Annotated in this window: 107 protein-coding genes and 3 tRNA genes (1 of these 110 only partly in view); 20 read left to right on the top strand and 90 right to left on the bottom strand. The window is 68.1% G+C overall.

The features are described from left to right. The 3 genes from AB2385_RS02425 to AB2385_RS02415 form a co-directional block, all read right to left on the bottom strand. Window positions 1–342 carry the 5' portion of a UvrB/UvrC motif-containing protein gene (locus AB2385_RS02425; RefSeq protein WP_367653325.1) on the bottom strand. It extends 201 nt beyond the left edge of the window, so the window shows 342 of its 543 coding nt (coding positions 1–342); its start codon is at window positions 340–342; its stop codon lies off the left edge, out of view. A gap of 14 nt (window positions 343–356) precedes the next feature. Beyond that, complete coding sequence (locus tag AB2385_RS02420; RefSeq protein WP_367653324.1) at window positions 357–812, bottom strand: CtsR family transcriptional regulator; 456 nt, start codon at window positions 810–812, stop codon at window positions 357–359. A 196-nt stretch (window positions 813–1,008) separates the two neighbouring features. Beyond that, complete coding sequence (locus tag AB2385_RS02415) at window positions 1,009–2,181, bottom strand: class I SAM-dependent rRNA methyltransferase (RefSeq protein ID WP_367653323.1); 1,173 nt, start codon at window positions 2,179–2,181, stop codon at window positions 1,009–1,011. Between the two features lie 188 nt (window positions 2,182–2,369). Between AB2385_RS02415 and AB2385_RS02410 the strand changes: the two genes are divergently transcribed. Continuing rightward, window positions 2,370–2,624, top strand: coding sequence for a hypothetical protein (locus AB2385_RS02410; RefSeq protein WP_367653322.1), 255 nt, complete (start codon window positions 2,370–2,372; stop codon window positions 2,622–2,624). A gap of 71 nt (window positions 2,625–2,695) precedes the next feature. Here the strand turns inward: AB2385_RS02410 and fusA are convergent, their stop codons facing one another. From fusA to AB2385_RS02340, 14 genes are all read right to left on the bottom strand, one after another. Beyond that, window positions 2,696–4,777 (bottom strand): elongation factor G, encoded by a 2,082-nt coding sequence (fusA, locus tag AB2385_RS02405; RefSeq protein WP_367653321.1) that lies wholly within the window; start codon window positions 4,775–4,777, stop codon window positions 2,696–2,698. Window positions 4,778–5,207: 430 nt separating this feature from the next. Next, window positions 5,208–5,657, bottom strand: a complete 450-nt coding sequence (locus tag AB2385_RS02400; protein ID WP_367653320.1) for a 4Fe-4S binding protein — start codon at window positions 5,655–5,657, stop codon at window positions 5,208–5,210. 25 nt (window positions 5,658–5,682) lie between these two features. After that, window positions 5,683–6,303 carry a hypothetical protein gene (locus AB2385_RS02395; RefSeq protein ID WP_367653319.1) on the bottom strand — a complete coding sequence of 207 codons (621 nt, stop codon included), beginning with the start codon at window positions 6,301–6,303 and terminating at the stop codon, window positions 5,683–5,685. Window positions 6,304–6,326: 23 nt separating this feature from the next. Continuing rightward, the gene (locus AB2385_RS02390; RefSeq protein WP_367653318.1) at window positions 6,327–7,265 is read right to left on the bottom strand and encodes a c-type cytochrome; all 939 of its coding nucleotides are present in this window, start codon (window positions 7,263–7,265) and stop codon (window positions 6,327–6,329) included. Window positions 7,266–7,294: 29 nt separating this feature from the next. Continuing rightward, window positions 7,295–7,459 carry a hypothetical protein gene (locus AB2385_RS02385; protein WP_367653317.1) on the bottom strand — a complete coding sequence of 55 codons (165 nt, stop codon included), beginning with the start codon at window positions 7,457–7,459 and terminating at the stop codon, window positions 7,295–7,297. 24 nt (window positions 7,460–7,483) lie between these two features. Next, on the bottom strand, window positions 7,484–8,017 hold the full coding sequence (locus AB2385_RS02380) for a ubiquinol-cytochrome c reductase iron-sulfur subunit (protein WP_367653316.1): 534 nt from the start codon (window positions 8,015–8,017) through the stop codon (window positions 7,484–7,486). 48 nt (window positions 8,018–8,065) lie between these two features. Next, complete coding sequence (locus AB2385_RS02375; protein ID WP_367653315.1) at window positions 8,066–8,830, bottom strand: menaquinol-cytochrome C reductase; 765 nt, start codon at window positions 8,828–8,830, stop codon at window positions 8,066–8,068. 12 nt (window positions 8,831–8,842) lie between these two features. Next, window positions 8,843–9,616 carry a selenite/tellurite reduction operon b-type cytochrome ExtP gene (gene extP / locus AB2385_RS02370; protein ID WP_367653314.1) on the bottom strand — a complete coding sequence of 258 codons (774 nt, stop codon included), beginning with the start codon at window positions 9,614–9,616 and terminating at the stop codon, window positions 8,843–8,845. 263 nt (window positions 9,617–9,879) lie between these two features. Continuing rightward, window positions 9,880–11,106 carry a 4Fe-4S binding protein gene (locus AB2385_RS02365; protein ID WP_367653313.1) on the bottom strand — a complete coding sequence of 409 codons (1,227 nt, stop codon included), beginning with the start codon at window positions 11,104–11,106 and terminating at the stop codon, window positions 9,880–9,882. Between the two features lie 61 nt (window positions 11,107–11,167). Then, complete coding sequence (locus AB2385_RS02360) at window positions 11,168–11,326, bottom strand: hypothetical protein (protein WP_367653312.1); 159 nt, start codon at window positions 11,324–11,326, stop codon at window positions 11,168–11,170. A gap of 13 nt (window positions 11,327–11,339) precedes the next feature. Next, on the bottom strand, window positions 11,340–11,525 hold the full coding sequence (locus AB2385_RS02355; RefSeq protein ID WP_367653311.1) for a hypothetical protein: 186 nt from the start codon (window positions 11,523–11,525) through the stop codon (window positions 11,340–11,342). 21 nt (window positions 11,526–11,546) lie between these two features. Beyond that, window positions 11,547–12,509: a cbb3-type cytochrome c oxidase subunit II gene (locus AB2385_RS02350; protein ID WP_367653310.1), complete on the bottom strand. Its 963-nt coding sequence runs from the start codon at window positions 12,507–12,509 to the stop codon at window positions 11,547–11,549. An 18-nt stretch (window positions 12,510–12,527) separates the two neighbouring features. After that, window positions 12,528–13,934: a cbb3-type cytochrome c oxidase subunit I gene (locus tag AB2385_RS02345; RefSeq protein ID WP_367653309.1), complete on the bottom strand. Its 1,407-nt coding sequence runs from the start codon at window positions 13,932–13,934 to the stop codon at window positions 12,528–12,530. 36 nt (window positions 13,935–13,970) lie between these two features. Then, entirely contained in the window at window positions 13,971–14,579 is a 609-nt protein-coding gene (locus AB2385_RS02340; protein WP_367653308.1) for a hypothetical protein, read from the bottom strand. 343 nt (window positions 14,580–14,922) lie between these two features. On the opposite strand from AB2385_RS02340, the gene AB2385_RS02335 reads away from it, so the two are divergent. Further along, on the top strand, window positions 14,923–15,291 hold the full coding sequence (locus AB2385_RS02335; protein ID WP_367653307.1) for a cupredoxin domain-containing protein: 369 nt from the start codon (window positions 14,923–14,925) through the stop codon (window positions 15,289–15,291). Between the two features lie 155 nt (window positions 15,292–15,446). Here the strand turns inward: AB2385_RS02335 and AB2385_RS02330 are convergent. Further along, window positions 15,447–15,522 (bottom strand) — tRNA-Ala (locus AB2385_RS02330). Window positions 15,523–15,652: 130 nt separating this feature from the next. Between AB2385_RS02330 and AB2385_RS02325 the strand changes: the two genes are divergently transcribed. Further along, a complete protein-coding gene (locus tag AB2385_RS02325) occupies window positions 15,653–15,883 on the top strand; it encodes a hypothetical protein (RefSeq protein WP_367653306.1) in 231 nt (76 codons plus the stop codon). A gap of 28 nt (window positions 15,884–15,911) precedes the next feature. On the opposite strand, the gene greA is transcribed toward AB2385_RS02325, so the two are convergent. The 3 genes from greA to AB2385_RS02310 all read right to left on the bottom strand — a co-directional run bounded on the left by greA (window position 15,912) and on the right by AB2385_RS02310 (window position 19,209). Beyond that, a complete protein-coding gene (greA, locus tag AB2385_RS02320) occupies window positions 15,912–16,385 on the bottom strand; it encodes a transcription elongation factor GreA (protein WP_367653305.1) in 474 nt (157 codons plus the stop codon). A 261-nt stretch (window positions 16,386–16,646) separates the two neighbouring features. Beyond that, window positions 16,647–17,720, bottom strand: coding sequence for a tRNA dihydrouridine synthase DusB (gene dusB, locus AB2385_RS02315; protein WP_367653304.1), 1,074 nt, complete (start codon window positions 17,718–17,720; stop codon window positions 16,647–16,649). A gap of 100 nt (window positions 17,721–17,820) precedes the next feature. Next, on the bottom strand, window positions 17,821–19,209 hold the full coding sequence (locus AB2385_RS02310) for an alpha/beta fold hydrolase (RefSeq protein WP_367653303.1): 1,389 nt from the start codon (window positions 19,207–19,209) through the stop codon (window positions 17,821–17,823). Window positions 19,210–19,368: 159 nt separating this feature from the next. Between AB2385_RS02310 and AB2385_RS02305 the strand changes: the two genes are divergently transcribed. Continuing rightward, window positions 19,369–20,043 carry a metal-dependent hydrolase gene (locus AB2385_RS02305; protein WP_367653302.1) on the top strand — a complete coding sequence of 225 codons (675 nt, stop codon included), beginning with the start codon at window positions 19,369–19,371 and terminating at the stop codon, window positions 20,041–20,043. Window positions 20,044–20,114: 71 nt separating this feature from the next. On the opposite strand, the gene AB2385_RS02300 is transcribed toward AB2385_RS02305, so the two are convergent. From AB2385_RS02300 to AB2385_RS02290, 3 genes are all read right to left on the bottom strand, one after another. Beyond that, entirely contained in the window at window positions 20,115–21,014 is a 900-nt protein-coding gene (locus tag AB2385_RS02300; protein WP_367653301.1) for a DegV family protein, read from the bottom strand. Window positions 21,015–21,195: 181 nt separating this feature from the next. Continuing rightward, the gene (locus tag AB2385_RS02295) at window positions 21,196–21,861 is read right to left on the bottom strand and encodes a response regulator (protein ID WP_367653300.1); all 666 of its coding nucleotides are present in this window, start codon (window positions 21,859–21,861) and stop codon (window positions 21,196–21,198) included. Between the two features lie 15 nt (window positions 21,862–21,876). Further along, window positions 21,877–23,877: a histidine kinase gene (locus AB2385_RS02290; RefSeq protein WP_367653299.1), complete on the bottom strand. Its 2,001-nt coding sequence runs from the start codon at window positions 23,875–23,877 to the stop codon at window positions 21,877–21,879. A gap of 342 nt (window positions 23,878–24,219) precedes the next feature. On the opposite strand from AB2385_RS02290, the gene acnA reads away from it, so the two are divergent. Beyond that, window positions 24,220–26,892: an aconitate hydratase AcnA gene (acnA, locus tag AB2385_RS02285; RefSeq protein ID WP_367653298.1), complete on the top strand. Its 2,673-nt coding sequence runs from the start codon at window positions 24,220–24,222 to the stop codon at window positions 26,890–26,892. A gap of 173 nt (window positions 26,893–27,065) precedes the next feature. Here the strand turns inward: acnA and AB2385_RS02280 are convergent, their stop codons facing one another. Next, window positions 27,066–27,401 carry a hypothetical protein gene (locus AB2385_RS02280; protein ID WP_367653297.1) on the bottom strand — a complete coding sequence of 112 codons (336 nt, stop codon included), beginning with the start codon at window positions 27,399–27,401 and terminating at the stop codon, window positions 27,066–27,068. 187 nt (window positions 27,402–27,588) lie between these two features. Between AB2385_RS02280 and AB2385_RS02275 the strand changes: the two genes are divergently transcribed. The 3 genes from AB2385_RS02275 to nifJ all read left to right on the top strand — a co-directional run bounded on the left by AB2385_RS02275 (window position 27,589) and on the right by nifJ (window position 33,870). Beyond that, a complete protein-coding gene (locus AB2385_RS02275) occupies window positions 27,589–28,329 on the top strand; it encodes a DUF2161 domain-containing phosphodiesterase (protein WP_367653296.1) in 741 nt (246 codons plus the stop codon). A gap of 93 nt (window positions 28,330–28,422) precedes the next feature. Further along, a complete protein-coding gene (locus AB2385_RS02270) occupies window positions 28,423–30,030 on the top strand; it encodes a gamma-glutamyltransferase family protein (RefSeq protein ID WP_367653295.1) in 1,608 nt (535 codons plus the stop codon). Between the two features lie 288 nt (window positions 30,031–30,318). Further along, window positions 30,319–33,870 (top strand): pyruvate:ferredoxin (flavodoxin) oxidoreductase, encoded by a 3,552-nt coding sequence (gene nifJ, locus AB2385_RS02265; protein WP_367653294.1) that lies wholly within the window; start codon window positions 30,319–30,321, stop codon window positions 33,868–33,870. Window positions 33,871–33,940: 70 nt separating this feature from the next. Here the strand turns inward: nifJ and AB2385_RS02260 are convergent, their stop codons facing one another. Next, entirely contained in the window at window positions 33,941–36,985 is a 3,045-nt protein-coding gene (locus AB2385_RS02260) for an S-layer homology domain-containing protein (RefSeq protein WP_367653293.1), read from the bottom strand. Window positions 36,986–37,198: 213 nt separating this feature from the next. On the opposite strand from AB2385_RS02260, the gene AB2385_RS02255 reads away from it, so the two are divergent. Further along, complete coding sequence (locus AB2385_RS02255) at window positions 37,199–38,029, top strand: SDR family oxidoreductase (protein ID WP_367653292.1); 831 nt, start codon at window positions 37,199–37,201, stop codon at window positions 38,027–38,029. A gap of 4 nt (window positions 38,030–38,033) precedes the next feature. Here AB2385_RS02255 and hemG read toward each other — a convergent pair whose 3' ends face one another. The 5 genes from hemG to AB2385_RS02230 form a co-directional block, all read right to left on the bottom strand. Beyond that, complete coding sequence (hemG, locus tag AB2385_RS02250) at window positions 38,034–39,440, bottom strand: protoporphyrinogen oxidase (RefSeq protein ID WP_367653291.1); 1,407 nt, start codon at window positions 39,438–39,440, stop codon at window positions 38,034–38,036. Window positions 39,441–39,443: 3 nt separating this feature from the next. Next, complete coding sequence (hemH, locus tag AB2385_RS02245; protein ID WP_367653290.1) at window positions 39,444–40,373, bottom strand: ferrochelatase; 930 nt, start codon at window positions 40,371–40,373, stop codon at window positions 39,444–39,446. Between the two features lie 6 nt (window positions 40,374–40,379). Continuing rightward, window positions 40,380–41,414 carry a uroporphyrinogen decarboxylase gene (gene hemE, locus AB2385_RS02240; RefSeq protein ID WP_367653289.1) on the bottom strand — a complete coding sequence of 345 codons (1,035 nt, stop codon included), beginning with the start codon at window positions 41,412–41,414 and terminating at the stop codon, window positions 40,380–40,382. Between the two features lie 85 nt (window positions 41,415–41,499). Further along, window positions 41,500–41,931, bottom strand: coding sequence for an EVE domain-containing protein (locus tag AB2385_RS02235; protein ID WP_367653288.1), 432 nt, complete (start codon window positions 41,929–41,931; stop codon window positions 41,500–41,502). A 13-nt stretch (window positions 41,932–41,944) separates the two neighbouring features. Beyond that, window positions 41,945–43,294: an amidohydrolase family protein gene (locus tag AB2385_RS02230; protein ID WP_367653287.1), complete on the bottom strand. Its 1,350-nt coding sequence runs from the start codon at window positions 43,292–43,294 to the stop codon at window positions 41,945–41,947. A 364-nt stretch (window positions 43,295–43,658) separates the two neighbouring features. Between AB2385_RS02230 and AB2385_RS02225 the strand changes: the two genes are divergently transcribed. The 3 genes from AB2385_RS02225 (at window position 43,659) to AB2385_RS02215 (ending at window position 45,768) form a co-directional block, all read left to right on the top strand. After that, the gene (locus tag AB2385_RS02225; protein ID WP_367653286.1) at window positions 43,659–43,946 is read left to right on the top strand and encodes an RNA recognition motif domain-containing protein; all 288 of its coding nucleotides are present in this window, start codon (window positions 43,659–43,661) and stop codon (window positions 43,944–43,946) included. A gap of 153 nt (window positions 43,947–44,099) precedes the next feature. Next, window positions 44,100–45,203, top strand: coding sequence for a rod shape-determining protein RodA (gene rodA / locus AB2385_RS02220; protein WP_367653285.1), 1,104 nt, complete (start codon window positions 44,100–44,102; stop codon window positions 45,201–45,203). Window positions 45,204–45,219: 16 nt separating this feature from the next. Beyond that, entirely contained in the window at window positions 45,220–45,768 is a 549-nt protein-coding gene (locus AB2385_RS02215; RefSeq protein WP_367653284.1) for a hypothetical protein, read from the top strand. Window positions 45,769–45,813: 45 nt separating this feature from the next. Here AB2385_RS02215 and sdhB read toward each other — a convergent pair whose 3' ends face one another. The 3 genes from sdhB to AB2385_RS02200 are packed head-to-tail and all read right to left on the bottom strand — an operon-like array spanning window position 45,814 to window position 49,023. After that, a complete protein-coding gene (gene sdhB, locus AB2385_RS02210; RefSeq protein ID WP_367653283.1) occupies window positions 45,814–46,566 on the bottom strand; it encodes a succinate dehydrogenase iron-sulfur subunit in 753 nt (250 codons plus the stop codon). A gap of 15 nt (window positions 46,567–46,581) precedes the next feature. After that, window positions 46,582–48,363, bottom strand: a complete 1,782-nt coding sequence (sdhA, locus tag AB2385_RS02205; RefSeq protein WP_367653282.1) for a succinate dehydrogenase flavoprotein subunit — start codon at window positions 48,361–48,363, stop codon at window positions 46,582–46,584. A 12-nt stretch (window positions 48,364–48,375) separates the two neighbouring features. Further along, the gene (locus tag AB2385_RS02200; protein ID WP_367653281.1) at window positions 48,376–49,023 is read right to left on the bottom strand and encodes a succinate dehydrogenase cytochrome b558 subunit; all 648 of its coding nucleotides are present in this window, start codon (window positions 49,021–49,023) and stop codon (window positions 48,376–48,378) included. A 271-nt stretch (window positions 49,024–49,294) separates the two neighbouring features. Between AB2385_RS02200 and AB2385_RS02195 the strand changes: the two genes are divergently transcribed. Continuing rightward, the gene (locus tag AB2385_RS02195) at window positions 49,295–49,996 is read left to right on the top strand and encodes a hypothetical protein (protein ID WP_367653280.1); all 702 of its coding nucleotides are present in this window, start codon (window positions 49,295–49,297) and stop codon (window positions 49,994–49,996) included. Window positions 49,997–50,446: 450 nt separating this feature from the next. On the opposite strand, the gene AB2385_RS02190 is transcribed toward AB2385_RS02195, so the two are convergent. Then, window positions 50,447–51,622 carry an alanine--glyoxylate aminotransferase family protein gene (locus tag AB2385_RS02190; protein WP_367653331.1) on the bottom strand — a complete coding sequence of 392 codons (1,176 nt, stop codon included), beginning with the start codon at window positions 51,620–51,622 and terminating at the stop codon, window positions 50,447–50,449. 57 nt (window positions 51,623–51,679) lie between these two features. After that, complete coding sequence (locus tag AB2385_RS02185; protein WP_367653279.1) at window positions 51,680–52,159, bottom strand: bifunctional nuclease family protein; 480 nt, start codon at window positions 52,157–52,159, stop codon at window positions 51,680–51,682. Between the two features lie 150 nt (window positions 52,160–52,309). Here AB2385_RS02185 and AB2385_RS02180 point away from each other — a divergent pair, with 150 nt between their 5' ends. Beyond that, window positions 52,310–53,014 (top strand): molybdenum cofactor biosynthesis protein MoaE, encoded by a 705-nt coding sequence (locus AB2385_RS02180; protein ID WP_367653278.1) that lies wholly within the window; start codon window positions 52,310–52,312, stop codon window positions 53,012–53,014. 43 nt (window positions 53,015–53,057) lie between these two features. On the opposite strand, the gene AB2385_RS02175 is transcribed toward AB2385_RS02180, so the two are convergent. The 23 genes from AB2385_RS02175 to mobB all read right to left on the bottom strand — a co-directional run bounded on the left by AB2385_RS02175 (window position 53,058) and on the right by mobB (window position 80,002). Further along, window positions 53,058–55,163 carry a hypothetical protein gene (locus AB2385_RS02175; RefSeq protein ID WP_367653277.1) on the bottom strand — a complete coding sequence of 702 codons (2,106 nt, stop codon included), beginning with the start codon at window positions 55,161–55,163 and terminating at the stop codon, window positions 53,058–53,060. 87 nt (window positions 55,164–55,250) lie between these two features. Beyond that, window positions 55,251–56,057, bottom strand: a complete 807-nt coding sequence (locus tag AB2385_RS02170; RefSeq protein ID WP_367653276.1) for a type III pantothenate kinase — start codon at window positions 56,055–56,057, stop codon at window positions 55,251–55,253. Between the two features lie 4 nt (window positions 56,058–56,061). Next, window positions 56,062–56,856, bottom strand: a complete 795-nt coding sequence (locus tag AB2385_RS02165; RefSeq protein WP_367653275.1) for a type III pantothenate kinase — start codon at window positions 56,854–56,856, stop codon at window positions 56,062–56,064. A 397-nt stretch (window positions 56,857–57,253) separates the two neighbouring features. Further along, window positions 57,254–58,093: a carboxylating nicotinate-nucleotide diphosphorylase gene (gene nadC / locus AB2385_RS02160; protein WP_367653274.1), complete on the bottom strand. Its 840-nt coding sequence runs from the start codon at window positions 58,091–58,093 to the stop codon at window positions 57,254–57,256. Window positions 58,094–58,149: 56 nt separating this feature from the next. Next, window positions 58,150–58,677, bottom strand: coding sequence for a 2-amino-4-hydroxy-6-hydroxymethyldihydropteridine diphosphokinase (gene folK / locus AB2385_RS02155; protein ID WP_367653273.1), 528 nt, complete (start codon window positions 58,675–58,677; stop codon window positions 58,150–58,152). After that, window positions 58,674–59,039 (bottom strand): dihydroneopterin aldolase, encoded by a 366-nt coding sequence (gene folB, locus AB2385_RS02150; protein WP_367653272.1) that lies wholly within the window; start codon window positions 59,037–59,039, stop codon window positions 58,674–58,676. The genes folK and folB overlap by 4 nt, the downstream gene beginning before the upstream one ends. A gap of 16 nt (window positions 59,040–59,055) precedes the next feature. After that, entirely contained in the window at window positions 59,056–59,889 is an 834-nt protein-coding gene (gene folP / locus AB2385_RS02145) for a dihydropteroate synthase (protein WP_367653271.1), read from the bottom strand. A 79-nt stretch (window positions 59,890–59,968) separates the two neighbouring features. Further along, window positions 59,969–61,639, bottom strand: a complete 1,671-nt coding sequence (locus AB2385_RS02140) for a formate--tetrahydrofolate ligase (protein ID WP_367653270.1) — start codon at window positions 61,637–61,639, stop codon at window positions 59,969–59,971. 177 nt (window positions 61,640–61,816) lie between these two features. Then, window positions 61,817–62,464 (bottom strand): cyclodeaminase/cyclohydrolase family protein, encoded by a 648-nt coding sequence (locus AB2385_RS02135; protein ID WP_367653269.1) that lies wholly within the window; start codon window positions 62,462–62,464, stop codon window positions 61,817–61,819. Between the two features lie 4 nt (window positions 62,465–62,468). Beyond that, entirely contained in the window at window positions 62,469–63,752 is a 1,284-nt protein-coding gene (hutI, locus tag AB2385_RS02130; protein ID WP_367653268.1) for an imidazolonepropionase, read from the bottom strand. After that, window positions 63,752–64,660 carry a glutamate formimidoyltransferase gene (gene ftcD, locus AB2385_RS02125; protein WP_367653267.1) on the bottom strand — a complete coding sequence of 303 codons (909 nt, stop codon included), beginning with the start codon at window positions 64,658–64,660 and terminating at the stop codon, window positions 63,752–63,754. The genes hutI and ftcD overlap by 1 nt, the downstream gene beginning before the upstream one ends. Before the next feature lie 47 nt (window positions 64,661–64,707). Beyond that, a complete protein-coding gene (gene hutU / locus AB2385_RS02120; protein WP_367653266.1) occupies window positions 64,708–66,357 on the bottom strand; it encodes a urocanate hydratase in 1,650 nt (549 codons plus the stop codon). Between the two features lie 46 nt (window positions 66,358–66,403). Continuing rightward, window positions 66,404–67,927, bottom strand: a complete 1,524-nt coding sequence (hutH, locus tag AB2385_RS02115) for a histidine ammonia-lyase (RefSeq protein WP_367653265.1) — start codon at window positions 67,925–67,927, stop codon at window positions 66,404–66,406. A 741-nt stretch (window positions 67,928–68,668) separates the two neighbouring features. Further along, on the bottom strand, window positions 68,669–69,955 hold the full coding sequence (locus AB2385_RS02110; RefSeq protein WP_367653264.1) for a M16 family metallopeptidase: 1,287 nt from the start codon (window positions 69,953–69,955) through the stop codon (window positions 68,669–68,671). A gap of 3 nt (window positions 69,956–69,958) precedes the next feature. Beyond that, a complete protein-coding gene (locus AB2385_RS02105; RefSeq protein ID WP_367653263.1) occupies window positions 69,959–71,242 on the bottom strand; it encodes a M16 family metallopeptidase in 1,284 nt (427 codons plus the stop codon). Window positions 71,243–71,280: 38 nt separating this feature from the next. Next, on the bottom strand, window positions 71,281–71,712 hold the full coding sequence (locus AB2385_RS02100) for an NUDIX hydrolase (protein ID WP_367653262.1): 432 nt from the start codon (window positions 71,710–71,712) through the stop codon (window positions 71,281–71,283). A 60-nt stretch (window positions 71,713–71,772) separates the two neighbouring features. After that, on the bottom strand, window positions 71,773–73,653 hold the full coding sequence (ftsH, locus tag AB2385_RS02095; RefSeq protein ID WP_367653261.1) for an ATP-dependent zinc metalloprotease FtsH: 1,881 nt from the start codon (window positions 73,651–73,653) through the stop codon (window positions 71,773–71,775). Between the two features lie 148 nt (window positions 73,654–73,801). Continuing rightward, on the bottom strand, window positions 73,802–75,250 hold the full coding sequence (gene tilS, locus AB2385_RS02090; RefSeq protein WP_367653260.1) for a tRNA lysidine(34) synthetase TilS: 1,449 nt from the start codon (window positions 75,248–75,250) through the stop codon (window positions 73,802–73,804). A gap of 117 nt (window positions 75,251–75,367) precedes the next feature. Beyond that, complete coding sequence (locus tag AB2385_RS02085) at window positions 75,368–77,668, bottom strand: SpoIIE family protein phosphatase (RefSeq protein WP_367653259.1); 2,301 nt, start codon at window positions 77,666–77,668, stop codon at window positions 75,368–75,370. Window positions 77,669–77,819: 151 nt separating this feature from the next. Continuing rightward, window positions 77,820–77,895: transfer RNA gene (locus AB2385_RS02080), tRNA-Glu, on the bottom strand. A 139-nt stretch (window positions 77,896–78,034) separates the two neighbouring features. Next, entirely contained in the window at window positions 78,035–79,291 is a 1,257-nt protein-coding gene (gene glp / locus AB2385_RS02075) for a gephyrin-like molybdotransferase Glp (protein WP_367653258.1), read from the bottom strand. A gap of 6 nt (window positions 79,292–79,297) precedes the next feature. Further along, entirely contained in the window at window positions 79,298–79,486 is a 189-nt protein-coding gene (tatA, locus tag AB2385_RS02070; protein WP_367653257.1) for a twin-arginine translocase TatA/TatE family subunit, read from the bottom strand. A gap of 3 nt (window positions 79,487–79,489) precedes the next feature. Next, entirely contained in the window at window positions 79,490–80,002 is a 513-nt protein-coding gene (gene mobB, locus AB2385_RS02065; protein ID WP_367653256.1) for a molybdopterin-guanine dinucleotide biosynthesis protein B, read from the bottom strand. 156 nt (window positions 80,003–80,158) lie between these two features. Here mobB and AB2385_RS02060 point away from each other — a divergent pair, with 156 nt between their 5' ends. The 5 genes from AB2385_RS02060 (at window position 80,159) to AB2385_RS02040 (ending at window position 85,536) form a co-directional block, all read left to right on the top strand. Then, window positions 80,159–80,623 carry a chemotaxis protein CheX gene (locus tag AB2385_RS02060; protein ID WP_367653255.1) on the top strand — a complete coding sequence of 155 codons (465 nt, stop codon included), beginning with the start codon at window positions 80,159–80,161 and terminating at the stop codon, window positions 80,621–80,623. Window positions 80,624–80,652: 29 nt separating this feature from the next. Next, window positions 80,653–81,075: an HPP family protein gene (locus tag AB2385_RS02055; RefSeq protein ID WP_367653254.1), complete on the top strand. Its 423-nt coding sequence runs from the start codon at window positions 80,653–80,655 to the stop codon at window positions 81,073–81,075. A gap of 228 nt (window positions 81,076–81,303) precedes the next feature. Beyond that, the gene (locus AB2385_RS02050; RefSeq protein ID WP_367653253.1) at window positions 81,304–81,861 is read left to right on the top strand and encodes an NAD(P)H-dependent oxidoreductase subunit E; all 558 of its coding nucleotides are present in this window, start codon (window positions 81,304–81,306) and stop codon (window positions 81,859–81,861) included. Then, window positions 81,858–83,768 (top strand): NADH-ubiquinone oxidoreductase-F iron-sulfur binding region domain-containing protein, encoded by a 1,911-nt coding sequence (locus AB2385_RS02045; RefSeq protein WP_367653252.1) that lies wholly within the window; start codon window positions 81,858–81,860, stop codon window positions 83,766–83,768. The genes AB2385_RS02050 and AB2385_RS02045 overlap by 4 nt, the downstream gene beginning before the upstream one ends. 7 nt (window positions 83,769–83,775) lie before the next feature. Next, a complete protein-coding gene (locus AB2385_RS02040; RefSeq protein ID WP_367653330.1) occupies window positions 83,776–85,536 on the top strand; it encodes an NADH-dependent [FeFe] hydrogenase, group A6 in 1,761 nt (586 codons plus the stop codon). A 97-nt stretch (window positions 85,537–85,633) separates the two neighbouring features. Here AB2385_RS02040 and AB2385_RS02035 read toward each other — a convergent pair whose 3' ends face one another. From AB2385_RS02035 to AB2385_RS02010, 6 genes are all read right to left on the bottom strand, one after another. Next, window positions 85,634–86,434 (bottom strand): CPBP family intramembrane glutamic endopeptidase, encoded by an 801-nt coding sequence (locus AB2385_RS02035; RefSeq protein WP_367653251.1) that lies wholly within the window; start codon window positions 86,432–86,434, stop codon window positions 85,634–85,636. A 15-nt stretch (window positions 86,435–86,449) separates the two neighbouring features. Further along, entirely contained in the window at window positions 86,450–88,378 is a 1,929-nt protein-coding gene (locus AB2385_RS02030) for an FtsX-like permease family protein (protein ID WP_367653250.1), read from the bottom strand. Next, the gene (locus AB2385_RS02025) at window positions 88,353–89,129 is read right to left on the bottom strand and encodes an ABC transporter ATP-binding protein (RefSeq protein ID WP_367653249.1); all 777 of its coding nucleotides are present in this window, start codon (window positions 89,127–89,129) and stop codon (window positions 88,353–88,355) included. The genes AB2385_RS02030 and AB2385_RS02025 overlap by 26 nt, the downstream gene beginning before the upstream one ends. A 249-nt stretch (window positions 89,130–89,378) precedes the next feature. Beyond that, the gene (locus tag AB2385_RS02020) at window positions 89,379–90,488 is read right to left on the bottom strand and encodes a sensor histidine kinase (protein WP_367653329.1); all 1,110 of its coding nucleotides are present in this window, start codon (window positions 90,486–90,488) and stop codon (window positions 89,379–89,381) included. A gap of 11 nt (window positions 90,489–90,499) precedes the next feature. Beyond that, window positions 90,500–91,210 carry a response regulator transcription factor gene (locus AB2385_RS02015; RefSeq protein ID WP_367653248.1) on the bottom strand — a complete coding sequence of 237 codons (711 nt, stop codon included), beginning with the start codon at window positions 91,208–91,210 and terminating at the stop codon, window positions 90,500–90,502. Between the two features lie 18 nt (window positions 91,211–91,228). Further along, window positions 91,229–92,212, bottom strand: coding sequence for a 2-hydroxyacid dehydrogenase (locus AB2385_RS02010; protein ID WP_367653247.1), 984 nt, complete (start codon window positions 92,210–92,212; stop codon window positions 91,229–91,231). A 182-nt stretch (window positions 92,213–92,394) separates the two neighbouring features. Between AB2385_RS02010 and AB2385_RS02005 the strand changes: the two genes are divergently transcribed. Further along, a complete protein-coding gene (locus tag AB2385_RS02005; RefSeq protein ID WP_367653246.1) occupies window positions 92,395–92,919 on the top strand; it encodes a histidine phosphatase family protein in 525 nt (174 codons plus the stop codon). A gap of 62 nt (window positions 92,920–92,981) precedes the next feature. On the opposite strand, the gene AB2385_RS02000 is transcribed toward AB2385_RS02005, so the two are convergent. The 25 genes from AB2385_RS02000 to yabP all read right to left on the bottom strand — a co-directional run bounded on the left by AB2385_RS02000 (window position 92,982) and on the right by yabP (window position 114,408). After that, window positions 92,982–93,584 (bottom strand): restriction endonuclease, encoded by a 603-nt coding sequence (locus AB2385_RS02000; protein WP_367653245.1) that lies wholly within the window; start codon window positions 93,582–93,584, stop codon window positions 92,982–92,984. Between the two features lie 119 nt (window positions 93,585–93,703). Beyond that, on the bottom strand, window positions 93,704–94,711 hold the full coding sequence (gene hypE, locus AB2385_RS01995) for a hydrogenase expression/formation protein HypE (RefSeq protein WP_367653244.1): 1,008 nt from the start codon (window positions 94,709–94,711) through the stop codon (window positions 93,704–93,706). Beyond that, the gene (gene hypD, locus AB2385_RS01990) at window positions 94,708–95,835 is read right to left on the bottom strand and encodes a hydrogenase formation protein HypD (RefSeq protein WP_367653243.1); all 1,128 of its coding nucleotides are present in this window, start codon (window positions 95,833–95,835) and stop codon (window positions 94,708–94,710) included. The genes hypE and hypD overlap by 4 nt, the downstream gene beginning before the upstream one ends. Continuing rightward, window positions 95,835–96,107 (bottom strand): HypC/HybG/HupF family hydrogenase formation chaperone, encoded by a 273-nt coding sequence (locus tag AB2385_RS01985; protein WP_367653242.1) that lies wholly within the window; start codon window positions 96,105–96,107, stop codon window positions 95,835–95,837. Before AB2385_RS01985 ends, hypD begins: the two co-directional genes overlap by 1 nt. Further along, window positions 96,098–98,419: a carbamoyltransferase HypF gene (gene hypF / locus AB2385_RS01980; protein WP_367653241.1), complete on the bottom strand. Its 2,322-nt coding sequence runs from the start codon at window positions 98,417–98,419 to the stop codon at window positions 96,098–96,100. Before hypF ends, AB2385_RS01985 begins: the two co-directional genes overlap by 10 nt. Then, on the bottom strand, window positions 98,377–99,030 hold the full coding sequence (gene hypB, locus AB2385_RS01975) for a hydrogenase nickel incorporation protein HypB (protein WP_367653240.1): 654 nt from the start codon (window positions 99,028–99,030) through the stop codon (window positions 98,377–98,379). Before hypB ends, hypF begins: the two co-directional genes overlap by 43 nt. Before the next feature lie 3 nt (window positions 99,031–99,033). Further along, complete coding sequence (locus AB2385_RS01970) at window positions 99,034–99,378, bottom strand: hydrogenase maturation nickel metallochaperone HypA (RefSeq protein ID WP_367653239.1); 345 nt, start codon at window positions 99,376–99,378, stop codon at window positions 99,034–99,036. After that, a complete protein-coding gene (locus tag AB2385_RS01965) occupies window positions 99,371–99,910 on the bottom strand; it encodes a hydrogenase maturation protease (protein WP_367653238.1) in 540 nt (179 codons plus the stop codon). Before AB2385_RS01965 ends, AB2385_RS01970 begins: the two co-directional genes overlap by 8 nt. Continuing rightward, the gene (locus AB2385_RS01960; RefSeq protein ID WP_367653237.1) at window positions 99,897–100,430 is read right to left on the bottom strand and encodes an NADH-quinone oxidoreductase subunit B family protein; all 534 of its coding nucleotides are present in this window, start codon (window positions 100,428–100,430) and stop codon (window positions 99,897–99,899) included. Before AB2385_RS01960 ends, AB2385_RS01965 begins: the two co-directional genes overlap by 14 nt. 3 nt (window positions 100,431–100,433) lie before the next feature. Further along, window positions 100,434–101,897 carry a complex I subunit 5 family protein gene (locus AB2385_RS01955; protein ID WP_367653236.1) on the bottom strand — a complete coding sequence of 488 codons (1,464 nt, stop codon included), beginning with the start codon at window positions 101,895–101,897 and terminating at the stop codon, window positions 100,434–100,436. Window positions 101,898–101,909: 12 nt separating this feature from the next. Next, window positions 101,910–102,563, bottom strand: a complete 654-nt coding sequence (locus tag AB2385_RS01950) for a hypothetical protein (RefSeq protein ID WP_367653235.1) — start codon at window positions 102,561–102,563, stop codon at window positions 101,910–101,912. Further along, complete coding sequence (locus AB2385_RS01945; RefSeq protein WP_367653234.1) at window positions 102,556–103,071, bottom strand: 4Fe-4S dicluster domain-containing protein; 516 nt, start codon at window positions 103,069–103,071, stop codon at window positions 102,556–102,558. The genes AB2385_RS01950 and AB2385_RS01945 overlap by 8 nt, the downstream gene beginning before the upstream one ends. A gap of 13 nt (window positions 103,072–103,084) precedes the next feature. Further along, window positions 103,085–103,990 carry a respiratory chain complex I subunit 1 family protein gene (locus AB2385_RS01940; protein WP_367653233.1) on the bottom strand — a complete coding sequence of 302 codons (906 nt, stop codon included), beginning with the start codon at window positions 103,988–103,990 and terminating at the stop codon, window positions 103,085–103,087. Then, window positions 103,987–105,537, bottom strand: coding sequence for an NADH-quinone oxidoreductase subunit C (locus tag AB2385_RS01935; RefSeq protein WP_367653232.1), 1,551 nt, complete (start codon window positions 105,535–105,537; stop codon window positions 103,987–103,989). Before AB2385_RS01935 ends, AB2385_RS01940 begins: the two co-directional genes overlap by 4 nt. 2 nt (window positions 105,538–105,539) lie before the next feature. Then, on the bottom strand, window positions 105,540–107,555 hold the full coding sequence (locus AB2385_RS01930) for a proton-conducting transporter membrane subunit (protein WP_367653231.1): 2,016 nt from the start codon (window positions 107,553–107,555) through the stop codon (window positions 105,540–105,542). Then, window positions 107,556–108,995: a hydrogenase 4 subunit D gene (locus AB2385_RS01925; RefSeq protein WP_367653230.1), complete on the bottom strand. Its 1,440-nt coding sequence runs from the start codon at window positions 108,993–108,995 to the stop codon at window positions 107,556–107,558. It abuts the gene before it with no gap. A 76-nt stretch (window positions 108,996–109,071) separates the two neighbouring features. Further along, window positions 109,072–110,886 carry an aldehyde ferredoxin oxidoreductase family protein gene (locus AB2385_RS01920; protein ID WP_367653229.1) on the bottom strand — a complete coding sequence of 605 codons (1,815 nt, stop codon included), beginning with the start codon at window positions 110,884–110,886 and terminating at the stop codon, window positions 109,072–109,074. A gap of 3 nt (window positions 110,887–110,889) precedes the next feature. Continuing rightward, window positions 110,890–111,366, bottom strand: coding sequence for a 4Fe-4S dicluster domain-containing protein (locus AB2385_RS01915; protein WP_367653228.1), 477 nt, complete (start codon window positions 111,364–111,366; stop codon window positions 110,890–110,892). A 108-nt stretch (window positions 111,367–111,474) separates the two neighbouring features. Continuing rightward, window positions 111,475–111,753: a ubiquitin-like small modifier protein 1 gene (locus AB2385_RS01910; protein ID WP_367653227.1), complete on the bottom strand. Its 279-nt coding sequence runs from the start codon at window positions 111,751–111,753 to the stop codon at window positions 111,475–111,477. 289 nt (window positions 111,754–112,042) lie between these two features. Then, the gene (locus AB2385_RS01905; protein ID WP_367653226.1) at window positions 112,043–112,351 is read right to left on the bottom strand and encodes a hypothetical protein; all 309 of its coding nucleotides are present in this window, start codon (window positions 112,349–112,351) and stop codon (window positions 112,043–112,045) included. Between the two features lie 184 nt (window positions 112,352–112,535). Next, a tRNA-Leu gene (locus tag AB2385_RS01900) sits at window positions 112,536–112,621 on the bottom strand. A 100-nt stretch (window positions 112,622–112,721) separates the two neighbouring features. Continuing rightward, window positions 112,722–113,084: a septum formation initiator family protein gene (locus AB2385_RS01895; protein WP_367653225.1), complete on the bottom strand. Its 363-nt coding sequence runs from the start codon at window positions 113,082–113,084 to the stop codon at window positions 112,722–112,724. Beyond that, window positions 113,081–113,314, bottom strand: coding sequence for a sigma factor-like helix-turn-helix DNA-binding protein (locus AB2385_RS01890; RefSeq protein ID WP_367653224.1), 234 nt, complete (start codon window positions 113,312–113,314; stop codon window positions 113,081–113,083). The genes AB2385_RS01895 and AB2385_RS01890 overlap by 4 nt, the downstream gene beginning before the upstream one ends. 152 nt (window positions 113,315–113,466) lie before the next feature. Beyond that, window positions 113,467–114,006 (bottom strand): spore cortex biosynthesis protein YabQ, encoded by a 540-nt coding sequence (gene yabQ / locus AB2385_RS01885; protein WP_367653223.1) that lies wholly within the window; start codon window positions 114,004–114,006, stop codon window positions 113,467–113,469. A 36-nt stretch (window positions 114,007–114,042) separates the two neighbouring features. After that, the gene (yabP, locus tag AB2385_RS01880; protein WP_367653222.1) at window positions 114,043–114,408 is read right to left on the bottom strand and encodes a sporulation protein YabP; all 366 of its coding nucleotides are present in this window, start codon (window positions 114,406–114,408) and stop codon (window positions 114,043–114,045) included. Window positions 114,409–114,573: the final 165 nt, after the last annotated feature.

Here is a 114,573-nt window from a genome sequence, read left to right as displayed (position 1 = left end):
CTGGATCCGCTTGATCAGCGGCAGGAGCTGCTGCTCCATCTCCTGGTAGCACCGGGCGCAGCCCAGCACACCGGCCTGGGCAAACTGGCTGTACGTCATGCCGCAGTACCGGCAGGTCGGCTCAGCCTTCAGCTGCGCTTTCGGGGCCCCCGGCCCCTGCAGCGCCTGCCCGAGGAAGGAGCTCAGCAGGTGCTGGATGGACAGGTTCGGGAAGGAGAAATCGGCGATGGCGCCGACCTCCCGGGCACACTCCACGCACAGATGGGACTCCTGCTTCACGCCATTGGTCACCACGGTCTGATGCACCGTCGCCTCGCGCTGGCCACACCGTTGGCACAGCATGACCACCCACCTCCTTAGAAGCGCAGGATCGCCATGAGCATGGCGCGCAGAAGGTCGGCGCGCACCATGTCACGGGCGGGCAGGTCAAGACGCAGCGCCTCCCGCCTGAGGGCTGCCTGCATGATCGCCGCCTCCCGCTCGTTGATGATCCCCTGCTCGAACAGGCGGGCGACGATGTCGAGGGCCTCGTCTTGCGTGATGGCGTCGCCGATCTGCCGCTGGATCAGTTCCTGCAAGTCCTCGACGCGCTCGATTTTGAGTCGGATGATGCGGATGTAGCCGCCGCCACCCCGGCGGCTCTCCACAATATAACCTCGCTCCGGGGTAAACCGGGTCGACAGCACGTAGTTAATCTGCGACGGTGCGCAGGCAAATCGGGCGGCCAGCATGGCCCGCTGGACCTCCAGGGTCTCAGACCTGCGGAGGAGATCTTTGAGGTACCGTTCGATCTCGTCTGCCAGATTGGCCACGGCCGCTCTCCCTCCTTGACTTTATTTGACCTTTCTGCCTACCACTTTAGCCGCTTACCGGAGAACGCGCAAGCACCATCTGACACGGCATTCGTCCGACAAGCCTCAGTTTTCCCCGCCGCACTCCCGCGGAGACCTGATTTGATGTTATTTGACGTTTATGCGCCTGATCCGGCGGAGGTTTGCGCCGCGGCCGTCAGACCACCTCGTAAATGTGGCACTTGAGGTAGTGGCTCTCGTCGTATCCCACCAGAATGGGATGGTCCGGAGCCTGCGCCCGCTCCTCCACCAGGCGCAGCCGGCGGCGGGCGTCCAGGGCGGCATCGGCCACCACCGCCTTGAAGAGGTCGGGGGTCATGTGGTACGAGCACGAGCAGGTGACGAGGAACCCGCCCTCCGAGAGCATCCGCAGGGCCCGCAGGTTGATCTCCTTGTAACCGCGCACCGCCCCCTCGAGGGCCGCCCGGTTCTTGGCGAAGGCTGGCGGATCGAGGATGATCAGGTCGAATCGCTCCCGGTTCGCTTCCATCTGGCGCAAGATGTCGAACGCGTTGCCCGCCACAAAGCGGATTCTGTCGCTCAGGCCGTTGCGAACCGCGTTCTCCTGCGCAGCGGCCAGGGCCTGCTCCGAGACATCGACAGCGACGACCTCCCGCGCACCGCCCGCGGCGGCGTTCAGGGCGAACCCGCCCACGTTGCAGAAGCAGTCCAGCACGCGCCCGCCGGCCGCGTAGGGGCGGACCGCCCGGCGGTTCTCCCGCTGGTCGAGGAAGTAGCCGGTCTTCTGCCCCTCGGCCACGTCCACCGCGATCTCGAGCCCGTTCTCCACGATGGTAAGGCGCGGATCGAACTCGCCCCGCAGGTAGCCCTTGCGCTCCTCCAGGCCCTCCAGGTGCCGCACCGGTACGTCGTTGCGCTCGTAGATGCCCCGGGGGTGCAGCAGATCGTCGAGGATGTCCACGATGTCCGGCAGCCAGCGGTCGATGCCCAGCGCAAGGGTCTGCACCACCAGTACGGACCCGAACTTGTCCACGATGAGTCCTGGCAGGAAGTCGGCCTCGCCGAAGACCACACGGCAGGCGCCCGTGTCCGACAGGACCCGCTGGCGGTACGCCCAGGCCCGCTCCAGCCTGCGCCGGAAGAAGTCCCGGTCGATGGGCTCGTCCCGGTTCGTCAGCATGCGCACGATAATCTGGGAGCGCGGGTTGATGTACCCCTTGCCGAGGAAGCGCCCGCGGAAATCGACGACGGACACTACGTCCCCCGGCGTCACCTCGCCCCGCACTTCCTCCACGTCGTCCCGAAACACCCAGGGGTGCCCTTCCTGAATGCGCCGGTGGCGCCCCCGAGCCAGCTGAACAACCGCCATTCCCAAACTCCTCTCTGGGGCCCGTTCAACCCTATCTTACTGTTCTCCCCCGGGAAGGCAAAGTACACTCTGGCCTTCGCGGCGACCGTCCCCGCCCCCGCACCGGGTCGCGGCGCGCACGGCCCTTCCGGTGCAGGACATGGAACGCCCGGTCGGCGGGCAGGCTATGCACCGAGGGGGAGATGGCGATGCCCGAGCGTAAGAACCGCCACGAAAGCGTCCGGACCACGGTCACCGGAACCCACGCGTCAGGCCAGCACCTCACCGACAGGGCGGTGCGGGGCGAGGTCGACCCTGAGGTGCCCACCGAGGGGCTGGTCTGGATCGAGCGGGAGGATCTGCGTAAGCAGCGGATGGCCCGCAAGGGCGACATGCGGAATGCGCAGGCGGCACCGAACCACCCGCACCTCGCCGGGGAGCCGGAGACCGGCGGCCGCCAGTGAGAAGGAAAAGCTCGCCTGCCCGTGCGGCTGGCGAGCTTCGTTGATCTCCTTCGGTGGAAGGATCGGGAGGCCTACTCCGCCTCCTCCTTGCGGTTGGCCGCGGACGCCTCGATAACGGCCTTGGCGACCTGGGCCGGGACCTCCTCGTAGTGGTCGAACTCCATCGTGAACTGGCCGCGCCCCTGGGTCATCGAGCGCAGGTCGATGGCGTACCGGTGCAGTTCGGCCAGCGGCACCATGGCCCGGATGACCTGCTTGCCGCCGCCGATGGGCTCCATGCCGGCGATGCGGCCGCGCTTCTTGTTCAGGTCGCCCATGATGTCGCCCATGTACGCCTCGGGCACCACGACTTCCAGCTTCATGATCGGCTCCAGGAGGACCGGCTTGGCGTTCATGAAGGCCTGCTTGAACGCGTTGCGGGCGGCGATCTTGAAGGCCATTTCCGAGGAGTCGACCTCGTGGTAGGAGCCGTCAAGCAGCGTGCAGCGCACGCCGGTCACGGGGTAGCCGGCCAGCACGCCATCGGCCATGGTCTCCTGCACGCCCTTGTCCACGGCCGGGCGGAAGTTGAGCGGAATGGCGCCCGCGAAGATCTTGTCGACGAACTCGTACTCCCCGTCGTACAGCGGCTCGATCTCGATCTTGCAGTGACCGTACTGGCCGCGGCCGCCGGTCTGCTTCTTGTGCTTGTACTCGCCCTGGGCCTTGCCCTTGATGGTCTCCTTGTAGGCGACCTTCGGCTCGGTGAGCACGGCCTCGACGCCGAACTTGCGCTTCAGCCGCTCGATCATCACGTCGACGTGGGTCTCGCCCAGGCCGGAGATAATGGTCTCGGAGGTCACCGGGTCGCGCCGGACGGTGAAGGTGGCATCCTCCTCGGCCAGGCGCTGCAGGCCCGAGCCGATCTTCTCCTCATCGCCCTTGGTCTTCGGGTGGACCGCGACCGAGTAGACCGGCGTCGGGAAGTCCACGGGATCGAGCAGCAGCGGGTTGGCCTCCTCACCCAGGGTGTCGTTGGTCTGGGTGACGGCCAGCTTGGCGACGGCGATGATGTCGCCCGGGCCTGCCTCGGTTACCGGCTCCTGGCCCTTGCCCTTGGGGATGAAGATGTTGCCGATGCGCTCGGTGCGGCCGCGCGTCAGGTTGTACACCGTCTGATCGCTGGTGATCTTGCCGTTGAAGACCCGCATGACCGTCATGCGGCCGACGAACGGGTCTGCCGTCGTCTTGAACACCAGGGCGCTGACAGGCTGGTCCTCACCGATCGGCCGGCTCACCGGCTCGCCGTCCGGGGTCTTGCCCACCAGATCGCCGCGGTCCGCCGGCGACGGCGCATACGTGGCGATGGCGTCCATCAGCGTGCTGATGCCGATGTTCTTGGAGGCCGCAGCCACGAGGACCGGCACGATGTCGCCCTTGTGCACGCCCAGGCGGAGCCCCCGCTCCATCTCCTCCTGCGAGAGCTCGCCCTCTTCGAGGAACTTCATCGTCAGCTCGTCATCGGCCTCGGCCGCCAGCTCCATCAGCTTGTCGCGGATTTCGCCGATCTGACCCTCGAGTTCGGCGGGGACGGCCTCCTCCTTCACGGTCTTGCCGGAGAACACGTAAGCCTTCCGGGCGACGACGTCCACGACGCCCTTGAAGCTGGCCTCGGACCCGATCGGCAGCTGGAACGGGACCACGGGCCGCCCGAAGGCGCCCTCCAGCGCCTCCAGGGTCTTCTGGAAGTTGGCGTTCTCCCGGTCCATCTTGTTGATGACGATCAGGCGGGAGACGCCGGCCTTCACCGCGTGTTCATACGTGAGTTCCGCGCCCACCTCGACGCCGGCCACGGCGTCGACCAGCAGGATGGCGGTCTCGACCACCCGCAGGGCGGCCTTGACCTCGCCGACAAAATCAAAATACCCCGGAGTATCCAGCACATTGAACTTCAGGCCCTTCCACTCCAGCGGCGCGATGCCCATGGAAATGGAGACCTTCCGCCGGATCTCCTCGGGGTCATAGTCCATAACCGTATTGCCCTCGTCAACGCGCCCAAGCCGGTCCGTAACGCCGGCGTTGTAGAGCATGGCCTCGGCGAGCGATGTCTTCCCCGCGCCGCTGTGGGCGATGAGGGCCAGGTTCCGCACCTTGTCGACAGCAAATCTTCTCAAACTCCATCTCCTCCTCAACGGTTGATGGAACTGCGCTCAGCCGGGGGCCCCAGGCAATACGATTCGGACTTGCGTGTCGGCTACAAGGGGCTCGGCGCACCGCAAAGGTGCGCTTCCCAAAGGCTGGGCGCCGGACAACCCGCTGCGATTCAGGCAACCCACGTCATCGGAGTCGAGCCAGAGCGAGGCCCTCCCACGTCTGAAAACTCATCCCCGATGCAGTTGCAATTTCGACCCGCCCGCAGGTCTCTCCTTCTGCTGCCTGCAATCTTGTCCGAAAGCGCTACCGCTCACCTTAGATACTTTGCCACCATCCCTTCTCCGCTACACGTGCCTTCCCGGCCCTCCCGGGGGGAGGCCCAGCCCCCTCAGCCCGGGGACGAGAAGAGGGAGCCCGGAACGAAGGGCTCCCTCACCTGTAGCGCCCGCCTCACGCGCGGCCCTCGGCGGCGGCGATGGGGTGCACCTCGCCGGGCGTCATGACGATGATCGCACCCTTGGCGCAGACCTCCTCGCACTCCCGGCAGCCGACGCAGGCCTGGGGCCGCACCAGCACCGCCGTGCCGAAGAACGGGCCCTCGCCCGCCAACTCGAGGCAGTTAAACGGGCAGATCTCCACGCAGAAGTCGCACCCCGAGCACGAGACGGGGTCGATGACCGGCTTCGGCCAGTCGGCCCGCTTGGCGATGCGGGGCTTGTAGACGCCGAACTCGTCCGCGATCGCCATCACCGGGCAGCTGCGCACGCAGGCGTCGCAGTCAATGCAAAGCTTCGGGTCGATATAGTGTATCTGCTTCCGCTCCCCGCTGATGGCCTCGGTGGGGCAGACGGCCACGCAGGCGGTGCAGCCGATGCACTTCTCGTTGATGAAGTGGGGCACGCTTTTCCCTCCTTTGGGGGTACGGCTAGCCGGTCTCGGGCAGGGCTTCTTCCCGCAGGCGGCGCGTAAGCCGGTAACGCAACGGGCGGCTCACGGTGGGCGCCGGTGCGAGGGCGCCCACGAACGCCGCGAGTCCCTCCGGGTTGAGGACCGGCACGCCCTCCTGGCTGTATTCGGGGAGCGCCCGCAGTCGGGAAAGCAGCAGTACGGGCCGCACGGGCAGGTGGCCTGCGTCCAGTTCGGCGAGCCTCCTGCACACCCAGTCCGCCGCCCGGAGGGTCCGGACAGCAGCGGCCGCCACCTGCCTCCGCGTGCGGGCAGCCGACAGCGCCCGGGGCGAGTCCTCCACACACACCGCCAGGATGCCGCCCGGCCCCACCAGCAGGTAGTCAGGGCGCTCGGCGGCCGCGTGTGACCAGTCGGTGATGACCCACTCGGGCTCCAGGGCCTTCAGGGCCTCCTGCACACTTCGGATGCCCGACCGCTGCTGGAGACGGGTGAGGGCCAGTGAGCCGACCACGCCGAACAGGAAGATGCCAAACGTGGCGAACATGTTCCAGATGCGCATGCCCGTGAGCTCCGATGCCCGGAACAGGCTCCCCACCAGGAAGGCGATGACCAGCAGCGCTGTCAGGTATGGCCGCACCTGCTCACCCCCGTCTTCAGGCCTTACTTCAGCCCCAGCAGGTACTCCGCGATGATGGCGATCTCCTCGTCGGTCAGCCGGCCCTCGAAGGCGGGCATGTAGTACGGCCCCTCGGAGACCGTCTTCTTGCTCAGGTCGATCTCGGTGGTGGTGATGGCGCGGTTCTCACGCCAGTAGATGGGCATCCGCTCGTCGTGGGGCATCGCGTTGGTCCCGCTGGCCCGCTTGATCCATTCCTCCAGAAACTCCTGGTCGATGCCCCAGGAGCCCAGGCGGGTCAGGTCGGGGCCGGCCTTGCCGCCCTTGACGCCGATGGTGTGGCAGGTAAGGCACTGAGTCTTGGTGTAGTCCCGGAGCAGCGCCTTGGCCGTGGCGTTCACCTCGGGAGAGACGTCGGCGTCGGGCAGCGGGATCTCGCCGGAATCGTCAGGCTGCAGGTCAGGCGAAGGAATCGGCGCCTTCGTCGAGTCGCCCACCATGTACCACTGCGCCCCGTTGGACTTGTCGTACATGATGAACAGGGTCAGGGCCTTCACGGCCTCCTCGTCCAGGAGACCGCCGTACTCCTTCAGCCAGGCGGGCATCTCGGTGTACGACATCCAGGCGTCCTTGCCCTCGGGCGTCTTCACCCTGACCCACTGGTAGTGGTCGGCGTTGCCTTCACGGCCCATGGCGATGGTCTCATACAGCATGCGGTAGACGTCGCGGCCCGCGGGCGAGTCGGGATCCAACCGGTAGTCAGCCCGGTTGAGCGGCATGCCCACCACGCCCTCGCCGTAAGGGCCGTGGCACTGCGCGCAGTTCGCGGCGTAGAGCTGGGCGCCCTTCAGCACGTACTCCTCGTGCTGCCGCCGCTCCGCATTCGCCATGCGGAACGGCTCCCGAATGCCAGTGCCCAGCAGCAGGAGGGCCAACGCCAGCGAGAGCAGCGTGATGACCTTGTACTTTCTCTCGTTACGCACAACCGTCGAGCTCCTTTCCGGGCACCGGACTAGTAGTCACCGATCCAGCGCTGGATGAAGTACACGCTTACAAGTACGCCGAGGAACAGGGCCACGACGATCAGGAGCTCGGTCGCCTCTGAAACTCGCACCCCGTGGTACCAGGGGCTGGAAACGGACGAGGCCTGGCCCAGCAGACTGGTGAGGTCGAACATCCTTGCTACCGCCCCTCCCTCGGCTCAGATTTTGACGGCGTGGCTGGGGTCGTGGTGCCTGCGCTCGGTGATCTTGCCGGTATCCACCAGAACCGTGCCGTCGGGCTGGATGGTGATCGCCATCATGTCCAGCGGACGCGGCGCCGGGCCGGCGATGTTCTGACCGTTGATGTCGTACACAGAGGCGTGGCACGGGCACATGAACTTGCCCTCGGCGGCGTTCCAGGGAACCGTGCAGCCCAGGTGCACGCAGCGCCAGTAGAGGGCCATCAGCCCGTCCTCGCTGCGGGTGAGGTAGTACTTGCCCTCCCGCACGGCGACCACGTCGCCCACCTTCATCTCATGGGCCTTGACGGGGGCGGGAACGATGCCGCCGAAGCCCGAGAGCTTGATCGGCCAGAACATGCCCGCCCCGCCCGCTCCGGCGAGGCCGAACATGGCGCCGATGGAGGCAAACATGGAACTGCGCAGGAACTGCCGGCGGCTCATGCCTGCGCCGGTGGCAGCAGGGGCCGGAGGCGCCGCCGCGGAGCCGCGCACCTTGTTCTCAGCGGCCATGGAGTTTCACCCTTTCCCAGCGGTTTGTCACGTCGGGGCGAGACAGGTCTAGTGCGGAGCGTGCAGCTCCCACGGCCAGACCAGCCGCATGGACTCGCCCCGGAAGAAGGTGCCGATCCCGGAGAGCACGAGGAAGGAAGTGAAGAAGAAAGTGTAGAGGGCGATCATGATCTCGCGGGTGTTGGCCTGGTAGCGCCGCCTGACGATGGCGGCCAGCACCCAGGGGATGCCGATCATCAGGCAGAGCGGGATGAAGATCGAGCCGATCCACGAGACCGCCTCGGTCGCGAAGCCGGCCTTCTCGGTCAGGAGCCACGTGACGGTGGCGGAGACGCCGTGGGAACCTTCCTCCATGCCGCTCACCCGGAGCACCTCGTCCACGAGCACCAGGGCGATCTCGATCACCGCCGTGTAGACCGCAGAGAAGACGGTGATGGGCACGCCCTTCTTCGTGGAGAACCAGATGCCGGTCCCCCGCCGGTCCCGGTCAATGTAGGGGATCGTGGCCAGCAGGACCAGGCAGGCCCCGGGTACGATCACGCCGGCCAGGGCCGGGTCCATGTGGAGCAGGAGCTCCTGCAGTCCCAGGAAGTACCACGGCGCCTTCGCCGGGTTAGGCGTCTCATCGGGGTTGGCCATGTCGAGGAGCGGTGCGTCCACGAAGGTGGCCATGAGGGCCAGGGCGAGGATCATGGTGACGGCCATGATCGCCTCGATGGAGACCAGAAACGGCCACGTGTAAACCAGCTCTTCCTTCTGGCCGGGACTCACCTTCGGTCCCGTCTGCTGATACTTCTCGGTCTGCTCAGCCATGCGACTTCCCCCCTAGTCGGCGACCTCGGCGTCGCTCGCCGGCAGGCTCTCGTCCTCTTCCTCTTCGTACGGGATGGGCGTCGAGATGCCGCCGTCCTTGCGGATGCGCCAGAAGTGAACGGCCATCAGTGCGATGCAGGCGAGCGGCAGCAGGATGACGTGGAGCGTGTACCAGCGCACCAGCGTGGACGGGCCGATCTCATAGCCGTCCAGCAGCGCCCGCTGGACGTAGCTGCCGACGACCGGCGTCACCCGGGCCATGTTGGAGCCCACCTGGATCGCCCAGTAAGCCAGCTGGTCCCAGGGCAGGAGATAACCAGTGAATGAGAGCAGCACGGTGATGGTGAACAGGACGACGCCGATGACCCAGTTAAACTCCCGGGGCGGCTTGTAAGAACCGGTGTAGAAGACCCGCGTCATGTGCAGCCACACCGCGAGGACCATGCCGTGGGCGGCCCAGCGGTGGAGGTTGCGGGCGAACGGGCCGAAGATGACGTCGGTCTCCAGCGCCTTCATCGATTCGTATGCGCCGGGCACGGAGGGCACGTAGTAGAACATCAGCCACACGCCCGTCACGGTGAGGATCAGGAACATGAGCAGCGACAGGCCGCCGAGCCCCCACGTATAGCTCATCCGCACGGCGCGCCGCGGCACCTTCACCGGGTGCAGATGCAGCACCACGCTGTTGAGGATCACCAGCACCTGGTTGCGCGGAGTATCGGGGTATTCGTTCCGGTAGATCGACTTGTACAACGTCGTGTTCTTGAACCTGGACCAAAGACCCACCGAATCAGCACCTCCCCTGTATCGGCAAGCAGACGCCAGACGTCCGATCAGTCGCACTGTTTCCAACAAACGTCATTATAACGGAATATGGTTATCATTATCAATACAAAAATATGGCAACATCCGTGCAAGGGGGTGGCCGGTGGGGCACCGGCCACCTCACCTGACCCGATCGGCGCCGACGGTCTGGAAAATGTATGGTTCTTTGCGCTTTCTCGTATTCCTCTTTTTTAGCGAACTTTAGGCCCAAGCGCGAACCGGCCTCAGTACACCACGTGCACGGTCTCGAAGCTCGCCTCCGCACCGCTCTGCTCCGCCACCACGCGCACCGTGAAGCGGTGCGAGCCGACCTTCCGTTCGGTGGGATGCACTCGCAGCCGCACCAGGGCACGTTCCCCGGGACCCAGCTCTACGGTGGACTGCTCGAGGGTGGCCCAGTACTCCGGCAGCCCCTCCACCTCCAGGTGGAAGCGGTCCGGCTGCTCCGACAGGTTGATGACGGAGACGGCCATCACGGCGCCGCTGCTCACCGGACTGCCCGCAGCCAGCGCCAGCCGGTGGTCCTTGGCCACCACCAGGTCAACCAGCGGCCGGTGGACCAGGAAGTAGGCCGAAAGCCCGCCCAGCGCCACGGTGAGCGTAAGCGGCAGGAGGAGCCGGGGCGCCAGGCGGCGCACGTTCTGCCACAGCTGCCCCCGCTCCCGCAGGGCCACCGCCCGCTCGCCCGAGCCGATGGTGAAGTTGAGTACCCGCGGCACCTTCCGGGCCCCCGAAACCAGCGCACAGGCGTCCAGGCAGTCGCCGCAGACAACGCAGTGCTTCTGCTCCGTCGTACGCGGGTCCACGCCCATGTGGCAGATTTCGGCGCAGAGCCCGCAGGTGGCGCAAATGTCGCGGTTGCCGGGGAGGTTGAACACCTGCAGGTGCATCGTGTCAGGGTTGGAGATGATGGACTGCAGGTGCCCGTACGGGCAGACCACGCGGCAGACGGAGGTCCGCCACCACGCCATGGCCCCCGTGAAGAACAGTCCGAAGAAGGCGATGAAGGCCGTGGGGACCAGGGGCACCTGACCACTCCGGTACTCCCGCAGAAGGGCGACGCCGTCATGGAAGTAGCTCCACACCACGAACCCGCCGAAGAGGCTGATGGCCACCGAGAGCAGGATGCTGCCGGCCCGGCCCAGGCGCCGGTCCCAGGTGCGGGTCAGCTCGTTGAACAGGTTCTGCGGGCAGACCCAGCCGCAGAAGACCCGCCCGAACAGCAGGCTGGCGGCGATGATGGCGTAGATCACCGTCACCAGGAGCAGCAGGAAGACGAAGACGTGCTTCACCCAGAGGCGCGTGCCGAAGAGGTACAGCGACATGCTGGGCAGGTCAAACCGGAAGAGGTGCACGAACGGTGCGAGAATCAGCAGGGCCAGAACGGTCAGTTGTACGGCCCGCCGCCGGCGGCGGATGACAGTCTTGACCTTGCCAAGGCGGTCTCTCATCTGCATCTCCTCCGCTGGTGCGAGACCCCCCTCGCCCCGGGCGAGGGGGGTCAGCACGGCCCTAGAAGCCAGTGGGGCTGTTCGGCCCAAACCGCAGGTTGCCAGCGATGTAGTACACAAAGAAGATGGCGATCACGGCGTAGACCAGGAGCAGGAACTTGGGAACCGGAGGCGACTGGTGGTGTGCTTCCTCGCTCTGCGGCCGGTTCTCCTCAGACATGGTTCCACCTCCGTCAGTGCGAAACTGGTTCGTCATCCTTGACGTACTTCCACTTCACGTCTTCACCCATGCTCGCACTGCCCGACCTGAAGGCCCAGAACATCCCCCCGATGATCAGGGCCCAGATGAGCAGCACGACCAGGAGCAGGAGGACGTTCGAGGGCGCCAGGTCAGCAAAGCGCGTCCACTCGATATCCACCGGGAGGTCCCCCCTTCGTCGCTACTGCTTGCCGGCGAGCGACTTGATGTAGGTGGTCAGGGCCCAGCGGTCCTCCTCCGACAGGCCGTTCAGACGCCAGGCCGGCATGCCGGAGCCGGAGCCGTCCTCCCGAAGAGTGCCTTCCGAGATCACCCAGAAGATGAACTGCTCGGAGTGGGTCTCGGCAGCCTTGTACCAGTCGGTCGGGTACGGCGGGTTAGGCCAGTCGTCCCCGGGCCCCCTGCCCCTCATGTCCTGACCGTGGCACTGCAGGCAGCCGTTGGCCTCGATGAGCGCCTCGGCCCGGGCCAGGACAGAAGCATCATCGACGCTGTAGGGGTTGGTGAGGCCGCGGTACTCGTCGGGCAGGATGTCGTCGGTCGCCTGCAGGATGTCAGGCCCGGGATACTTGGCCAGGGTCTCGACGGGAACCGCCCAGTCGCGCAGCGTGAGCAGGTACTCGGCCAGGGCGTCCAGCTCGTCGGCCGGCAGGTGGGCGTACGATGGCATGATCGAGTTGGGCTCGGTGGACCGCGGGTCGATCAGGTGGGCGATGTGCCATTCCTTGGATGGCAGGCGGTGACCCACGTACTTGAGGTCGGGTCCGGTGCGCTGGGAGCCCAGCAAGACCGGGTTGTCGTTGCTGTAGTCCTCTGGGCGGGTTGCCCGGCCGCCGACCACGGTGCCGTCGCTGAGGGTGACGGCAGGAGCCTGGAAGGCAGCGTCGTTGGGCAGCGTGCGAACCTGCTGGGTGTGGCAGTAGAAGCAGCCCTCGCGGATGTAGATCTCGCGGCCGCGAGCCACCTGGGGGCTGATCGGCTTGCCGTCGTTGTACATCCCCTTGTAGCGCGGCGACGAGGGCGAGGCTGCGTAAAGCTCCTCCTGCATCAGCGGCAACGCCACGGTGAGGATCACGGCGAAGGTGAGGAGCAGGAAGGCGCCCAGACCAACCAGCGCAGCGCTCTTCTCGAACTTGTTGCCCATGCGCACACCGCCTCCTCGCTATACGCCGGCCACGGCGGAGCCGGTCTCGGCCTGCCCGGCGCCGAGCCTGCTGCCGGCCGTCGCAGTCTTGAAGATGTTGTAGATGAACACCAGCTGGGCACCCAGGATCATCGCGCCGCCGACCGCCCGGGCGATGTTGAAGGGCCGCTGGTTGATGACGGAGGCGATGAAGTTGGCGGACTGGTTGGCCGCCCAGTCGGAACCCTGGACGAGGCCACCGATGGTGAGCGAGACGAAGAAGAGGGTGAAGCCGATCAGCGAAAGCCAGAAATGCCAGTCCATCAGCTTCGCCGACCAGATTTCACGGTTAATCAGGCGGGGCAGGGCGTAGTAGATGGTGGCGAACATGATGAACGAGAAGGTGCCGACCAGCGCGAGGTGTGCGTGGCCCACGACCCAGTTGGTGAAGTGGACGATCGAGCTCACCGAACGCAGGGACTGCATCGGACCCTGGAAACAGGTGATGAAGTAGAACACCATGGCGGAGACCAGGAACTTCAGCGGCACCGATTCCTTCAGCGCGCCCCAGCGGCCGTTCATCGTGCCGTAGAAGTTGGTGAGCACCGTCCACACCGGGACGATCAGACAGACCGAGAAGGCGATGGAGATGGTCTGCAGCCAGTACGGGACCGGACCGTTGACCAGGTGGTGGGCTCCCGTGGGACCGTAGACGAACATGAGCATCCAGAAGCCGATCATGGAGAGCCTGTGGCTCCAGATGGGGTTGCCGGTCAGCTTCGGCAGGAGGTAGTAGATGGCGCCGACGCCGATGGTGGTGAACCAGTAGCCGAGGATGTTGTGGCCGTAGAACCAGTTGATCACCGCGTCGTTCACGCCGGTCACGGGGTTGGTCGGCATCAGGAACTGGTTGCCCACGACGTAGATCACGGGCGCAGTCGCCACCGCGCCGAGCATGTACCAGGCGGTGACGTACAGCTCCTTCTCCTTGCGGTTGGCGAAGGTCATGATCACGTTGAAGAAGACCAGAGCGAACAGCACGACCGTCAGGACTTTCAGCACCCAGGTGGACTCGGCGTACTCACGGCCCGCGTTCATGCCCATGAGAAGGGTCACGGCGTACGCGGTCATCAGCAGGTTGTAGAACAGCACGGCGAAGTTGCCCAGCCGTTCGCTCCAGAGCGGGGTGCCGGAGAGGCGAGGAACCATGTAAAAGAGCGTTGCGAAGTAGGCCCCGCTGAGCCAGCCAAACATCACCAGGTTGGTGTGCACCGGACGGACACGGCCAAAGGTGAAGTACTCGAGCACCGGGATGCCCTTCACGAGGTCAGGGAAGATCAGAAGCACCGCCGCAAAGAGACCGAAACTCATCCCGATGGCCATCCACAAGACCGCGGTGTAGAAGAAGTTCCGACTTGCGGATCCTTCTACAGCACTGAACATCATCTCTCTCCTCCCTTTTGCAGACTGCGCGGTCGCGTGCTAGGGCCTTGCGCCAGAGGGCAGACGGAGTAAGGTGATCAGGACTCCTGCGCTGAAGAAGAAGGCCAGAAGGCCCATCGCCGCGACGGGAATCCACATGAGCCGCTGCTCCCCCGGCCGCCCGACCCGGGCCGCCGTCGGTTCGGGCGGGTCGCCGTTCCGCAGGATGGCGTACTTGACGGACTCGCCCATGTTCAGCACCCCGGAGCGTCTGGCGGCGTAGTAGACCAGCCCCCAGAACGAGGCGAAGACCGTGAGGGTGCCGAGGAGCTGCTGGGTGGCCAGACGCCCCAGGGCCACGTCGCCGGTTTCCCGCTCCGCCGTGCCGACGACGCTGGCGTGGAACCCCCCGCCCAGCAGCACCAGGAGCCCCAGACCCAGCAGCCACCGGCCGTAGCGGTAGCCGTACCAGCGCCAGCGGCGGGGCGCCAGGCCCAGCACGCCGAGGAGACCGGTGAAGCCGAGCAGCAGTGCGCTGCCGCCGTACAGGCCCATCAGGTCGCTTGCGCCCCCACTCAGGTGCTCAGCCGCGGCCTTCGCGGGGAGCAGGAGCTGCAAGGCCAGCGCCACGGCCAGGCCTGCCCATGACGAGCGTGCCAAACGTGCCAAATAACCGCCCCCAGGAAGCTTTGCGCTCGGTTTGGTTAAACTATATCGATAAGTTCAACCTCAAAGTAGTGAATGTGAGCACGAATACACCTTGCTGCGGGTCAGGACACCGTGGTATCATCAAGGCTATAGTTATCACACTTCTAAGAAAAGAGGGTAACGACAGGGTTTTCAGCCGCTATTGTAGCATGGTCGGGGCGAAAGTTGCATGCATGGCAGTACTTAGGGCGGGGACCCTACTCGGTCTATGATCCGAGAGACCGACTACGTTACGCGTCCTATTGGACTAATCGCATCTGTCTGGCATGATGCTATTGAACGGAAGGGGAGTGAAACCGGAACTATGAAGAAACTTACCACGATTCTTCTGGTCGGTCTGCTGTCTCTGGTTCTGCTCACCGCCTGTGGCGGCAAGAGCGGCGAGGTCAAGGAGCTCACGGTCGAGATGGGGCCGAACGGTGAGATGGTGTTCGTCCCGGACGTCCTGGAGGCGAACGAGGGCGACACCCTGAAGATCACCCTGGTGAACAAGGATCCCGCCGTGGCCCACAACTTCCTCATCCCGGCCCTGGGCGTGAACTCCGGCCAGGTTCCGGCCGGGCAGTCGAGCGTGATCGAGGTGAGGGCCTCGCAGAAGGGCGAGCACGAGATCATCTGCGACGTGCCCGGTCACCTCGAGTCCGGCATGAAGGGCAAGCTGATTGTCAAGTAACGCACAACCCGAGAGGGACGGGAACGGTCTCCCCCGTCCTCGTCAGGCCCCGGCGCCGCCCACCGGCGGTGCCCGGGGCGCTTTTTCTCGCCGCCGGAGGAGCGCGAAAAAGCGGACCGGGCTTCGCCCGATCCGCAGTGCAACGGTATTCGTCATGGTGGAGCTGAAGGGATTCGAACCCTCGACCTTCGCCTTGCAAAGGCGCTGCTCTCCCAGCTGAGCTACAGCCCCGTCAGCCGCTTAGCTATTGTACCCGCCCGCCTCGCCGCTTGTCAACGCCGATCCTTCTGCCAGCCGCCCTGATCTTACCAAGCCGTGCCCGGGCGCAATCGGGGCAGACTATGCGCGGGAGGCGATCGCCATGCCAAGGCCGCTCCACGACCTGAAGCAGCCACAGCTGGGTCCCACGGCGGGCGACCTGGGCCAGTCGGCCTACGAGGCGAATCTCAGGGACTCGCCCGGGCCGGACGAAAGCCCCCGATACGAGGCCACCGTGCGTCCGTGGGAGGCGCCGGAACCCCGGAACCCGCCGCCGGGCCAGAAGCGGAAGGACGGCCCCGAGCTCAGGCTGGGTCAGGAGGTGCGCGACTGAAGCGGGGGGGCATTCGCCCCCCGCCCTGCTATTTGATCGCCACGATCTCGTACTTGATCACCCCGTCGGGCGCTTCCACAGCCACGACGGTGCCCACCTTCTGGCCCATGATCGCCCGCCCGACCGGCGACTCGTTGGAGATGCGGTGCTGGGAGGGGTCCGCTTCCGTGGTGCCTACGATGGTGTACGTACACTCCTCACCGTACTCCAGGTCGCGCAGGACCACGGTGCTGCCCACCACCACCACGTCGTGGTTGCCGACGGGCTCGTCGATCACCCGGGCGTTCCGGAGCATCTTCTCGAGCTCCAGGATGCGGCCCTCGATGAAGGCCTGCTCGTTCTTGGCGTCCTCGTACTCGGAGTTCTCCGCGATGTCGCCGTACTCCCGGGCCTGCTTGATCCGCTCCGCCACTTCCAGACGCTTCACCGTGCGGAGGTAGAGTAGCTCCTGCTCCAGCTGCTTCAACCCTTCCAGCGATAGCAGTACCTCTTTCTCGGGCATTCGGCTCTCCCCTTTACACCAGACGACTGCACCCAGCGGTGGTCAGGGATGTATACGAGCCGGGCCGGGCGCCGTATACCCCGGGAACCTGTCCCCAAGCTGCGACGAAGCACTACGAGCCCGTTCGCCGCAAGCCGGGCGTCGGCCGGCCGGGCCCCGGTTTCTCGCAGTGCTTACTTTCGGTAGCACGATTATTATACGTATGACGGTGCAGCAGTGTCAACTTAACTGTCTGACGCTTCCGGCGCCGCCTGGCTGCCCTCATGCCCCGCACGACGTGGGCGATTCCTCGTCGACCGCCGCCACGGCCTCCGGGTCGACCTCCGTGCGGCCTGACCTCTCCAGCCGCTCCAGGAAGCCGAGCAGCAGCGAGCGCATCTCCTCGGCACGCTCCGCCCGGTTGATGTTGGCCCGGGCCTCCGCCGCGCCGTAGAGACCTTTCAGGTACCAGGCCGCATGCTTCCGCATCTCCCGTACCGCCAGAAACTCTCCCTTGTAGGCGATCATCAGGTCGAGGTGGCGCAGCGCCATCTCCACGCGCTGCCGGGCGTTGGCTTCCGGCAACAGCTCCCCCGTCTCCAGGTAGTGAAGCGTCCGACTGAAGATCCAGGGGTTTCCCAAAGCCCCCCGGCCGATGGCCAGCCCCGCCACAAAGGCGGTGCGCAGCCGCTCTGCGGCGATCCGGGGGTCGGTGATATCGCCGTTGCCCAGCACGGGAATCGAAACGGCGCGGGCCACCGCGGCGATCACGTCCCAGTCCGCCCGGCCGGAGTAGTGCTGCTGCCGGGTGCGGCCGTGCACCGTGATCATCTGGGCCCCGGCCTCCTCCACCCGCCGGGCCACCTCCACGGCGTTGATCGATGCCGCGTCCCAGCCGATGCGCATCTTCACCGTCACCGGCACCGGCGCCACGGCCCGCACGACCTGGCGTACGATTTCCTGAGCCAGTTCCGGCTCTTTCAGGAGCGAAGAGCCGCCGCGGCCCCGCGTGACCTTCGGCGCCGGGCAGCCCATGTTGATGTCGATCAGGTCCGGCCGGACCAGTTCCACCACCCGCACGGCAGCCCGGGCCATCGTCTCCGGCTCGGCGCCGAAGAGCTGCACCCCTGCCGGGCGCTCGTCGTCCAGCAGGAGGATCATCTCCCTGGTGCGCGGGCTGTCGTAGAGGAGCGCCTTGTCGCTCACGAACTCCGTGACCACCAGCCCGCAACCCTGCTCCTTGCACAGGCGGCGGAAGGGCCAGTTGGTCACGCCGGCCATGGGTGCCAGCGCCAGCGGGCGCTCGATCGTCACGCCGCCGCCGAGGCGGATCGGCTTCAGCAGAACCTCAGGCAACCCTCTCACCCCCGGAAAGGAGATCAGTGGCGGGGTTATTATAACCCCGCCACGCGCACAGGTCCATGCCAGGTTCTGTACCCCCCCGGGCACTTCCGGGTCACACCAGCGGCAGGACCACCGCTGCGGACCAGCCCAGAATGAAGGCCTCGGTCAGTGCGATGCTCACGGGCGAGAAACGCATCGCGGCAAGCCCCCAGTCGACAAGTTCCAGCAGGACCAGTGCCCCGAACAGCCGGGGGGCGACTGCGGCCAGGAGGGCCGGCGGACGGGGCAGAACGCCGGCCCCCACCCAGGTGGCCACCATCACCAGCTTGGCCCCGAGCCCCAGCGCCAGGCCGCCCGGCGATGGCCCGCCCGCCACCGCGCGCTTCAGCCCCTCCACCTGCACGGCGTACAGCCAGAAAACCAGCGTGGCCGCCGCCAGCGGCAGGAGCCTGGGCTGATTGGGCAAGAAGTGGGTCACGTTCAGGTGAATCACGGGCACCACCGCGCCGACGAAGGCCAACGCCACCGCAACACCCCGCATCACAGCCGCCGGCAGAGGCTCGCCGGGCTGCAGGAGCGGCACGCCGAATTCGCGCGGCCAGAGCGTTCGGAAAAGCAGGAGAACGGCCGCCGCGACCAGGAAATATGGTAGGAGGTAGTCCAACAGCGCCACACCCAGCTGCGGTAACCGCCAGTAAACCGCGGCCAGCACGGCGCTGAGCAGGGCGACGGCGACGGCCACCAGCCCGGCGGCCAGCCCCGTCGGCCGCGTCCGGGACCCGGTGCGCGCAAGGCGCGGTCGCACGAGCCCCGAAGCGGCAGCCAGCGCGCCCACCCCGCCGGCGAGGCTCACGAGCAGCCAGGGCAGAGGTGAAGGCGCCGCGCTTCCGGCAGGCGGCTCCGTCCCCATCTGCTGGTGCAGCCAGGCGGCCGCCTGAGCCAGGGCATTCTCATCACAGAGGCCGGGAACCGGATTTCCGGCCAGAACGAGCCGATCGGGCGACCCGGTCGTCCCCGGCTCAGACGGGAACACGAGGATGGTGGCCGCCACGGCGGGCTGCCGCTGCACCGCCGCGAGTGCGGCGTCCGCCCCGAGGCCTTGGCCCAGCAGCCCCACCTTGCCCGGCTCGGCCCGTCCGTCCGCGAGGAGTTCGGCTACCAGGCGGTTCACCCATCCGCCCAGAGCGGCGTCTGCGCCCGCCTCCCACTGGGGCAGCGGCGCCACCTGCTCTCCGTGGCCCGGCAGGTCCGGTACGTAGGCATCAAACCCGCGGCGGGCCAGGCCGTACCCCCAGCACTGCATGAGCTCCTTGCTTCCGCCAAGGTCGTGCAGGACGACGACAGCCCCGCGCGCCTCCCCCACGGCGGCAAAGTGCAGCACGGGAGCTTCGGCCAGGCGTTCCGTCTCCACCCTCAAGTCGGCGTGGCTGCGCGCCAGCAGCCACTGTGCTCCGATGACCACGGCCAACGTAAGGACCAGCCACCACGCCCTGCGCACCATGTTTCGATCCCCCAGCCGGTAACGGTATTCGTTGTCGGTGTTCAAGTTATGTTCGTACTGTTCCTTCCATATATGATCCCTCAAACCCTTCTCTGTACAGTATTGACGGTGCTACGGGGGAAACTACTTCCGAAAACCACCCAAAGAGGAGGCGATCTTGTGCGAATCCGGTACCTGGGCCACTCCGCATTCGAAATCGTGGAAGGGGAGTGGAACCTGCTCATCGACCCGTTTATCACGGGCAATCCGGTCTGCCCCGTGAAGGCGACAGACCTGCACCCGAAGTACATCCTGGTGACGCACATGCACGATGACCACGTAGGCGACACCGTGGCGATCGCCCGCCGGACCGGTGCGACCGTCATCACCACCTTCGAGGCCGGGCAGGAGCTGGCAAAGCAGGGCGTCGAGGTGGTGGGCATGGCTCTGGGCGGCAAGAAGCGCTTCGACTTCGGTCAGGTGCGCGTCACGCTGGCGTACCACGGCTTCGGGCACACGGGTGGCCACGCGTGCGGCTTCGTCATCCACCTGGGGGGGAAGCGCATCTACCACGCGGGCGACACCGCCCTCTTCAGCGACATGAAGTTGCTGAACGGCGTGATCGAGGCCCCGGGAATCGACGTGGCCCTGCTGCCGATCGGCGACCACTTCACGATGGGGCCGGAAGACGCTGCCACCGCCGTGCAGTGGATTCAGCCCAAGGTCGTCATCCCCATGCACTGGGGCACCTTCCCGCTGCTGGTGCAGGACCCCTCCGACTTCGTGGAGCGGGTGCGCGCCGCTGGCGGCACCGAGCCCGTGGTGCTCCGGCCGGGCGAGACCTACGAACTGTAACACCGAACTCGCGCATGGAAAAACGGCCGCCCTGCGAAGGGCGGCCATCGGCATTGTGAGGAGCAGGCCCGCTAGTCGGCGGCGACGACGTCGCGCCCCACGAACGGCAGCGGACCGGGAAAGTGGGCCACACCCAGGGCGCCGGGGCCCACGTGGGCACCCAGGCTCGGGTTGACGTGCAGGTGTTGGAACCAGATGACGTTCAGCCGGCTCCGGAGCAGGGCCACGGCGTGAGCCACCTCGTCGGGGCAGTGGCCCTCGAGCACGATCAGGCTGACCTCGTTGCCCTCGCCGACGTCGGCGATGATGCGGTGGGCCAGTTCCTCCACCGCCCGCCGGAACGACCGGGCCTTCGCGACGGCCACGTAGGTGCCCGTGGCTTTGTCGACGGTGACGATGGGACGGATGCCGAGCAGGCTGCCCACCGCCGCGGCGACCCGGCCCATCCGGCCACCCTTGCGCAGGTAGTCCAGTTTCTCGATGGTGAAGTACAGGCGGGACCGCTCGTTCACCGCCCGCAGCATGTCGCAGATCTCCGGAATGGAGAAGCCCTGCTCCGCCATCTCGGCCGCCACGAGCACCTGGAGCGACATCTCGCCCGAGAGGGTCATCGTGTCCACCAGGGTGATGTCCAGGTGCGGAAGGAGCGAGGCCGCCGTGCGTGCGGCGTTGTACGAGCCGGAGAGGCCGCTGGACAGGTGCAGCGACAGGATGGGCAGGCCCGCCTCACCCGCGCGCCGGTAAGCCTCCACGTAGTCGCCCACGGAAGGCTGCGAAGTGGTGGGGAACTCACCCCGCTCCCTGAGCCGCCGGTAGAACTCGGCGGGAGTGATGGTCACGCCGCTCTGGTAGCTCTCGTCGCCGAAGTGAACCGTGAGCGGAACAACCTGAATGCCGTACTGCGCGACCAGCTCCTCGGGCAGGTCGACCCCTCCGTCGACGACCAGGGTGCAAGAGCGATTCTGCGTCATGCCGGTTCCTCCTCGCCGGGGCGATGCACAGCCACAGGGCTGGCAAGCCACAGTCTGAAGCCAGCGTAACCCGGCGGGAGGAATGGGACATCTGCCTGCGGGACCGGTCGCAGGGCATAACTCTGCTGTGCCCGGAGGACGGCGCCTCTGCCCGGAGTGATAGTCCGAAAGGCGGATACCGTTACACCAGGTTCAGTTCCTGCGCCAGGAGCACGGCGTGCACGCGGTCGCGGGCGCCCAGTTTGCCGAAAATGGCGCGCACGTGGTGCTTCACCGTGCCCAGCCCGATGTAAAGCGCCGCCGCGATGTCCTGGTTGGAGGCGCCCGAGGCCATGAGCCGGAGCACCTGCAGCTCGCGCTCTGTGAGCGGCTCGACCAAAGGCTGCACCTTGGGCCGGCTGCCGGCGATCGCAGAGAGCCGGCTGAACTCCTTGAGCACGCGGGTGGTGATCTGGGGCTGGAGCAGCGACTCGCCGCGCGCTACGGTGCGGATGGCCTGCGACAGCTCCTCGTACTCCGCGTCCTTGAGGAGGTAGCCGCGGGCACCGGCGGCGATCCCTTCGAAGATGTACTCGTCATCGTCGAAGGTGGTCAGGATGATCACCCCGGCCGGGCAGCCGCGGCGGCTGAGCTCCCGCGTGGCGGCGACCCCGTCCATCACGGGCATGCGCACGTCCATCAGGATCACGTCGGGCCGCACCTCTTCGGCCAGGCGGAGCGCCTGCTGGCCGTCGCCCGCCTCGGCGACCACCTCCATGTCGGGGTTGCGGTTGAGCAGCGCTGTCAGCCCCCGCCGGAGCAGGGACTGGTCGTCCACGATCATGATGCGGATCTTGCCTTCGTTCATCGGGCGTTCCCCCCGTCAGACTCCGATCGGCAGGACCAGAGACACCTGAAAGCCCCCGCCCTCCCTCGGCCCCGCCTCGAACTCGCCCATCAGCGCCTGGGCTCGCTCCTTGAGGCCGAGGAGGCCGAAGCCGGAGCGCACCGCCTCCTCGTGGTCGGCACGGCCCAGGTCGTCGTTGGTCACCCGCAGGATCACGCGGTCGGTCAGCCGCGTCAGGGTCACCTCAACCCGGGTGGGCCTCGCATGCTTCTGGATGTTCGTCAGGCTCTCCTGCACCGCCCGGAAGAGCGTCATCCGGGCGGCGGTGGAGAGCTCCGCCCCGGCCCCGTCCACCCGCAGGATGACGGGCGTTCCGGTCACCTGCATCCAGCGCGCAACCAGGTCGTGGATGGCTTCCGGAAGCGGACGCTCGAAGCGGTCCAGGGCCTCGACCATCTCCTGGCTGGAGCGCATGGCGGCCCGGATGACCTCGACGCCGCTCTGCACGTGCCGGCGGGCCGCCTCGGGCTCCTCGCCTGCCAGCGCCTCGGCGTTCTGCAGATCGACGATGACCGCCGTAAGGTGATGGCCGAGCCCGTCGTGGATCTCGCGGGCCATGCGCACCCGCTCGCGGGCGATGGCCACCCGCCGCACCTCCCTGAGCCGCGCCTCCAGAAGGCGGTTGACCTCGCGCAGCTGTTGAGCGTAGTGGATGGCCCGGGTGCGGGCCTCGAGCTGTAGCCGCGTCATGTGGGCCATCACCGCGGCGAAGAAGTAGGTGACCCCGTACGCCACGGTGAGCGAGAGGGGCGAGACGGCCGAGGGCGCCTCCGAGATCAGCAGGGCCGCCGCGGTGAGCGCAGTCGGGAAAGCCACTGCGGCCACGACCCCCCTGGTGCCGGCGGGCATCAGGAAGACCATCTGTCCGGAGACCACGAGGAAGAGGTGGTTCAGCAAAGGCTCACGCGTGAGGCAGATCAACAGGAAGATGAGGACAGCCTGGACCACCACGAACAGGGCTCGCAGGGGGTACGCGGCCCGCCGGCCCGACGCGCCGGCGTAGGCGGCCAGCAGCCCCAGCGAGGGCAGCAGCACGCGGAGCCAGTCGGGGCTGCCACCCACCAGTCTGGCGGCGGTCATCACCCCGGCGGTGATCAGCAGCACCCCCACATTCCAGATGTGGTACACGCGGATGGGATCGGTCAGCTTCAGGCTGACCTCCGGCTCCGGCGGGGCCGGGAACCGGCCGGGCGCGTCTGCCTCGTCCGGCACGCCCGCCTCCTGGTCCGGGCGTAAGGTGCGCACGGCGTCTCGCACCTCGGCCAGCACCGCCTTGGCCTCCAGGCGGGCACTGCGCACCGCCTGCCGGTCCGGTGCCCCCCGCTCCAGGATGGCCCGCAGCCGGGCCTCGAGGTCCGCGAGGCGCACGACGAGGTGGGCGTGAATCGTCTGGGCCAGCCGCTCACGCTCCTCGCTCTCAGCCCGGTGCTCGGCCGTCTGGTCGTATTCCCGCAGCACCTGGTGGCGCTGGTTGACCCCCTCCAGCAGCTGCTGTGCGAGCCGGCCCTGCCGCTCCTGCTGCAGCATCGTCAGGGTGACCAGCGAGGCGAACACCAGGTAAAGGAAGTACATGCCGATGCTGGTCACCATGCTCTCCCCGGGCAGCTCGGGCGGCGTGATGGCCAGGTAGAGCGCCAGCCAGAGGGCGGCCAGGGTACCCACGAAAGGAGCCCAACGCCGCACCGGGATGAGGTACACGGCCTGCACCGCCACCACTGCGAACAGGAAGCGGGTGAGCCCGCCGTCCAGGGCGTAGATGGCGGCGACGAGGGCCGTCTGCACCACGAGGTAGAGTTCGAGGTATGCGCCCCTCCGCCAGGCCGGGGTGGAAGGACGGATGCGGCACCAGACCGCAAGGTAGACGAGGCTGAGGCCCACGCCGCACAGGCGCGCCCACAGCGCCCTCTCCGCCGCCTCACCCGACAGCCAGGAGAGGGCGGGCAGGAAGGCGAGCATGAGGGCGGCAAAGAGATTCATGGGGTGGGGGTAACCCGTTCGGAACAGCGAATCGAGTCGGCGCGCCACTCGGCTCTGTACTGACTCCATACCTATATTGTATACCTCTTGGGGTTCTGCCCGCATTACCTTGCCGGTCATCCGCCCCGAACCGCCTCGCTCCCCAGGATTATAACCCCATAACGGCACGTCATAGGGTGGTTGATTTACTGCTCCGAAAGATTGCTCTAGAATAAGGTTGCCAACCATTAGTGTTCCCCCCTGGGTGCGCCCGAATATCCATCCGTGGGCGTACCAAAGGAGGGCACCAGCCGGAGACCAGTCTCCGAGGGCCAAAACGCAGTGGAGAAGAGGGATGCTCGCATGACCCGCACAGACATCTTCAAGGCCAAGTCGACCTTCGAGACGGGGACGGGCACCGCGGTCATCTACCGCCTCGATGCCCTGGAGAAAGCCGGGCTGGTCAAGCTGGACCGGCTGCCCTTCTCGATCCGCATCCTCCTGGAGAACCTGCTGCGCAACCTGGATGGCTTCCTCGTCACCGAGGAAGACGTGCGCACCCTGGCGGCCTGGAACCCGAAGGATCTGCCCCGCAGGGAGATTCCCTTCATCCCCTCGCGCGTGGTGCTCCAAGACTTCACGGGCGTGCCCGTAGTGGCCGACCTGGCGGCCATGCGCGACGCCATGGTGAAGCTGGGCGGCAAGGCCGACCAGATCAACCCGCTCGTCCCGGTGGACCTGGTCATCGACCACTCGGTACAGGTAGACGCCTTCGGCACCGACTGGGCGTACAAGTTCAACGTAGACCTCGAGTTCAAGCGGAACAAGGAACGGTATGTATTCCTCAAGTGGGCCCAGAAGGCCTTCCGCAACTTCCGCGCCGTGCCGCCGGGCATGGGCATCGTCCACCAGGTGAACCTGGAGTACCTCTCGCCGTGCGTCGCCCTGCGCGAGGTCGACGGCGAGCTGGTCGCCCTGCCGGACACCGTGGTGGGCACCGATTCCCACACCACGATGATCAACGGCCTGGGGGTGCTGGGCTGGGGCGTCGGCGGCATCGAGGCCGAGGCGGCCATGCTGGGCCAGCCCTCCTACATGCTGGTGCCCGAGGTGATCGGCTTCAAGCTGACGGGCCAGCTGCCCGAGGGCGCCACCGCCACTGACCTGGTGCTGACGGTGACCCAGATGCTGCGCCAGAAGGGCGTGGTCGAGAAGTTCGTCGAGTTCTACGGCCCCGGCCTGTCCAACCTTTCGCTGGCCGACCGGGCGACCATCGCCAACATGGCCCCCGAGTACGGCGCCACCATGGGCTTCTTCCCGGTGGATGAGATCACCCTCGACTACCTGCGCCAGACGGGCCGCGACGAGGCCCATGTGGAGATGGTCCGCCGCTACCTGGTGGAGCAGGGGCTCTTCCGGACCGACGCCACGCCGGACCCGGAGTTCACCGACACCCTGGAGCTGGACCTCTCGACGGTGGAGCCTTCGCTGGCGGGGCCGCGCCGCCCGCAGGACCGGGTGGTGCTGAGCGGCGTCAAGGCCATCTTCCACAAGAACTTTGACGAGCAGATCCAGAAGGGCGGCGGCGTCGCCGTGGCGACGAGGACCGGCGTCCAGCACGGTTCGGTGGTCATCGCCGCCATCACCTCCTGCACCAACACGTCCAACCCTGCGGTGATGATCGGCGCTGGCCTGGTGGCCCAGAAGGCCGTCGCGAAGGGCCTTGCACGCAAGCCGTGGGTGAAGACCTCGCTGGCTCCGGGCTCCCGCGTCGTGACCGACTACCTGAAGGCTTCCGGCCTCATGGAGCCGCTGGAGGCGCTGGGCTTCCACGTGGTGGGCTACGGCTGCACCACCTGCATCGGCAACTCGGGCAGCCTGCCGGAAGACGTGGCGAAGGACGTGACCGCCAATGACCTGGTGGTGGCCGCCGTCATCTCCGGTAACCGGAACTTCGAGGGCCGCGTCAACCCGCTGGTCAAGGCCAACTTCCTGGCCTCGCCGATGCTGGTGGTGGCCTACGCCCTGGCGGGCACCGTGGACATCGATCTGAAGGCCGATCCCATCGGGTACGACCGGGACGGCAACCCCGTCTACCTGCGGGACATCTGGCCCACCAACGCGGAGATCCAGGAGGCCATCAAGAAGTTCATCACGCCGGAGATGTTCAAGGAGCGTTACGCCCACGTCTTCGACGGCGACGAGAACTGGCAGCAGCTGGAGGCCCCCGACGGCGAGCTCTACGCCTGGGATCCGAACTCCACGTATATCCAGCAGCCGCCGTACTTCGCCGGCATGGAGCTGACGCCCGCCCCGGTGAAGGACATCCGCGGCGCCCGGGTGCTGGCCCTGCTGGGCGATTCGATCACCACCGACCACATCTCGCCGGCCGGCTCCATCGCCATGGACAGCCCCGCGGCGAAGTACCTGATGGAGCGCGGCGTCGACCCGCTGGACTTCAACTCCTACGGTTCCCGCCGCGGCAACCACGAGGTGATGCAGCGGGGCACCTTCGCCAACATCCGGCTGCGCAACGCCCTCGCCGACGGCAAGGAAGGCGGCTACACGAAGTACCTGCCCACCGGCGAGATCATGCCCATTTGGGACGCCGCCGTGAAGTATATGGAGACGGGCACGCCGCTGGTGGTCATTGCGGGCAAGGACTACGGCATGGGCTCCTCCCGCGACTGGGCGGCCAAGGGCGTGATGCTCCAGGGCGTGAAGGCCGTCATCGCCGAGAGCTTCGAGCGCATCCACCGCTCGAACCTCATCGGCATGGGCGTGCTGCCGCTGGTCTTCCAGGCGGGCCAGAATGCGGCCTCCCTCGGCCTCGACGGCACCGAGGTGATCGACATCGAGGGCATCGGCGGCGAGCTCACCCCGCGGCAGACCTTCACCGTGGTCGCCCGCAAGGCCGACGGCCGGGAGATTCGGTTCAACGTGACCTCCCGCCTCGACACGGCGGTCGAGATCGAGTACTACAAGAACGGGGGCGTGCTGCAGACGGTGCTGCGCCGGCTGGCCAGCGAGAAGTAGATCACACGAGTCTCCCTGCGATATCCCCTCTACCGTGGGCGGGCCGGCGTGTACGGCCCGCCCACGGGGCAGTGGGGACCAACTCGCAGGGGGAGAGTGTAGGGAGGGGGGCTCCGCCCCCCTCCCTACTTCCATCAACGGCATGATCGGTGCGCCCACGCGGCCGCCGGCCCTCACAGGCAGAAGGGCTTCCCGAACACGCTGGGAACCGCCGGGCTGAACGGCTTGCCGAACGGATTGAGCGCCGGGGCGGCGGGGAACGGGAAGGCCTTGCCGATCGCCGGAACGCCGAAGGGGTACGTACTGGGGAAGATGGTCGGCGCGGTGGGCGTGGGCAGCGGCACCTTGGCGGAGCCCGTCACGGGTGTGACCACAGGCGCACCCCAGGGGATGGGGTACGCGAATGGGGAGGGCAGCGGCAGTCCTTTCCCCACCGGGCTCCACGTGGGGGTCGGGAAGGGAGGCGACGGGCAGGTAATGCCAGGAATCGGAAAACCTCCGAAGAGCACAGCCATACCTCCTGCTCGGGGAGACCGCTTCACGTAAGTCACCGTTATGGTATGCGTCTCCGCCGCAGCCGGTCCCCGTCGGCACGGAGCAGGATTTGGCCGGCGCAGGAAGGAAGATGAGCAGAACCGCTTAGGGTGAGCAAGGCGGCTGAGCGGGGCCGGTGCAGCGGAAGGGGGTGACCGCCGGATGGAGGCGCGCCGCGAGACCGATCTCTACCTGCCCGTGAAGCGGTTGCTGGAAGACCTGGGCTTCGCCGTGAAGGGCGAGGTGAACGGCTGCGACCTGGTGGCCGTGCGCGGCGAGGAGCTCGTCGTGGTCGAACTGAAGCGCACGTTCAACCTGGATCTGGTGCTGCAGGGCGTGGAAAGGCTGCGGCTGACCGACGCCGTCTACCTGGCCGTGGAACCGCCCCGCCGCGCGTGCGGGAACCGCCGCTGGTCGCAGGTGAAGGCCCTCTGCCAGCGCCTGGGCCTGGGGCTGATCGCCGTGCAGTTCACCGGCGACCGCGCCTCGGCCAGCGTCCTGCTGGACCCGGAGCCGCGCCGCCCCCGCACGGCACGGAAGCAGCGGGCCCGACTGCTCGCCGAGTTTGCGCGCCGCAGCGGTGACCGCAACCCCGGCGGTTCCACCCGCAGACCGCTGGTCACGGCCTACCGGGAGGACGCGCTGCGCCTCGCCGCCTGCCTGCAGCGTACCGGCCCGGCGCCGGTGAGGCTTATCCGCACCGAGACCGGCGTCCAGCGGGCGGCGCGAGTTTTGCAGGACAACCACTATGGCTGGTTTGCGCGCGTGGCGCGCGGCGTGTACCAGTTGACACCCGCGGGCGAAGCCGCCCTCCGTGCCTTCGCAGACGTGGTGGCCGACCTTTCCGGGCCGCCGGAGACGGCACCCGGGCCATCCGGCCGCAACGGCGCTCGCGGGCGCTGAGCCGTGCACGCCGCACTGGCGCATATTTCTTTTGACACCCACTCCCTTCGGTTGATACGCTGTTGACAGGAATCCAGTGAGGAGGATGCGCGGATGCGCTTCGATCCGCTCGCCTACCCTTATCCGTCTCGGCGCAACTGCGTTTACGCTGCCCGGGGCGTGGTGGCCACCTCGCAGCCGCTGGCAGCGCAGGCCGGGCTCGCGATCCTGCAGCAGGGCGGCAACGCCGTGGACGCAGCCGTGGCCACGGCGGCCATGCTCACGGTGGTGGAGCCCACCTCCAACGGCCTCGGCTCTGACGCCTTCGCGCTGATCTGGTCAGGTGGCAAGCTCCACGGGCTCAACAGCAGCGGGCCCGCGCCGCACCTGCTCAGCGCCGAAAGCCTGCTCCGGGCCGGCCTCGCTGAGATTCCCCGCCACGGGTTCATCCCCGCCATGGTGCCCGGCGCGCCCGCCGCCTGGGTGGAGCTGAACCGCCGCTTCGGCCGCCTGCCCCTCGCGCAGGTGCTGGCGCCGGCGGTGGAGTACGCCGAGCGGGGTTACCCGATCTCCCCGACCCTCGGGCGGAGCTGGCAGGACGCCTTCACCGCATACAGGAAGAGCCTTGACGGCGAGGTCTTCCGCCCCTGGTTTGAAACCTTCGCACCCGGGGGACGGGCGCCGGCCATCGGCGAGATCTGGCGGTCGCCGGCACATGCACGCACCTTGCGCCTGATCGCCGAGACGTCGGGCGAGGCCTTCTACCGCGGCGAGCTGGCCGAGCGCATCGACGCCTTCTCCCGGCAGCACGGCGGCTTCCTGCGGGCCGATGACCTGGCCGCGTTCCGCCCGCAGTGGGTGGAGCCCATCTCCGTCCACTACCGGGGCTACGACGTGTGGGAACTGCCGCCCAACGGACAGGGGCTGGTGGCGCTCCTCGCGCTCAACATCCTCAAGGGCTTCGACTTCGCCGCCCGGGAGGACGTGGAGACGTACCACCGCCAGATCGAGGCGCTGAAACTGGCGTTCGCCGACGGTCGGCAGTACATCGCCGACCCGGCCGCCATGGACGTGGCCGTCGCCGACCTCCTCTCCGACGCGTACGCGGACGAGCGCCGCCGGCTCATCGGCCCGAACGCGCTGGAGCCCGCGGCCGGGCGGCCACCCCGCGGCGGCACGGTCTACCTGGCCGCCGCGGACGGCGAGGGCAACATGGTCTCGTACATCCAGTCCAACTACATGGGCTTCGGCTCCGGCATCGTCATCCCGGAGACCGGCATCGCGCTGAACAACCGGGGCTGCTGCTTCAGCCTGGAACCGGGCCACCCGAACCGGCTGGAGCCCGGCAAGCGGCCGTACAACACAATCATCCCCGGCTTCCTCACCCGGGCCGGGCAACCGGTCGGCCCGTTTGGCGTGATGGGCGGCTTCATGCAGCCCCAGGGCCACCTCCAGGTGATCATGAACACCCTCGACTTCGCCCTGAATCCCCAGGCGGCGCTGGACGCGCCCCGGTGGCGGTGGCTGGAAGGCAGGACAGTGGAGTTGGAGCACACCGTCCCGGCCCACATCGCCGACGCCCTGGCCCGCTGCGGCCACGATGTGCGCTGGGCCCTGGGCTCCGAGGGCTTCGGGCGCGGCCAGATCATCTGGCGGCAGGAGGGCGGCGTGCTGGCGGCGGGCACCGAGCCGCGCACGGACGGCCACGTGGCGGCCTGGTAGCCTCCCGCTGCGCGACACCGACTCCGGTCACGACCCGATGCACCTCCGCCCGGACGGCAGACCTGGTCCGGCCCGGGCCCGAGTGCCCGGCTACAGACCTAACGCGCGCCATGTGCCCAACTGACCATAGGCATGCCCACCCTGCACCCCATACTTTGGCCCATGTCCCCAGCGCGAAATGGGGACTTTGTTGCCCTGTTAGGCGAAAGTACGCCAACGTTACAATAAACAAGAGGAGCAACAAGAAGGCTGCAACCTCCGCGGCCTGAAAGATAGGAGCGTGAATCGATGCCCAGGAAAGTTACAATCGACGGTAACGAAGCAGCGGCGTACGTTGCGTATCGGACCAACGAGGTGATCGCGATCTACCCGATCACCCCGTCCTCACCCATGGGCGAGTTCGCGGACGCTTGGGCGGCCAAGGGCGTGAAGAACCTCTGGGGCACGGTGCCGCAGGTGCAGGAGATGCAGTCTGAGGGCGGCGCCGCCGGCGCCATCCACGGTGCGCTCCAGGGCGGTGCGCTGGCCACCACCTTCACGGCCTCGCAGGGCCTCCTGCTCATGATCCCCAATATGTACAAGATCGCGGGCGAGCTGACCCCGACGGTCTTTCATATTGCGGCGCGGGCGCTGGCCACGCAGGGCCTCTCCATCTTCGGCGACCACTCCGACGTGATGGCCGCCCGGCAGACGGGCTGGGCCATGCTGTTCAGCAGCAACGTCCAGGAGGTCATGGACTTTGCGCTGATCGCGCAGGCGTCCACGCTGAAGGCCCGGGTTCCCTTCGTGCACGCCTTTGACGGCTTCCGCACGTCCCACGAGGTGCAGAAGATCGAGCTGCTCGAGGACGCGACGATCCGGGCCATGATCGACGACGAGCTGGTCCGGGCACACCGGATGCGCAGCCTCTCGCCTGACCGCCCGGTGATGCGCGGCACGGCCCAGAACCCGGACGTGTACTTCCAGGCCCGGGAGGTCTCGAACCCGTTCTACCTGGCCACGCCGGGGATCGTGCAGGAGTACATGGATCAGTTCGCCAAGCTGACTGGCCGCCAGTACCACCTGTTCGACTACGTGGGCGCGCCGGACGCCGAGCGGGTCATCATCCTGATGGGCTCGGGCGCCGAGACCGTCGAGGAGACCGTGAAGTACCTCACCGCCCGCGGCGAGAAGGTCGGCGTGGTCAAGGTCCGCCTGTTCCGGCCCTTCGACAACGAGGCCCTGCTGAAGGCCATCCCGACCACGGCCAAGGCCATCGCTGTCCTCGACCGGACCAAGGAGCCCGGCTCCGCCGGCGAGCCGCTGTACCAGGACGTGCTGACCGCCCTCTCTGACGCCTACATGAACGGCGTCCGCACCACCCTGCCGCGGGTGATCGGCGGCCGCTACGGCCTCGGTTCCAAGGAGTTCACGCCGGCCATGGTCAAGGCGATCTTCGACGAGCTCCAGAAGGACGCGCCGAAGAACCGCTTCACCATCGGCATCATCGACGACGTCACCCACACCAGCCTCGAGTACGACCCCAGCTTCTCCACCGAGGCGGACGACGTTTTCCGGGCGATGTTCTGGGGCCTCGGCTCCGACGGCACGGTGGGCGCCAACAAGAACAGCATCAAGATCATCGGTGAGGAGACCGATTTCTACGCCCAGGGCTACTTCGTGTATGACTCGAAGAAGTCCGGCGGCATCACCGTCTCCCACCTGCGGTTCGGCCCGCGGCCGATCCAGTCCACCTACCTCATCCAGCGCGCCAACTTCGTGGGCATCCACCAGTTCGTCTTCGTGGAGAAGTACCCCGTGCTGGATGCGGCGATGCCCGGCGCCACGGTGTTGCTCAACTCCCCGTACTCGGCGGACGAGGTCTGGAACCACCTGCCGCGCAGCTTCCAGCAGCAGGTCGTCGACAAGGGCCTGAAGCTCTGGGTCATCGACGCGGACCGCGTGGCCCACGAGACCGGTATGGGCCGGCGCATCAACACCATCATGCAGACCTGCTTCTTCGCCATCTCCGGCGTGCTGCCGAAGGACGAGGCGATCGCCAAGATCAAGAAGGCGATCGAGAAGACCTACTCCCGCAAGGGCGAGGCGGTCGTGCAGAAGAACTTCGCCGCCGTCGACGCCGCCCTGGCGCACCTGCACGAGGTCAAGATCGGCCCGGTCAGCAGCACCTTCGACCTGCGGCCGCCGGTGCCGGCCGAGGCGCCCGAGTTCGTGCAGAAGGTCACGGCCATGATGATCGCCAACAAGGGCGACGAGCTGCCGACCTCCCTGCTGCCTGTGGATGGCACCTATCCCACGGCGACCACCCAGTGGGAGAAGCGCTCCATCGGCCTTGAGGTGCCCGTCTGGGATCCCGACATCTGCATCCAGTGCGGCAAGTGCGTCATGGTTTGCCCGCACGCCGTCATCCGGGCCAAGGTGTTCGACGAGGCGGCCCTGGCCGAGGCGCCCGAGGGCTTCAAGCACACAGCCGCCCGGTTCCGCGAGCTGCCCGGCAAGCGGTACACCATCCAGGTCTCCATCGAGGACTGCACCGGCTGCGCCCTGTGCGTCGAGGCCTGCCCGGCCAAGAGCAAGCAGGATCCGTCCCACAAGGCGATCAACATGGTCGACATCCTCACGGCCCGCGAGGCTGCGAAGGGCCACTGGGACTTCTTCCTCTCGCTGCCTGACGTGGATGCCACGACCATCCCGTTCACCAACGTCCGCAACCTCCAGCTGGCCCGTCCGCTGTTCGAGTTCTCCGGCGCCTGCGCGGGCTGCGGCGAGACGCCGTACGTCAAGCTGGTCTCCCAGCTCTTCGGCGACCGGGCGATCGTCGCCAACGCCACCGGCTGCTCCTCGATCTACGGCGGCAACCTGCCCACCACCCCGTGGGCGAAGGACGCCAACGGCCGCGGCCCGGCGTGGTCCAACTCGCTGTTTGAGGACAACGCCGAGTTCGGCCTGGGCCTGCGCCTCGCCGTAGACAAGCAGGCTACCATGGCGGCCGAGCTGGTCAGCGAGCTGCGTGACCAGATCGGTGCGGAACTGGCCGATGCGCTGCTAAACGCCGACCAGTCCGAGCCTGCCGGCATCGCCGCCCAGCGCGAGCGGGTGGCTCAGCTGAAGGAGCGTCTGGCCGCCATCCACGACCCGCGGGCCGAGCAGCTCCTGGCCATCGCAGACATGCTGGTCAAGAAGTCCGTCTGGATTATCGGCGGCGACGGCTGGGCCTACGACATCGGCTACGGCGGCCTGGACCACGTGCTCGCCTCCGGCAAGAACGTCAACATCCTGGTCCTCGACACCGAGGTCTACTCCAACACCGGCGGCCAGGCCTCCAAGGCGACGCCGCGGGGCGCCGTGGCCAAGTTCGCCGCTGGCGGCAAGCCGTCCAGCAAGAAGGACCTGGGCATGATCGCCATGCAGTATGGCAACGTCTACGTGGCGCAGGTGGCCCTCGGCTACAACGATGCACAGGTCATCAAGGCCTTCCGCGAGGCCGAGTCGTACGACGGCCCGTCGATCATCATCGCCTACAGCCACTGCATCGCCCACGGCATCGAGATGTCCAAGGGCCTCGAGCAGCAGAAGCTGGCGGTGGAGTCCGGTCACTGGCCCGTCTACCGGTACGATCCGCGCCTCCTGGCCCAGGGCAAGAACCCGCTGCAGCTCGACTGCCCGGCCCCGAAGATCCCGCTGCGGGAGTACGTGTACAACGAGACCCGCTACGCGCAGCTGCGCAAGGCCGATCCCGAGGCGGCCGAGGAGTTGCTGCGGGAGGCCCAGGCCGAGGCCGAGGCCAGGCGGCGGCGCTACGAGCACCTGGCCCAGATGAGCATGACCGCAGGCGACTAACACCGGCAGGTGCGCAGAGAATCAAAGGAGCAGGACGCCCTGAGCGTCCTGCTCCTTTTGCGTGAGCCCTTCAGTCATCCACCCGGTTGTTGGTGCGCCGCTGCACCTCCAGCTTGAGGATCACGTCGCCCCGCACCTCCAGCTGGACCCGGTCGCCCGTGTAGACCTGGTCCAGGGTCGCCTTCCTGCCGCCGATGGTGGGGACCACGTCCTCGGCCAGCGTGTAGGTGCGCTCAGTCCTGCTGTCGAGCCGGATCGTGATGTCGCGGTCCAGAATGCCGACCACGGTGCCGTTCACCAGGCTGCTGCGGGGCCGCTCTTGCAAGGTTACCGTCGCCGCGACACCGGCCACGGCCCTGACCCTCACGCGGTCGCCCGGCTGGAAGTCCTCAGGGCCCAGGTTCCTGTTCCCGCTGCGGTACACCGTGTCTGGCCCGAGCAGGATTTGCCGGACGCCGCTTGCCGTCTTGATGATGAGGCTGGGATGGAGGGCGGGGGAGGAGTGGTAGACGGCCAGCAGATGCCCGATGACCTCCCCGGGAGCGGTCTCCTCTACCCGGATGGCGGTCGCCATGCCGGCCACCAGCGTCACCGTCGCCTGGTCGCCCTTCTGCAGCTCCGCGATGGTAATCTCCTTCTCTCCCCGGTAGATCTTCGCCTCCGGCGCCAGGGTGATGGTCTTCACCCCGTTCGCCGTGCGCAGGTCGATGCTGGCCCGGAAGGTAATGGAGACCGGGTAGATCTCCTCGATCGTCCCCGTGATCTCCTCGGTGACCGCCTCCTCGACCTCGATGACCGTCGCCATGCCGGCTACCAGCGTCACTGTCGCCCGGTCGCCCTTCTGCAGCTCCGCGATGGTAATCTCCTTCTCTCCCCGGTAGATCTTCGCCTCCGGCGCCAGGGTGATGGTCTTCACCCCGTTCGCCGTGCGCAGGTCGATGCTGGCCCGGAAGGTGATGGAGACCGGGTAGATCTCCTCGATCGTCCCCGTGACTACCTCGCTCACCGGTCCCCGTTCATGCACCTGAATGGCCGTGCCGACGCCGTCGGTGACGGTCACCGTCACCTCGTCGCCCACGCGCAGGTCACTCAGCTTCAGCGTCCTGCTCCCATACTTGATCGTCACGTCGTCAGCCAGGTTGATCCGGCGGGTCCCCTGGGCAGTCTTCACGGTCAGGCGCGCTTTGGCGCTCTTCGTGGCCGGCTCGATCTGCTCCAGCGTGCCCTTGACCTCTTCCACCGCTGGCCCGCGCTTGGTCACGGTGACCTCGGTACCGGTGCCGTCCACGACCTTGACGGTCACCTCGTCGCCGATGCGCAGGTCATCCACCGTCAGCTTCCGGCTGCCGTACTTGATGACCACGTCGGTAGCGAGGGTGACCGTCCTGTTCCCGCTGGCGGTCTTGACCGTCAGCTTGGGCCCGGTCGTCCGGGTGGCCGGCGTGATCTGCTGAATCGTCCCCTTCACCTCTTCGACCTTCGTGAGGATCCGGATCTCGTCTGCCACCCCGTTGGTCAGGTGCACCTGCACCTTGTCGCCCACCTGCAGGTCCTCCACTTTGAGCGAGGTGCTGCCCTGGCGGATCTTCACGTTCTCCGCCAGCGTCGCCGTGCGGGTGCTGCCCGACTCGGTCTTCAGCCGGATGCGGGCCTGGCTGTTCTTCGTGGCGGGGTAGATGACCTGGATCTCGCCGCGGACCGTCTCCTCCTGCTTGGCCGGCTTGTCAACGGTGATGCGGATCGCCACGCCACCGGCGAGCCGGACGGTGACCTCGTCGCCCACTTCCAGATCGGTGAGGTACACCCGGTTGCCCTCCCGGGTGATGACCGCCTCCGGCGCCACCGCAATGGTGCGGGTCGTGTTGCCCACCTTCACGTCAATCGAACCCAGGAAGGAGGTCGAGTACGGGCGGATCTCGGTGATGGTGCCCTTGATCTGGCTCTGCGTGCTGGAGCCGCTGCCGCGCTTTGTGACCTCGATGGAAATGGCCACGCCGGCGATTACCTGCACCTTCACCTGGTCGCCCACGCGCAGCTCATCCAGGTCGAGCTTCCGGCCGTTGTAGGTGGCGGTCGCCTGGGGCGCGAGCGGGTAGGTCTGCTCCTTGCCATTGCTGGTCTTCACGACCACCAGACCGAGCCCGCCCGCCATCTCCGAGGGCAGGAAGATGGCGCTGATCTCGCCCGAGACGCCGCTGGCCCCGGGGGTCGTGACCGGAGTGTACGCGATCACCATCAAGACCACGTTGTCATCGCCGAGCACCACGGAGACCCGGGCGCCCACCGGCAGGTCACCGAGGTTCGCCGACTTCTCGTTGAGGAAGACCGGGGCATCCGCGTCCACATCAAACGTCTGGTCCCGCCCCTGCACGCTGAGCGTCAGGGTCAGGTTCCGCTCGCTCACCCGCACCAGGTCGCCCACCAGGAATCCCGGGCGGAAGCGGCCCAGTTCGCCCAGCTGCCGGTCGGTGCGGGAGAGCAGCGCCGCCGCCTGGGCGCGGGTCAGCGCATCATTGGGCCGGAACGTCCCGTCCGGGAAGCCCTGCACCAGTTGGTGGTCGACGGCCGCGACCACGTATCCCACCAGGGAGGCGGGAATCAGGTCGGCATCATCAAAGGGCAGGTTGGCCTTCATCTTGGCCTGGGCCTCGGCCTCGTAGCCCAGGGCCCGCACCAGCAAGACCGAGACCCAGAGCCGGGTGGCATTCTCGTTCGCCCGGAACAGGCCGTCCTCGGCCACGGGCACGATGTCGTGGTCCACGGCCACGGCCACATACGGCTTCGCCCACTCCGGGATGTCGTCCCGGTCCGTGAAGGGCAGCAGGTTCCGGATCTCGCGGTCGTCGAGGTCGTAGATCTCATCCTCCAGGCCCATGAGCCGAACCGCGACGGTTACGGCCTGCGCCCGCGTCAGCGGGCCCGCCGGCTGGAAGAAGCCGTTGCCCACGCCCTTCATCAGGCCCTTGGCGTGCATCTCCATCACGTACGGGAGCGCCCAGTTGTCCTCGGGCACGTCCAGGAACCAGGAGCGCCAGCCGCCTTGTGCGGCGAGGGCCGGCGCCGCGGAGCCCACGAGGAGCACGAGCGCCAGCAGTAAGCTCACCCATCTGCGCATGTGCGCGCAACCTCCTCTGCATCAAGTTCTCTTCCGCCAATACAGACGATTCGGCGCGCCCACGCCGTTTCAGGGGGTAGAGGGGTGCGGCTGAAAAATCTCACATGGAAGAGAACAACCCGCCTCGGGTGAGGCGGGGCAAGGAGGACTGCTGCCCTGACTGTCCAATCAATCCCAAAGGTTTCCGCTGATCGGACAGAGGAGGGCTGGATCATGGCAGGAATTCTGGAGGGACGCGTGGCCATCATCACCGGCTCGAGCCGGGGCATCGGCCGGGCCCTGGCCATTCGCCTGGCCGAGGAAGGGGCCGACATCGTCGTGGCGGCGAAGAGCGTGGAGTCGACCGAGCGCCTGCCGGGCTCCATCTACGAGACGGCGGAGGCGGTGCGCCGCACCGGGCGCCGTGCGCTGCCGGTGCGCGTCGACGTGCGGGACGAGGGCCAGATCGCCGCCATGGTAGACGCCGCCATCGCCGAGTTCGGGCGCATCGACATCCTCATCAACAACGCCGGCGCCCTCTGGTGGCAGCCGGTGCTCGACACCCCGCCCAAGCGGTTCGACCTGCTGATGCAGGTGAACGTGCGGGCCGCCTACCTGTGCTGCTATTACGTGCTGCCCCACATGAAACGCCAGCGCTGGGGCCACATCATCACCATGGCTCCGCCCCTCTCCGTGGAGCCCAACCCGAACATGGTGGCCTACATGATCGCCAAGATGGGGATGGCCCGCCTGGCCATCGGCATCGCCGCGGAGCACCGGGAAGACAACATCGCCAGCAACACGCTCTGGCCCTGCGCACCTATCGAAACGGCTGCCGTCATCAACCACGGGCTGGGCGAGCGCGCACAGTGGCGGACCCCCGAGATCATGTGCGACGCCGTGATGGCCATCCTGTCTCAGGAACCCTCCGCCTGCACCGGGCGGATGCTGCTGGACGAGGAGATCCTGCGGGAGGCCGGCATCACCGATTTCGACCGGTACTGGTGCGAGGGCAGGCCCCCCGCAAACCCCATCTGGATCGACGGCCGGCAGCGGTGGCCGTAAGCCGCTAGGCCCACCCCAGGTGCCGGGCCGCCTTCTCCGCCGCCTGCGTGCCCTCCCGCACGCAGTCCGGCAGGCCCACGCCGCGGAAGGCGGCGCCGGCGAGGTAGAGCCCGGGCACCCGGGCCATGAGCCGGTCCACCCGGTCGATCCGGTCCAGGTGCCCCACCAGGTACTGGGGCATGGCCCGCGGCCACTTGAACACCCGGGTCAGGATCGGCTCGGCCCTCAGACCCATCAGCCGCTCCAGTTCCTTGCGGGCCTGGGCGATGATGAGCTCGTCCGGCTCCTTCGTCCAGTCCCGCCCCACGCCGCGGCCGATGAAGCAGCGGATCAGCACCTTTCTTTCGGGCACGGCGTGCGGCCACTTCGAGGAGACCCAGGTCGAGGCGGTGATGGTGGTCGGCTCGGTCACCGGCACCAGGAAGCCTGAGGCGTCCAACGGGTGCGCCACGTCCTCCCGGTTGTACGCCAGGGCTGCCACCACCGAGTTGTGGTAGGGGATGGCGCTCAGCTCGTGCGCCACCTCCGGAAGGTACTCCCGCACCAGCTTGGCGGCCGCGTGCGCCGGGAGGGCGAGGATCACGGCGTCGGCCTCGATGCGCTGGCCGCTGTCCAGGCCCGCCACGTACCCCTGACCCTCCGGCTGCGGCACGAGCCCCGTCAGGGCTACGCCGGTGACGAAGGTCACCTTTCCCTCCATGCGCGCCACCAGGGCCTGAACCAGCTGGTTCAGGCCGCCTTTCACGGTGACGAAGCCGCTGCCCGTCGGCCCCTCTGGCTTCAGCGCCTTGTTGCGCCAGGCCTGGAGCAGGAGCGAGCCGCCCTCCCGCTCCATCTGAAGGAACCGGGGGAACGTGGCCTTCATGGAAACGGCGTTGAAGTCGCCGCCGTAGATGCCGCCCATCAGGGGGCCGGCGATGTGCTCGAGCACCTCGTGGCCGAAGCGGCGGGCGACAAACGAGCCGATCGACTCGTCCTCATCGGTGCGCCGGACGGGGACGAAAGGCTCCAGTCCGGCCCGCAGCTTACCCCACGGCGAGAGCAACGGGGTCTTCAGAAACGGCCAGATTTCGGTGGGGATCATGATCTGCATCCCCACCGGCAGCTTCTCCAGCCGTCCCTTGTGCAGGATGTAGGTGGTCCGGACCCGCGGATTGGTACCCACGGTCTCGAGCCCCAGTTCCCGGGCCAGCTCCACCGCCCACGGTTTGTGGGCGATCACCGAGTCGGGGCCGGCCTCAATGATCATGCCGTCCACCACCTCGGTCTGCGTCTTGCCCCCGAGGCGGCGCTCCTTCTCGACGACGATGATCTCCACCCGCCGCCCTGCGGCTTCCGCCCGCTTGAGCAGGGAGTAGGCCGCCGAGAGGCCGGTCACGCCCGCGCCGGCGATCAGAATGCGCGCTGCCATCGGTTACAGTGCCCCCTGCACGGCCCGTAGCACCACCCGGGCCAGGGCCCGCGCCAGTCCCGGATGGTCGTTCAGCATGCGCGTTCGTTCCACGCGCACGCCCATCGCCGCAGCCGCCTGCTTGAGCTCAATATCCAGGTCGTACAGAATCTCCAGGTTATCCGCGACAAAGCCAACCGGCGCCACCAGAACAGCGCGGACTCCCTCGCGGGCCAGTTCGGCCACCTTCTCCTTCACGTCCGGCCCCAGCCACGGCTCCGGCGTACGGCCGGCCGACTGGTAGGCGAAGTGGACGCGGGCGAGGCCCGCCCGCTGTGCGATTTCCTCCCCCATCTCCCGCAGGTGGACAGGGTAGGGGTCATCCCATTCCAGGATCCGCGCCGGCAGCGAGTGGCAGGTGAAGAGCACCTCCGGCTCCTCTTCGGGGAAACGGGAGAGGGCCTCCTGCACCAGTTCCACTTGGGCGGCGATGAAGTCCGGCTCCAGGTGCCAGGAGGGAATGCGCGCAAACCAGAAGGGCCGCTCGAGCTTCGCCAGGGCCTGATCTACCTGTTCGAAGTACTCGCCGGAGGACAGCCGCGACCCCTGGGGCGCCAGCACGACGCCCACGGCCCGCTCGATGCCGTCCGCGGCCATTCTCGCCACCGCGTCCGGGATCCACGGCTCCCAGTGCTTGTTGGCCACGTAGAGCCGCCAGTCCGCCTCCGGAGCCTCAGCCTGCAGCACCCGCAGCACGGCCTCAGCCTGTGCGCGGCTGATCCGGTTGAGCTGCGACACGCCGCCGATGGCATCGTAGCGCTCCGTCAGTTCCTGCAACAGCTCAGGGGTGGGAGGCCGGCCGCGCCGGATGTGGGTGTAGTACGGCAGGATCTCCTCCCTGCGGTTCGGCGTGCCGTAGGCCATCACCAGCACGCCCACAACAGGCCTCGTCACGGGGCGTTACACCTCCTGCACCTCGTGGCTGTGGACCAGCTCCACCACCCGCTGGAGCGCCGATACGGACATCTGCGGCATCACGCCGTGGCCCAGATTGAAGATGTGGCCGGGGCGTCCGCCGGCGCGGCGCAGCACGTCCGTCACCTTGGCGGCGAGCACCTCCTCCGGCGCGAAGACCGCCACCGGGTCGAGGTTGCCCTGCACCGCGAACCCGGGACCGATCTGCTGCCAGGCCTCGTCCAGGTCCGTGCGCCAGTCGAGGCCCATCACGTCCGGCCCGATGTCGGCGATGGCGGTGAGCAGGTGCCCGGTGTTCACACCGAAGTGGATCACCGGCGCCCCGGTGGCCCTCACGGCCGCCACGATGGAGTACATGTAGGGCCGCACGTAGGTCTCGTAGTCGGTGCGCGTGAGGTTGCCGACCCAGGAGTCGAAGATCTGTACGACGTGGCAGCCTGCCTCCACCTGGGCAACCAGGTACGAGGCCACCATGGCGGAGAGCTTCTCCATCAGCTGCTGCCACAGGTGGGACTCGGCATACATCAGGGTCTTGACCTTACGGTAGTCACGACTGGGCCGGCCCTCGACCATGTACGAGGCCAGCGTGAACGGCCCGCCGGCAAACCCGATCAGGGGCACGTCCAGCTCGCGCCGCAGGATCCGGATCGTCTCCAGCACATAGGGAACGGCCTCCTCCGCGACAAAGGGCGGGATGGCCGCCACCTGCCCCTCCCGTTCGATCGGCTCCGCGAAGACCGGACCCACGTTCTCGACGATGTCCACCCGGAGACCCAGGCCCCGCAGGGGGGTCATGATGTCGGAGAAGAGAATGGCGGCGTCCACGCCCAGCTGCCGCACCGGCAGGAGAGTGACCTCGGCGCAGATCTCCGGGTGCTCGCAGATTTCCATGAGCGAGTACTTCTCCCGAATGCGGCGGTACTCCGGCTGGTAGCGGCCGGCCTGCCGCATGAACCAGACCGGTGTGCGGTCCACCGCCTGGCGGCGGCAGGCGCGCAGGAAGCGGTCGTTCTTCAGCATCGGGGCTGACCACAGCTCCTTTCGGGCGCTGCGCCCGGCCGACCTCGGGGCGGCGCCCGGGATACTGTGTCTTAGTGTATACTATTCAGTCTACCGGCGACCATAGGGTGTCGGTCTGACCCAGCGCATGGAGCCACGCCCACTGCTCCGGCGTCACCGGCATCACCGAAAGCCGGGGTTGCCGCACCAGCGCCCAGTCGGCAAACCGCGGGTCGGCCTTGATGGCCGCCAGGGTGACGGGCGACCGGAAGCGGTAGGCAGGGGCCACGTCCACCGCCACCCAGTTGCCCTCCGGAGCGGTCGGATCGGGGTAGGGCTCGCTGACGATGCGCCCCACCCCCACGATCGCCCGCTCATCCCCGGTGTGGTAGAAGAGGAAGAGATCCCCCGGCTTCATGGCGCGCAGGTGCCGGGCCGCCACAGTGTTGCGGACGCCGTCCCAGACCTCGGGCGATTTCCTCTCCAGGTCGTCGTAGCTGAACTCCTCCGGTTCGGTCTTCATGAGCCAGTACGCCACCTCGGGCACCCCCTTACTCGCCGCGGCGGATCGGCCGCCCATGCCGCCCGCCCTTCCACTCGCCCTCGTCGACCACCACGTGACCGTTCACCAGCACGTAGGCGATCCCCTCGGGGTACTCCTGGGGGCTCAGCCAGGTTGTGCGGTCGGCGATGGTCTCCGGGTTGAACACCACAATGTCGGCATACTGCCCTGCCTTGAGGTACCCGCGGCTCTTCAGGCCCAGCTCGTCCGCCACCTGGCCGGTGGCCTTCCGCACCGCCTGCTCCAGCGTGAGCAGCCCCTGCTCGCGCACCAGGGTGCCGAAAATCTGAGGGTAGGTGCCGTAGGAGCGCCGGTGGAAGGCATAGCGCATTGCCTCGGCGGCGGTCTCCAGCTTGGGCTGCGCCTCGCCGTCGGTGGAGATCACGCTCCAGTCGGCCCGGTAGAACCGGTGCATCGCGCTCTCGCTGGAGACCAGGGCGACGACGCGCACGGACGGGTAGCGCGCCATCAGTTCTGCGGCAGCCGCAGGTGGCGCCACGCCCAGCCGGTCCGCGGCCTGGGCCACCGTGAGCCCGTGCAGGTCCGCCGAGGCGCCGTCCACGATCAACAGGTACTCCGGCGGCAGCACGCCGGCCCACTCGGAGAGCGGCCGGTTCACCGCGTAGTCCGGCGCCCGGTAGGGGTAGACGTCGGCGAAGACGCGCAGGCCGGCGGCGCGCGCCTCTTCGATCCGGGCGATTACCTCGTCCTCCTTCGCCCAGTTCCGATGGTGCACGATCTTCAGGTGCGACAGGTTGACGGCCACGCCGGCGCGCTCGCCGATGGCCAGCGCCTCTTCGATCGCCTCCACCACCCGGTCGCCCTCGCTGCGCATGTGGGTGGAGTAGATGCCGCCATAAGGCGCAGTCTCGGCCACCAGGGCGGTCAGTTCGTCCTGGTTGGCGAAAGAGCCCGGCTGGTATTCAAGGCCCGTGGAGACGCCGAAGGCGCCCTGTTCCATGGCTTCCCGCACGAGGCGCTTCATCTCGTCCAGCTGCGCCTCGCCGGCCGGGCCCGGGGACCAGCCCATCACGTGCGCCCGCACTGATCCCTGACCGATGAACAGGCCGAAGTTGACGCCCGTCCCCTCCTCCGCCAGCTGGGCCAGGAAGGCGCCCACGTCTACCGGCGAGCGGCCATCTACGCCGCCGATCTCGGTGGTGATCCCCTGCATGAGAGAGGCTTTGGCGTCCCGCTCGATGAACGGGTTCAGCTGGTCGTCGTGGGTGTGCGAATGGGGATTGATGAACCCGGGCGCCACCACCAGCCCGGTTGCGTCGATGATGCGGCCGGCCGTGTAGGGTCCCAGGTCGCCCACGGCGACAATGCGGTCGCCCACCACGGCCACGTCGCCCCGGCGGCCGGGTCATATACTGATGGGGCGACCGCGGGTACAGGCGCGGAGTCCGTCGCCGCCGGCGGTTCGCCCTCCTCTCCCGCAGGTTGGCCGGCGCCGGGTCCGGCACCGCTTTCGGGTGCAGCGCAGCCCGCCAGCAGTAGAACGCTCAGGATCACGGCGCCCAACTTTCGCAGCACGAGAACCCCTCCCTTTCTGCGCGTTTTCACTGTAACCAAAGGAGGACACGTGGTCAAATCCTCTTGCACACCGACCAGCCTTACGTGTAAACTGAATTAAGCATCGCGACGTCGCCTGTGAGGCATCCGGCTGCGCGAAATCTTTAGAGACGGGAGTACGAGAGCAGATGGCCAAGACCCTCTATTTTGGTAACCTGCCTTGGGCCGCCACCAGCGACGACCTGCACAACGCTGTGTCCCAGTACTGCGAGGTCATCTCCGCTCGCATCGTGACAGACCGAGAGACCGGTCGCAGCCGCGGTTTCGGGTTTGTCGAGGTGCCGGACGAGGCAGCGCAGTTGGTCATCGAGGCCTTGAACGGTGCGGAGTGGGCCGGTCGCCCGCTCACGGTGAACGAGGCACGGCCACGGGACGGGGGCCGGGGCAATCTGGGCCTGCCTGTAAAGAAGTCCTAACCGAAACCGCTGATTACGCCGGTGCCACCGCTCGGTGGCACCGTATTTGTGTGTTGCCCCAGAAGCAACCAAGAGGGGTTCGTACGGGTCCAACCGAATGGTATATCGCTGCGGGAGGTGAGCGCACTGTACTGGCACCCCCGGTTTTGGAAGATGATCGACTGGCCGCTGTTTATTATCGTCCTCCTGATCGCCGCCACCGGGTTTGTGGTGATTTCCAGCGCCGCGCCCGCAAGCGAGGTGAAGGGAGACCTCATCAAGCAGGCGGCGGCGCTGGTGATGGGCTTCGTCGCCTGGGCGATCCTCCTGCTCCTGGACTACAACGAGTTGCGGACTCTCCACTGGTGGATCTACGGCTTCAACGTTCTGATGCTCTTCGCCGTGGTGGCCTTCGGCGTCGAGGTCTATGGCAACAAGAACTGGCTGGACCTGGGCGTGATCATGGTCCAGCCCTCAGAACTCGGCAAGGTCCTCCTCATCATCACGCTGGCCAAGCAACTCGACGACATGGAGCGGCTGACGGCCTGGTGGCACCTGGCTGCGCCCATCGCCCACGTTCTCCCCGTCCTTGCGGCGGTGGTCCTGCAGAAAGACCTGGGCACAGCGCTGGTCTTTGCAGTCATCGCGGTGGTCATGGTCTACGGCCGCGGCTTTCCGGGCACGAAGCTGCTGGCCGCAGGCGTGCTGGCGGCCGCGCTGGTGGTGGGCTCCGTGTGGAGCCATTACACCTACGGCACGGTCTTCCCGCTCAACATCAACCCGGGGCAGTGGGAACGCATCGATGCCTTCCTCTACCCCGAAAAGGACCCGCAAGGGGCAGGGTATCAGGTACTGCAGTCGAAGATGGCCATTGCCTCCGGCGACATCTGGGGCAAGGGGTACAAGAAGGGCGAGTACCAGCAGAACGGCTGGCTGCCCTTTCCCCACACGGACTTCGCCTTTGCGTCGCTGGTGGAGGAGTGGGGCTTCGTGGGCGGTGCGGTGCTGCTGGGACTGTACGCGCTGCTCTTTCTCAGGCTGGCCGTCATCGCCTTCTCAGCCAACGACCGCTACGGCACGCTCATCGTGGTGGGCGTGGCCGCGCTCTTCGGCGCCCACGTGCTGGAAAACGTGGGCATGACGATGGGGCTCATGCCGGTGGCAGGCATTCCGCTGCCGTTCGTCAGCTACGGCCCCACGGCCCTGCTGGCCAACATGGCGGCCATCGGCCTGGTGCAGAGCGTGGCCGCCCGGCGGGAGCCGCTGCCTTATGAGTGACAAGGAGAGAGTGGATTTGGCGTTACCAGACTGGATTCGCGGCATGCTGCTGCGGCCGGGGGAGACCTTTGCGCAGGCGCAGCGGGAGATGCGCTGCGCGTACGTCTGGATTCTGCTCTGCGTCTTCACCGTCGAGGCGGTCATGCTGCTCTACCACCCCGACGTGCGCTCGGCCGTGCCGTCCTTGCCGGCAGACCTGCTGCTTCTCAACCTGCTCAGCATGCTGGTCATCATCTACTCCATCCAGGTCGGCCTGCTGTTCTGGAGCGGCTGGGCTTTCGGATGGCGCGTGCCGCTGTCGGACGCGATGAAGTACATCGGGCTGATCTGGGCGCTCTTCCTGGCCGAGGACGTGGTCACCTTCGTGCCCTACCTCAAGGGGCAGGACGGGCTGCTGCTCTGGCTGTCGCTGCCCTTCCTGGGGTGGCGCGTGGCGGCCCTCGCCGCGGGGGTGCGGGCGGTCTCGGGCCTGCCGCCCCTGCGCACGGTGCTTATCGCCCTGATGGCCACCCTCCCCTGGCAGTTACCGCTGCTCTACCTCAACTGGCTGTCGCTCCACGCGTGAGGTCCGCCAGCCCGGAAGCGGGCTGGCGGACCCATCTGCTTCTGCCTAGGTGCCGAACATCTTCTTGAAGGCCCACACGGTGAGCTGCCGCTGAACCTCGGCGATCGAGGTCGTGAGCGGAATCTCCTTGGGGCAGGCCCGCACGCAGTTCTGGGCACTGCCGCACTCCATCACGCCGCCGGGGCCCGCCAGGGCCTCGAGCCGCTCGTGGGCGTTCAGCCGGCCGGTGGGATGGGCGTTAAACAGGCGGACCTGCGAGATCGGAGCAGGGCCGATGAAATCGGTGGACTGGTTGTAGTTCGGGCAGGCTTCCATACAACAACCGCAGGTCATGCACTCCGACAGCTTATACATCCACTCCTGATCGGCGGGCGACTGGCGCGGCCCGGGCCCCAGGTCGTGGGTGCCGTCGATGGGGATCCACGCCTTCACCCGCTTCAGCGCCTCGAACATGCGGGAACGGTCGACCATCAGGTCGCGCACCAGCGGGAACGACTTGAGCGGCTCCAACACGATGGGCTGCTCCAGGTTGTCGATCAGGGTGGAGCACGCCTGGCGCGCCTTGCCGTTGATCACCATGGAGCAGGCGCCGCAGACCTCCTCCAGGCAGTTGGATTCCCAGGCGACGGGCGTGGTACGCTTCCCCTCGGCGTTCACCGGGTTCCGCTGAATCTCCATCAGGCAGGAGATGACGTTGGCGCCGGGGCGGTAAGGGAGCCGGAACTCCTCCCAGTAGAACGGCTTGTCTGGGGCCTCCTGACGCCGGATGCGCAGCGTGATGAACTTCTGCTCGGCCACGGGTTCCGTACCCCCCTACTTCTTCGAGTAGTCCCGCTTCCGGGGCTGGATGTGGGTGATGTCCACCGGGCGGTAGAACAGCTCCGGCCCCGACGGGGTGTGCTTCGCGATCGTGGTCTTCAGCCAGTTCACGTCGTCCCGCTCGGGGAACTCAGGCTTGTAGTGTGCACCGCGCGACTCGTTGCGGGCCAGGGCGCCGGCGGTGATGACCTCGGCCAGCACGAGCATGCCGTGGAGCCACCGGGTGAAGACCGCCGGCTGGTTGGAGTGGCTGCCGGTGTCGGGGACGCCGATCCGCTGGTAGCGCTCCTTGAACTCGGCGATCTTGTCCAGCGTCTCCTTCAGCTTGTCGTTGTACCGCACGACGGTGACGTTGTCGGTCATCACCTTGCCCAGTTCGTCGGCCAGCACGTAGGGGTTCTCCGGGCCATCCATGCGCAGGATGCGCTGGTACTTCTCCTCCGCCTCGCGCACCGCCGCCTCGAAGATCGAGTCAGGCAGTTCCTCGGCGGGGATCGTGTCCAGCCCCAGGATATACTTCACGGCCGCCGGGCCGGTCACCATGCCGTCGAAGACGCAGGAGACCAGGGAGTTGGCGCCCAGTCGGTTGGCGCCGTGATGCTGGAAGGATGCCTCGCCGGCGGCGTAGAGCCCGGGGATGTTGGTCATGAAGCTCTTCGGGCTCTCGATGTCCATGTCGTTGTTGGCCTTCTTCTCGTAGCCCGCCCAGAGGCCACCCATCGAGTAGTGGACGCCGGGGAAGATCTTCATCGGAACCTTGGTGGCGTCGTCACCGACGAACTTCTTGTACATGTCGAGCAGGTTGCCGATGCGGCGGCGCAGGGTCTCGGCCGGGATGTGGGTCACATCCAGGTAGACCATGTTCTTGCCGTCGACGCCCAGCTTCTGGTTGACGCAGACGTCGAAGATCTCGCGGGTGGCGATGTCGCGCGGCACCAGGTTGCCGTACTTCGGGTACTTCTCCTCAAGGAAGTACCAGGGCTTGCCGTCCTTGTAGGTCCACACGCGGCCGCCCTCGCCGCGGATCGACTCCGACATGAGCCGCAGTTTGTCGTCGCCGGGGATGGCGGTGGGATGAACCTGGATCATCTCGCCGTTCGCGTACCAGGCGCCCTGCTGGTAGACGATGGCGGCGGCGGAGCCCGTGTTGATCACGGAGTTGGTGGACTTGCCGAAGATCATGCCGATGCCGCCGGTGGCCATGATCACGGCATCTGCCTTGAAGGCCCGGAACTCCATCGTGTTCAGGTTCTGGGCCGTGCAGCCGACCACCCGCCCCTCGTGAAGCACGAGGCCGGTGAAGTCCCAGCCCTCCCACTTGGTGACCTTGCCGTCCACCTCGTGGCGGCGCACCTGCTCATCCAGCGCGTAGAGCAGCTGCTGGCCGGTGGAGCCGCCCGAGAAGGCGGTGCGGTGGTACAGGGTGCCGCCGAAGCGCCGGAAATCGATCAGGCCCTCGGGCGTACGGTTGAAGGGCACGCCCATGCGATCGAACAGGTAGATGATGCCCGGTGCGGCCTCACACATGGCCTTGACCGGCGGCTGGTCCGCGAGGAAGTCGCCGCCGTAGATGGTGTCATCGAAGTGAATCCAGGGGGAGTCGCCCTCACCCTTGGTATTGACGGCCCCGTTGATGCCCCCCTGCGCACACACGGAGTGGGAACGCTTGACCGGGACCAGCGAGATGAGGTCGACGTGGAACCCGGCCTCGGCGGCCTTGATCACCGCCATGAGCCCGGCCAGACCACCGCCAACGACAATCAGATTGCGTCGCACAACTGTTCCCTCCTACACCTGAAATGCGAACAGGGCGGTGAGGCCCATCGCCGCCACCAGAACGAACAGGAGATTGGTGACCACGGCCGAGACCCGCTGGCTGCGGGGCCCGATGGTCACGCCCCAGGTGATGAGGAAGGTGTACAGGCCGTTGGCAAAGTGGTAAGCTGCGGCGATGATGCCGATGGCGTACAGCACCTTCACGAACGGGTTCGCAAAGGCGGTGGCCACGGTGAAGTAGTCGGGCAGCCCCGGCATGGCGGTGCCCACGTCATAGGCCCCGAGCGCCTTCGGGACGCGGAAGTGGAAGATGTGATAAGTCACCCAGAAGAATGTGATGAGGCCGGTGACCCGCTGCAGGAAGAATGCCCAGTTGCGGCCGTAGCTGTAATTGGAGACGTTGTGTCGTGCGTCGGCCGCGATCCAGATCCCGTAGATGGCGTGGAAGTACAGCGGCAGGAAGATACCGAAGACCTCGAACGCCAGCAGGAACGGGAGCGAGTTGATCGACCGGACCACCTCGTTGTACGCCTCGATTCCCTGCATCGCTTTCGAGTTCTCGAACAGGTGGAACACCAGGAAAATGCCCACGGGCACCACGCCGGTCAGCGAGTGAAGCCGCCGGAGCAGGAAGTGGTTGCGCCTCACGAACTCTCGCATCCGCCGATACGCTCCTTCCCCCAGTTGCTCTTGTCGGGTTGTCCCCACGCATTCATACTGGACTTTACCCAGTCCCCGCTCAGGCTATAGGCATTCGGTGCCTCATGCCATAGACCACGCCCATTGTAGTCCTACGCCCAAAGTACTGTCAACGTTCTGAAAGACCATTAGTGGTAACAATTCTGATTATAAGTCGTGCTTATTTTCGCCAGGCGTGCTTCTCCTTTGGGCGCTGGGCAGCACCAATTCTCATCCCAGGAGGGACAGGACCTTGGAACAACTGCTACTCGAGGTGGCCGGCTCCACCCTGCGCACGGTTCCCCTGGCGCAGCTTGTCCGAATGCAAGGCGCCGTCGAACTGCTCGGTGCAGACGCATACCCCACCTTCATGCGCCTGGGGGCGGCCGGACGGCTGGAACTGCAGCCCGTGGCGGCGGGGAGCCTCCTCATCGAGGTGGAGCATGCGACGGAGCGCCTCGGCCGCCAGCCGGTGCCCACGCTCACTTTCATGGGTGAGGGCGGTGCCGTCCTGGGCGCCATGTACGGCGGTCACGACACCACCGAGGTCGCGGGCTCAGATGACGGCCAGATCGCGGTGACGGCCGAGGGCATCCGGGTGCTGCTGCGCCGCTTCCCCCCGCCGGTTGGCTTTCGCTCCGAACCAGGCGTCGCGCGGGGGTGGTTCGTGTGCTACTTCTCCGCCCTCGCGTTCGGCCCGGACGGTGCGTGGGGAACCAGAACCCCCGCGATGGGCGGCTCCGGCGCGCCCGTGGCCCTGCCCGGCCTGCCGCCCCTGCCGCCTGTCACGCGCTGGCACCAGGCCAACGTGGCCGGTTCGCCCGCGGTGGCGGCCGCGGTCTTTACCACCACCCCGGCCGCCGAGGTCTTCCGGGACCTGATCCACGCGGTCACAGCAGCCTGCCAGGACTCCCTCCGACTCAAGCGCCCGCTGGTCGCCCAGATCGAGCGGTAAGCCGGGCGGTCGGTCGCCCGTGCCTGGCGCATGGACGTGATGGGCTGGAGAGGCGGCACAGCGCGAGACCTGAGTTCAGGCCCACATCTTGGATTCTTTGCCTTTGTCGAGGCGACGTATGCGTCAAGCTGAACGTGCACGGTTTCCGGCCTGCATTCGCCGCTGCGGGCGGAGACAGACTCGGCAACGGCGCTGGCGTGTGGTGAGGAACGCGTGCAGGGTGCACGAGATAACTCAGCGGGGCTGGCTTCCGGGCCAGCCCCGCGTGTCTACTTGCACGCAGCGTTTCGAGACAGCCTGCTGAGAAACAAGGGCACCCTGGCGGCCAGCTTTGCCTTCCCGGGGCTTGTCCCCCCTCTGGCCGCCAGGGTGCACGCGTGAGGCCTCGGCTCACGGCCCTCAACAAACGGTCGGATCGTCCCGACTCATGGACCACCGGTCACGGCTCCGCTACCGCTTGAACACTGCGCGGGCAGCTGCGACCGCGGCGCCCCGCTCGCAGCGGTACCCCTGCTCCACCAGGGCCGTCTCCAGGGCGCTGAGCAGGCGCAGGACCGGGGCCGGATTGGCGTTGACGCCCATCAAGCCGACGCGCCACGTGCGGCCGGCGAGGGGGCCGAAGCCGCCGGAGATCTCGATGTTCTCCTCCAGGAGCCGGCGGCGCACCGTCAGGTCATCGATGCCTTCCGGGATGTTGATCACGTGCAGCATCGGCAGCTGCTTGCCCCTGGTGAACAGCGACAGCCCCATGGCCTCCAGTCCGGCGACGAACGCCTCGTGCGCCTTGCGGTGGCGGGCAAAGCGCGCCTCCAGCCCCTCTTCCAGCACGATGCGCAGGGCCTCCCGCATGGCGTAGATCATGCTGATGGGTCCGGTGTGGTGGAAGACGCGGGTGTTCGCCTTGCCGTCGCCCCAGTACGCAAACAGCAGGTTCAGGTCAAAGTACCAGGACTGGCACTTGGTCTTCCGGCCGGAGACGACCTCCATCGCCCGCGGGCCGAAAGTCACCGGCGACAGTCCGGGCGGTGCGCCCAGGCACTTCTGCGAACAGGAGGCCGCCGCGTCCACGCCCCACTCGTCAATCTTGACCGGCATGCCACCCAGGGAGGTCACGCAGTCGATGGCCAGCAGTGCGCCGTACCGGTGGGCGATTTCGGCCACCGCCGGAATCTCCTGCTCGGCACCCGTGGACGTCTCGGCGTGCACCAGGGCCACCAGTTTGGCCGGCTTCCGCTTGAGCTCCTCCTCGATCCGTTCCGGCGGAATGGACTCGCCCAGAGGCGCCTCGACCACGCGCACGTTTGCGCCTGTGCGCGACGCCACCTCGGCCATGCGCTGGCCGAAGTAGCCGATGATCCCCACCACGACGTCGTCGCCGGGCTCCAGCAGGTTCACCATCATCGTCTCGACACCCGCCGAGCCCGTGGCCGAGATCGGAACCGTGTGGTGATTGCGGGTCTGGTACACCTGGCGCAGCCAGGCCATGGTCTCATCCATCAGCCCCAGGAATGCAGGGTCCAGGTGGCCGATGACCGGCGTGGCCATCGCCCTGAGGATGCGCGGATCCACATTCGACGGCCCTGGACCCATCAGAAGCCGTTCCGGTGGGTTCAACTCGGGAAGCACGCGGTCCAATGCAACTCCTCCTCCACACGGGGTTCCCGAAAAGGCAGTCCCGCTCTGCTAGTGCAGAACGGGCTCCTTCTCGCCGCCCGACTCATTCTCTTCGCCGACGCCTGCTTCCTCCTCCGAACGCAGGTCCGCCTCGGTGACGCCAGCCTCCGCCAGCACCGCCTCGGCCGCCACCACGGGCGCCCCCGTCCGGAGGGCCAGGGCCAGCGCGTCGCTGGGCCGGCTGTCCACCCGCACAGTCCGCCCGTCAGCGGTCTGCAGCTCGAGGTTCGCATAGAAAACCTTGTCCCGGTAGTCGCAGATCACCACACGCTGCAGGGTGGCCCCGAGCGCCTCCATCACCCGGTGGGTCAGCTCGTGCGTGAGCGGTCGGGGCGTCTTCACGCCACCGGCCTCCAGGGCGATCGCCCGGCCTTCCAGCAGGCCCACCTCCATCACCAGGAAGCGCTCCAGCTCCGGGGCGCGCAACACGAGGATCACGCTTGCGGTCTCTTCCACGACCCCAACGCTGACCAGTTCCACGCTAACCATGGCGGCGCCTCCTTCCTACGTCAAGTATAAGCTACGAGCGAAACGGAGGAAAAGCAACGCACGGCGAAACGCGCCAGGGTCTGGCTGGACCACGCTCATTTACTGCTCTATACTGAGAAACGCAGAAGCATTCCGCGGGGAGGGTTCTGAGTGGTCACCGTCAAGCTGTTCGCCGCGGCCGCCGACGCCGCCGGTCGGCGCGTGCTGGAAGGTGATTGGGCCGGCCTGACGACAGAGCAACTGATGCAGCACCTGCAGCAAGAGTACCCGGGTCTGGCGCGGCTCACGCCCGTTCTCTCCATCGCCGTGAACCGCGAGTACGCTCCGGGCGACCGCGTGCTGAACGACGGCGACGAAGTCGCGCTCATCCCGCCGGTCAGCGGCGGCGCGGAGGATGGCGCGGGTCGCCCCCTGTTCGAGGTGACCACCGCTCCCCTGTCGGCTGACGAGGTCGCCGCCCGCGTCACCAACCCCCACTCGGGCGCCACGGTCGTCTTCGTGGGCACGGTGCGGGAGTGGACCAACGGCCGGCGGACCGTTCACCTGGAGTACGAGGCCTACGCCGAGATGGCCGTGGCCCAGATGGAACGGATCGGCCAGGAGATTGCGGAGCGCTGGCCGGGCGCCAGGACCGCCATCGTCCACCGGGTCGGAGCGCTCGCCGTCACCGAGGCCAGCGTGGTCATCGCCGTCGCCACGCCCCACCGGGCCGAGGCCTTTGAGGCCTGTCGGTACGCCATCGAACGCCTGAAGCAGATCGTGCCCATCTGGAAGAAGGAAGTCTGGGAAGACGGCGAAGAATGGGTGGGCAGCCAGACCGGCCCCGACTGGATGCACCCGGCGGGCTCCCGCTGAACCGATGAGGCCAGCACCAACCCAGGTGCTGGCCTCTTCTGTGCTATTCCAGCTTCCAGGAGCCGTCGTACCGGTAGGTGGCGCACCGGAACACCCCTTCGCAGAAGCGGGCGCCCGAATCGGTCACCGTCGTCGTGAGCGGATCGCCGGCCCGCACCACGATGCCGCGCGCCGGCCGCTCGGCACCGGGCGTGAACATGACCCGCATCGAGAAGCCGATCAGGCGGTCCACCGCTGCGTCCAGCGGGTCGGCCGGCGCCCAGAGCCCATTCTGCATGCGGTAGGCCAGGAGCACCGCCGACCGGTCGGACCGGCCGAGTACGAGCAGGCGCTTCTCGTCACCCGCCCGCACAATCCGGGCCGCCTCCCATTCGGTCACCAGCCCGTCGTAGACCTTCACCAACTCGGCCTGACCCGGTGCGTGGATGATCGCCATCTGCAGGCCGCCCGGGCTGGCCGGCAGCGTAACCAGGCGCGTGTTCTCGCCGGCGTCGATCACCCGGATGCCCAGCGTGCCGTCGGGGTCGACCAGCTGGCTCAGCCGGGAGCCCGGCAGGGCCGCCGGGTCAACCTGCGTGAGGAACTGCGCCATCTGGCCTGCGGCCCACACCAGGTCTTCTTCGGCGTGCGGCCGCGTGAGCTCGCCCATGTAATGCGTGAGCAACGGCAGGAAGTGCAGGCGCCCGTCCACCCAGCTGAGGGCGTGGCACTGCTCCGGGCTCGGGCAGATCATCACGCCCGGCTCCTCCCCCTCTTCCAGCTGCACGCGGAACGCGGGCAGGGCCGCCGCGTCCCAGGCGATCGTCACGCCGTCGGGCGACGCCTCGCCGATATACCAGTAGGGCGCACGGGTCACGTAGCCCACCCAGTCCGAAGCCTTGCGCCACTCGTTGCCGGCGTCCAGCCGCAGCAGGTAGATGTCCCGTCTCTCCTCGGTGGTTCCGTCCTGGCCTTGTCCGGCCGATTCGTCGACCACGAGCAGGAGGGCCGGGTTGCCGTTGTGGGCCATCACCTGCGCCGACTCGACTGTCCCCGGCAGGTCGAGCACCCGGGCGAGCGGCATCCCGCCGCCGGCGCGGAACTGGACGGCGTTGTACGTGCGGTCGGTGAGGTAGGGGCCCGGAGCCGGCACCGTGAGCAGCCGGGCCGAGAGCGCCCGGCCTTCGTCCGCAAACATGCGGGACCCGGCCGGCAGCCGGAGCACCTGCGCATCCGACAGGCCTTCCTCCGACCCCAGCATCTGCGTCAGCCTGGCCGTGGCGAGGTTCCAGGCGGCGGCCGCAGCCTCACGGGTCGACGTCGCCAGGGCCTTGGTCACCGCCTCCGGGCAGTCGCCCTCCTGCCGGCACCACCGGGCGGGATCGGTCGCGATCGAAAGCAGCGTGAACGCATCGAACCGCGACTCATCGTAGAGCTGGAACCGCCCCTCCCACTTCAGGAACACCTCCGGCGCCAGTGCGAGCTTGCCGGGCGCGGACTCGTCCCACGCCGGCGCCCACCGCTCGCCGTCGACGGTCACGTGCAACACGCCGTCCTCAGGGCGCAGTTCGACGGCGCCGTAGGTGCCTGCCATCCCGTCGAAGGCGTCGGTCACGAGTGCGAAGGGGCCTCCGCCGGGACCGGCGAAGTGTGCGATGAACCCTTCGTTCTCCTCTGTGCGCATGACCAGCGTGATCCGGAGCGAGCCCGACTCGCTCATCAGCTGCGCCGCCTCGAGGCGGCCCGCCGGCAGGGGACCGAGCTCATGGGCCCGGGGGGTACCGCCCCGCCGGATCTGCACGGCCACCCGCTCCGCCTCGTCCACCAGGCTGCGTCCGGGGAGCGCGAGGGTGTAGAGGTGCACTTCCTTGTCCAGTTCCAGGTGACGCACCATCACGTCTACCCCGGGCCGGGGCGGAGCGGACCAATCCTCGTCTGAAATACTGTAAGAGGCCGTCTGCTCCAGGAGGCCCAGCAGCATGCGCACGGCGTCTTCCGCAGCCGTGCGCCTGGCGGCGCTGGACGCCGTACCGTCAAAGGCAGCCGAAACCCGCTGGCGGAGATCGGCGAGGGTGGGACCCTCCTCCGGCGGCGGCGCCTCCCGGGCGCAGGCCGTCAGGAGGAGCAGGCAAGCCAGGAAAGCAGCTGCCCTTTTTCGCAACGTCGACATGCAAGTACCTCCAGCATGCGGAATGGGTAGCTGTACCACAACCCCCTTTTTCGCCTGACTGCAGCCCCTTTCCTCCCTTGGGCCCGACTAGCCCTCGCGCGCGGCGTCGGGCCAGTTCAGTTCGTACATGCGGCGAATCCCCTGCAGCGTGAGGTGGGGATCCACCAGTTCGATGGTGCGGCTCTCCGCGGCCACCAGGTCAGCCAGCCCCCCTGTGGCCACGACCACGGGCTGCGGTCCCGCGGGCGCGATCTCGCGGGTCAACCGTCGCACGAGCCCGTCCGCCAGGCCCACGAAGCCGAAGAGGATGCCCGACTGCATGCTGGCCACCACGTTGCGGCCGATCACCGATCTCGGCCGCTGCAGCTCCACCCGCTGCAGCAGCGCGGTGCGGCGGGTCAGCGCCTCCGTGGCGATGCCGATACCTGGTGCGATACAGCCCCCGAGGTACTCGCCCCCGGCGCTGACGCACTCCAGCTTGGTGGCGGTGCCGAAGTCGACGACAATGACCGGCCTCCCCTGCGGCCGTCCGTAGATCTCCCAGCCCGCCAGGGCGTTCACCAGCCGGTCGGTGCCCAGGGCGGCGGGATTGTCGTAGCGGACCGCGGGCAGGCTGCGGTGGGTGCTGGTCAGTTCCCTGAGCTGGACCTTCAGGTACTGCTCCACCGCCCGGCTCAGCACGGCATTCAGCGGCGGCACCACCGAGGCCATGGCGGCGCTGGTGACGTCGGCGGGGGTGTAGCCGTCGCGCTCCAGCAGCTGAATCAGGCGCAGGCCATACTCATCCCACGTCTCCAGCCGGTTGGACGCCATGCGCCACATGGCGACCAGTTCGCTTTCCAGGAACAGCCCGGCAGTGATGTTGGTATTGCCGATGTCGATGGCCAGGAGCATGGCGCTACCTCCCTCCCCGGCCGTGGGCCTGGTGCCTGTCGTGGATGATGCGCAGACCGGTGAGCGTCAGGTGCGGGTCGAAGTGCTGGATCGTCTTGCACTCCCCGAGCAGCAGCTCGGCCTGCTCTCCGGTGGCGATGACCTTGCACCCCTGCCCCTCAGGGTCCAGCTCGGCGGCCATCCGCTCCACCAGCTCGTCCACCAGGCCGGCGAAGCCGAAGATGATGCCGGACTGCATCGCGTGCACCGTGTTCCGCCCCAGGGCCGAGCCGGGGTTCACCAACTCGATGCGGGGCAGTTTCGCCGCAAACTGGAACAGAGCGTCGGCCGAGACGTCGATGCCCGGGGCGATCACGCCGCCCAGGTACTCGCCCCGGGCCGAGATGGCATCCAGGATGATCGCCGTGCCGAAGTCGACCACGATCAGCGGGCCGCCGTACTGCTCGAAGGCAGCGACCGCACCGGCGATGCGGTCTGCACCCACCTCCCTGGGATTGTCGTAGCGGATCATCATGCCCGTGCGAACGCCGGGGCCGATCACCAGCGGCTTCAGGTGGAAGTACTTGTGGCACATCCACTCCAGCTTGGGAATCAGGGGCGGAACGGAAGACGAAATCGCCACGGCCGTCACCGTGCGGCTGCTGAAGCCTGCGCGCTCGAGCAGGCTGGTGAAGAGCAGGCCGTACTCGTCGAGCGTCTTGCTAGGATCCGTGTGCACGGTCCATTCCGCCCGCAGCCTTTCGCCCTCGAAGATGCCGAGGACCATGAACGTGTTTCCGACGTCGACCGCCAGCAGCACCGCGTCTGACCTCCCTGGGTGGCCGGCCCGTCCCGGCGGGTCCGGCTCCCGCAAACTCAAGCACGATTATAGCATAAGGCCTGGCACCGGGCGGCGGGCGCACACCCGCCCACGCCGTGCCAGGCCTTTCAGGCATCAAGACAGACTGCGGCCCGGGTCAACGACCCGGGCCGCACAACAAGCGCTATGCAGTTCGGAGTCGATTGCCCCAGCACCTCCACCGGAAAGACTCGGACAGTCCCCACCGCCCCCTGGCGGCCCTGCGTTTCTCCTCACCTGCGGGTAAGGCCCGCCACCGTCCCGCCTCTGGGGGGGGCCGGTCCTTTCCTGTACTTTCATTATAGCCGATCCGGAGGTTCAGTGCACGACGAATCTTCAGGGTTCTTCTGGCAGCGCCTCACGGGGTAACTTCCAGACTGAAGGGGAGAGCGCTCACCGAGTGCGTGAGCGCGCCGACCGCGATGATGTCCACGCCGGTCTTGGCCACCTCCACCAGGTTGGCTGCGCTGATGTTGCCGGCGGCCTCGAGAATCGCCTTGCCCGACGCCAGCTCCACCGCCCGCCGCAAGGTCTCCGGGTCCATGTCGACCAGCGTCAGGATGTCTGCCCCCGCGTCGAGCCCTTCCTGCAGCTCGTCGAGGCTCCGCACCTCCACCGCCACGCGGCTGGTGTGGGAGGCGACCTTGCGGGCCGCCACCACCGCCTCGCGCACGCCGCCCGCGAGCGCCAGGTGACCCGCCCGCACCACGATGGAGTCGCCGAGCCCGAACCGGTGGTTCTGGCCTCCGCCGATGCGCACCGCGTACCGCTCGATCATCCGCAGCCCCGGCGTGGTCTCGTGGCCCTCCACCAGCCGGGCGTGGTAATACTTGATGGAGTTGGCCAGACGCCGGGTCGCGGTGGCGATGCCGCTCATGCGCTGCAGGAAGTTGAGGGCCACCCGCTCCGCTGCGAGTACGGACCGGGCCCGGCCGGAGACGCGGGCGACGCCCTGGCCAGCGGTGATCTCGCTGCCCTCGTCCACCAGCGCCTCATAGGCGAGGGACGGGTCGAGGGCGCGGAACGTGGCCTTCGCGACCGGATGTCCGCAGAGGATGCCGGGCTCCCGGGCGATGATCACCGCAGTGCAGGTGGCCTCCGCCGGGATCACGGCCGACGTGGTCAGATCCTCCGGCCCGACGTCCTCCAGCAGCGCCCTGCGCACCAGCTCCTCGACGGCGATTGGGTTCAGGGTCATCCCGCAGACCTCCTTGCGTTCGCGCTTCCAACTGCGCCCGCCAGGGCACATCCGTTTTATTCTACCCGCTTGACCTGCTGCAGAAAAGAGGCGCGGTCCTCCACGAGGCGCACCCCCTGGTCGGGCAGCCGGGCCAGCATCGCCTCCAGATCCTCCCGGCGGGCTCCCTCCGGCCCGTCTCCGGGCTGCCAGACCTCCAGGAGCGGCACCAGCATGAAGGCCCGCTCGGCCATGCGCGGATGCGGCAGCGTGAGCCGGTCTCCCTGCATGCGGATCCGGCCGTGAAGCAGGATGTCGATGTCGATGGTGCGGGGCCCCCACCGCTCCTTCCGGACGCGGCCCAGGTCCGCCTCGACGGCCTGCGTCAGGTCCAGCAGCTCGAGGGGCGCAAGCGTGGTCTCGAGGCAGGCGGCACAGTTGAGGAAGTCCGGCTGGTCCGTCCTCCCCTGCGGCGCGGTGCGATAGAGGCCGCTCACGCTCACCAGCCGCACCCCGGGGCTGGCGTCCAGGCGGCGCAGAGCGGTGACCAGCTGTGCCTCCGGATCGCCGATGTTGGCCCCCAGCGAGACGTAGGCGTGCGTCACGGGTCCCGCCTCCGGTGAATCTCCACCATCACGCCGGCGAGGGTGCCGGGAATCGGGGCCCGCGGCTTGTGCACGCGCACCGTCACAGCGGCGACGCCCGGGTACTGCTCCAGCACCTGGGCCGCCACGCGCTCCGCCAGGGCCTCGATCAGCTTGACGGGGGTTCCCTCCACGATCGCCTTGACCGTGCGGTAGACCTTGCCGTAGTTCACCGTCTGCCGGATGTCGTCCTGCTCCCCCGCCCGCCGCAGGTCCAGGAAGAGCTCCGCATCCACCAGGAACTCCTGCCCCAGCTTCGTCTCCTCGGGCAGGACGCCGTGGTAGCCGTAGAAGCGCATGCCAGAGAGCACGATGCGATCCAAGCTCTGTCTCACCCTTTCAGGCCCCGCGCCCGGGGCGCACGATGGCATCGGCCATCTGCGCGACCCGCTTCATCGCGCGCACGTCGTGTACCCTCACGATATCGGCGCCGTTGGCGATCCCGATGGCCACCGTCGCCGCCGTTCCCTCCAGCCGCTCCCCCGGCGGCAGCCCCCCCAGCACCTTTCCGATGGTCGACTTGCGGCTGGTGGCCAGGAGCAGCGGCCGGTTCAGCACCCGGAACTCGCCCAGCCGCCGGATGACCTCCAGGTTCTGGTCCGGGGTCTTGCCGAAGCCGAAGCCGGGATCCAGGATGAGGAAGTCCCCCGGGAGCCCGGCCTGAGCCGCCAGGTCGAGGGAGCGTCGGAAAAAGGCGGTGATATCCTGGATCAGGTCCTGGTACGCGGTGCCCTTCTGGTTGTGCATCACCACGACCGGGCAACGGTGTCTGGCGGCCACGGCAACCATCTCCGGGTCGCCCTGCAGCCCCCAGATGTCGTTCAGGATGTCCGCCCCTGCCGCCAGCGCAGCCGCCGCCACCTCCGCCTTCTGAGTGTCCACCGAGATGAAGGCATCCGGGGCCGCCCGCCGGAGCGCCCGGATGACAGGCAGCACCCGGCGCCGCTCCTCCTCCGCCGGCACCGGCGTGTGGCCGGGGCGGGTCGACTCGCCGCCGACGTCGATGATGTCCGCCCCCTCTTCCAGCATCTGCAGGGCGCGGGCCACCGCCTGCTCCGGTTCCGGCCAACGGCCACCGTCGGAGAACGAGTCGGGCGTCACATTCAGAATGCCCATGATCAGGGTGCGCCGGCCCACCTCGAGGATGCGCCCGCCGCAGGGAATTCGCCACATGACCCGCTCACCTCGTTCCCGTAACTACAGGAAGGCCGGGGGAGTGATTCGCCCCGGCCCTCGCTCGTCCCTGCCCGAATCAGAAGAGTCCCGTGATCCGGCCGTCCGCGTCCACGTCGATGGCCTCGGCCGCCGGAACCGGCGGCAGGCCCGGCATGGTCATGATCTCGCCGGTGATGGCCACCACGAACCCCGCACCGCCGCTCGGCCGCACCTCTCGCACGGTCAGCCGCCAGCCGGTGGGCGCGCCGAGCTTCTTGGGATCGTCAGAGAAGGAGTACTGCGTCTTCGCAATGCAGACCGGCGCCCGACCGAAGCCCTCGTTCTGCAGCTTCTTCAGCATGCGGCTGGCCTCGCGGCTGAAGTCGACGCCGTCGGCGCCGTAGATGCGCGTGGCCACCTTCTCAATCTTCGTCTTGAGGCTGTCCTCGTCGTCATAGACGAAGCGGAAGTGGGAGGGCTCCTCCACCAGCTCCACCACGCGGCGGGCCAGTTCGATGCCGCCCTCGCCGCCGCGGGCGTGCACGTCGGCCACGACGGCCGTGCTGCCGGCCTCCTCCACCAGCTCCTTGAGCAGGCGGATCTCATCCTCCGTGTCCGCGGCGAACCGGTTGATGGCCACCACGGCCGGCAGACCGAACACCTCGGTGATGTTGCGCAGATGGCGCAGGAGGTTGGCGCTGCCCCGGCGCAGGGCTTCCAGGTCCTCCCGGCCCAGCTCGTCCTTCTTCAGCCCGCCGTGCATCTTCAGCGAGCGGATGGTGGCCACCAGCACCACCGCGTCGGGCTTGAGCCCGGCAAGGCGGCACTTGATGTCGATGAACTTCTCGGCCCCCAGGTCGGCGCCGAAGCCGGCCTCCGTGATGACGTAATCCGCCAGCTTCAGCCCCAGGCGGGTGGCGACCACGGTGTTGCAGCCATGGGCGATGTTGGCGAAGGGACCGCCGTGCACCAGGGCCGGGGTGTTCTCCAGGGTCTGCACCAGGTTGGGCTTGATGGCCTCCTTCAGGAGGGCCGCCATCGCGCCTTCGGCCTTGAGTTGGCTTGCGCGCACGGGGGTGCCGTCGTAGGTGTAGCCGACGATGATCTCGCCGCAGCGCCGCCGCAGGTCGGCCAGGTCCGAGGCCAGGCAGAGCACGGCCATCACCTCGGAGGCCGGGGTGATCATGAACTCCTCCTGGCGCGGCACGCCGCCGTTCTTCCCGCCCAGCCCGATCACCACGGAGCGGAGGGCCCGGTCGTTCATGTCCAGGACCCGCTTGAAGGTGATCTGGCGAGGGTCAAGCCCCAGCGCGTTCCCCTGGTGCAGGTGGTTGTCGATCATCGCCGCGAGCAGGTTGTTGGCGGAGGTGACGGCGTGGAAGTCGCCGGTGAAGTGGAGGTTGATCTCCTCCATGGGCACCACCTGGGCGTAGCCGCCCCCGGCCGCGCCACCCTTCACGCCGAAGGCGGGCCCCAGCGAGGGCTCCCGGAGCGCGATGATCGCCCGCTTGCCGATGCGGCGCATGGCCTGCCCGAGGCCGACGGTGACGGTGGTCTTGCCTTCCCCGGCGGGAGTGGGGTTGATGGCCGTCACCAGGATCAGGCGGCCGTCAGGGTTCGACTTCACCCGCTCCCAGACGTGCGGGGCAATCTTGGCCTTGTAGCGACCGTACAGCTCCAGGTCGTCGGGGCCGAGACCGACCTGCTCCGCCACCGCGGTGATCGGTAGCAGGTGTGCGCGCTGCGCGATTGCGATGTCCGACAGCAAGTTCCTTACCTCCTCCGGTTTGGATTCCCCTGGTACGCCAGTTCCTGCTGCCTGAGCGATCCGGCAGTCCCCCACCGCTGCGCCGCGGTGGACGCCGCCCGTTGCCAGGGCCTGTTCCCCCTGTACCCCGGCGGTCCGGCGCCCCGGCGCCCCTTCTCGCCAAACCCCGCCGCGCCGTTACGGCCGAGTCACGAACCGGCTGACGGGATCCCCCACTGCACGCCGGAACGCCTCTTGCACCTCCTCCTGCTCCCGGCGCAGACGGTCCACCGCCGCCAGGGCGTCCTGGCGGAAGCTTTCGTCCTTGATCGACCCCAGGTTGATGGCCACGTTCCACAGCGCCGCCTCGAAGCCGGCCGCGGCGAGCAAGAAGCCCGCACAGCCGTCGCTCAGGGCATTCTGGTTGCCTCGCTCCACCGCCGCCAGGGCGTGGCGCATCACCGCGAGGCAGCGCTCCATGGTCTCCAGCGGCGTGCGGGTTGCCGTCTGGTAGGCCGCCTGCACGGCGCGCTGCCGCTCCGCCTTCTCCTCCGGCGTGCCCCTGGGCAGGCCGAAGGCGGCCATCACCTGGGTAAAGGCGGCCTGGTCGGCGTCCGCCAGGGCGAGGAGCGCGTCGGCCTCCCGCCGGGCCTCATCCTTCAGCGCGGTCATCTCCGCCTCCACCGCCCGGAACTTCTCACGCCCGCAGGTAAGCCCGCCGACCATGGCTGCCAGGCTCGCCCCGAGCGCGCCGGCCACGGCGGCGACCGCCCCGCCCCCGGGGGCCGGCGTGGCCGCGCCGAGTTCTTCACAGAAGGCCGCAATCGTCTGCTCCCGAATCTGCATGCGCCTACCTCCTGACCAGCCGCCCGTCGTCCACGATCAGGCGCCCCTGCTTCACCACCTGTGCCACCACGCCCATGCCCATGTGGTAGGGGATGTGCCGGTGGCTCGTGCACGAGAGGATCACCACATCCGCCAGCTTGCCCACCTCGAGGGAGCCCACCTCCGCCTCCAGGCCGATGGCCGCGGCCGCGTTGATGGTCGCGGCCGCCAGGGCCTCGCTGGGGTCGAGCTTCAGGTGCATGCAGGCCAGGGTGATGATGAACGGCATCGCGTAGACCGGGCACGAACCCGGGTTGAAGTCGCTGCCCAGGGCCACGGTGCATCCCAGCTCCACCATGCGCCTGGCCCGGGCGTAGGGGGCGTTCATGAGGCTGAATGACGTGCCGGGCAGGCACACCGCCACCGTTCCTGCGGCGGCCAGCCGCCGCAGCCCCTCGTCGGAGGCGTGCAGCAGGTGCTCGGCGCTGATGGCCCCCACCTCGGCCGCCAGAGAAGCACCGCCCAGGTCCGAAAGCTCGTCGGCGTGCACCTTCACGGCAAACCCCAGTTCCCGGGCCCGCTGCAGGATGCGGCGGGAGTCGGCCACCGAGAAGACGCCCTGCTCGCAGAAGACGTCGGCGAAGCGGGCCAGGCCGGGCTCGGCGGCAACCGCGGGCAGCATCTCCTCCACCAGCAGGTCCACGTAAGCCCCCGGCCGGTCCCGGTACTCCGGCGGAACCTCGTGGGCGCCCATGAAGGTGGGCACCACGGTGAGAGGGTGGCGCCGGTCCAGCGCGCGGATGGCCCGCAGCTGCTTCAGCTCGTCCGCCGTGCTCAGGCCGTAGCCGGACTTCACCTCTACGGTGGTGGTGCCCGAGAGGGCCAGCCGGTTGAGCCGCTCCAGGCCCAGGGCCTCCAGTTCGGCCTGGCTGGCCGCCCGGGTGGCCCGCACGGTGTTCAGAATGCCGCCGCCCCTGGCGGCGATCTCCTGATAGGTGGCGCCGCCGAGGCGCAGGGCGAACTCCTCCGCCCGGTCGCCGGCGAAGCAGAGGTGCGTGTGCGGGTCGACGAACCCGGGAATGACGGCGCGTCCCCGGGCGTCGATGACGAGGGTGTCGGGACCGGTGCTGACGGCCGCCAGCACCTCGTCGCTGGGGCCCACGGCCACAATGCGGCCCTGCCGCGCCGCCAGGGCGCCACCGGGAATGGCGGCCGGGTCCTTCAGTCGGTCGCCCCGCCGGGGCCCCCCGGCCATGGTCACCAGTTCGCTGGCTCCCACGATGAGCAGGTCCACCGACTCCATCGCCATCACTCCATGACCTCCAGGAGTCGCTTCTCCAGCACCTGGTCGCTCTTGAAGCCCTCCAGTCTGAGGTAGTGCCGGGCCACGCCCACCAGGGCGTCCATCGGCACCAGGCCGACAATTTCAGACCCCACAACGGGGACGCCGTACCGCTCGGCCTCCAGGCGGATGAGCTCGAAGGCCCGGTGCAGGGGCGTCTCCTTGTAGTTGACCATGTTCATGCTCACCTGCACCTGGCCCCGCTCGGCCAGCGGTACCGCCAGGGCCTTGCAGTGCACCAGCCCGCCGCTGGACCCACGCACGGCCCGGGCGATCTTCTTGGCGATCGAGAGGTCCGATGTGCCCAGGTTCACGTTGAAGGCGATGAGCGGCATGCGGGCGCCCACCGCCACGCAGCCCGCGGTGGGGTGAATGGCCTCGGGGCCGAAGTCGGGCTTCTTGTCGGGGTCCTTGCCGATCAGCTCCCGCAGCCCCTCGAACTCGCCCCGCCGCACGTCGGCCAGATTGCGCCGGTCGGGCCGGGTGGCCGCCGCCTCGTACAGGTAGACCGGCAGCCCCATCTGCCCCAGCGCCTCGCCCACCTGGCGTGCCAGGGCCACGCAGTCGGTCATGTCACAGCCGGAGACCGGCACGAAAGGGATCACGTCCACCGCACCCATGCGCGGATGACTGCCCCGGTGGTGGTTGAGGTCGATCAGCCGGATGGCCACCTCGGCCCCCCGGATGGCCGCCCGCGCCACCGCCTCAGGTCCGCCGATGAACGTGATGACGCACCGGTTATGGTCGGCGTCGCTGGACACCGAGAGCACCTTCACGCCCTGTGCGGCAATGGCCCCGGCGATCGCCTCGATCACCTCCGGCCGGCGTCCCTCGCTGAAGTTGGGCACGCACTCCACGACGGCGTTGGGGTTCATCGCAGCGCCTCCTTTGGCCCCCTGCCCACGTCTCACGGTCCCGCCGCTCACTCGAGCATCGGCATGCGGATGCCCCGCTCCTTCGCCACGGCGATGGCCTTCTCATACCCGGCGTCGGCGTGGCGCACGACTCCCAGGCCCGGATCCGTGGTCAGCACCCGCTCGATCCGGTCGGCGGCCTCAGGGGTGCCGTCGGCCACCACCACCATGCCGGCGTGCTGGCTGTAGCCGATGCCCACGCCGCCGCCATGGTGGATCGAGACCCAGCTGGCCCCGGCCGCCGTGTTGACCAGTGCGTTGAGCAGCGGCCAATCGGCGATCGCGTCGGAGCCGTCCTTCATGCCCTCAGTCTCGCGGTTGGGCGACGCCACGGAGCCGGCGTCCAGGTGGTCCCGTCCGATCACGATGGGGGCCGCGAGCTCCCCGCTGGCCACCATCTCGTTGAACTTCAGCCCGGCCCGCACCCGCTCGCCGTAGCCCAGCCAGCAGATGCGCGCCGGCAGGCCCTGAAAGTGGATCTTCTGCTGCGCCATCCGCAGCCAGCGGTGCAGCGACTCGTTTTCAGGGAAGAGTTCCATGATGGCGCGGTCGGTCTTGTAGATGTCCTCGGGGTCGCCGGAGAGCGCCACCCAGCGGAACGGGCCCTTGCCCTCACAGAACAACGGGCGGATGAAGGCCGGCACAAAGCCCGGGAAGTCGAAGGCGTTCTTGAGCCCGGCATCGTAGGCCTGCTGCCGAATGTTGTTGCCGTAATCGAAAACGACGGCCCCGGCTTTCTGCAGGTCCAGCATCGCCTGCACGTGGACGACCATGGAGGCCTTGGCCCGGCGGACGTACTCGCCAGGGTCGGATCGGCGCAGCGCCACGGCCTCTTCGAGGGTGAGGCCGGCGGGAACGTAGCCGTTCAGGGGGTCATGGGCCGAGGTCTGGTCGGTCACCGCATCCGGGATGATCCCGCGGCGGACGAACTCGGGGAAGACCTCGGCGGCGTTGCCGAGCAGGCCGATGGAGAGCGGCTCGCCCTTTCTGCGGGCCTCCTCGGCGAGCGCCAGCGCCTCGTCCAGCGTGGAGGCCATGCGGTCGAGGTAGCGGTGCTCCAGCCGGCGCCGGATGCGCGCCTCGTCCACCTCCACCACGATGGCGACGCCCTCGTTCATCGTGACCGCAAGGGGTTGCGCACCGCCCATCCCGCCGAGCCCTGCCGTCAGGACCAGCCTGCCCTTCAGGCTGCCGCCGAAGTGCTGGCGGGCGGCCTCGGCAAAGGTCTCGTAGGTGCCCTGGAGGATCCCCTGGGTGCCGATGTAGATCCAGGAACCGGCCGTCATCTGGCCGAACATGATCAGGCCCTTGCGCTCCAGCTCCCAGAAGTGATCCCAGGTCGCCCAGTGAGCCACCAGATTGGAGTTGGCGATCAAGACCCGCGGGGCGAACCGGTGCGTGCGGAAGATCGCCACCGGCTTGCCGGACTGCACCAGAAGCGTCTCGTCATCTTCCAGCGAGCGCAGGGCCCTCACGATGGCGTCGAATGCCTCCCAGGAGCGGGCCGCCTTGCCCCGGCCGCCGTAGACCACCAGGTCCTCCGGGCGTTCGGCAACCTCCGGATCCAGGTTGTTCATGAGCATCCGGAGGGCAGCCTCCTGCTGCCACCCCTTGCACGAGAGCGCCGTGCCGCGCGGCGCGCGAACCGTTCGGGTCATGCCAGTACCCCCTTAACGTGGACTCATCGGCGCTGCGTGAGCGCCGCTATTCCAGCTCGCCGATCACCTTCTCTACCGCACTGACGAGTTCGCCGCTGTGCACCATCTCCGCCAGGCTCTCGATGTCCGGCGTCATCACCCGGTCGCCATCCAGCGGGGCCACCCGCTGCCGCACCGCCTCGTAGGCGGCACGGGTCGCCGGGGCCAGCCGCTCCGGCCCCCGGAATTCCAGCGCCTGAGCGGCGCACAGCAGCTCGATGGCCAGCACCCGCCGCACGTTGGCCATCACCTTCCGCGCCTTCCGTGCCGCGGTCGTGCCCATGGAGACGTGGTCCTCCTGGTTGGCGCTGGAGGGGATCGAGTCCACGCTGGCGGGATGAGCCAGCACCTTGTTCTCGCTCACCAGGGAGGCAGCGGTGTACTGGGTGATCATCAGCCCCGAGTGCAGGCCGCCGTTGCTGGTCAGGAAGGCCGGCAGGCCCGACAGCTGCGGGTTGACCAGCCGCTCGATGCGCCGCTCGGCGATGTCTGCCAGTTCCGCCACCGCAATGGCCAGGTAGTCCAGGGCCAGCGCCACGGGCTGGCCGTGGAAGTTCCCGCCCGAGATGACCTCGCCCTCCTCGGGGAAGAGCAGCGGGTTATCCGTGACGGCGTTCATCTCCCAGCCGAGCACCTCTGCGACGTGCGCCACGGCCGTGCGGCTGGCCCCGTGCACCTGCGGCAGGCAGCGCAGCGTGTAGGGGTCCTGCGTGCGCACCTGGCCCGGCCGGGTCACGAGCCGGGACCCTTCCACGAGCCGCCGCAGGTTCCGGCCGGTCGCCTGCTGGCCCGGGTGAAGGCGCAGCTTCTGAATGCGCGGGTCCCAGGCCGCCGGAATCGCCCCCAGGGCCTCCGCCGTGAGTGCTGCCGCAATGTCCGCCGTCTTGAGCAAGGTCTGCGCGTCGTACACGCCCAGGCAGCCCAGGGCGGTCATCGCCTGCGTGCCGTTGATGAGGGCCAGCCCCTCCTTGGCGGTGAGCGTCACCGGCTCCAGCCCGACGCGCGCCAGCGCCTCGGCGCCCGGGAGGCGCTCGCCGTTCACGTAGGCCTCCCCCAGCCCGATCAGAGGCAGGCTCATGTGCGCCAGGGGCGCCAGATCGCCGCTTGCCCCCAGCGAGCCCTGTTCTGGCACGACAGGCACAACTCCCAGGTTGAGGAATTTGACGAGCAGTTCCAGGGTCTCCACCCGGATGCCCGAATGCCCATGGGAGAGCGCCTGGGCTCGCAGGAGCAGCATCGCCCGCACCACCTCCTGCGGCAGCGGATCGCCCACCGCGCAGGCGTGGCTCATCAGGAGATTGCGCTGCAGCGCAGCCGTCTCCTCAGGGGATATGGTTACGTCACTGAACTTCCCGAAACCGGTGGTAATACCATAGACCGGCCGCCGCTGCTGTACCAGCTGGGACACCATCGCGCTTCCTCTGGCCACCCGCTCCCGTACGGCGGGAGGAAGCACCACCCTGGCGCCCTGCCGGGCAACGGCCACCACCTCCGGGAGGCCCAAGTGTGCGCCGAGTTCCACAGTAGACATGAAAAAGACCTCCCGCTCTAGCCTGCCTCCATTATAGGAAGCGGCAATCGCGGGAGGCAAACGAGTACGGTGGCGCTTTAAAGCGGTGGGAAGTGAGCGGTGTGCAGTGCGATGGGGGAACGATGGTTGCCGGCGGACCATCAGCGACGCCGGGGGAACGGGAAAGCCGCCTACCACAAGATAGGCGGCTTCTTGCCTGTCATTCCTTGAGGCACCTGTCTCCGACTCGTGCAACGCACGGCGGTTGTGGCCCAAGAGTTCCGTGAAGGCCGCGGCGGGAAGGCTCAGGTGACGGTCTCCCAGGGCATCGCGGGCCGGTCACGCCGGGGCCCAACGCCAAAACCAGCCCCAAAAAGGGGAGCCAGCGTCCCGTGGGGGGAGGACGCTGGCTACGGCAAAGGGGAGGGTTGTCCTCAACCCGTGGGGGAAGGCTGAGGACCGGAACAAAGGAGGGTGAGCGGTGGGTGACCCTTGGGTCGACCGAATGACTCCGTTGGAGAGAGAAAGCTGGTCGACTACTGCAACGTCAGGGGCCTGATTGGGGGATCAAACCGCTGACAGTGGCCTCAGCCGACCCAAGTGATCGCCTACGTCTTGAGAATATATCAGACCGCCGGAATCGAACATCCAACCTTAGCACTCAAATAGTCTAGCCCAGGTACTACGCGGCGGCGCCGAGCATCCTTCCTTCAGGCGTCCAGTGCGGTGTCACAGCCGGGGCAGGCCGAAAGCGGCCCGGCTCTACCGCCTCGGGTAGATAACCGACGCCGCGGCCAGGTTCGGGTCGAAGTGGTTGCGCAGCCGCTCGTTGGCCGCCTCCAGCGTGAGCGAGTCCAGGGTGGGCAGCAGGTCGAACAGACGGATCTCCTTGAAGAAGCCGTCTGCGAACAGGAACGCCACGCTGTCCAGGTCGTTCATCAGGTTGATCACGCGGCCGATGAGCTTCCGCCGGGCGCGCTCGAAGTCGTCCGCGGCCAGCCCCTGCTCCTGGGCCTGGTGGAAGCCCGCCAGCAGCCTGGCCTCCAGTTCGGCCGGGTCCGGCGTGGGACCGGTCAGGTAGGTGTGGCCGAAGGTGACCTCCGGCACATGCTCGAAGCCGAAGCGCTGGTCGATCAGACCGGCCTCGTACAGCCGCGTGTAGAGGGCCGAGCCCCGGCCGACCACCACGTCCAGGATCAGGGACGTCGTGAGGTCCCGCTCCAGCAGCGCCCTGCCGGTGAGGCCGACTTCCTTCTCCTTGAACCCCAGCCGCAGGATGGGCTGGCTCACCACCAGCTCCTGCATCCGCCGGCGCTCGGCGATCACGGGCGGCTCTTGCGGCAGGAGGCGCTGGATGCCCGCCTGCGCGGGGTAGCGGCGTCCGGCGAAGGCCTGGCGGACACGCTCCACCACCTCGGCGGGGGCAAGGTCGCCGGCGACGAAGAGCACCATGTTGGACGGGTGGTAGAAGATGCGGTGGCAGAGGTAGAGCAAGTCCGGGTCGATCGCGCGGATCGACTCGACTGTGCCTGCGATGTCGATGCGCACCGGGTGTCTGACGTAGAGCGCCTCCAGCAGGTTGGCCGAGGAGCGCCAGCCGGGATCGTCCAGGTACATGCGGATCTCCTGCTCGATGATGCCCTGCTCCTTGGCCACCGACTCGGCCGTGAAGTAGGGATCCTGGACGAAGTTGAGCAGCAGGTCGAGGCAGGACCAGAAGTGGTCCGTCGTGGTGAAGTAGTACACGGTGTGGGTGTGCGTTGTGTAGGCGTTGGACTCGGCGCCCAGTTCGGCGAACCGGTCGGCCACATTGCCCTCGGGGCTCTCGAAGAGCTTGTGCTCGAGGAAGTGGGCAATCCCGTCGGGCACGTGCACCGCCTCGCCCGTCTCCGGGTTGACGAACCGGCTGTCCACGGAGCCGTAATGCACCGCCAGGCGCCCGGTCATCTGCCGGTAGCCCGGCTTCACCAGCACAGCCACCGTCAGCCCGTTTTCCAGCCGCTCCATGTAGAGCTCATCCCGCAGGAGGGGGTCAGACTGCTTTTCCATGGCCTACGCTCCCCCTTCCTTCCTGGTGAGCAGGTAGACAGTATCCAGCGTGAAGTGGCGGGCCGCCTCGGCCACCTGCTCCCGGGTGACCTGCCGGAAGCGGGCGACCCGGTCGTCGATGGTAAGGTCCCGTCCCGAGAACACCTGGTCCACGGCCAGCTCCGCCATTGCCTCGGGCCGGTCGGCCGCGCTCAGCATGTCGTTTACCAGGGTGGCTATGGTCGTCTCCATCTCCGCGTCCGAAATCGCTCCGTCCTGCACCGCACGGAGCTGTTCCAACATGATCGCCTTGCACCGCTCTGCGTCGGCAAACTCCACGCCGGCGTACATGAAACCCACGCCCTTCACCGTTTCGATGGCGGAGTAAGCGAAGTAGGCAAGCGAGTTCTTCTCGCGCACCTCCTGAAAGAGCTTGGAGTGCGCAAACCCGCCCAGCACTCCGTTGGCCACCAGCATCGGGAAGTACAGCTCGTCCCGCAGCGTGATGCCGGTGCGGAAGCCGATGACCAGCACGCCCTGGTTCACGTCCATGCGCTCCACCACATCGCGCACCGGGCGGTCGGGGCTCCGCTTGACCACCGTGTCGGGGAACCGGCGCGAACCGGCAGGCAGCGGCAGCCGCTTCGCCACCTCCTCCTGCAGGCGTTCGGGGTCCACGTCGCCCAGGACGAACACATCTACCGGTGCCTCGCTGAGGACCCTCCTGTGGTGTTCCAGCAGCGACCGGGGCGTCACCCCCTCCAGGTCCTCCACCCGGCCGAGCCGGTGCAGCGCAAAGGCCTCCCCCTCGCACATGGCCGCCGTGCAACGCACCATGGCGTAACGCCGCTTGTCGTTGATGAGCCCCTCGATGATCTGCCGCAGGTTGGTGCGCTCTTGCTCCACGTACTCCGGCTTGAAGCCGTCACCCACCACCAGCGGGCGGGTGATGATGCCGCCCAGCACGTCCAGCGCCCTCAGGAGCAGGCCCTGTTCGCCGGGAATATGCCGGTCGCCGGCCACCTCCATCCGGAAGACGATGGACTGGACCTCGCCCCGCCTGGCCACGTCCACCCCGAAGGAGGTGCCGTACAGCTCATCCAGGTGCCGGGAAAGCGCGGCGGTGGTGGGGTAGTCCGCCGAGGCCCGGGCGAGCACCATGGGCAGCAGGGCATTGTACGTGACGGTCACCGGCTCCAGCGGCATGTGGAAGTAGACATACACCGATGTGGTCTTGAACTTGGTCGTCGGCTGCACATAGAAGTTTACGCCCTCGCCGAGGGGGTAACGGGTAAACCGGTCGGCCAAACGGAACCCTCCTTCCACAGGCGATAGTCTGCCCAGTGTCAGAGCGACTCGTACACGCCCGCCCGCCTCAGGCACCACTCCACGGCATCGCTGACCTGCAGCGCCGGGATTTCCGCGAGCCTCACCCAGCGCGCGTCGGCCGCATCGTCGGCCGCCGCCAGCGTTCCACCGGCCGGCCGGGCCGCGAAGTACTGCACCACGTAGTGGTAACGTACCCGCCCAGCCTCGTCCCGGTCGATCGCGTCCACGTAGCCGAGATAACGGTCGATGGTAACCGTGAGGCCCGTCTCCTCCCGCACCTCCCGCAGCAGCGCCTCCGTCACGGTCTCACCCAGCTCTACGCGGCCGCCGGGCAGGCCCCAGTAGCCCTGCAGCGGCGGATGCGCCCGCCGCACCAGAAGCACGCGGTCGCCGTCCATGACCAGGGCATGACACGAAGGCATCGGATATCCCGCGTACGCACGCCCCATTCTTTCTCCCTCCCTGCAAGAAAACCCCCGCCTGCAGAGGGCGGGGGTGTGGAGCGCCGACTAGAAGGCAGGGGCCACCTGCGAGGCGCCACTGCTGAGCAGACGCGGCTTGGGTGGCTCCGGCTTGGGCCGGGGCGGCAGCAGCTGTGCCAGCAGTTCCTCCAGTTCCTTGCCCTCCAGGGTCTCCTTCTCCAGCAGGATCTCGGAGACCCGGTCCAGGGCATCCTTGTGCTCGGTCAGGATCTTCAGGGCCCGCTGATAGGCGATGTGGACGAACTTGCGGACCTCCTCGTCGATCAGGCCGGCGACCTCTTCCGAGTAGTTGCGGATGCGGGTCATGTCGCGGGCCAGGAAGACCTCGTCCTGCTTCATGCCATAGGTGAGCGGCCCGAGCTTCTCGCTCATGCCCCATTCGGTGACCATCCGGCGCGCCCACTGGGTGGTGCGCTCGATGTCGTCGTGGGCGCCGCTGGTGATCTCGCCGAAGGTGATCTCCTCAGCGGCCCGGCCGCCCAGTGCCATCGTCATGCGGTCGAGGATCTCCGACTTGGAGATGTTGTAGCGATCCTCCACCGGCAGGAACATGGTGTAACCCATGGCCCGGCCGCGCGGGATGATGGTGATCTTGTGGATCGGATCCATGTGCGGCAGCATGTGGCCGACCACCGCGTGCCCGGCCTCGTGCCAGGCAGTGACCCGCTTCTCCCGCTCCGAGATCACGCGGGAACGCCGCTCGGGCCCGCCAGCCAGCACGCGATCGATCGCGTCTTCAAGATCCTGCATGCTGATCTTCTTCTTACGCCGCCGCGCAGCCAGGAGCGCCGCCTCGTTCATGAGGTTGGCGATATCCGCGCCAGTGAAGCCCGGGGTGCGCTTGGCCAGGATCTCCAGGTCCACGTCGTCGTCCAGCGGCTTGCCCCTGGCGTGCACCTTGAAGATGGCGAGGCGCCCCTTCAGGTCCGGGCGGTCGATCACCACCTGCCGGTCGAACCGGCCGGGGCGGAGCAGCGCCGGGTCGAGCACATCGGGCCGGTTCGTGGCCGCGATGATGATGATGCCTTCGTTCGGGGAGAAGCCGTCCATCTCCACCAAAAGCTGGTTCAGCGTCTGCTCCCGCTCGTCGTGCCCGCCGCCGTAGCCGGCGCCGCGCTGACGACCCACGGCGTCAATCTCGTCGATGAACACGATGCAGGGCGAGTTCTTCTTCGCCTGCTCGAACAGGTCACGCACGCGGCTTGCGCCAACGCCGACGAACATCTCGACGAAGTCGGAACCGGAGATGGAGAAGAACGGCACGCCGGCCTCACCGGCCACCGCCTTGGCGAGCAGGGTCTTGCCGGTTCCGGGCGGTCCGTACAGCAGAACGCCCTTGGGGATGCGGGCGCCCAACTCCATGTAGCGCTTCGGGTGCTTGAGGAAGTCGACGATCTCCGCCAGTTCCTCCTTCACCTCGTCAATGCCCGCCACATCGTCGAAGGTCACCCGCTTGCGGTCATCCGTCACCAGGCGCGCCCGGCTCTTCCCGAACTGCATGACCCGGTTCCCGGAGCCCTGGGTCTGCTGCATGATAAAGAAGAATGCCAGGAGCACCAGTACCACCGGCACCAGTGTCTGCAACAGGATCGCCCAGATGCCGGACGTGTTGTCCTGACGGTAATCGAACTGAATCTCCGGCCGCTGCTGCAACTCCTGGATCAGGGGCGCCTGGCTGGCGCCAGTGGGCACCTGGACGGTGAACTTCTCACCGGTGACCAGTTCGCCCTCGGCGTATGAGCCACTCACGACAATTTTCTTAACTTGCCCCTCCTGAATGTACTGGATCAGATCCGAGTACATCAGGCGGGTGGCCTGCTGGGTGGTCCCTCCCAGTTGGACAGCAATCGCCACTGAGATGACCAGTATCAGCATATAAAAGGCAAGGCTGCGAAATAGCTTGTTCAAAACTGCCAGGCCCCTCCTTCCAAGGGCAATCAAGTCAGGGCACGCAGAGATACTTCTTCATTATCTGAGTCGGTCGTGAAGCCCGTAGAGATACTTGTTCAGTCTACCATATTTGACGGACTGGAGCAACCGTACACCCTGCAGCGGCTCATTCAGCGGAGACCTCCTGCGGCTCCCGCACCACGACCACCCGCACCACCGTGCGCGTGGCCGCATTCGGGCGGAAGCGCCTATCGCGCCTCAGCCCCGGCACCCAGACCACCTCTTCTGCGGCGACCACGAGCGGTAGCCGGTCGCGCTGCGCTCTGGGTACCTTCGCGTCCACTAGAATATCTTGTAGCTTCTTCGAACCTTCCATACCGACCGGCCACAGCCTGTCACCCGGCCGCCGCAGGCGGACCGCCAGCGGCCCCGGCAGCAGGTCGCGATCGAACCAGCCTTCGTTCGCTGGCTCCCTCGCCGGAACGGCCGAGGCAGGCAACACCTCGGTGAGCACCCTGAGGCCCAGCTCGGCGATCGCCGTCTCGCCCTCCGGCGCCAGCGGCCAGAGCTTCTGCGCCAGATCCGTCGCCGTCGACGGACCGCCCCCCGCGCGCGCAAAGCGACAGCGGCCGTACGTCACGGTGAGACAGACGCCCTGCGGCAGGTGGGCCTGATGGCTGCCCTGCGAGCGCGCGGCCAGATCCAGCACGCGGCTCACCGTGGGAAGCCCGGGAGCGTACTCCCCTCCTGCCACCTGCTGTACGGCCATCCGCACGACCCGGCGAGCCAGCGCCAGCGGCTGCCGCAGGAGCGCGGGGCCGTCCAGTTCGACAACACGTTCCCCGGACGGCGTCTGCTCCTCGCGCCAGCCGCAGCGGGTGCGCGCCTCCAGCGCCAGTTCGGTCAGCAACCGGTCTTCCTCCCGCAGCAGTTCCGCGACCTGGGCCAGGTTGTCCACCACCGCGCCGTTGTAGTGCTCGGACAGGTAAGGCAACAGTTCGTGCCGGATGCGGTTCCGCAGGAAGTCGTGCTGCAGATTGGACGTATCAAGGCGAGGGTCCAGTTCGTGGATCTGGCAGTACTCTTCGATTTCTGTGCGCGTGCAGCCAAGCAGCGGCCGGATAATGGTGAATCTATCCTCCGCCCGCACCGGCGGGATGCCGGCCAGCCCCGTGGTTCCGCTCCCCCGCAGCAGCCGCATCAGCACGGTCTCAGCCTGATCGTTTCTGGTGTGGCCCGTGGCCACCCGCTGTGCCCCGATGGTCGCGGCAAGCCGGCGGATCTCCGCATACCGGCGCTTCCGGGCGTTGGCCTCGAGGGAGCCGGGCTCCCGCTCCAGTTCACCCGGTTGGAGCACCACCGTGGTCAGCGGAAGCGACAGGCGGCCGGCCAGCCGCGCCACGTAGGCGGCATCCGCCTGCGAGGCTGCGCCGCGAAGGCCGTGTTCCATGTGGAACAGATGAAGGGAGAGGTCCCACTCAGGAGCCAGCCGGTGCAGCACGTGGGCGAGCGCCACGGAGTCCGGGCCGCCGGACACCGCCACGACCACCCGGTCGCCGCGCTGCACCATGCTGTGCCTGAGCAGTTCGGCGCGCACCTTGTCCAGCAGCGGCACGGCGTCACCTCCCCACGCAGATCCCCGGTCAGTGTCGAATTGCGTTTCGACACTGGCCGGGGATTCCCTCCCTGCCCGGTACCATTGAGCATTCCACGGCGACTGGCCGCACCGGCGTCAACGCTTATTCGGCTTGACCCGCGGCGCGGGCTGAGCCGGGGCCCACTCGCCCGTGGGCCTGGGCCTCGGCCGCTCCGCACCGCCGTGGCCTTCTGCCCGGTCCACCCGGGCCACGACCACTGTGAGGTCGTCCTCCGGCGCCGACGTCAGGTCGAGTGCGCGGGCCAGCAGCCGCTCCGCCAGCTCCTCCGGATCCTCTGTCTGTTCGCGGGCGAGGTGTTCCAGCACCCAGCGCTCCTTGTCCGCCTCATCCCGGGCCACGTCCAGGACGCCGTCGCTCACCATGACGATGATGTCGCCTTCCCGCAGGCTCCGGTGTTCCGGCTCCACCTCCACGTCGGCGACAACACCCGCCGGCACCGAGGGCATCCGGACAACGGTGACGTCGTTCCCCCGCTTCAGGAAACTGGGCGCCGCACCGACCTTGACGAACTCCGCCCGGCCCGTGGTGAGGTCCAGCAGCGCGAGGTCCACGGTGGCAAAGGTGTCGCTGGGGCCCCGCAGCAGGAGCACGGAGTTGAGGGTCCGGACGGCCACCTCGCTGTTGAACCCGGCGTCCAGGAGTTGCTGCAGGAGCCGCACCGACTCCCCAGACTGCACCGCCGCCTCCCGGCCGACGCCCATGCCGTCGCTCAGCGCTACCAGGAAGCGCCCCTCGGAGAGGGGGCCCGTGGCCACCGAGTCACCCGAAATGTGGCAGCCCCGCTTGGGCATGCGCGCCACCGCCGTGGAGACCCGGTAAAGGGGCGCGATGCTGGACCGGCTCCGACCTCCGGTTGCCACCTCTTCCGCCATGCGGTCCAGCATGCGGGCAACGTTCTGAACATATTCGCCCGCGATGGCCCGGCCCTCCTCCAGTCGGCGGTGCAGGGTCCGGCCCGAGCGCTCCAGGTCGTACAGGTGATTGAGCGTGACCACGATCTGCTCGGGGTGGATGCACCGCTCCGCCAGCCGCTCCGGTGCGGGCGCCATGGGCAGGGGGCCCTCGCGCTCAATCTGTTCCCATAGCTCGCCAAAAAGAAGGCGGGTGCCCTCCGCTTCCGTCTTCCAGCAGTGCGTGACCATTGAGCATGAACGGCAGACCTGTTCGGCAGCGTGGTGGAAGCGCTTCTCCGTCTCCTCCCGGACCGGCGTGCCGACCGCGGCCACCTGGGCGTAGGTCCGCTGGATCTCCTTCAGCACCTGCGCCAGCGTGCGGAGCCGGTCCGCCGCTCCCGTCACCAGACTCGACTCCACAGGAGCCGCCGGCTTGTCCTCATTGGAAGCCGTCCTGGCCTGCTCCGCTGGGCGCGCGGACTGAGCCAGGCGCGTCACCCAGCGGGAGGGGATTAGCCAGAAAAGCAGGGTTGCCGCCACGGCCGACAGGGCCATGGACTCGAGCACCGCTCCCCGGTCCTGCGTCGCCATGATGTAGGAGAGATAGCCCAAGACATAGGAGAGCCCCACGCCGACCTTTCTCAGCTCCCGGAACGCGCCGGCCAGGAAGCCGGCGACCACATAGGCCATCGCGTGGCTCTCGGACAGCGCAGGGCTCCACCACGCGCCCGAAGCAGGCGGGTTGGCCAGAACCGAGAAGAACGACGACATGCCGATCACCGCGCCGGCCGCAGCGCCCCACCCCAGGCCGCCGGCGTGGGCGCAGAGCAGGACGGCGAGGCCGGCCGCCGCGCCGTGCAACGAAATGCGGCTCCAGAGGGTGAGATCCTGCAGACCGGTGAGGACCGCCGCCAGGAGGATGATGGCCGGAACCGAGACGTCGGCGGGGATGCTCAGCTGGTCTCGACCGTTCGTCAGGTCGTTGACTGCAGTAGTGAAGATGAGAGCCAGCACTCCGGCAAGGCCCGCCCAGAAAGCCAGCTGAACCCAGTCCGCTGCCGGGTCCTGCATGAGCCCCTGCCCCGCCGCCACGACGGAAGCCAGCAGGGCAGCCACCAGGGCCCTGTGCTGCGGCAGTGCGCGGGCGACCGCCGCGAGCACGTGCACCAGCAAGAGAGCGGCGGCAAAGGATGCAAACACGGGGAGTGGCTGCACGGTCACCGCGCCGGCGAGGGCCGCCAGCCCCACGGGGAGCGCCGTCAGCCCCCGGTAACCGGCCGCGCACACGGCCATGTAGAAGGCGATGCCGAAGGGCGCCACCGGGCTGATGGGGTGGGTTCGGCCCATGAGGAACCCTGCGGCGATCCCGGCGTAGAACAAGGGGTGCCACGCCCAGGCCAGCCGGGAGGCCAGCCACGACCCGAGGCGCTTCCAGCGGGACAGTTCCGGCTCCCTGCGGTTCGCCGTTGGCTTCGATGCCACGAGCTCACCCCCTGCGAGGATGTCGCGGCACCGATTGTACCCCACCCCGGTTGGCGAATGCTGTCGAAACTTGGCGAACGAGGAATAGATTTCCACCAGGTGCAAAGAAAAGACCCGGCGTCTGAGCGCAGTGCGCCGGGTCGCGCGGTCCTGGTGGCCCCAACGGGATTCGAACCCGTGTCGCCGCCTTGAAAGAGCGGTGTCCTAGGCCTCTAGACGATGGGGCCATTAGTTACGATTATTATCATGCCATCACCGCTTTACGTCAAGTATCGCAAAATCCCAGGCAGTAGCACGCCGCAGGCGCCCCCGCCCGAATACCCGGGCGCGGACCCGGGCATGCCCCAGACCAGATCCAGTGCACCGCTAGCCGCCATGCGGGGACGGAGGAACATACACGTCGGCATCGTCGTGGAGCAGCACCCGCACCGTCGCCCCGGCCGGCAGGGGCTCGCTGCCACCGGGAATGACCGCGTACGCGTTGGCGTCGCACAGGCTGCTGAGCACCCCCGACCGCTGCGCCATGCCGGTGTCGACGTGAAGCTGGCCGTCCGGCCCGCTGTACGCCCGGGCGCGCAGGAAGCGGGTGAGGCCGGACGGCTTGGCCACCGGCTGGTCGAGGACGCCCCATGCCTCCCGCAGCCCGAGGCGCTCCCGGCCCAGAAGGTAATCGAGCACGGGGCGCACCAGCAGGTCAAAGTCCGTGGCAGCCGCTGCCGGATTGCCCGAGAGCCCGATCACGAGCCGGCCCCGCAGGAGACCCGCGCACGCCGGAGTGCCAGGCTTGATGCGCACCCGCCAGAAGAGCACCTCGGCCCCCATGGCGGTGAGCGCCTCCTTGACCACGTCGAACCGCCCCACCGAGACCCCGCCGGTGGTGATCACCAGATCGCAGCCCTCGGAGCGACGCAGGGCCGCCGCAATGGCGTCGGCTCGGTCGCACGCTATCCCCAGCATCACCGGCACGCCGCCGGCACTTCGGACCAGCGCCGCCATCTGCGGCCCGTTGGAATTCCGGATCTGCCCGGGCCCGGGTACCTCGTGGGCGCCGACCAGCTCGTCGCCCGTGCAGAGAATGCCCACCCGAGGCCTGGCCAGAACCGGCACCTGGACGATGCCCAGCGCGGCCAAAAGGCCGATCTCCTGGGGGCGGATCCGGCGACCGGCGGTGAGGATCACCTGCCCCCGGGCGACGTCCTCCCCCACGCATGCCACGTTCTCCAGCGGCGACACGGGGCGGAAAATCTGCAGGCGGTCGCCGCTCACCTGCACCTCTTCCTGGCGGACCACGGCGTCGGCCCCCGGCGGAACGGCGCCGCCGGTCATGATCGCCACGGCGGTGCCCGGGGCCAGTTCCGTCTCCTGCGGATGCCCGGCGGGAATGACGCCGGCGAGCCGCAGCGTCACGGGCGCCTCACGGGTGGCGTTGCGGGTATCGGCTGAGCGCACCGCGTATCCGTCCATCCCCGAGCGGGGAAAGGCCGGCAGCGGCTCCGCAGCCCGCAGGTCCTCGGCCAGGACGAGACCCAGCGCGTTTTCCAGGGGCACCGTCTCGACCCGGCGCGGCGGAGCGTGCCGCAGCAGCAGCGCACGGGCCTCCTCAACCGGGAGCATGGTGGTCATCCTTCCCTAACCCTTCTTCTCTTCCTCCTGTGCGGAACTGCCCTCGTCGTCGTGTGCGGCCTTCATGGAGCGCCGGAACTCCCGGATGGTCTCGCCGATGGACTTGCCCAGCTGAGGCAGTTTCGAGGGCCCAAAGATCAGCAACAAGACGACAACGATCAGGGCGACCTCCATCGGGCCGATGCGCTGCAGCATGACCTATCCCTCCTGCTGCCGAAGCAGTGTTTCTTCCACGAAATCTGTGATCGCCGGGATGTCGTTCCAGTCAAACCTGGGCAGCGCCGTCTCCACCGGGAGATCGCCAGCAACGGCCAGGAGCGACGGGTCGCCATCGCAGAGCAGTCGGCCCTCGTTCCGCGCGCTGCTGAAGACCTCGACCTTGGGGAAGCGCTCGCGCTTGAAGCCTTCCGCGATCACGATGTCCACCGGGCCCAGGAGGGCGATGGCGTCCGCAACCCCGAACTCGCCCGCCGGTACCGACCGCACCAGACCGATCTGGCCGGGGCCGACGATGCACACGGCCCGGGCGCCCGCCTGCCTGTGCCGCCAGGTGTCCTTGCCCTCGTGGTCCATCTGAAACCCGTGCACGTCGTGCTTGAGGGTGCCAACCCTGTAGCCGCGCCTCGTCAGTTCCGCTACCAGCCGTTCCACCAGGGTCGTCTTGCCGCATTTGCCGCAGCCGACGACCGAAAGCACAGGGGGCATGGGCATACCGGTTCCCTCCGCCTCTGCCTCTATCTTACCGCTGAACAATCCTTTGGGCCAGCCGCGGCCTGCTCCCGCAGGACCGGGCCACGTAATACGAGCAGGAGTAACTCTTCCTGCTGCAAAACATTATAGAGGTATGATGAGACGGAGGTTCACACAATGAAGGCAGAAGTCGTCAATGCATTCCTGGCCGCCGCGAAACACAACCTCGCGCAGGAGTTGAAGTCCGAGATCAAGCGGACCGGCCTGCGCGTGGAGGCTAGCGCACACGTCACAGACGAGGTCGTAATTTACCTTTCATTCGTCGGCCAAGTACGCGGTTCCCTGCTCCTCGGCCTGAACCTCGCCACGGCGAGGACCATCGCCGCGACGATGGTGAGCGAGCCGATGGAGGAGCTTACTGAGATGGGCCTCTCCGCCCTCGCGGAACTGGGGAACCTGGTGGCGGGAGGCGCCTGCACCGAGTTGGAGAAAATCGGGCTCTCTGCCGACATCACCCCGCCGACGATCATGATCGGGCCGCAAACCCGCATCTCGACCCTGGGCGTGAGCCGCGTGGTCGTGCCGCTGGCCTGCCAGCACGGCAGGCTGAACCTCCACCTCTCGATCGACGTCGCCGCGTAGCACGGCGCTGCGAAGGAGGGCTCACGAACATGACCCGGGTCCGCGATGCCATGATCCAGGTGCCACCCCTCTCCCCCACCGATCCGATTTTCATGGCCCTCAAGGCGATGCGCACGAATAACCTGACGTTCGTTCCGGTCGTCAGCGGCGACGGGACGCTCTACGGCCTGGTGACCGAGGGCGACCTGATCCGCCTCGTCTGGCGCGCCACCAGGGCCGACAGCGACACCGTGCCCACCTGGATCCGCGGCGCCGGACGGGAGCTTCTGCTGGTGCAGCCGCTCAGAGAAGTGGTGACCCGGCAGCTGGACACCATCTCGCCCGACGTCACGCTGGAGGAGGCCGCAGAGATGATGCTCCGCCAGCACCGGAAGGTGCTGCCCGTAGTGGAGCAGGGCAAACCGGTGGGTTACCTCACCCGGTCAGTCATTATCGACCATCTCATAGGCTAGTCACCTGGACCTCCCTCCCCAAAGCGGAGGGGGGTTACTCACTGTCTAGTGCAAAAGGCCCATGGCTTTTGTAAACAAACTAAACATAAGATAGGCATCAGATAGGCAGGCAGAAGCCTTGCCGCTCGCGACGTGGTAATTTACCATCGAAGTGAGATGATCGTTCCTTCTTTCACAAGAAGGTAGCAGACCACTTTCGTTAGAGATCTTGACCAAGGTGGTGAGCGTATGTCCGGATCCTGCTGCCAGGGCATCACGCCTGACGATCCCCGCTTCGCCGAACTGGACGCCTTCATTCAGGACGGCCGGTCTTCCGCCGACCACCTGATCGCGGTGCTCCACAAGGCCCAGGAGATCTTCGGCTTCCTGCCCGAGGAGGTGCAGCGTCACGTGGCTGCCGCGCTGCACGTGCCTCCGAGCGAGGTTTACGGTGTCGTAACGTTCTACAACTACTTCACCCTGACGCCGGTGGGCAAGTACCCCATCAATGTCTGCATGGGTACCGCCTGTTACGTGCAGGGCGCGGGCCGCGTCCTCTCCCTGTTCGAGCGGGAGCTCGGCATTCAGCCCGGGCAGGTCACTCCCGACGGGCTCTTCTCGCTCGAGGTCTGCCGGTGCCTGGGCGCGTGCGGCCTGGCCCCCGTGGTCACCGTGGCCGGCGAGGTGCACGGCAAGATGACCGAAAGTGAAGCCCTGAAGCTGGTGGCCGAGCTGCGCCAGCGGGCCGCCGCCGAACAGGCGCCGGCCGGCGCTGAGGCCGCCCCGGTGGGAGGTGAGGCGCAATGACCGCCGTTCAGGCATCGCAGCGGATCCGCTCCCTGGCTGACCTGGAGGCCGTGCGGGCCCGGCGCGCACACGACATCGCCCTGCGCCAGGCCCAGGCCGTGAACCTGGCGGAAGCGCCCGAGGTGCACATCCTGGTCTGCTCGGGCACAGGCTGCCAGTCCAACAAGTCCCTGAACACCGTCGCAGCCCTGCAGAAGGCTGTGGAGGACCAGGGCCTGACCGAACGGGTGAAGGTCGTTCCCGTCGGTTGCTTCGGCTTCTGCCGGATGGGACCGGTGGTGGTGGTCTATCCCGGCCAGACCTTCTACTGCGAGGTGCAGCCGCAGCACGCGCCGGTCATCATCCAGCAGCACGTGCTGGGCGGCCAGCCGGTGGAGGCGCTGCTGTACGCCCCCAACCCCCGGGAGAAGCACCGCATTGAGAAGATGATGGACCAGCCCTTCTACAAGGGGCAGCACCGCACGGCCCTCAGCCACTGCGGCCTCATCAACCCCGAGTGCATCGAGGAGGCCATCGCCGCGGACCGCTACTTCGCCCTGGCCAAGGCCCTGCTGGAGATGACCCCGGCGCAGGTGATCGAAGAAGTGAAGCGCTCTGGCCTGCGGGGCCGGGGCGGCGGCGGCTTCCCCACGGGCCGCAAGTGGGAGCTGGCGGCCGCGGTGGAGGGCGACGTCAAGTACGTCCTCTGCAACGCCGACGAGGGTGACCCCGGCGCGTTCATGGACCGCTCCATCATCGAGGGCGACCCGCACGCCATCCTCGAGGCCATGGCCATCGCCGGGTACGCCATCGGGGCCCAGCACGGCTACATCTACGTGCGGGCCGAGTACCCGGTCGCGGTGCACCGGCTGGAGATCGCCATCCGGCAGGCCCGCGAGATGGGCCTGCTGGGCGAGAACATCCTCGGCACCGGCTTCAGCTTCGACATCGACATCCGGCTCGGCGCAGGCGCCTTTGTCTGCGGCGAGGAGACCGCCCTGATCGCCTCCATCGAGGGCCAGCGGGGCCTTCCCCGGCCGCGGCCGCCCTTCCCGGCGCAGAAGGGGCTGTGGGGCAAGCCGACCCTCAACAACAACGTCGAGACCTATGCCAACGTCCCGTTCATCATCCTTCACGGGGCAGAGGCCTTCCGCAGCGTGGGCACGGAGCGGTCGCCGGGCACCAAGGTGTTCGCCGTGGCCGGCAACGTCATGAACACCGGCTTGGTGGAGGTGCCCATCGGCACCACCCTCCGGGAGATCGTCTACGGCATGGCCGGCGGCATTCCCAAGGGGCGGCCCTTCAAGGCGGCCCAGACCGGCGGCCCGTCCGGCGGGTGCATCCCTGCCCACATGCTGGACATCCCCATGGATTACGAGCCGCTCAACGAGGTCGGCTCCATGATGGGATCCGGCGGTCTCATCGTGATGGACGATCAGTCCTGCATGGTCGACGTGGCACGCTTCTACCTGCAGTTCACCCAGGACGAGTCCTGCGGGAAGTGCCCGCCCTGCCGCATCGGCACGAAGCGGATGCTGGAGATCCTGGACCGCATCGTCGAGGGCGAGGGCACGCTGGAGGACCTGGACGAACTGGAGCGGCTGGCCAACGGCATCAAGGCCACCGCGCTCTGCGGCCTGGGCCAGACCGCGCCGAACCCGGTCCTGTCCACCCTGCGCTACTTCCGTGAGGAGTACGAGGCGCACGTGCGGGACAAGCACTGCCCGGCGGGGCGCTGCAAGGCCCTGACGGACTTCCGGATCGACCAGGAGCGGTGCAAGGCGTGCAACGTGTGCGCCCGGAACTGCCCGGTGAACGCCATCCATGGCGAGGTGCGGAAGCCCGAGACCTTCTACATCGACGCCGAGGCCTGCATCAAGTGCGGGACGTGCGCCACCGTCTGCAAGTTCAACGCCGTCGTTTGGTAAGGGGGTGCTGTGCGTGATCCAACTGACGATCGACCGGCGCCCCGTCTCGGTCGAACCCGGAACCACTGTCCTGGAGGCGGCGCGCCAAAACGGTATCCACATTCCCACGCTCTGCTACCTGAAGGACATCAACAAGATCGGCGCCTGCCGCATGTGCCTGGTGGAGGTCGAGGGGGCCCGCGGCCTCCAGACCGCCTGCACCGTGCCCTGCACCGACGGGATGGTGGTTCACACCAACACCCCGGCGGTCCGCGAGGCCCGGAAGCTGGTCCTGGAACTGCTGCTCTCCGACCACAACATCGAGTGTCCGACGTGCCTGCGCGCGGGCAACTGCGAGCTGATGCAGCTGGCCCAGGAGATGGGCGTGCGCACGGTCCCGCTCCGTGGCGCTCACCATGAGGCGCACCGGGACGTGGCTTCCGGCGCCATCGCCGTGGACAGCTCCAAGTGTGTGCTCTGCCAGCGCTGCGTGGCCGTGTGCCGTGAGGTCCAGGGGGTCTCGGCGATCGCCGTCACCGGACGCGGCTTTGAGTCCCGGGTGAGCCCGTTCTTCGGCGTCTCCCTCAACGACGCGGCCTGCGCCCTCTGCGGCCAGTGCACCGTGGTCTGCCCCACCGGCGCCCTGACCGAGTACGACGAGACCGAGGCCGTCTGGCGGGCCCTGCTGGATCCCGGCAAGCACGTGATCGTACAGACCGCCCCGGCGGTCCGGGTCCAGATCGGCGAGCCGTTCGGCCTGCCGCCCGGCGCGATCTCCACCGGCCAGATGGTGGCCGGGCTGCGCCGGCTGGGCTTCGACCAGGTCTTCGATACCGTCTTCGGGGCTGACCTGACGATCATGGAGGAGGCGACGGAGCTGATCCAGCGGCTCCAGAAGGGCGGCCCGCTGCCGCTCATCACCTCCTGCTCGCCGGGCTGGGTGAAGTACGCCGAGCACTTCTTCCCGGAGATGCTGGAGAACCTCTCCACCTGCAAGTCGCCCCAGCAGATGTTCGGCGCCATGGCCAAGACCTACTATGCCGAGAAGGCGGGCATCGATCCGGCGGACATCGTGGTGGTCTCGGTGATGCCCTGCACGGCCAAGAAGTTCGAGGCCAACCGGCCCGAGATGCGGGCTTCCGGGTACCAGGACGTCGACTACGTGCTGACCACCCGCGAGCTTGCCCGCATGTTCCGCCAGGCGGGCATCGACCTCGCCTCCCTGCCGGAGGAGGAGTTCGACACCCCGCTGGGGCTGGGCACCGGCGCCGGCACCATCTTCGGTACCACCGGCGGCGTCATGGAGGCGGCCCTGCGCACGGCGGCGGCCTGGCTGGAGCCCGGCAGCCCCTCGCCCAAGATCGAGTTTGAAGAGGTGCGGGGCATCCCGTTCCAGGTCCGTGAGGCCACCGTCACCCTGAACGGCGTCACCCTGAACGTGGCCGTGGCCAACGGTCTGGGCGCCGCGGGCTGGCTGATGGAGCAGGTCTCCAAGGGGCTGAAGAACTACCACTTCATCGAGATCATGGGCTGCCCGGGCGGCTGCATCGGCGGCGGCGGCCAGCCGATTCCGGCCAAGGGCCCGAACGCCCTGGATGAGGTCCGCCTCGCCCGGATCGCCTCGCTGTACACCATCGACGAGCGCATGACGATCCGCCGGTCCCACGAGAACCCGGCCATCCAGCAGCTCTACGCCGAGTACCTGGGGCAGCCGGGCAGCGAGCGGGCCCACCACCTGCTGCACACCCACTACCACGCCCGGGTGCCGGCCGGCATCCTGCGCCGGTAAGACTCCGCAACGGGCGCCATCATGGTCCGACACAGACGAACCCCCTCCGTACTGCGGAGGGGGCTCTCTTTTCTTGTCCCGGAAAGACCGGATCCCTTCACCCGGCCGCCGGGGCTGTACCTGTGCGGCTGCGGGCGAGCAGCCAGACCGCAGCCAGCCCGTAGAAGGCCAGCGTCACCACGCTGGTTTCCCCCACCAGGTAATGCCCGGCGGGGGCACTCACCCGAAAACCTATTCCCACCGTCTCTACGAACGCGTTGTGCGCAGAGTGGAGCAGCGAAGCGGTCCAGACGCTTCCGGATGCCAGGCGCAGTTCCCCAAGAACGACGTTCAGGGCCAGCACCATCAGGGTGAAGACGACGGCGTTCAGCAGACGGTTCCCGTCCGGCAGGTACAGGTCGGTGAAGAACATCGCCGGATAGTGGAAGCAGGCCCAGGCCAGACCGCCGATCAGATAGCCTTTCCGGCGTCCGAAGGCCATCAGCCGGGGGAGCAGGTAGCCGCGCCAGCCGATCTCCTCTCCAAGGGAAAAGCTGAGCGTGTAGATCAAGACCAGAAGGACGTATCTCAGCATCAGGCCGACGCGGGTGAATCCTTCCAGCGGCGTGTACACGGCAACGCCGGCGGCTGCGGCAACCAGATACCCCGAGCCCAGGGCCGCAGCCGGGAGCAGGATGGCCACCGGCCACGCCCGTACACCTGAGCGATGCAGGCCCAGGCGGCGCCATCCGGTGCGGGAGTAGCCGTCGCGGCCGATGACCAGCATCATGAGCAAGGCCACAAGCGTCGGGAGGAACATCATCAACTGGTACCACCGCAACCGCACCACAGCCAGCGCTCCTCCCAGCACCAGGAGGATGTAGAGAAGCGACTCGGTCTTTGCGTTCAGCTTCATCATCTGGAACGCACCTCCTCAGGCGGGTCTGGCGCTCCCGCCCGAGAGCGTGCGCCAGTAGAAGGCGTAGGTCACTGCATAGTAGAGGACGTACAGCCCCAGGTAGGCCAGCGCAACCAGCCACCCGTAGTGGAGGACCGATCGCTGCAGCAGCGTGCTCAGGGCCTTCATGGCGAAGGTGGAATGGACGAGACCCACCAGGAACGGCACGAAGAAAATCACCTGGGTCTGGCTGAGCGAAACCCGACGCAGCTCCCCCCGGCTGACGCCCACTTCCTGCAGCCGCCGGAAGTGGCGCCGGTCCTCCTCCAGCTCCGTGAAGAGCCGGAAATAGAGCAAGCTGCAACTGGTGGCGAAGAAGACCAGCGAGACGAAGATGCCCACGAACAGGGCGAACCCCATACTGGAGACGGTCTCCCGGTACTCCGGAACGGGCGATGAGAAGAAAGGCCCCTGTTCCGGTTCCTCCCCGGGGAAGCGCACGGCCAGGGCGTCCACGGCCTCTGCCACGGCCTCGCTCCGCCAGTCGGCCACGTCCCACATGGTCACCCGCAACCGGTCTTCCGGCGCACTCCCGTCCACGGCCTCCCGGAACAGATCGTCCGGCAGCACCAGGACATAACGCGTCGTGAAAATCTCGTTCACCGGTAGTCCGCCGTAGTCCGGGGCGACGGCGAGCGAGAAGGTTCTGCCGCTCACCGACAGCTCCCGGGGCTTCGGGCTCCAGTCCGTGGTCGTGGCCCCCAGGCTGTAGGGATAGACCAGCAGCGCACCGCCCTCCACCTCCGGCAGAGGCTTCACTTCCTGCGACACCCGTTCGACGCCGGCGTAGAGGGAGTACGGCACCAGTAGCACGGAGACATCGCCGTCCAGGTCGCCCCGCACCGTCACCAACTCCCGCCGGACCCAGTTCTCCAGGCCCTGCCGGCGCAACTCGGCCTCCACGGTCCCGGCTGCTGATCCGGCACCGGCCGGCTCGGCCACCTGGAACGCATGGGGGGCGCGGATGAGGGCGTCGTTGGCCAGAACCATGAAAAGCGCGTAGATGGTTCCCACGGCGGTCAGGATGACCGCGATGGCCACGGCCGTGTTAGCCAGCGTGCGCGCGTTCTCCTGAATCTTGAAGCCCAGTTGGCTGACGGTGAGAAACGGCGTCGTGCGGTAGTAGAAGCCCTCCCGCCGGCGGAGCCAGCCGAGCAGGGCGATGCCGCACTCCCGCATGAGGAAGACGGTGCCCACCGTCACCATGGCCGTCACCGGTACGACGCCGAGAAGGACCGCCTGCGGGGAGGGCGAACTGGCCCACCAGTAGCCGCCGCCCACGAGCAACAGGCCCAGCAGGGCCTTCCACCAGGAGAAGGAGGGCGTCTCCTTGGGCTTCCGTTCGGCCCGGATCAGGTCGATGACGCTGCTGCGCACCACATCCCGGAGCGAGTAGAGCGAGACCACCAGGAAGAAGGTGCCGAAGACCAGCAGCGTCTGGGCCCAGACCTGAGGCCCTGCATGAAAGGGCAGGCTCTCGGGCAGCCGCAGGAGCACGCTGATGGCCATGAAGAACAGCCGCAGGAAGAGGAGACCGAAGCCCAGCCCCACCGCCAGGGCCACCAGTGCGATGATCAGACTCTCCCACAGGATGAGGGCCATCAACTGCTTCCGCGAGAGGCCCATCAGGCTCAGCAGGCCGAACTCCTTCTTGCGGGACCGCACAAACGCCGCGTTGGAGATGAGCAGGAAGTAGAAGGTGATGACGGCGATGACCACCGAGGCGGCCCGGATGCCCCGGATCACGCCCCAGGCGCCGCTGTAGCCTCCCTGCAGGTCGGGGTGGAGCGCCAGGGCTGTGTAGATGAAGTAGACCATGACGGCAAAGGCCGCGCTCCCGAGGTAGGCCAGGTAGCTCCCCCGGTTTCGCCACACGTTCCTAGCCGCGATTTGCCAGAGGCTCATTCCGGCCACCCCCCATCAGCGAGAGCACGTCGAGGATCTGCTGGAAGAAGGCCTCCCGGCTCGCGCCCTTCCGGATCTCGGTGTAGATCTGGCCGTCGCGGATGAACTGGATGCGGCTGCAGAAGCTGGCCGCGAAGGCGTCGTGGGTCACCATCACGATGGTCACCCCGGCCAGGTTGTTCAGCAGCACCAGGGTCTCCATCAGGTCCCGGGCCGACCGGGAATCCAGATTGCCCGTAGGCTCGTCGGCCAGGATCACGGCCGGCTCGTGGATGATCGCCCGGGCCGCCGCGGCCCGCTGCTGCTGGCCGCCGGAGACCTCGTAGGGATACTTCTCCAGGATGTCCAGGATGCCCAACTGCCCTGCCAGCGTGCGCAGCCGCTCCTTGATGGCCTTCACGGGCACCCGGTCCAGCACCAGCGGCAGGGCGATGTTCTCGCCAATCGTGAGGCTGTCCAGCAGGTTGTAGTCCTGGAAGATGAAGCCCAGCCGCCGCCGGCGGAAGAGGGCGAGCTCCTCACCCCGCATGTGGCTGACTTCTTTCCCTTCGATCACCACGGCACCGGACGTGGGCGCGTCGATCGTCGCCAGCAGGTTCAGGAGCGTCGTCTTGCCGCTGCCAGAGGGTCCCATGATCCCCACGAACTCGCCCTTCTCCACCTGCAGCGAAAGGTTGTTCAGGGCGCGGGTGGCTACCTTGCCCCGGCCTCCGTAAACTTTGGTGAGCCCCTTGGCTTCAAGCACCAGCATCGTGCTGCCTCCCTGTCTTGCAGTTCAAGCCTTAGTGTAGCAAGGTGCGCAGGGAGCTTCCTTAAGCTCACCTTTCAGGTCAGCGCCGAAACCTTACAGTCCTGTCATGCAGGCTGCAATCTGCCCGCACCCGGAACGGCTGCGGGCAGGAAGGCGACACCCTTTCCGGAGAGGTGCACAGGAAGGCGGCCCGGGCTGTATGCGGAAGCCCCACCGTCCAGGGCGGTGGGGCTGCATCGCGACACCTGTCTATCCCTGCCGGTCCGCATCTTCTACGAGGCCTGCCTGCAGTCCGGCGAACAAGGTCCGCGGCGCGTGAAAGCGCAGCTGCACGGTCGTCCCCTTTCCTGGCTCCGACTCCAGGCTGATCCCGTGCCCCAGCCGTGCGCACACCTCCCGCGCCAGGTACAGGCCCATGCCCGTGGCCTGGGGGAACGCACGGCCGTTGAGGCCGGTGAAGAACGGCTCGAAGACCCGGCCCAGGTCCTCCGGTGGGATGCCGACCCCGTCGTCGGCCACGTCCAGGAGCACGTCACCGCCCTCGCGGCGCAGCCGGAAGACAACCCGTCCTCCCTCCGGACTCTCTTCCGGCCGGGCAGCGTACTTCAGGGCATTGCTGAGCACCTGCTCCAGCACGAAGCGCAACCACTTCGCGTCGCTCTCCACCACCCAGGGGTCTCCCTGGTCCGCCTGGGCCTCCACCCGCGGGTACACCCGCCGGGCGATGAACTCCCGCTTGTGGGCGTTGACCACCTCCCGCACGAGGTGCTCCAAGTCCACCCGCTCGGCGCGGAAGTCCCGGGAGAAGTCCTCCAGGCGCACCGCGTTCAACAGCATCTGCAGCGAGTGCTCGAGCCGATGGTTCTCCTCCGCCACGCTGCGCACCAGCTCCCGCGCCTCCTGCGGCCACGCGTCGGTCCGGGCCTGCTGCAGCAGGAGGTCGATCACCGACACCGGCGTCTTCATGAGGTGCGCCCACTGCGTCACCAGGCGGACGTGGCGCTGCCCCCGCTCCCGCTCGGCCGCCAGGTCGCCGGTCAGCCGGCCGTACATTCTGCTCCAGGCGCCGCTCAGCAACTCCCCCTCCGCCGTCCGGGGAGCCGGCAGCACCGCCAGCTCCTCCAGGGGCTCCCGTCCCGTCATGCGGGCGAGATGGCGGTAGAGGGGGGCTACCCGCCGGTACTCGAACCAGAGGAACAGGGCGAGGCCCACCAGCCCCAGGAGCAGAATGTAAAGCAAGTTCACGAACTGCAGCCTGGCCCCGGAGAGCCTGAGGTCCAGATGGACCACCAGCAGGGAGAGCACCGCGAAGGTGCTGTAGGCGAGCACGTAGGCGAACCGGTCCAGAAGAAACTGCATGAACGACACCGTCAGTCGCCCCCGGGCAGGGCCAGGCAGTACCCCTGGCCCCGCTTGGTCTCGATCACGTTCGCCAGCCCCAGCTCCTCCAGCCGCCGGCGCACGCGGGCGACGTTCACGGTGAGGGTGTTGTCGTCCACGAACTCCGTGTCATCCCAGAGGGCCTCCAGCAGCTCCTCACGGGCCACGATCGCACCCGCCCGCTCCGCCAGGCACCAGAGCAGCCGGAACTCCTTGGGGCTCAGCTCCACCGCCCGGTCGCCCAGGCTCACCCGGTTGGTGGACCGGTCCAGGAGCAGGCCGCCCGCACTGAGCACGTCCGGCGCCCGGGTCAGGGCGTACTCGCCGTAGGCGCGGCGGAGCGCCGCACCGACCTTCGCCAGCGCCAGCTCCAGGTTGAAGGGCTTGGTGATGTAGTCGTCGGCCCCGTGCTCGATGGCCCGCACCTGGTCCATCTGATCGGAGCGGGCCGAGATGAACAGGATGGGCGCCCGCGACACCGTTCGGATCTGCCGGCACCAGTAGAAGCCGTCGTAGCGGGGCAGGTTCACGTCCAGCAACACCAGGTCGGGCCGCGCGGCCACAAATTCCTCCTTGATCCTGGCGTAGTCCTGTGCCAGGATGACGTCATACCCGTAGCGGTCCAAAGCCGCGGCGAGGATGGAGGCGATCTTCTCGTCGTCCTCCACGATCATGATCCGGTAGCGCCGCGCCTCAGCCATGGCCATCCCTCCCAGCGGTCACCCCTGGAACACTTCGGGGTTCACCAGGTTAGACGGCCGCCGGCCCGTCACCCCCGCCACGAGATTTTCTGCGGCCAGCACCGCCATTGCGGTGCGGGTGCGGACCGTGGCCGAGCCGATGTGCGGCACGGCTGTGACGTTGGGCAGCGAGAGCAGCGGGTGGTCGGGCGGGATGGGCTCCTGGTCGAACACGTCCAGGCCGGCGGCCCAGATCCGCCGGGAGCGGAGGGCCTCGTAGAGCGCCCGCTCGTCCACCACCGGCCCCCGGGCGGCGTTCACCAGCACCGCCGTCGGCTTCATCAGCGAAAGCTCCCGCGCCCCGATCAGCCCGCGCGTCTCGGGCGTCAGGGGCACCAGCAGCACCACGAAATCCGACTCCCGCAGGAGGTCGTCCAGCGCCCGGTATTCGGCCCCCACCTCAGCCTCGAAAGCCGGGTTGGGCCGGCGGTTGTGGTAGAGGATGCGCATGTTGAAGCCGCGGGCCCGCCGGGCCACCGCCTGCCCGATGCGGCCGGCGCCCACGATCCCCAGCGTGGCGCCGTACACGTCCTGGCCGGTCATAAACATGGGCGACCAGCCCTTCCAGCGGCCCTCCACAATCGTGCGCTGGCCCTCGTAGAGGCGGCGGGCGGCGGCGAGCATCAGCGCGAAGGCCAGGTCGGCGGTGGTCTCGGTGAGCACGCCGGGCGTGTTGGTCACCATGATGCCGCGCCGGGTCGCCTCGGCCACGTCGATGTTGTCATAGCCCACGGCCATGTTGGCGTAGACGCGACAGCGCGGTGCGGCGTCCATCACCGCCGCATCGATCCGGTGCGGGCCGACGATCAGCGCGCCGTCCGACTGCTGCAGCTGACGCAGGAGCTCGTCTTGCGGCACCGGTTCCTCCTCGTGGTCCCAGGTGTGCACTTCGCAGGCGGCGCGCAAGATATCCTGCGCCGCCTCGGGGATCCGCCGGGTCACAAACACGCGCGGGTGCGGCATTACAGACCCTCCCGTGAGGTAGTTTTCAGACAGACGCTATTTTGTCCCCGGCACGCCCGATTCCCGCGTTCACGCAGGGAAGCGGTCCGCCGGAGGCGAACGTCCAATGCCATTGGGTGTGGAAGCACGTCCGGGGAGCGGTGACGACGAGAGTGAAGGTTGGCCTGGTAAGACACTTCCGCGTGAAGCACGACTTCCCTGCGAAGTTCCTGGTCACGCCAGACGAGGTTGCAGAGTGGTTTCTCGGTTACGACGCGGCAGACATTGAGTACGGGAAGGTGGACCTGAGCGGGGGCAACTGGAAGCGTTGCTTCTGCAGCGATCTGCCCCGCGCGATCAAGACCGCCAAGGCCATCTTTCAGGGAGAGATCATCGTCCTGGAGGACCTGCGGGAGATCGAGCCCTACCCGTTCCGCGGCAAGCGCATCAAGCTGCCCTTCCTCGTCTGGGCGGTGCTGGTGCGGCTCGTCTGGTACCTCAAGTCGCACCCGAACGTCGAGACCAAGCGGGCGGTCCGCGCCCGCACCAAGCGGGTGATCGACCGCGTGCTCCAGTCGAATGCCGACACGCTCATCGTCAGCCACGCGGCCTTGATGCCGTTCCTTCGGGCCGAGCTGAAGCGGCGCGGCTTCCGGGGCCCGTGGTTCGGCAAGGCGGCCAACGGCACGCTCTACCTGTTCGAACGCCCGTGCTCCGTCGGCAACTGAGGCGGCTGAAATGATGAAAGGCCTGCCGGGTCAGCCCCGGCAGGTCTCTGCATTCCCATCGGTCACCCGTTGCTGACGGCCGGTTCGGGTTCCGCTTCCGGCTCTGACTCCGGCTCCCGCTCCGGCATCGGCACCGACCCGAGCGTGAGGGCCATCAGCTCCTGCAGCTTGGTGCGGTCCACCAGCGTGACGCCGGCCTCCTCGGCCTGCTCCCGCGCCTCCGGAGTGAAGTCCCCGGTGGTGATCACCATCGCCCGCGTGCACTGGTAGAGGGCGCGGGCTGCCGCCACTTCCTCCACAGGGCGGGCCTTCAGCGGATCGGCCCCCTGGTGCGCCTGCACGGCGATGCGCTCCTCGCTGATCGGGTGGGCCAGCACCAAGTCCACGCCGTAGTTGCGGGCAGGCGGCGTGGGCCGAACCTTGAAGCCCGCGCACTGGAAGAGGTAGGTCAGGTAGTGCAGGAACTCCTGCCTGTCCATCTGGTCCACCGCGGCCAGATCGGCCTTGCGGAAGCGCGCCTCGATCTTGTCCTGACGCCACTCGTGGATCCAGTATCGGATGGAGTCGATCGTGAGGTAGCAGACGAGCAGCCCGCCGAAGTACAGCAGGAGCGGCCAGCGCAGTTCCCACAGCACCCGGTCGACCGGCTCAAGCCAGGCCCACACGTGGATTCCCTCCCTGGCGGAAAGCTTTCTAGCCATTACTTTTTAATGCGTACTAAATTTAGGTTCGCTCGTTTTCCAGCCAGTTCCTCCTGCTGTGGCCTGCCGCACGCAGCCGATCGCTAACAAATCCGGGGCAGGTTCTCCCCCGTCAGCCGCTCCAGTCGCCGTGTGCCGCCGATGGCCGTGCGCAGGAAGGCGCGCCCGCCGGACCCGCCCACCCGGCCGATGATGTGGGCTCCCCGGCCCAGCGGGTGGGCGCGCATCGCGGCCAGCGCCGCCTCCGCCTCCTCCGCCGGGCAGAAGAGCAGCAGGCGCCCCTCACATGCGAGGTAGAGCGGGTCGAGGCCCAGCAGGTCGCAGGCGCCTTCAACCTGCGGACTCACGGGGATCTCCGCCTCCTCCACGACGAGGTCGCAGCCGCTGTCGGCCGCCAGGTCGGCCAGGGCCGTGGCCAGGCCGCCCCGGGTCGGGTCGCGCATGCAGGCTGCTCCCGGCGCCGCGGTGAGCACAGCCTGGGCCAGGGCGATCAGCGGGGCGGCGTCGCTCACGACCGGCGTCTCGAAGGCCAGGCCGGCGCGGGTCGAGAGCACGGCCACCCCGTGTTCGCCCACCGGCCCGCTCACCAGGATCGCCTGGCCCGTCCGGATGCGGTGGGCGCCCAGGTCGCGCCCTTGCGGCACCAGCCCCACGCCCGCCGTGTTGATGAAGCAGCCGTCGGCCTGGCCCCGGCCGACCACCTTCGTGTCACCGGCGACGATCTGCACCCCCGCCTCCGCCGCCGCAGCGGCCATGCTGCCTACCAGGCGGCGCAGGTCGGCAAGCGGGAATCCCTCCTCAATGATGAAGCCCGCGCTCAGCCAGAGCGGCCGGGCTCCGGCCACCGCCAGGTCGTTGACGGTACCGCAGACCGCCAGCCGCCCCAGGTCGCCGCCGGGGAAGAAGATGGGATGCACCACGAAGGAGTCGGTGGTGAGGGCCAGCCGCCCCGCCCCCGGCGGGTCGAGCACGGCGCTGTCGCCCCCCTGCAGCAGGGCGGGATTGGCCAACGCCGGGTAGAAGATCTCCGCGATCAGGCGGTGGGTCGCCTCGCCACCGTCGCCGTGGGCGAGGGTCACGCGCTCCGTCATGCTCTTACCTCCTCGCCGGGGCCGTACCGGTACCACGCGGCGCAGGCCCCCTCGCTGGAGACCATGCACGGCCCCACTGGCTGCTCCGGCCGACAGGCCCTGCCGAACAGGGGGCACTCGGCCGGGGTGAGCAGCCCCCGCAGCACTTCGCCGCAGCGGCAGCCCTTCCGGGCGGGCGGCTCCGGCACCGCCGCCGGGAAGCGCGTCTCGGCGTCGAACGGGGCGAACTCGTCCCGGAGGCACAGACCACTCCCCGGCAGCCACCCCAGGCCTCGCCACCGGGCGTCGCAGGGGCGGAAGACCTCATTCAGGAGCGCCTGCGCCCTCCGGTTGCCCCCGGGCCGCACCCAGCGCGGGTAGCCGTTCCAGAGGTCCGGCGACCGCCGGCCCAGGGCGGCGTCCACCAGGTGGTCCACCGCCAGCAGGATGTCCAGCGGTTCGAAGCCGGCCACGGCCCCCGGCACGCCGTACTCGGCGGGGAGGAAGGCGAAGGCCTCCGCCCCCAGCACGGTGGAAACGTGGCCGGGGCAGATGATGCCGTCCAGCTTCAGGTCGCCCGCCTCCAGCAAGGCCCGCATCGCCGGGGGCGTTTGCTTGTGCGCACTATGAACGTAGAAGTTGCCAAGCCCCTCTTCCCGGGCGGTCTTCACCGCCAGGGCCGCCGCCGGTGCCGTAGTCTCGAAGCCCACGCCCAGGAAAACCACCGGCCGGTCCGGGTTCTCCCGGGCGAGCTGCAGCGCGTCCAGGGCGGAGTAGACCACCCGCACGTCGGTCCCCTCCGCCCGGCGCCGGGCCAGGCTGCTGTGGGACCCCGGCACCCGCAGGAGGTCGCCGTAGGTGGCCACGATGGACCCCGGCACGTCGCAGTAGGCCAGCATGCGGTCGATCTCCCCGTCGGCCGTCACGCAGACCGGGCAGCCGGGCCCGCTCACCAGTTCCACCGCCCCCCGCAGGAGGCTCCTGAGACCGCTGCGGGCGATGGCCATCGTGTGGGTGCCGCAGAATTCCATCAACCGCACGGTACGCCCGGACTCCGCCACCTTGCGGCGGATGCGCTCCACCCAGGCCGCCGCGGCGGCGGGGGCGTCTTCGGGAACCGGCCGTGCGAGCGTGTTCTCGTCCATCAGCGGTCACCCTCCAGTGGGCCCTCGCCGCGGTCCGGCGCACGCCCGTGGCCCGCCGGAGCCTCGCCCAGCACCGCCCGGTACGCCGCCAGCGTCTCCTCCGCCTCGGCCTCATCCAGCACCGCGATTGCGATGCCGGCGTGCAGCAGCACGTACTGTCCCGGGGCCGCGTCCACCAGGCTCACGTCGACCCGCCGCCGGTTCCCCAGCACCTCGACGGTGGCCCGGCGGCCGTCTGTCTCCACCACCCTGGCCGGAACGGCTAGACACATTCCCGCCACCTCCTCTGTGCGATCACGGCCTGGCCCAGGCAGAGCCCGCCGTCCCCCGTGGGCACGTGCCGGTGCGCAAGCACCCGGAAGCCCTCCCGCTCCAGGGCCCGGGCGGCGTGGTGCAGCATCCACGGGCTGTTGAACGTGCCCCCGCTCAGGCAGACGGCGGTGAGCCCGGTCTGCTCCCGGGCGTAGCAGGCGGCGTCCACCAGCATGGCCACCACGGTGGCCAGGAAGCGTCCGGCGATGCGGGGGGCGGGCACCCCGCGCTCGGCGTCGGCCAGCACCGCCTCCAGGAGCGGGCCGGGCAGGATCTCGCCGCCTTCCCGCCGGAACGGGTAAACGCCGTCGGGCTCCTGGTCGGCCACGGCCCCGAGTTCAATGGCCGCCTGCCCCTCGTACGTCGCCTCCAGGCAGATGCCCAGGATGGCCGATACCCCGTCGAAGAGGCGGCCGGCGGTGCCAGCGGGCGGGGAGTTCAGCCCGGCGGTCAGCAGGCGCCTGACGTTCGCGATCTCCTGCGTCCGTCCCGGGTGGAGCGCGGCCAGCCGCTCCAGGGCCTCCTCGCCCAGGTGGGCCCAAAGCATGCCCGCCGCGGCCCGGAGGGGATGGCGCACCGCGGCCTCGCTGCCCGGCAGCGGGCTGTACGCCAGGTGAGCGATGCGCTGAAAGGCCGCGTACCCCCCGGCCAGCACCTCGAAACCCCAGATGGCGCCGTCGGTGCCGTACCCGGTCCCGTCCAGAACCAGGCCGATCGCCTCGCCCTCCCAGCCGTTCTCCGCCATGCAGGCGGCCAGGTGGGCATGGTGGTGCTGCACCGGCAGCACCGCATCCAGCCCGAGGCTGCGGGCCAGAGCGGCTGAGTGGTAGCCCGGGTGCAGGTCGCAGGCGACCACCGCCGGCCGGATGCCCGTCAGACGCTGCAGGTGGTCGAGGGCCCGCCGGTAGTTGGCCTGCCCCTCGGCCGTCTCCAGGTCGCCCAGGTGCTGGCTCAGCACGGCCCGCCGCCCCTGCAGCAGGCAAAAGGTGTTTTTCAGGTCGCCCCCCGCTCCCAGGATGGCCGGGATCTCCGGACTGGGCGGTGCGGGCACCGGCACCTCCCGGGGGACGTAGCCCCGGGAGCGCCTGAGGAACCGGACCGCGCCGTCCACGACCTGCACCACCGAGTCCTCGCAGGGCACGTGGATCGGCCGGCTGTGGATCAGGAACGCATCGGCGAGAACTGCGAGATCCCGGAGCGCCTCCTCCTCCCGGTACTGAACCGGCAGCCCGCTCGGGTTGCCGCTGGTCATCACCAGGAGCGGGGGCGCCTGCTGCAGGAGCAGGATGTGCAGTGGCGTGTAGGGCAGCATGATGCCCAGGGTGTCGACCCCCGGCGCCACGGAGGGCGCGACCGGCAGTTCCGGGTCAGGCCTGCGCCGGAGCAGGACGATGGGCGCGGCCGGCGAGGTGAGCGCCCGCGCCTCATCCGCGCTCACTTCCGCCACCCGCCTCGCCGTCTCGAGGTCGCGGGCCATCAGGGCGAAGGGACGGTGGCGCCGGTGCTTCACCCGCCGGAGCCGGGCCACCGCCTCCTCGTCCGTGGCGTCGCAGGCCAGGTGGAAGGCGCCGATGCCCTTCACGGCCACGATCTGCCCTGCCCGGAGCCGCGCCGCTGCCTCCTCCAGCCATGCGTCGGGCCTGCAAAGATCACGGCCTGCGGCGTCCACCAGTCGTACAGAGGGGCCGCAGGCCGGGCAGGCATTGGGCTGGGCGTGGAACCGGCGGTCGGCGGGGTCGTGGTACTCCCGCTCGCACTCCGGGCACATGGTGAAGGAGGCCATGGTGGTCATCGGCCGGTCGTAGGGGATGTCCTTGATGATGGTAAAGCGCGGCCCGCAGTGGGTGCAGTTGGTGAACGGGTAGTGGTAGCGCCGATTGGACGGGTCGAGGATGTCGGCGCGGCACTCGGCGCAGGTCGCCGCGTCGGCCGGCACCGTAGCCACGCGCTCCTCGCCCCGCTGCGAGGCGACGATCCGGAACTCCGCCTCCCCGGTGGGGGGCACGTCCCGGCCCGACACGCGCGTCACCACCGCAAGCGCAGGGGGCTGCGCCTGCAAGTCGCGCTCAAAGGCCGCCACCGCCTCGGGGGCGCCCTCGACCGCGATCACCACGCCCCTTTCGTCGTTGCACACCCAGCCGGCGAGCCGGTGGTCGCGCGCCAGACGGTAGACGAAGGGGCGGAAGCCCACGCCCTGGACGATGCCCTCCACCACCAGCTCACGGCGCACTACCGCACCGCCTTCACCCGGTCTTCCAGCCACAGCAGCCATGGCTCCACCCCCTCGCCGGTGCGGGCGGAGAGCGGGAAGATGGCCGCCTGCGGGTTGAACCGGCGGATCGCGGCCGTCACCGCGTCCAGGTCGACGTCGGTGAGCGCCAGCGCGTCCACCTTGTTGATGATCACGGCCTGCGCCCGCTGGAACGCCGCGGGGTACTTCTCCGGCTTGTCCGCCCCCTCGGTGACCGAGAGCACCACCACCGTCAGGTGCTCACCCAGGTCGTACTGGGAGGGGCAGAGCAGGTTGCCCACGTTCTCGATGAGCAGCAGGTCGGCGGCGGCCAGGTCCAGCTGGTCCAGCGCCTGGCTGACCAGCGATGCGTCCAGGTGACAGCCACCCTGCGTGTTGATCTGCACCACCGGGCAGTCGAGGGCGGCGATGCGCTCCGCGTCCCGGGTGGTGTAGGGGTCGCCCTCGATGCAGGCCAGGGCCACGCGGCCTCTCAGCCCCTTCACCGTCTGCTCCAGCACGGCCGTCTTGCCGGCCCCCGGCGAGCCGATGAAGTTGACCACCAACACTCCCGCGGCGTCGAACCGGGACCGGTTGGACCGGGCCACGGCGTCGTTTGCCTTCAGAATCCGTTCGACCACCTTGACCTCCACGGGTCACTCCCCCTCGTAGGACTCGATCTCCAGTTCCACCCCGTTCTCCAGGCGGCCGTCGCCGCCGCAGTCGGGACAGATCAGCCCTCCCCGGCCGGCCAGGAAGCGGCGGCCGCAGGCCGTGCAGACCCCCCGGGCGGGCTCCCGCTCGATGCGGAGTTCCGTCCCGGCGAACAGTTCACCCTCCAGGGAGGCGAGGATCTGAAAGCCGGTCTCCAGCGAGTCGGGCAGCACCGCCGACCACTCGCCGACGCGCAGCGTCACCCGCTTCACCCGCCGGAAGCCGCGGCGCCGGGCATCGGCGCCCACGGCCTCGATCACGCTCTGCGCCAGTCCCAGCTCATGCACGGGCGTCCCCTCCCTCCGACCAGCGGCAGAGGCAGCGGGCCACGGCAGAAGTGGCGGCCCGCACGGGCTCGGTCATGCGGGCGCTCCAGCCCACGTCCGCCGGCTGGATACCCAGCAGGAGGACTCGGGCGCCGGTACGGGCGGCCAGGTACTGCATCAGCAGCGTCATCGGCGGCCGGTGGGACGACCAGCCGCTGCGGGCCACCAGATCCTCCTCGTCGAAGAGGCAGCTGGAGCCCGGCGGCGCCCCGAAGTCGACGGCGTCCACCAGGAGCACCACGTCGGGACGGAGCCCGGCGATGCGCCCGACCTCGGCCTCCGGCGTGGTCTCCGCGGCGATGGCGGCCACGATGCGATCGCCGCCGGCCTCCAGAGGGGGCGCCGGGGGCAGGTGGCGAGCCAGCATCCGGGCCACCCGCGGCCCGGCTCCGTCGTCGCCCCGGCCGGGGTTGCCGACGCCGACCACCACCACCCGCCCCCGCAGCACCTTCCGCACGGCTACCGGCAGCGGAACGTGCTCATACACCGACACGGCTCCCACCCGCTGCAAAGACCGTCTCGCCGTTCGCCGCGCGCACCTCGATCGGCTCTTCGTACTCGTACGGCTGGACCTTCGGGTCGACCAGGCCCATCGCTACGGCGACGCCGTAGAGGATCGCCTCGGGCCGCGGCGGGCACCCGGGGATATAGTAATCCACCGGCAGGACGTTGCTCAGTCCCCCTTCGGTCCCATAGGTATCGAACCAAAGGCCCCCTCCCGTCGCGCAGGAGCCTACGCCAATCACCACGCAGGGCTTGGCCGCGGCCTCGTACAAACGGAGGAGGCGCGGCCGCACCTGCCTCGTGACGGGACCCGAGACCAAAAGCACGTCCGCGTGCCTGGGCGAGCCCACCAGCTTCAGCCCGAACCGCTCGGCGTCGTAGTACGGGGTGAAGGCGTTGATCTCCTCGATGTCACAGCCGTTGCAGGAGCCCGAGTTCGCGTGGTAGACCCAGAGCGACCGGGTGAACGAGCGCTTCACCAGACCGTCAAACCAACTCCGCAGACCCACAGGCTACACCCCCTTCGCCAAGGCGGCAGCCGCCGTGGAGAGGAATCCGCTCATCCACCCCGGGAAGAGCCCGGCGGCGAAGACCGCCACCACCAGCAGCACGATCATCCAGGGCGCTGGCAGAGCCCGTTCCAGCTTCTCGCCCACGGGCTTCATCAAGAAGGCCCGCGCGCCCGCCCGCACCAGCGTGGTGATGGTGAGCAGGCTCGTCAGCACCGCCACCCCGGCGGCCCATCCGTAGCCGGCCTCCGCCGTGGCAGTGAACACCTGGAACTTCGACCAGAAGGCCGGCATGGGTGGTACCCCGCCGAGGCCCAGCGAGGCCAGCAGGAACGTCACGCCGATGACCGGCGGCAGCCGCCTGCCGCCCAGTTCCGAGACCCGGGCGGTGCCCGCCACCAGCACGGCCTCGCCGACGGCCAGGAAGAGCAGCGCCTTGATCAGGCCGTGGCTCACCACGTGATACGCGGCCGCCTCGTAGCCGGCCACGCCGCCCGCCGCCAGGGCCATGGCGATATAGCCCATCTGGCTCACGGACGAGTAGCCGAGCAACCGCCGCAGGTCGTCCTGCCAGAACGCGGCCATAATGCCGAAGAGCATCGTCACCGCCGCCACGACCAGCAGCACCGGCCGCAGGGCCGGCGCCGCCGCCATGAGGGGAGGCAGCACCCGGGCGAGGGCCACCAGAGGGATCTTCGTGCCGATGCCCGAGAAGAGGGCGATGAACCCCGGCGGGCTCACCTGGTAGGCGTCGGGGAGCCAGCCATGCAGCGGCACGAGGCCGGCCTTGGTGCCGAAGCCGCAGATGAGCAGGGCCCCGGCCAGCCCGGCTGCGAGGGGCGGCAGGTTCGGCCCTGCGGCCGTCAGCGTCGCCAGGCTCAGGGCCTCCGCACCCAGGGTGGGCTGGGCCGCCGCGTACAGGACGGTCAGGCCCATCAGGGCCGCCGCGAGGCCCAGGGAGTTGAGCAGCAGGTACTTGTACCCGGCCTCCCAGGAGTTTCGGTTCCGGTAGAAGGCCACCGGCAGGACGGTGGCCAGCGTGGTGGCTTCCACCGCGATGTAGAGCACCAGCAGGTGATCGGTGAGGGCCGCCCAGTTGGCAGCGGCCACGAAGAAGCCGCAGCAGCCGAAGAGCACCGGCAGCCACTCCGCCTTCGCCCGACCTGCCTCCACGTCAACCCGCAGGTGACGGCGGGCGGCGGCCACGCCGATCACGCCCAGGAAGGAGGCGAGGAGGGCGACGATCACACCCAGCGCGTCCGCCCGCAGGTGGGCTCCCGGCAGGGCGAGTTCGGCCCCGGCGGCCACCTGGGCCATGACGAGTGCGGCACAGAGGAAGGAAAGGGCGCTGCCGCCCAGGGCCCAGAGCCCGGCCGTCGCACGCTGCGAGGACAGCCTGGGCACCAGCAGCTCGCACAGGCCGGCTGCAGCGGGGAGCAGAATCAGCACCAGCATGAGCGTGTTCATCGAGCCCACCTCCTAGCCCCGCAGGCGGTCGAGCAGCCCGTCGTCGCGGGCACCGGTGGCCTCCTCGGCCCGGCGCCCCACCAGGAGCAGCAGCCAGACGGCCACGATCACGGCCAGCGTCGCGCCGACCGCAGCCAACTCCGGAACCGTGGGAGCGATGGCGGCCATCAGGAGGTGCACGCCGTTCTCCAGCACGCAGACCCCCAGGACCACCTTGAGCATGTCGCGGTGCCCCAGGATGGTCCAGAGCGAGGCGACCACCAGGGCGACGCCGCCGGCGAGGCCGTGGGGCACGTGTGCGGTCGCGCCGGGAATGCCCTCCAGCAGCACGGGGAACAGGAACTCGCCGGCGACAAAGCCCGCCAGGGTGAGCGCCCCGGCCCACAGGTACCCCATCCTGGGCGGCTGCTGCTCGGCCGGCGCCCCCTGCCGGGCGTACCGCATCACCAGAAGCGGCAGGATCACGGCCTGCGCCACCAGGACCGTCACGGCGGAACCGATCAGCCCGTGGATGCCGGAGACCTGCGCCCCCAGCACCAGGAGCAGGGCGATCAGGGCGCCCTGGGCGGCGTAGAGGAGCACGGCCCGCGCGACCTGCGCGGACTCCGACACGGCCACGGCCAGGGCCGCGACGGCCAGTGCGAGGATGAGCATCAGACTAGCCATGGCCCAAAGCCCCCTTCAGCCGTGCGCCGTAGGCCCGGCGCCGGCAGTCTGGACAGAGCGCGAGCAACGCCTGGCTGGACTCCGGCTCGCCGGCCTGCTCTGCGGCCCGCTGCAACTGGCGCTGCGAGGCGAACCGCTTGCCGCAGCGGGGGCAGGTAGCCGCCTGAAGCGCCACCCGGACCCGCAGCTTGGACCGGTCCGCGATAGCGGTCTCAAACCTTCCGGTCATGTGGCACGCGCCGGTCGGACAGACGTCCTGGCAGCGGGCGCAGTATGTGCACCGCGTGTAGTCGGCCTGGAGCACCATGCGCTCCCCTTCGGGCCTCACGCTGATCAGCCGGGCGGGGCAGGCGGCCGCACAGGCACCACAGGCGATACACTTCTCACCGTCCACGGTGGGCAGGCCGCGGAAGCCCTCAGCCGGCGGGTGCGGCTGGAACGGGTACGGCAGGGTGACCCTGCCGGCCCTGGTCACCAGGGCCAGTTGACGAAGCTTGGCCACGAGCACGGCTCACCCCTCCCTAGAACCCGAAGATGGCCACCAGCAGACCGGCCACGGCCAGCACGCCGGCGCCCTCGTAGAAGCGGATGGCCTGGCGGATGCGGACACGGGGGCTCAGCACGGCCACCAGTTCCGTCAGCACCAGCACCACCAGCACCTTGAGCGGGTGGAGCAGCGCTGCGAGCCACGCAGGTGCGCCGGCGGGCCAGGCCCCCAGCAGGGCCACCAGGAAGGAGGCCAGCACCACCCGGCGGACCATCAGCGCCCACTCGAAGGTGGCCAGCGACGGGCCGGAATACTCGACGTACGGGCCGCCGATGATCTCCGTCTCGGCCTCGGCGATGTCGAACGGGAGTTTGGCCGACTCGGCCTGGATCGCCAGGAAGGCGGCCAGCGCGGCTACGAGCAGCGAGGGGGCAAAACCAGACTCGGCAATCCCCGCGGCAATCTCCTGGAGCCCCAGCGAGCCCGCCCGCGTGCCGAAGGTGAAGAAGGCCGCGGCCAGCACGGGCTCCACCGCCAGCAGGAGCATGATCTCGCGGCTGGCGCCCGCCCCGGCGAAGGGGCTGCGGGAGGAGAGGCCGGCCAGCACGTTGCCGATGGCCGAGAAGGTGAGCAGGTAGATGAGCACCAGGCCGTCGCCGGCGAAGGCCAGCGGGGCCCGGAAACCCATCGGGACCAGGAGGGCCGCAGCCAGGGCTCCGGTCATCACCAGATACGGGGCCAGGCGGTGGATGCGGTCGTCGGAGACCTGGCAGTCCTCCTTGCCCATCAGCTTCAGGAGGTCACGGTACGGCTGCAGCACCGGCGGACCCTGCCGGGAGTGGACCCGGGCCCGGATCTTCCGGTTGATGCCGGCGTACAGCGGCGCCAGCAGCAGCACGAAGGCCAGGTTGTAGAGTGCGGTGAGCACGCTGCCGATCATGGCTCAGCCCTCCCTTCGCGGGGCCGGCGGACGATCTCCATCCGCTCGGTGCAGGAGAAGCAGGGGTCGATGGAGGCGGCGATGATCGGGAAGTCGGCGATGGTGGTGCCGGGGTTTACCAGCTGCGGCACCAGCTGGAGGTTCATGTAGGTGGGCACCCGCACGCGCCACCGGTAGGGCTTGTTGTCGTGCCCGGTCATCACGTAGTTGCAGAGCTCGCCCCGGGGGGCCTCGATCAGGCTGACGGCGATCCGGTCGGCCGGAATCTCCCCCGGCTCGACGAAGGTGGGCCCCTGGGGCAGGTTGTCCAGGGCCGCGCGGATGAGGCGCACCGACTCCAGCGTCTCCTCCACCCGCACCTCCAGGCGGGCCCAGATGTCACCCTCCTGGCGCAGGGCCACGTTCACAGGCAGCTCGTCGTAGGCGGCGTAGGGGTAGTCCCGCCGCACGTCGATGTCCACGCCCGAGGCGCGGGCCGTGGGACCGAGGGCGCCCCAGAGCACGGCCTTCTCCTTCGTGAGCACGCCCGTGTTCCGCAGCCGGGAGCGCAGGGCGGTGTCCCGTTCCAGGGCCCTCATCAGGGCCTTGCTCTCCCGCTCGACCTCCTTCAGGACCTCCAGCACCTTCTCGATGCCCTCCGGGCGCAGGTCGCGCCGCACGCCGCCGGGCAGGTTCATGCCATACGTCTTGCGGTTGCCGGTGAGGGCCTCGGCCGCCCACATCACCGGCTCCCGCACCCGCCAGGCCTGCATGAAGCCCGTGTCGAAGCCGACGATGTGGGCCGCGAGGCCGATCCAGAGCAGGTGGCTGTGGATGCGCTCCAGCTCCAGCATGATGGTGCGGATGTACCGGCCCCGCTTGGGCACCTCGATGCCGGCGGCCCGCTCCACGGTCTGAGAGAAGCAGGTGGAGTGGGCATACCCGCAGATGCCGCAGATGCGCTCGGCCAGGAACGGAATCTGGTCGTAGCGCAGCTGCTCGGAGAGCTTCTCGACCCCGCGGTGGCTGTAGAAGCCCCGGTAGTCGCAGTCGACCACCTCTTCGCCCTCCACGAAGAGCCGGAAGTACGCCGGCTCCTCCAGCGTGGGGAAGAAGGGGCCAACGGGCACCACCGTCGTTCCCTCGGGCGTCGGCTTCAGGGCGGAGCGGGCGTTCTCGGCCCGGGGCGGGCGGTAGTTGTAGGGCACGTCCTTGCGCAGGGGGAAGACGTCGTCAGGCCAGTCGTCGGCCACCACCAGCCGGCGGGGGTCCGGGTGGCCCTGCGGGGTCACCCCGACCATGTCGTAGACCTCCCGCTCCATCCAGCCCGCCGGGGGCAGCGTCGGGGTCAGCGCCGGATAGGCGGGGTCGTCGGCCGGAATCGGCACCACCACGCCCACCACCCTGCCCTCCCGGTCGAAGCCGAAGAGGTTGGTCACCTCGAAGCCCCGGCCCAGGGGGCGCACGTCGGTGCCGACGGTCATGATGAGGCGCGCCCCGCCTGCCATGAGGCGGGAGACCTCGCCCACCAGGTCGGCGCGCTCGACGGTGATTGGCTCATACTTCATAATCAACGCAGCCCCCCTTCCATGCCGATCAGGATGGCAATCAGGAGCGCCGTGGCCAGCACCTGCCAGCCGACGTAAGCCTTCGCCTTGCCGACGTGCCAGCGGCCGGCCAGGTCGGCCAGTGCCCGGTAACCGGCGTAGATCGGGCCGAGCAGCCAGCGGTCGGCGTCAATCGCCCGCTCGACCGCAGGCGGGGCGTGGAAGGTCGGCTGCCACCACGGCCGCAGCAGGGCGGCCCAGTGGGCCAGGAAGGGCTTGTACAGGTGCTCGGCCCCATAGCGGGCCTCGCTGGCCGGCAGCCACTCGCCGCCGAACCAGGGCTCGGTGAGCCGCACCGGCTGGGTGGAGAGGCGGCGGATCAGCCAGACCAGCAGGGCGCAGAGCAGAAGCGCCAGTAACACCATGAGGGGCTGGTAACCGGTACCGCCCAGGGCGGCGCCCATCACCTCGGACCCCGTCACCATGCCGGCGCCGTAGAGGGCCGCGTCCGGGGCGCCCGCCAGCGCCGCCAGGGCCGCCTGAACCACCGGGGCCGGGAAGAGGCCCAGCAGCACGCAGAGCGCGCCGAGAATACCCAGCGAGGCGGACATCGCCGGCGACTCGGGCGCCTTGCGTCCGGCCGGATACTCCCGTTCCGGCCCGAGGAAGACGGTGCCGAAGTACTTCAGGTAGGCGGCCAGCGATACGGTGGAGATGAAGATGGCAATCACGCCGTACACCGCCAGGAGCGGCGCCTCGGTCCCGCCGAAGACGGCCGCCCGATAGAGCAGCCACTTGGAGGCGAAGCCGTTGAGCGGCGGCGTGCCGGCGATGGCCAGGGCACCCAGGAGGGTGAGGCCCGCGGTGAAGGGCAGGACCGGGAGCAGCCCGCCCATCTGCCGGAGGTCATACGTGCCGCTGTGATGCTCCACCGCACCCACGGTCAGGAAGAGCAGCGACTTGAAGGTGGCGTGGTTGATCAAGTGGTAGAGTGCGCCGGCGAAGGCCACCGCCGCGAGCAGGGGCGCCCGGCCCGCCAGGGCCACGGCCATCCCGAGCCCCAGCACGATGTAGCCGATCTGTCCGATCGAGGACTGGGCCACCAGCCGCTTCGCATGCTGCTCGCCCATGGCCCGCAGGTTGCCCACCACCATGTTGACGGCGCCCAGGGTGGCCAGCAGCAGGCCCCATGCGACCCGGGCCGTCGGGGCGTCGGGCAGCATGAAGACGAAGAGTCGGATCAGCCCGTAGACGCCCATCTTCACCATCAGACCGGAGAGCACGGCACTCACCGGCGCCGGCGCCGCGGCGTGCGCCCCGGGGAGCCAGTAAGCCAGGGGGAAGAGGGCCGCCTTGGCAGCAAAGCCCAGGGCAAACAGGGCCACCAGCAGGTGTGCGTAGGCCGGGGCTCCGGCGTACACCCTCTGCAGCGCCGCCGTCGTTCCGGCCACGGAGAAGTCGCCCGCAGTCACCGAGAGAGCAACGGCGCCCAGCAGGATGCCGCTGCCCGCCACGTGGGTGGTCAGCAGGTATACCCAGGCGGCCCTGGTGTTGGCAAACGAACGCCAGTCAAACATCACCAGCAGGTAGGCCGAGAGGCCCATGATCTCCCAGGCAAACAGGAACAGGATCCAGTCCGCCGCCATGACGACGGCCATCATGCCCGCGATCAGTACAAGGAACAGGGCGTAGAACCGCCGGGCGTCGCCGGCGGACAGTCCGTCCAGGTAGTCCTGGGCGTAAAGGAGCGCCGCGCAAGGCACCACGGCCAGCAGCACCAGGAAGAGGGCGCTCAGCGCGTCCACCTCCACCGCCAGCGAGGCCGGAAGCCCGAGGGGCAGGGTGTGGAGCCAGGTGGCGGCCACGGGGCCGCCGGTCCACACGGCCGCGGCCAGCCAGACGGCCAGGGCGCCGCCGACGATCCCCGCCGCCAGTCCGGTCCGGGACACCGCCCGCGCACCCGCGGGCAGGAGGGCGCAGAGCAGGGCACCGGCCAACAGCACGCCCACCACGAGACCGGGAAGCATCGTCACCGCCATCTACGCCACCCCCCCTGCGATCCAGTGAATGAGCGGCATGCCCAGGTAGGGCGCCGCGAGGGCCAGGCCCATGAGCGCGGCGAGCACCGTCTGCATCACGGGGGAGGGATCGCGCCCGGACCGGGCCCGCTCGCTGCTCTCGCCAAAGAGGACCAGGTGGGCGACCCAGAGGAACCAGGCCAGTGAGAACGCGCTCTCCACCACCACCAGCGCCGCCGTCGACCAGCCCCAGGCCCCGCCCACCGCGAGGGCAGCTCGCAGGATGAGCAGCTTGGACCAGAAGACCCCGAAGGGGGGCAGGCCGCTGATCGCCAGCGCCCCCAGCAGGAAGCCGGCCGCGGTCAGGGGCATCGTCCGGGCGAGGCCCCGCAGTTGCGAGATGGCCCGCACGCCGGTGGACCAGGAGATGGCGCCGACGCAGAGGAAGAGTAGCGTCTTCGTGAAGGAGTGGCTCCAGAGGTGAAGAAGCCCGCCCTCCAGCCCGGCCGTGCTGCCCATGGCCCCGAGGCCGATGCCCACCAGCATCAGGGCCAGGTTGGCGATGGTGGAGAAGGCGAGCAGCCGCTTCAGGTCGTCGGCGTAGAAGTAGCCGGCCAGGCCCACGTAGAGCGTGATGAGGGCGGCCACGGTGATCACCGCGGCGACCCAGCCGCTGAAGGCCCCCGTGGAGACGAGGCAACGGGCAGCCAGGAAGATGCCGGCCTTCACCATGGCCGCTGCATGCAGGAAGGCCGACGCCGGCGTGGGCGCCACCATGGCCGAGGGGAGCCACGTGAAGAAGGGCACCTGCGCCGCCTTGCCCCAGGCGGCGACCAGCAGCAGCATGGCGAAGGCCGCCCGGCCGCCCGGGGTCATCCGAGCCACGGCGTCAAAGCCGAAGGAGCCCGTCTGCACGTAGAGCAGCACCAGCCCGCCGATGAAGAAGAGGCTGGCGAACTGGGTCACCGCCATGGCCTTCAGGCCCGAGCGGATGGACTCGGACGAGCCGTAGTGCGAGATCAGGGCCCAGCTGCAGACCGTGGTCAGCTCCCAGAACAGGAAGATCTGAAAGAAGTCCGGCGCCATCGCCATGCCCAGCATCGCCGTGACAAAGACCAGGAAGAAGAAGTAGTACCGGCCCTTGCCTTCCTCCTCGGGGTGCTCCCGGTTCCGCAGGCTGAAATAGTCCGCGGAGTAGACGACGATGCAGAGGCCCACGAGGCTGACCACCAGCGCCAGGAGGCTGCCGAGCCCGTCGAGCCGGAGCCCGAAGGTCATGCCGGGAAGCGGGCTCCAGGTGAGGGCGCTCGCCGCGACCTTGCCGCCCCAGGGTGCAGAGGCCAGGGTGAGCACAGCGGTTACGACCATAGCGGCCGAAGCCAGCCAGTCTGCCCTGCGCCCGTCTGTGCAGGCGCAGGCCAGCGCGGCGGCCAGCGGCACCATGAGCAGTAAGAGCAGCATCGGGGATCCCTCCCGCGAATGTGGTGGGCGGAGCCGGGAAACGGCTCCGCCCACAGGGCGGCTAGATCAGACAGCCTCAGGCGAACTCGACCAGGTCGAGCTCGGCCAGCTTATCCTTCGTAGGCCTGCCTTCCTTGTCCCAGCCGCGCGCCTCGTAGTACTTGGGCAGCATCTCCTCCAGCCGGCTGATCTTGCCCTTCATCGGACCGAACTTGATGGGCTCCTTCAGAAGCCGCGGCGGCAGCGTATCGTCCTTCTTGGTGAACCCGGCCTTCAGGTTGAACTGCCGCTCCAGGTTCCAGATGCGCTCGCCGGCCTTCATGACCTCTTCCACGGTGTAGTCGAAGCCCGTGGCCGCCCGCAGTTCATCCGTAATCTGCGGCGCGCCGAAGGCGAAGGTGGTGAAGAGGCAGATGCCGGCGGAGTCCACGGCGGCGGTGAGATCCTGGAAGGTCTTCACCCACTGCGGCTTCTCGTCGATGGACTGCGGGTCGAGCTTCTCGGGCACGCCCAGCACCTCGGGCGAGATGGTGTAGCCGCGCACGTGGCAGCCGCCGCGGTTCGAAGTGGCGTAGTTGAGGCCGATGCCCTGAATCGCGCGGCCATCGTAGGCCGGCATCTCCTGCTTCTTCACGGACATTGACAGCTCAGGATGGCCATAGCGGCTGGCCAGCCGGTAGGAGCCCTCGGAGGCCAGGTCGCCGAAGCCTTCGCGATAGCCGATCATCCGGGTGAGCTCGACGATCGCCTCGGCGTTGCCGAAGTTCAGCGGGATGCCGGTCTCCTTGATGGTGATGTAGCCGTTCTCGTACAGCTCCATCGCACAGGCGATGGTGGAGCCCACCGAGATCGGGTCGAGGCCGAGCTCGTTACAGAGGAAGCTGGCCTTGCAGATGGCGCCGAGGTCGCTCACGCCGCAGTCGGCGCCGTACGACCAGCCGGCCTCGTACTCCGGCCCCTCGCCGAAGCTCTTGAACGGGCCCTCGGGGATCTTGGTCACGCGGCCGCAGTCGATGTTGCAGCCGAAGCACCCCTTGTTCCGCACGAGGTACTTCTCGGCCAGCGTCTCGCCGCTGGTGAGGTCGGCCTTGGACCACTGGCCGGAGTCGCGCCAGTTGTGGGTGGGCAGGCCGCCGAGCTCGTTCAGGATGTTCACCAGGATCATGGTGCCGTAGGTCGGCAGACCATTGCCGGCCACGGGGTCATTCTTCATCAGGCTGCGGTCGCGCTCGGCGAAGCTCTTGAAGCTCTCGGGATCGGCCACCTCGACGCCGCCGTGGCCGCGCACGGCGATGGCCTTCAGGTTCTTGGACCCCATCACGGCGCCGACGCCGCTGCGGCCGGCCGCCCGGTTGTAGTCGTTGACGATCACGGCCAGCAGGGCCAGTTTCTCACCGGCCGGGCCGATGCAGGTGACGCGGACGTCCGGGTCAGTCTCCTCCTTGATGGCGTCCGTGGTCTCGAACACGGTCTTGCCCCAGAGGTGCTCGGCGGAGCGCAGCTCCACGTGGTCGTCCTCGATCCAGAGATAGACCGGCTTCTCGGCCTTGCCCTCGAAGATGATGCCGTCCCAGCCGGCGAACTTCAGCTCCGGACCCCAGTAGCCGCCGGAGTTGGAGGCTGCGATCGCACCGGTGAGCGGGCTCTTGGTGATGACGTTGTAACGGCCGGAGGCGGGGGCCGCGGTACCGGTCAGCGGGCCGGTGAAGAAGAGCAGCTTGTTCTCGGGGCTCAGCGGATCGACGGTGGGGTCGCATTCCTTCATCCAGTAATAGGTGCCCATGCCGCGGCAGCCGATGTACTGGCGCGCCACCTTGGGCTCGATGTACTCGGTCTTGATCGTGCCGGAGGTCAGATCGACCCGCAGAATCTTACCCTTGTAGGCAAACATCTCTTACTTCACCCCCACTGCAGCCTTGAGTCGGGCGGCGTACGCCCGCTTGCGCTCCATCGTCGCCCGGCTCGCGTCCACGTACTTGAGTGCGCCGCTCGGGCAGTACTTCACGCACTCCGGATCGCCGCCGCACAGGTCGCACTTCAGGATGCGGCTCTCCACGGGGTCGAAGGAGGTGCCGCCGAAGGGGCAGGCCTGCATGCACATCTTGCAGCGGATGCACTTGCCGTGGTCGACGATCATGGCGCCCGTGTCGGGGTGCTTGCTGATGGCGCCCACGGGGCAGGCCTTCATGCAGAAGGCGTCCTCGCACTGGACGCACATCATCGGAACCGAGACCAGCTCATCCTCCCAGGTGTACACCGTCACCCGGGATTTGGAGGGTACGTAGTACCCTTCGTGCTCCTGCGAGCATGCGATCTCGCAGGAGTGACAGCCAGTACAGATGTCCGGTGTGATCAGGAGCATCTTGGCCATCACTTTCCACCCCCTATATGTGCTTTGGAACACGAAACCCCACCGTGGATGCGGGGCTTCACAGTTAAGGCTTCACGATGACCGGCGGGCCGCAGCCGGTCCTTTGGCCTAGCCTCCGGCGCTGGGCGGGAAGATGGCCATCTCGTCGTCAGGGAGGACGGGTGTGGCCAGGCCCTCGCCGTCACGGACGTCGCGGCCGTTCCGCACGATCATCACGTGCCGGTACAGAACGCCCGGCCGCTCAAACAAAAGCGGACGCATGCGCGGGTACTTCGCCACCAGCCGATCGATCAGGCTGCCGACGGTTTCCCCTTCGCACACGTCCATCTCCAGGGCGGTCTGTCGCTCCGCCGCATCACGCAGAAGGCCGTAGAGCCGGATGCGCATGCACGCCACCCCCTTTGTGCACCGCCTGGGCTCATACCGCTATCAATGCTCGATGTTTACGTATAGCCAACATTAATCTTACCCTTGCCCGATTTCGTAAGCCATCCGCCGATGGTGCCCATTGGGTGCGCGTAGGCATCCATGTCGAAACAACTATAGGGAAAAAGGAGGGTGGGTACTTTCTTGTCTCACTTCCCTCCATACTAAGAGTTAAATAGTCTATCATTTGCAGCCGCTTCACCGCGCCCCCTCATCACCCCTCGTGTCCGGCCGTTCGGCCCCCTCCTTTTCAAAGGTTTCGCGCCAGCGCAAACAGACGCTCCCGGAGCGCGTGAAGTCGCTCGTTCATCCGCTTCCGCTCCGCGGCGGACTCCCGCCAGATCACCAGGTCATGAACTGTTCCCGGCGCATTGGGAATGCCCAGGAGGTACTCCTTCAGGGCCTGCGCGGCCGTTGCTTCCGTGCCGGTGCGGTCCAGCAGCTCCCAGCAGCGCCGGAACAGGTAGGCGTATTCGGCGTAGAGCCCCTCCGCCTGGAGAAGGCTTTGAAGTTCAAACAGCACCGTCCGCATTTCGTCGAGCACTTCCCGGTCCACCATGGCACACCCCCACGCTTCCGTGATCGCTCCCGAGCGCTCGCCCCGCGCATGACGGGTACGTGGTTCGTTGAGTCAGCACCGACCTGACATCCCTTCCTCTCGATCCGGTGATCGCGGCATGTCTGCAGTAACCCATCAACGTCGAAGGGCTGCGGGGTATGTTTCCCGCAGCCCTTCCATTACCTGGTGCCCGAGGCGGGACTCGAACCCGCACGGCCATCCGGCCCCAGGATTTTAAGTCCCGTGCGTCTGCCATTCCGCCACTCGGGCAGGATTACACCAATCTATCATATCACGCGCTAACCACCGCTTCAACCGCACGGGCGCCGGCCTGTCCACCAGGCTCCGGCGCCCGCTTTGATTTCCCACCTCAGTACGGATCTGGCGGTGCGGTCTGGAACACCTGCTCCTCCGGCCAGACGAAGCCCAGTTGTTTGGCTTTCAGCTCCATCGACTCGAAGCTGGTGACCCGCTGCAGCGTTTCGGAGAGCCGCCGGTTCTTCTCCTGCAGGGCCCGGAGTTCGGCCTCCACCTGGGCCTGCACGGCGAGGGCCTGCTTCAGCTCAAGCTGCGCCTGGTACAGCTGCATTCCGCCGAACGAGAGCAAGCCCGCGAGCGCGGCCACCAACGCGCCCGTCAGCCAGTGCCGCCGCAGGGGGTTTCCCCGTGCGCGGCGCACCGGCGTGGGCGCGCCGTTTACCGCCTGTCCGCGTCGCGTGTGGGCAGCTCTCATGCTTCTTCCTCCGTGTCGGCGCTGTCAAACAGCCCGAGGGTGTCGCCGGGCAGGACGATGACCACCTGATAGCCCTTGCTCTTGGCCCGGTTGTACAGGGTCGCGACAGTGCCCACCGCGAGCGAGAGCCGCTTGGCGACCTGCTCGTTGCTCCAGCCCATCTCCTTGAGAACGACGACCTGCCGTTCCCGGAAGCTCAGCCGCTCAGCACCTCGAATCTCGATGTTCACTGCCCCGTCCGCCCCTGGCTAGTTACGCACAACCTGTGGATAGGCTGTGTACAAACTGAGTACAACTAGTGTACAAGATGTGTACGCTTTTATTACCTTCTTCCACCAGCGAGAAACTCCTTCTGGGGAACGTCACCAATGTGCGGAAACGGTTAGAAATCGCGCGGATTGTGACGCCCTTGCAGCCAGCGGCGCAGCGCGCGCCGCCAGCGGCGCTTGGCAAGGAGGTAGCGCAGCCGCAGCCACCGGTACGGCCGGACAAGCCGCCGACCCAGCCAGGCGGCCATGCGCAGGCCGGCGGCGTACAGGAACCGGACAGCCGCCACCAGGGGGTACCAGAGCAGCCGCAGGACCAGCATCCAGAAGAGGTGCAACAGCCACGCCAGAACCCGCAGCAGTCCGTCGGCCAGCCAGAGCACGGTGGGGCTGGCGAGCCAGTAATAGAGCCCCAGGCCGCCGAGCAGCCCGACCAGCACATAGAAGCGGTACTCCCCCCAGCTGCCGAGGAACAGGCCTGCGCCCAGCATGGCGGTTGCCGCCACCCAGTAGGCCAGGTCTCCCAGGGCCGCCAGCACGGGGCCGGGGCGCAGGAACCCTCTCACGGCGCGCAGCAGGTCGAACAGGAGGCCCAGTCCAACGCCGCTGAGGATCGTGACGAACAGCGCATAGAACTGGAGCTCCATCCGCAGCATCGGACTGCCCCCCCACCCTCTTCCCCGTGAAGGCGGCTACCGGAGCAGCCGCTCCAGGAACGACCGGCCGCGCGTCTGCCGGACGCTGCGCTGCCGCGGGCTGGCGTACTGCAGCGCGCTGACGTAGCCCTCCACCGCGAACTGCCCCTTTTCCAGGTCCAGCTGCTTGATCTGCAGCTCCTCGCCGCGGATGGTGAGCATGCCCATCTCCGTCTCGAGGTTGACCTCCTCATCGTCGAAGCTGTCCACGCCGATCACGCCGGTGATGTGGACCCGTTCCCGGTTGGCGATGGTGAGCGAGTGGCTGTGACCCCCGGCATCGCTCTCGCCCATCCCGGGCACCCGTTCGTCCCCCCGGTACGGCGTGCGCTCCTCCCCCCGATAGAACGTCCGCTCTTCCACCCTGACCGACCTCCTCTGCACCCCCCATCCCGGGGGACCTGTCCCATCCTATGCGGCCGGGCGGCTGCTTATGTGACAGAAAGGCGGACCGCCTTGCGGCGGCCCGCGCGCCTAGCTCAAGTTTCACGCGAACAACTCGACATTCGTGGTGTTAAAAGGGCGTAT

Source organism: Symbiobacterium sp. (assembly GCF_040797425.1).
GTDB lineage: Bacteria > Bacillota > Sulfobacillia > Symbiobacteriales > Symbiobacteriaceae > Symbiobacterium.
Note: the sequence above shows the minus strand (reverse complement) of the source record. Positions and strands in the feature narration are given on the sequence as shown.

Bases quoted from the DNA above. Each gene is read 5' to 3' on its own strand.
- AB2385_RS02415 (WP_367653323.1), bottom strand. From the start codon at position 2,181: ATGGCGGTTGTTCAGCTGGCTCGGGGGCGCCACCGGCGCATTCAGGAA.
- AB2385_RS02410 (WP_367653322.1), top strand. From the start codon at position 2,370: ATGCCCGAGCGTAAGAACCGCCACGAAAGCGTCCGGACCACGGTCACC.
- AB2385_RS02385 (WP_367653317.1), bottom strand. From the start codon at position 7,459: ATGTTCGACCTCACCAGTCTGCTGGGCCAGGCCTCGTCCGTTTCCAGC.
- AB2385_RS02380 (WP_367653316.1), bottom strand. From the start codon at position 8,017: ATGGCCGCTGAGAACAAGGTGCGCGGCTCCGCGGCGGCGCCTCCGGCC.
- AB2385_RS02375 (WP_367653315.1), bottom strand. From the start codon at position 8,830: ATGGCTGAGCAGACCGAGAAGTATCAGCAGACGGGACCGAAGGTGAGT.
- AB2385_RS02365 (WP_367653313.1), bottom strand. From the start codon at position 11,106: ATGAGAGACCGCCTTGGCAAGGTCAAGACTGTCATCCGCCGCCGGCGG.
- AB2385_RS02360 (WP_367653312.1), bottom strand. From the start codon at position 11,326: ATGTCTGAGGAGAACCGGCCGCAGAGCGAGGAAGCACACCACCAGTCG.
- AB2385_RS02350 (WP_367653310.1), bottom strand. From the start codon at position 12,509: ATGGGCAACAAGTTCGAGAAGAGCGCTGCGCTGGTTGGTCTGGGCGCC.
- AB2385_RS02345 (WP_367653309.1), bottom strand. From the start codon at position 13,934: ATGATGTTCAGTGCTGTAGAAGGATCCGCAAGTCGGAACTTCTTCTAC.
- AB2385_RS02335 (WP_367653307.1), top strand. From the start codon at position 14,923: ATGAAGAAACTTACCACGATTCTTCTGGTCGGTCTGCTGTCTCTGGTT.
- AB2385_RS02325 (WP_367653306.1), top strand. From the start codon at position 15,653: ATGCCAAGGCCGCTCCACGACCTGAAGCAGCCACAGCTGGGTCCCACG.
- greA (WP_367653305.1), bottom strand. From the start codon at position 16,385: ATGCCCGAGAAAGAGGTACTGCTATCGCTGGAAGGGTTGAAGCAGCTG.
- AB2385_RS02310 (WP_367653303.1), bottom strand. From the start codon at position 19,209: ATGGTGCGCAGGGCGTGGTGGCTGGTCCTTACGTTGGCCGTGGTCATC.
- AB2385_RS02300 (WP_367653301.1), bottom strand. From the start codon at position 21,014: ATGACGCAGAATCGCTCTTGCACCCTGGTCGTCGACGGAGGGGTCGAC.
- AB2385_RS02295 (WP_367653300.1), bottom strand. From the start codon at position 21,861: ATGAACGAAGGCAAGATCCGCATCATGATCGTGGACGACCAGTCCCTG.
- AB2385_RS02290 (WP_367653299.1), bottom strand. From the start codon at position 23,877: ATGAATCTCTTTGCCGCCCTCATGCTCGCCTTCCTGCCCGCCCTCTCC.
- acnA (WP_367653298.1), top strand. From the start codon at position 24,220: ATGACCCGCACAGACATCTTCAAGGCCAAGTCGACCTTCGAGACGGGG.
- AB2385_RS02275 (WP_367653296.1), top strand. From the start codon at position 27,589: ATGGAGGCGCGCCGCGAGACCGATCTCTACCTGCCCGTGAAGCGGTTG.
- AB2385_RS02270 (WP_367653295.1), top strand. From the start codon at position 28,423: ATGCGCTTCGATCCGCTCGCCTACCCTTATCCGTCTCGGCGCAACTGC.
- nifJ (WP_367653294.1), top strand. From the start codon at position 30,319: ATGCCCAGGAAAGTTACAATCGACGGTAACGAAGCAGCGGCGTACGTT.
- AB2385_RS02260 (WP_367653293.1), bottom strand. From the start codon at position 36,985: ATGCGCAGATGGGTGAGCTTACTGCTGGCGCTCGTGCTCCTCGTGGGC.
- AB2385_RS02255 (WP_367653292.1), top strand. From the start codon at position 37,199: ATGGCAGGAATTCTGGAGGGACGCGTGGCCATCATCACCGGCTCGAGC.
- hemG (WP_367653291.1), bottom strand. From the start codon at position 39,440: ATGGCAGCGCGCATTCTGATCGCCGGCGCGGGCGTGACCGGCCTCTCG.
- hemE (WP_367653289.1), bottom strand. From the start codon at position 41,414: ATGCTGAAGAACGACCGCTTCCTGCGCGCCTGCCGCCGCCAGGCGGTG.
- AB2385_RS02225 (WP_367653286.1), top strand. From the start codon at position 43,659: ATGGCCAAGACCCTCTATTTTGGTAACCTGCCTTGGGCCGCCACCAGC.
- rodA (WP_367653285.1), top strand. From the start codon at position 44,100: ATGATCGACTGGCCGCTGTTTATTATCGTCCTCCTGATCGCCGCCACC.
- AB2385_RS02200 (WP_367653281.1), bottom strand. From the start codon at position 49,023: ATGCGAGAGTTCGTGAGGCGCAACCACTTCCTGCTCCGGCGGCTTCAC.
- AB2385_RS02185 (WP_367653279.1), bottom strand. From the start codon at position 52,159: ATGGTTAGCGTGGAACTGGTCAGCGTTGGGGTCGTGGAAGAGACCGCA.
- AB2385_RS02175 (WP_367653277.1), bottom strand. From the start codon at position 55,163: ATGTCGACGTTGCGAAAAAGGGCAGCTGCTTTCCTGGCTTGCCTGCTC.
- AB2385_RS02170 (WP_367653276.1), bottom strand. From the start codon at position 56,057: ATGCTCCTGGCCATCGACATCGGCAATACCAACATCACTGCCGGGCTG.
- nadC (WP_367653274.1), bottom strand. From the start codon at position 58,093: ATGACCCTGAACCCAATCGCCGTCGAGGAGCTGGTGCGCAGGGCGCTG.
- folP (WP_367653271.1), bottom strand. From the start codon at position 59,889: ATGTGGCGAATTCCCTGCGGCGGGCGCATCCTCGAGGTGGGCCGGCGC.
- AB2385_RS02135 (WP_367653269.1), bottom strand. From the start codon at position 62,464: ATGCAGATTCGGGAGCAGACGATTGCGGCCTTCTGTGAAGAACTCGGC.
- hutI (WP_367653268.1), bottom strand. From the start codon at position 63,752: ATGGCGATGGAGTCGGTGGACCTGCTCATCGTGGGAGCCAGCGAACTG.
- ftcD (WP_367653267.1), bottom strand. From the start codon at position 64,660: ATGAACCCCAACGCCGTCGTGGAGTGCGTGCCCAACTTCAGCGAGGGA.
- hutU (WP_367653266.1), bottom strand. From the start codon at position 66,357: ATGACCCGAACGGTTCGCGCGCCGCGCGGCACGGCGCTCTCGTGCAAG.
- hutH (WP_367653265.1), bottom strand. From the start codon at position 67,927: ATGTCTACTGTGGAACTCGGCGCACACTTGGGCCTCCCGGAGGTGGTG.
- AB2385_RS02110 (WP_367653264.1), bottom strand. From the start codon at position 69,955: ATGGAAAAGCAGTCTGACCCCCTCCTGCGGGATGAGCTCTACATGGAG.
- AB2385_RS02100 (WP_367653262.1), bottom strand. From the start codon at position 71,712: ATGGGGCGTGCGTACGCGGGATATCCGATGCCTTCGTGTCATGCCCTG.
- glp (WP_367653258.1), bottom strand. From the start codon at position 79,291: ATGACCACCATGCTCCCGGTTGAGGAGGCCCGTGCGCTGCTGCTGCGG.
- tatA (WP_367653257.1), bottom strand. From the start codon at position 79,486: ATGCTGCAGCGCATCGGCCCGATGGAGGTCGCCCTGATCGTTGTCGTC.
- mobB (WP_367653256.1), bottom strand. From the start codon at position 80,002: ATGCCCATGCCCCCTGTGCTTTCGGTCGTCGGCTGCGGCAAATGCGGC.
- AB2385_RS02060 (WP_367653255.1), top strand. From the start codon at position 80,159: ATGAAGGCAGAAGTCGTCAATGCATTCCTGGCCGCCGCGAAACACAAC.
- AB2385_RS02055 (WP_367653254.1), top strand. From the start codon at position 80,653: ATGACCCGGGTCCGCGATGCCATGATCCAGGTGCCACCCCTCTCCCCC.
- AB2385_RS02050 (WP_367653253.1), top strand. From the start codon at position 81,304: ATGTCCGGATCCTGCTGCCAGGGCATCACGCCTGACGATCCCCGCTTC.
- AB2385_RS02045 (WP_367653252.1), top strand. From the start codon at position 81,858: ATGACCGCCGTTCAGGCATCGCAGCGGATCCGCTCCCTGGCTGACCTG.
- AB2385_RS02035 (WP_367653251.1), bottom strand. From the start codon at position 86,434: ATGATGAAGCTGAACGCAAAGACCGAGTCGCTTCTCTACATCCTCCTG.
- AB2385_RS02030 (WP_367653250.1), bottom strand. From the start codon at position 88,378: ATGAGCCTCTGGCAAATCGCGGCTAGGAACGTGTGGCGAAACCGGGGG.
- AB2385_RS02025 (WP_367653249.1), bottom strand. From the start codon at position 89,129: ATGCTGGTGCTTGAAGCCAAGGGGCTCACCAAAGTTTACGGAGGCCGG.
- AB2385_RS02020 (WP_367653329.1), bottom strand. From the start codon at position 90,488: ATGCAGTTTCTTCTGGACCGGTTCGCCTACGTGCTCGCCTACAGCACC.
- AB2385_RS02015 (WP_367653248.1), bottom strand. From the start codon at position 91,210: ATGGCTGAGGCGCGGCGCTACCGGATCATGATCGTGGAGGACGACGAG.
- AB2385_RS02010 (WP_367653247.1), bottom strand. From the start codon at position 92,212: ATGCCGCACCCGCGCGTGTTTGTGACCCGGCGGATCCCCGAGGCGGCG.
- hypE (WP_367653244.1), bottom strand. From the start codon at position 94,711: ATGACGGAGCGCGTGACCCTCGCCCACGGCGACGGTGGCGAGGCGACC.
- hypD (WP_367653243.1), bottom strand. From the start codon at position 95,835: ATGGACGAGAACACGCTCGCACGGCCGGTTCCCGAAGACGCCCCCGCC.
- AB2385_RS01985 (WP_367653242.1), bottom strand. From the start codon at position 96,107: ATGTGTCTAGCCGTTCCGGCCAGGGTGGTGGAGACAGACGGCCGCCGG.
- hypF (WP_367653241.1), bottom strand. From the start codon at position 98,419: ATGGCTGCTGTGGCTGGAAGACCGGGTGAAGGCGGTGCGGTAGTGCGC.
- AB2385_RS01955 (WP_367653236.1), bottom strand. From the start codon at position 101,897: ATGAACACGCTCATGCTGGTGCTGATTCTGCTCCCCGCTGCAGCCGGC.
- AB2385_RS01950 (WP_367653235.1), bottom strand. From the start codon at position 102,563: ATGGCTAGTCTGATGCTCATCCTCGCACTGGCCGTCGCGGCCCTGGCC.
- AB2385_RS01940 (WP_367653233.1), bottom strand. From the start codon at position 103,990: ATGATCGGCAGCGTGCTCACCGCACTCTACAACCTGGCCTTCGTGCTG.
- AB2385_RS01935 (WP_367653232.1), bottom strand. From the start codon at position 105,537: ATGAAGTATGAGCCAATCACCGTCGAGCGCGCCGACCTGGTGGGCGAG.
- AB2385_RS01930 (WP_367653231.1), bottom strand. From the start codon at position 107,555: ATGGCGGTGACGATGCTTCCCGGTCTCGTGGTGGGCGTGCTGTTGGCC.
- AB2385_RS01925 (WP_367653230.1), bottom strand. From the start codon at position 108,995: ATGCTGCTCTTACTGCTCATGGTGCCGCTGGCCGCCGCGCTGGCCTGC.
- AB2385_RS01920 (WP_367653229.1), bottom strand. From the start codon at position 110,886: ATGTTTGCCTACAAGGGTAAGATTCTGCGGGTCGATCTGACCTCCGGC.
- AB2385_RS01915 (WP_367653228.1), bottom strand. From the start codon at position 111,366: ATGGCCAAGATGCTCCTGATCACACCGGACATCTGTACTGGCTGTCAC.
- AB2385_RS01910 (WP_367653227.1), bottom strand. From the start codon at position 111,753: ATGCGCATCCGGCTCTACGGCCTTCTGCGTGATGCGGCGGAGCGACAG.
- AB2385_RS01905 (WP_367653226.1), bottom strand. From the start codon at position 112,351: ATGGTGGACCGGGAAGTGCTCGACGAAATGCGGACGGTGCTGTTTGAA.
- AB2385_RS01895 (WP_367653225.1), bottom strand. From the start codon at position 113,084: ATGAGAGCTGCCCACACGCGACGCGGACAGGCGGTAAACGGCGCGCCC.
- yabQ (WP_367653223.1), bottom strand. From the start codon at position 114,006: ATGCTGCGGATGGAGCTCCAGTTCTATGCGCTGTTCGTCACGATCCTC.